Origin of the sequence: Meiothermus taiwanensis WR-220 (genome assembly GCF_003568585.1) — a bacterium.
Lineage (GTDB): Bacteria > Deinococcota > Deinococci > Deinococcales > Thermaceae > Meiothermus > Meiothermus taiwanensis.
On the sequence record NZ_CP021131.1, the window covers coordinates 115,343 to 227,527 of the forward strand.

The 112,185-nt window shown below is 64.4% G+C and carries 106 protein-coding genes, 5 pseudogenes and 1 CRISPR repeat array (2 of these 112 only partly in view); of the genes and pseudogenes, 59 read left to right on the forward strand and 52 right to left on the reverse strand.

Going from position 1 to position 112,185, the window contains the following annotated elements; genetic code table 11:
• The 8 genes from MTAI_RS14325 to MTAI_RS14355 all read left to right on the forward strand — a co-directional run.
• On the forward strand, window positions 1-269 hold the final stretch of the coding sequence (locus tag MTAI_RS14325; protein WP_043982921.1) for a PhoX family protein. The gene continues 1,687 nt to the left of window position 1, outside the view; the window shows 269 of its 1,956 coding nt (coding positions 1,688-1,956); the start codon falls outside the window, past its left edge; its stop codon occupies window positions 267-269.
• Window positions 270-601: 332 nt separating this feature from the next.
• On the forward strand, window positions 602-3,622 hold the full coding sequence (locus MTAI_RS14330; RefSeq protein WP_027888672.1) for an ATP-binding protein: 3,021 nt from the start codon (window positions 602-604) through the stop codon (window positions 3,620-3,622).
• A 79-nt stretch (window positions 3,623-3,701) separates the two neighbouring features.
• Window positions 3,702-3,899, forward strand: a complete 198-nt coding sequence (locus MTAI_RS14335; RefSeq protein ID WP_027888671.1) for a hypothetical protein — start codon at window positions 3,702-3,704, stop codon at window positions 3,897-3,899.
• 24 nt (window positions 3,900-3,923) lie between these two features.
• Complete coding sequence (locus MTAI_RS15650; RefSeq protein WP_280938743.1) at window positions 3,924-4,055, forward strand: hypothetical protein; 132 nt, start codon at window positions 3,924-3,926, stop codon at window positions 4,053-4,055.
• A 20-nt stretch (window positions 4,056-4,075) separates the two neighbouring features.
• Window positions 4,076-4,972, forward strand: a complete 897-nt coding sequence (locus MTAI_RS14340; protein WP_027888670.1) for a DUF7452 domain-containing protein — start codon at window positions 4,076-4,078, stop codon at window positions 4,970-4,972.
• A gap of 17 nt (window positions 4,973-4,989) precedes the next feature.
• On the forward strand, window positions 4,990-5,562 hold the full coding sequence (locus MTAI_RS14345; protein WP_027888669.1) for a hypothetical protein: 573 nt from the start codon (window positions 4,990-4,992) through the stop codon (window positions 5,560-5,562).
• 149 nt (window positions 5,563-5,711) lie between these two features.
• Window positions 5,712-6,389 (forward strand): hypothetical protein, encoded by a 678-nt coding sequence (locus MTAI_RS14350; RefSeq protein ID WP_051349849.1) that lies wholly within the window; start codon window positions 5,712-5,714, stop codon window positions 6,387-6,389.
• Window positions 6,390-6,939: 550 nt separating this feature from the next.
• A complete protein-coding gene (locus tag MTAI_RS14355; protein ID WP_027888667.1) occupies window positions 6,940-7,401 on the forward strand; it encodes a hypothetical protein in 462 nt (153 codons plus the stop codon).
• A 153-nt stretch (window positions 7,402-7,554) separates the two neighbouring features.
• Here MTAI_RS14355 and MTAI_RS14360 read toward each other — a convergent pair whose 3' ends face one another.
• The 12 genes from MTAI_RS14360 to MTAI_RS14410 form a co-directional block, all read right to left on the reverse strand.
• Complete coding sequence (locus tag MTAI_RS14360; RefSeq protein WP_027888666.1) at window positions 7,555-8,199, reverse strand: hypothetical protein; 645 nt, start codon at window positions 8,197-8,199, stop codon at window positions 7,555-7,557.
• A 13-nt stretch (window positions 8,200-8,212) separates the two neighbouring features.
• Window positions 8,213-8,830, reverse strand: a complete 618-nt coding sequence (locus MTAI_RS14365) for a hypothetical protein (RefSeq protein WP_131455695.1) — start codon at window positions 8,828-8,830, stop codon at window positions 8,213-8,215.
• A complete protein-coding gene (locus MTAI_RS14370) occupies window positions 8,830-9,678 on the reverse strand; it encodes a hypothetical protein (RefSeq protein ID WP_131455697.1) in 849 nt (282 codons plus the stop codon). The genes MTAI_RS14365 and MTAI_RS14370 overlap by 1 nt, the downstream gene beginning before the upstream one ends.
• A gap of 185 nt (window positions 9,679-9,863) precedes the next feature.
• The gene (locus tag MTAI_RS14375; protein ID WP_081698427.1) at window positions 9,864-11,057 is read right to left on the reverse strand and encodes a vWA domain-containing protein; all 1,194 of its coding nucleotides are present in this window, start codon (window positions 11,055-11,057) and stop codon (window positions 9,864-9,866) included.
• Between the two features lie 28 nt (window positions 11,058-11,085).
• Window positions 11,086-11,688, reverse strand: coding sequence for a MerR family transcriptional regulator (locus tag MTAI_RS14380; protein ID WP_027888663.1), 603 nt, complete (start codon window positions 11,686-11,688; stop codon window positions 11,086-11,088).
• A 163-nt stretch (window positions 11,689-11,851) separates the two neighbouring features.
• A complete protein-coding gene (locus MTAI_RS14385; protein ID WP_027888662.1) occupies window positions 11,852-13,384 on the reverse strand; it encodes a hypothetical protein in 1,533 nt (510 codons plus the stop codon).
• On the reverse strand, window positions 13,377-13,907 hold the full coding sequence (locus MTAI_RS14390; protein ID WP_027888661.1) for a hypothetical protein: 531 nt from the start codon (window positions 13,905-13,907) through the stop codon (window positions 13,377-13,379). Before MTAI_RS14390 ends, MTAI_RS14385 begins: the two co-directional genes overlap by 8 nt.
• Window positions 13,904-14,683 (reverse strand): hypothetical protein, encoded by a 780-nt coding sequence (locus MTAI_RS14395; protein WP_051349848.1) that lies wholly within the window; start codon window positions 14,681-14,683, stop codon window positions 13,904-13,906. The genes MTAI_RS14390 and MTAI_RS14395 overlap by 4 nt, the downstream gene beginning before the upstream one ends.
• Window positions 14,684-14,846: 163 nt before the next feature.
• Entirely contained in the window at window positions 14,847-19,835 is a 4,989-nt protein-coding gene (locus MTAI_RS14400; protein ID WP_027888660.1) for a RecQ family ATP-dependent DNA helicase, read from the reverse strand.
• Between the two features lie 271 nt (window positions 19,836-20,106).
• Window positions 20,107-20,256 (reverse strand): hypothetical protein, encoded by a 150-nt coding sequence (locus tag MTAI_RS15450; protein ID WP_241768786.1) that lies wholly within the window; start codon window positions 20,254-20,256, stop codon window positions 20,107-20,109.
• Window positions 20,253-20,459, reverse strand: a complete 207-nt coding sequence (locus MTAI_RS15455; RefSeq protein WP_223299626.1) for a DUF5615 family PIN-like protein — start codon at window positions 20,457-20,459, stop codon at window positions 20,253-20,255. The genes MTAI_RS15450 and MTAI_RS15455 overlap by 4 nt, the downstream gene beginning before the upstream one ends.
• The gene (locus MTAI_RS14410) at window positions 20,456-20,674 is read right to left on the reverse strand and encodes a DUF433 domain-containing protein (RefSeq protein ID WP_027888909.1); all 219 of its coding nucleotides are present in this window, start codon (window positions 20,672-20,674) and stop codon (window positions 20,456-20,458) included. Before MTAI_RS14410 ends, MTAI_RS15455 begins: the two co-directional genes overlap by 4 nt.
• Window positions 20,675-21,573: 899 nt before the next feature.
• Here MTAI_RS14410 and MTAI_RS14415 point away from each other — a divergent pair.
• The 4 genes from MTAI_RS14415 to folK all read left to right on the forward strand — a co-directional run bounded on the left by MTAI_RS14415 (window position 21,574) and on the right by folK (window position 25,364).
• Window positions 21,574-22,908, forward strand: a complete 1,335-nt coding sequence (locus MTAI_RS14415) for a replication initiator protein A (RefSeq protein WP_241768774.1) — start codon at window positions 21,574-21,576, stop codon at window positions 22,906-22,908.
• A gap of 89 nt (window positions 22,909-22,997) precedes the next feature.
• Complete coding sequence (locus MTAI_RS14420) at window positions 22,998-23,915, forward strand: ParA family protein (protein WP_027888907.1); 918 nt, start codon at window positions 22,998-23,000, stop codon at window positions 23,913-23,915.
• Window positions 23,912-24,799, forward strand: coding sequence for a ParB/RepB/Spo0J family partition protein (locus MTAI_RS14425; RefSeq protein WP_027888906.1), 888 nt, complete (start codon window positions 23,912-23,914; stop codon window positions 24,797-24,799). Before MTAI_RS14420 ends, MTAI_RS14425 begins: the two co-directional genes overlap by 4 nt.
• 70 nt (window positions 24,800-24,869) lie before the next feature.
• Window positions 24,870-25,364: a 2-amino-4-hydroxy-6-hydroxymethyldihydropteridine diphosphokinase gene (gene folK / locus MTAI_RS14430; protein ID WP_027888905.1), complete on the forward strand. Its 495-nt coding sequence runs from the start codon at window positions 24,870-24,872 to the stop codon at window positions 25,362-25,364.
• Here the strand turns inward: folK and MTAI_RS14435 are convergent.
• Genes MTAI_RS14435 through folP form a run of 3 tightly spaced genes read right to left on the reverse strand, consistent with a single transcriptional unit; the run spans window position 25,345 to window position 27,774 of the window.
• A complete protein-coding gene (locus MTAI_RS14435; RefSeq protein ID WP_027888904.1) occupies window positions 25,345-26,661 on the reverse strand; it encodes a bifunctional folylpolyglutamate synthase/dihydrofolate synthase in 1,317 nt (438 codons plus the stop codon). The genes folK and MTAI_RS14435 overlap by 20 nt on opposite strands.
• Entirely contained in the window at window positions 26,658-27,011 is a 354-nt protein-coding gene (gene folB / locus MTAI_RS14440) for a dihydroneopterin aldolase (protein WP_027888903.1), read from the reverse strand. Before folB ends, MTAI_RS14435 begins: the two co-directional genes overlap by 4 nt.
• A complete protein-coding gene (folP, locus tag MTAI_RS14445; RefSeq protein WP_043983318.1) occupies window positions 27,004-27,774 on the reverse strand; it encodes a dihydropteroate synthase in 771 nt (256 codons plus the stop codon). Before folP ends, folB begins: the two co-directional genes overlap by 8 nt.
• A 358-nt stretch (window positions 27,775-28,132) precedes the next feature.
• Between folP and MTAI_RS15110 the strand changes: the two genes are divergently transcribed.
• Entirely contained in the window at window positions 28,133-28,264 is a 132-nt protein-coding gene (locus tag MTAI_RS15110) for a hypothetical protein (protein ID WP_342585817.1), read from the forward strand.
• Here the strand turns inward: MTAI_RS15110 and MTAI_RS15460 are convergent.
• From MTAI_RS15460 to MTAI_RS14460, 3 genes are all read right to left on the reverse strand, one after another.
• A complete protein-coding gene (locus tag MTAI_RS15460) occupies window positions 28,261-28,509 on the reverse strand; it encodes a hypothetical protein (protein WP_245392004.1) in 249 nt (82 codons plus the stop codon). The genes MTAI_RS15110 and MTAI_RS15460 overlap by 4 nt on opposite strands.
• 222 nt (window positions 28,510-28,731) lie before the next feature.
• The gene (locus MTAI_RS14455) at window positions 28,732-29,532 is read right to left on the reverse strand and encodes an ABC transporter permease subunit (RefSeq protein ID WP_043983316.1); all 801 of its coding nucleotides are present in this window, start codon (window positions 29,530-29,532) and stop codon (window positions 28,732-28,734) included.
• Window positions 29,533-29,552: 20 nt separating this feature from the next.
• Entirely contained in the window at window positions 29,553-30,443 is an 891-nt protein-coding gene (locus MTAI_RS14460; protein WP_027888899.1) for an ABC transporter ATP-binding protein, read from the reverse strand.
• Between the two features lie 409 nt (window positions 30,444-30,852).
• On the opposite strand from MTAI_RS14460, the gene MTAI_RS14465 reads away from it, so the two are divergent.
• The 3 genes from MTAI_RS14465 (at window position 30,853) to MTAI_RS14475 (ending at window position 32,040) form a co-directional block, all read left to right on the forward strand.
• Complete coding sequence (locus MTAI_RS14465) at window positions 30,853-31,371, forward strand: DUF421 domain-containing protein (RefSeq protein ID WP_027888898.1); 519 nt, start codon at window positions 30,853-30,855, stop codon at window positions 31,369-31,371.
• Window positions 31,372-31,476: 105 nt separating this feature from the next.
• Window positions 31,477-31,788, forward strand: coding sequence for a ComEA family DNA-binding protein (locus MTAI_RS14470; RefSeq protein WP_187388625.1), 312 nt, complete (start codon window positions 31,477-31,479; stop codon window positions 31,786-31,788).
• A gap of 45 nt (window positions 31,789-31,833) precedes the next feature.
• Window positions 31,834-32,040 carry a Sec-independent protein translocase subunit TatA/TatB gene (locus MTAI_RS14475; protein WP_043983583.1) on the forward strand — a complete coding sequence of 69 codons (207 nt, stop codon included), beginning with the start codon at window positions 31,834-31,836 and terminating at the stop codon, window positions 32,038-32,040.
• Between the two features lie 287 nt (window positions 32,041-32,327).
• On the opposite strand, the gene MTAI_RS14480 is transcribed toward MTAI_RS14475, so the two are convergent.
• Entirely contained in the window at window positions 32,328-33,365 is a 1,038-nt protein-coding gene (locus MTAI_RS14480) for an IS701 family transposase (RefSeq protein ID WP_187388626.1), read from the reverse strand.
• Window positions 33,366-33,667: 302 nt separating this feature from the next.
• On the opposite strand from MTAI_RS14480, the gene MTAI_RS14485 reads away from it, so the two are divergent.
• From MTAI_RS14485 to MTAI_RS14495, 3 genes are read left to right on the forward strand one after another with little or no spacing between them, the layout of a single operon-like run.
• Complete coding sequence (locus MTAI_RS14485; protein WP_027888950.1) at window positions 33,668-34,201, forward strand: 2-phosphoglycerate kinase; 534 nt, start codon at window positions 33,668-33,670, stop codon at window positions 34,199-34,201.
• Window positions 34,198-36,213: an ABC transporter permease gene (locus MTAI_RS14490; protein WP_027888951.1), complete on the forward strand. Its 2,016-nt coding sequence runs from the start codon at window positions 34,198-34,200 to the stop codon at window positions 36,211-36,213. Before MTAI_RS14485 ends, MTAI_RS14490 begins: the two co-directional genes overlap by 4 nt.
• 14 nt (window positions 36,214-36,227) lie before the next feature.
• Complete coding sequence (locus MTAI_RS14495) at window positions 36,228-37,532, forward strand: ABC transporter ATP-binding protein (RefSeq protein WP_027888952.1); 1,305 nt, start codon at window positions 36,228-36,230, stop codon at window positions 37,530-37,532.
• A gap of 83 nt (window positions 37,533-37,615) precedes the next feature.
• Here MTAI_RS14495 and MTAI_RS14500 read toward each other — a convergent pair.
• The 3 genes and pseudogenes from MTAI_RS14500 to MTAI_RS15470 all read right to left on the reverse strand — a co-directional run.
• Window positions 37,616-38,185 (reverse strand): annotated as a pseudogene (locus MTAI_RS14500) (IS4-like element ISTth2 family transposase); the annotation flags it as partial.
• A gap of 56 nt (window positions 38,186-38,241) precedes the next feature.
• Window positions 38,242-38,562, reverse strand: coding sequence for a hypothetical protein (locus MTAI_RS15465; RefSeq protein ID WP_119361873.1), 321 nt, complete (start codon window positions 38,560-38,562; stop codon window positions 38,242-38,244).
• Window positions 38,563-38,678: 116 nt separating this feature from the next.
• Window positions 38,679-39,332: a transposase family protein gene (locus MTAI_RS15470; protein WP_245453147.1), complete on the reverse strand. Its 654-nt coding sequence runs from the start codon at window positions 39,330-39,332 to the stop codon at window positions 38,679-38,681.
• Window positions 39,333-39,356: 24 nt separating this feature from the next.
• On the opposite strand from MTAI_RS15470, the pseudogene MTAI_RS15760 reads away from it, so the two are divergent.
• A pseudogene (locus MTAI_RS15760) lies at window positions 39,357-40,139 on the forward strand (transposase family protein); the annotation flags it as partial.
• 108 nt (window positions 40,140-40,247) lie between these two features.
• On the opposite strand, the gene MTAI_RS14520 reads toward MTAI_RS15760, so the two are convergent.
• The 3 genes from MTAI_RS14520 to MTAI_RS14530 are packed head-to-tail and all read right to left on the reverse strand — an operon-like array spanning window position 40,248 to window position 48,073.
• Window positions 40,248-41,489 carry a Druantia anti-phage system protein DruA gene (locus MTAI_RS14520; protein WP_081698439.1) on the reverse strand — a complete coding sequence of 414 codons (1,242 nt, stop codon included), beginning with the start codon at window positions 41,487-41,489 and terminating at the stop codon, window positions 40,248-40,250.
• A gap of 18 nt (window positions 41,490-41,507) precedes the next feature.
• A complete protein-coding gene (locus MTAI_RS15765; RefSeq protein WP_081698438.1) occupies window positions 41,508-42,653 on the reverse strand; it encodes a RecB family exonuclease in 1,146 nt (381 codons plus the stop codon).
• Window positions 42,650-48,073, reverse strand: a complete 5,424-nt coding sequence (locus tag MTAI_RS14530) for a Zn-binding domain-containing protein (RefSeq protein ID WP_027888910.1) — start codon at window positions 48,071-48,073, stop codon at window positions 42,650-42,652. The genes MTAI_RS15765 and MTAI_RS14530 overlap by 4 nt, the downstream gene beginning before the upstream one ends.
• Window positions 48,074-48,295: 222 nt before the next feature.
• On the opposite strand from MTAI_RS14530, the gene MTAI_RS15480 reads away from it, so the two are divergent.
• From MTAI_RS15480 to MTAI_RS14565, 8 genes are all read left to right on the forward strand, one after another.
• Window positions 48,296-48,922 (forward strand): transposase family protein, encoded by a 627-nt coding sequence (locus MTAI_RS15480; protein ID WP_245453148.1) that lies wholly within the window; start codon window positions 48,296-48,298, stop codon window positions 48,920-48,922.
• Window positions 48,923-49,038: 116 nt separating this feature from the next.
• On the forward strand, window positions 49,039-49,359 hold the full coding sequence (locus MTAI_RS15485) for a hypothetical protein (RefSeq protein ID WP_119361873.1): 321 nt from the start codon (window positions 49,039-49,041) through the stop codon (window positions 49,357-49,359).
• A 289-nt stretch (window positions 49,360-49,648) separates the two neighbouring features.
• A CRISPR array of direct repeats spans window positions 49,649-51,570; the repeat unit is 37 nt; unit sequence GTCGCACTCGGGCGAGAGCTCGAGTGAGGATTGAAAC.
• Between the two features lie 231 nt (window positions 51,571-51,801).
• On the forward strand, window positions 51,802-51,972 hold the full coding sequence (locus MTAI_RS15770) for a hypothetical protein (RefSeq protein ID WP_155915776.1): 171 nt from the start codon (window positions 51,802-51,804) through the stop codon (window positions 51,970-51,972).
• Window positions 51,973-52,109: 137 nt separating this feature from the next.
• A complete protein-coding gene (locus MTAI_RS14545; RefSeq protein WP_027888995.1) occupies window positions 52,110-53,138 on the forward strand; it encodes an extracellular solute-binding protein in 1,029 nt (342 codons plus the stop codon).
• Window positions 53,139-53,254: 116 nt separating this feature from the next.
• A complete protein-coding gene (locus tag MTAI_RS14550) occupies window positions 53,255-54,088 on the forward strand; it encodes an ABC transporter permease (protein ID WP_027888996.1) in 834 nt (277 codons plus the stop codon).
• Window positions 54,085-54,870 carry an ABC transporter permease gene (locus tag MTAI_RS14555; RefSeq protein WP_036197688.1) on the forward strand — a complete coding sequence of 262 codons (786 nt, stop codon included), beginning with the start codon at window positions 54,085-54,087 and terminating at the stop codon, window positions 54,868-54,870. Before MTAI_RS14550 ends, MTAI_RS14555 begins: the two co-directional genes overlap by 4 nt.
• Before the next feature lie 25 nt (window positions 54,871-54,895).
• Complete coding sequence (locus MTAI_RS14560) at window positions 54,896-55,906, forward strand: ABC transporter ATP-binding protein (RefSeq protein ID WP_027888997.1); 1,011 nt, start codon at window positions 54,896-54,898, stop codon at window positions 55,904-55,906.
• 112 nt (window positions 55,907-56,018) lie between these two features.
• Complete coding sequence (locus tag MTAI_RS14565; RefSeq protein WP_081698442.1) at window positions 56,019-56,795, forward strand: alkaline phosphatase family protein; 777 nt, start codon at window positions 56,019-56,021, stop codon at window positions 56,793-56,795.
• Window positions 56,796-57,121: 326 nt separating this feature from the next.
• Here MTAI_RS14565 and MTAI_RS14570 read toward each other — a convergent pair whose 3' ends face one another.
• The gene (locus MTAI_RS14570; protein WP_027888999.1) at window positions 57,122-58,039 is read right to left on the reverse strand and encodes a hypothetical protein; all 918 of its coding nucleotides are present in this window, start codon (window positions 58,037-58,039) and stop codon (window positions 57,122-57,124) included.
• A gap of 194 nt (window positions 58,040-58,233) precedes the next feature.
• Between MTAI_RS14570 and MTAI_RS14575 the strand changes: the two genes are divergently transcribed.
• The 12 genes from MTAI_RS14575 to MTAI_RS14620 all read left to right on the forward strand — a co-directional run bounded on the left by MTAI_RS14575 (window position 58,234) and on the right by MTAI_RS14620 (window position 71,456).
• Window positions 58,234-61,350: an ATP-binding protein gene (locus MTAI_RS14575; protein ID WP_027889000.1), complete on the forward strand. Its 3,117-nt coding sequence runs from the start codon at window positions 58,234-58,236 to the stop codon at window positions 61,348-61,350.
• Between the two features lie 204 nt (window positions 61,351-61,554).
• A complete protein-coding gene (locus MTAI_RS14580; protein WP_157840906.1) occupies window positions 61,555-61,791 on the forward strand; it encodes a double zinc ribbon domain-containing protein in 237 nt (78 codons plus the stop codon).
• On the forward strand, window positions 61,788-64,076 hold the full coding sequence (locus MTAI_RS14585; RefSeq protein ID WP_131455708.1) for a cysteine peptidase family C39 domain-containing protein: 2,289 nt from the start codon (window positions 61,788-61,790) through the stop codon (window positions 64,074-64,076). The genes MTAI_RS14580 and MTAI_RS14585 overlap by 4 nt, the downstream gene beginning before the upstream one ends.
• Window positions 64,077-64,090: 14 nt before the next feature.
• Window positions 64,091-64,747 (forward strand): hypothetical protein, encoded by a 657-nt coding sequence (locus MTAI_RS15495; protein ID WP_027889002.1) that lies wholly within the window; start codon window positions 64,091-64,093, stop codon window positions 64,745-64,747.
• The gene (locus tag MTAI_RS15500) at window positions 64,633-65,022 is read left to right on the forward strand and encodes a winged helix-turn-helix domain-containing protein (RefSeq protein WP_425373725.1); all 390 of its coding nucleotides are present in this window, start codon (window positions 64,633-64,635) and stop codon (window positions 65,020-65,022) included. Before MTAI_RS15495 ends, MTAI_RS15500 begins: the two co-directional genes overlap by 115 nt.
• 122 nt (window positions 65,023-65,144) lie before the next feature.
• Complete coding sequence (locus tag MTAI_RS14595; RefSeq protein WP_187388627.1) at window positions 65,145-65,516, forward strand: transposase; 372 nt, start codon at window positions 65,145-65,147, stop codon at window positions 65,514-65,516.
• Between the two features lie 241 nt (window positions 65,517-65,757).
• A complete protein-coding gene (locus MTAI_RS15655; RefSeq protein WP_281004677.1) occupies window positions 65,758-66,840 on the forward strand; it encodes an AfsR/SARP family transcriptional regulator in 1,083 nt (360 codons plus the stop codon).
• Window positions 66,821-67,735, forward strand: coding sequence for a tetratricopeptide repeat protein (locus MTAI_RS14605; protein WP_245453157.1), 915 nt, complete (start codon window positions 66,821-66,823; stop codon window positions 67,733-67,735). Before MTAI_RS15655 ends, MTAI_RS14605 begins: the two co-directional genes overlap by 20 nt.
• Window positions 67,736-67,771: 36 nt before the next feature.
• A complete protein-coding gene (locus MTAI_RS14610; protein WP_043983460.1) occupies window positions 67,772-67,963 on the forward strand; it encodes a hypothetical protein in 192 nt (63 codons plus the stop codon).
• Complete coding sequence (locus tag MTAI_RS14615) at window positions 67,933-69,660, forward strand: hypothetical protein (RefSeq protein ID WP_027887969.1); 1,728 nt, start codon at window positions 67,933-67,935, stop codon at window positions 69,658-69,660. The genes MTAI_RS14610 and MTAI_RS14615 overlap by 31 nt, the downstream gene beginning before the upstream one ends.
• Window positions 69,612-70,154, forward strand: coding sequence for a hypothetical protein (locus MTAI_RS15515; RefSeq protein ID WP_027887970.1), 543 nt, complete (start codon window positions 69,612-69,614; stop codon window positions 70,152-70,154). Before MTAI_RS14615 ends, MTAI_RS15515 begins: the two co-directional genes overlap by 49 nt.
• 9 nt (window positions 70,155-70,163) lie before the next feature.
• Window positions 70,164-71,456 (forward strand): peptidase associated/transthyretin-like domain-containing protein, encoded by a 1,293-nt coding sequence (locus tag MTAI_RS14620; protein WP_027887971.1) that lies wholly within the window; start codon window positions 70,164-70,166, stop codon window positions 71,454-71,456.
• Here the strand turns inward: MTAI_RS14620 and MTAI_RS14625 are convergent.
• Both MTAI_RS14625 and MTAI_RS14630 read right to left on the reverse strand, forming a co-directional pair.
• Window positions 71,390-71,893: pseudogene (locus tag MTAI_RS14625) on the reverse strand (serine/threonine-protein kinase); the annotation flags it as partial. The gene MTAI_RS14620 and the pseudogene MTAI_RS14625 overlap by 67 nt on opposite strands.
• Before the next feature lie 446 nt (window positions 71,894-72,339).
• A pseudogene (locus MTAI_RS14630) lies at window positions 72,340-73,932 on the reverse strand (copper-translocating P-type ATPase); the annotation flags it as partial.
• Window positions 73,933-73,976: 44 nt separating this feature from the next.
• Here MTAI_RS14630 and MTAI_RS14635 point away from each other — a divergent pair.
• A complete protein-coding gene (locus tag MTAI_RS14635; RefSeq protein WP_081439958.1) occupies window positions 73,977-74,477 on the forward strand; it encodes a winged helix-turn-helix domain-containing protein in 501 nt (166 codons plus the stop codon).
• Between the two features lie 122 nt (window positions 74,478-74,599).
• Complete coding sequence (locus MTAI_RS14640) at window positions 74,600-75,031, forward strand: transposase (RefSeq protein WP_157413585.1); 432 nt, start codon at window positions 74,600-74,602, stop codon at window positions 75,029-75,031.
• On the opposite strand, the pseudogene MTAI_RS14645 reads toward MTAI_RS14640, so the two are convergent.
• The 13 genes and pseudogenes from MTAI_RS14645 to MTAI_RS14700 all read right to left on the reverse strand — a co-directional run.
• Window positions 75,021-75,962: pseudogene (locus MTAI_RS14645) on the reverse strand (heavy-metal-associated domain-containing protein); the annotation flags it as partial. The gene MTAI_RS14640 and the pseudogene MTAI_RS14645 sit on opposite strands and share 11 nt — an antisense overlap.
• 129 nt (window positions 75,963-76,091) lie before the next feature.
• Window positions 76,092-76,382, reverse strand: a complete 291-nt coding sequence (locus MTAI_RS14650; RefSeq protein ID WP_043983112.1) for a metal-sensitive transcriptional regulator — start codon at window positions 76,380-76,382, stop codon at window positions 76,092-76,094.
• A 16-nt stretch (window positions 76,383-76,398) separates the two neighbouring features.
• Complete coding sequence (locus MTAI_RS14655; protein ID WP_013156683.1) at window positions 76,399-76,602, reverse strand: CopZ family metallochaperone; 204 nt, start codon at window positions 76,600-76,602, stop codon at window positions 76,399-76,401.
• A 52-nt stretch (window positions 76,603-76,654) separates the two neighbouring features.
• Complete coding sequence (locus MTAI_RS14660; protein WP_119342530.1) at window positions 76,655-77,461, reverse strand: IS5 family transposase; 807 nt, start codon at window positions 77,459-77,461, stop codon at window positions 76,655-76,657.
• 116 nt (window positions 77,462-77,577) lie between these two features.
• Window positions 77,578-78,159: a DUF305 domain-containing protein gene (locus tag MTAI_RS14665; RefSeq protein ID WP_223299795.1), complete on the reverse strand. Its 582-nt coding sequence runs from the start codon at window positions 78,157-78,159 to the stop codon at window positions 77,578-77,580.
• 28 nt (window positions 78,160-78,187) lie between these two features.
• A complete protein-coding gene (locus MTAI_RS14670; protein WP_187388628.1) occupies window positions 78,188-80,539 on the reverse strand; it encodes a copper-translocating P-type ATPase in 2,352 nt (783 codons plus the stop codon).
• A gap of 143 nt (window positions 80,540-80,682) precedes the next feature.
• Window positions 80,683-80,844 (reverse strand): hypothetical protein, encoded by a 162-nt coding sequence (locus MTAI_RS15520; protein WP_245392007.1) that lies wholly within the window; start codon window positions 80,842-80,844, stop codon window positions 80,683-80,685.
• A gap of 27 nt (window positions 80,845-80,871) precedes the next feature.
• Window positions 80,872-81,057, reverse strand: coding sequence for a hypothetical protein (locus MTAI_RS15525; RefSeq protein ID WP_013156687.1), 186 nt, complete (start codon window positions 81,055-81,057; stop codon window positions 80,872-80,874).
• 135 nt (window positions 81,058-81,192) lie between these two features.
• Window positions 81,193-81,837, reverse strand: coding sequence for a hypothetical protein (locus tag MTAI_RS14680; RefSeq protein ID WP_013156688.1), 645 nt, complete (start codon window positions 81,835-81,837; stop codon window positions 81,193-81,195).
• 13 nt (window positions 81,838-81,850) lie between these two features.
• Entirely contained in the window at window positions 81,851-82,087 is a 237-nt protein-coding gene (locus tag MTAI_RS14685) for an SHOCT domain-containing protein (RefSeq protein WP_013156689.1), read from the reverse strand.
• 125 nt (window positions 82,088-82,212) lie between these two features.
• A complete protein-coding gene (locus tag MTAI_RS14690) occupies window positions 82,213-82,605 on the reverse strand; it encodes a DUF302 domain-containing protein (protein WP_027887977.1) in 393 nt (130 codons plus the stop codon).
• A gap of 25 nt (window positions 82,606-82,630) precedes the next feature.
• Window positions 82,631-84,124 carry a multicopper oxidase family protein gene (locus MTAI_RS14695; protein ID WP_027887978.1) on the reverse strand — a complete coding sequence of 498 codons (1,494 nt, stop codon included), beginning with the start codon at window positions 84,122-84,124 and terminating at the stop codon, window positions 82,631-82,633.
• Between the two features lie 89 nt (window positions 84,125-84,213).
• Window positions 84,214-84,594: a four-helix bundle copper-binding protein gene (locus tag MTAI_RS14700; RefSeq protein WP_206074950.1), complete on the reverse strand. Its 381-nt coding sequence runs from the start codon at window positions 84,592-84,594 to the stop codon at window positions 84,214-84,216.
• A 242-nt stretch (window positions 84,595-84,836) separates the two neighbouring features.
• On the opposite strand from MTAI_RS14700, the gene MTAI_RS14705 reads away from it, so the two are divergent.
• A complete protein-coding gene (locus tag MTAI_RS14705) occupies window positions 84,837-85,268 on the forward strand; it encodes a DUF411 domain-containing protein (protein ID WP_245453150.1) in 432 nt (143 codons plus the stop codon).
• Window positions 85,269-85,320: 52 nt separating this feature from the next.
• Here MTAI_RS14705 and MTAI_RS14710 read toward each other — a convergent pair whose 3' ends face one another.
• From MTAI_RS14710 to MTAI_RS14720, 3 genes are all read right to left on the reverse strand, one after another.
• On the reverse strand, window positions 85,321-86,406 hold the full coding sequence (locus MTAI_RS14710; protein ID WP_027887980.1) for a sensor histidine kinase: 1,086 nt from the start codon (window positions 86,404-86,406) through the stop codon (window positions 85,321-85,323).
• Window positions 86,406-87,071 (reverse strand): response regulator transcription factor, encoded by a 666-nt coding sequence (locus MTAI_RS14715; protein WP_027887981.1) that lies wholly within the window; start codon window positions 87,069-87,071, stop codon window positions 86,406-86,408. Before MTAI_RS14715 ends, MTAI_RS14710 begins: the two co-directional genes overlap by 1 nt.
• Window positions 87,072-87,258: 187 nt before the next feature.
• Window positions 87,259-87,855, reverse strand: a complete 597-nt coding sequence (locus MTAI_RS14720; RefSeq protein WP_027887982.1) for a thioredoxin-like domain-containing protein — start codon at window positions 87,853-87,855, stop codon at window positions 87,259-87,261.
• 98 nt (window positions 87,856-87,953) lie between these two features.
• On the opposite strand from MTAI_RS14720, the gene MTAI_RS15530 reads away from it, so the two are divergent.
• The 4 genes from MTAI_RS15530 (at window position 87,954) to MTAI_RS14735 (ending at window position 91,804) form a co-directional block, all read left to right on the forward strand.
• On the forward strand, window positions 87,954-88,532 hold the full coding sequence (locus tag MTAI_RS15530; RefSeq protein ID WP_027887990.1) for a transposase family protein: 579 nt from the start codon (window positions 87,954-87,956) through the stop codon (window positions 88,530-88,532).
• A 26-nt stretch (window positions 88,533-88,558) separates the two neighbouring features.
• Window positions 88,559-89,077, forward strand: a complete 519-nt coding sequence (locus MTAI_RS15535) for a hypothetical protein (protein WP_036197009.1) — start codon at window positions 88,559-88,561, stop codon at window positions 89,075-89,077.
• A 117-nt stretch (window positions 89,078-89,194) separates the two neighbouring features.
• On the forward strand, window positions 89,195-91,384 hold the full coding sequence (locus MTAI_RS14730) for a heavy metal translocating P-type ATPase (RefSeq protein ID WP_187388629.1): 2,190 nt from the start codon (window positions 89,195-89,197) through the stop codon (window positions 91,382-91,384).
• A gap of 48 nt (window positions 91,385-91,432) precedes the next feature.
• Window positions 91,433-91,804: an ArsR/SmtB family transcription factor gene (locus MTAI_RS14735; RefSeq protein WP_027888516.1), complete on the forward strand. Its 372-nt coding sequence runs from the start codon at window positions 91,433-91,435 to the stop codon at window positions 91,802-91,804.
• Window positions 91,805-91,852: 48 nt separating this feature from the next.
• On the opposite strand, the gene MTAI_RS14740 is transcribed toward MTAI_RS14735, so the two are convergent.
• Window positions 91,853-92,017 carry a hypothetical protein gene (locus tag MTAI_RS14740; RefSeq protein WP_155915755.1) on the reverse strand — a complete coding sequence of 55 codons (165 nt, stop codon included), beginning with the start codon at window positions 92,015-92,017 and terminating at the stop codon, window positions 91,853-91,855.
• A gap of 260 nt (window positions 92,018-92,277) precedes the next feature.
• Here MTAI_RS14740 and MTAI_RS14745 point away from each other — a divergent pair, with 260 nt between their 5' ends.
• The gene (locus MTAI_RS14745; protein WP_051304245.1) at window positions 92,278-92,817 is read left to right on the forward strand and encodes a GNAT family N-acetyltransferase; all 540 of its coding nucleotides are present in this window, start codon (window positions 92,278-92,280) and stop codon (window positions 92,815-92,817) included.
• On the opposite strand, the gene MTAI_RS14750 is transcribed toward MTAI_RS14745, so the two are convergent.
• Entirely contained in the window at window positions 92,814-93,692 is an 879-nt protein-coding gene (locus tag MTAI_RS14750; protein WP_027888517.1) for a M48 family metalloprotease, read from the reverse strand. The genes MTAI_RS14745 and MTAI_RS14750 overlap by 4 nt on opposite strands.
• Before the next feature lie 4 nt (window positions 93,693-93,696).
• Window positions 93,697-94,113 carry a BlaI/MecI/CopY family transcriptional regulator gene (locus tag MTAI_RS14755; protein ID WP_027888518.1) on the reverse strand — a complete coding sequence of 139 codons (417 nt, stop codon included), beginning with the start codon at window positions 94,111-94,113 and terminating at the stop codon, window positions 93,697-93,699.
• Window positions 94,114-94,369: 256 nt separating this feature from the next.
• Between MTAI_RS14755 and MTAI_RS14760 the strand changes: the two genes are divergently transcribed.
• Window positions 94,370-95,344: an alpha/beta hydrolase family protein gene (locus MTAI_RS14760; protein ID WP_119339789.1), complete on the forward strand. Its 975-nt coding sequence runs from the start codon at window positions 94,370-94,372 to the stop codon at window positions 95,342-95,344.
• Complete coding sequence (locus MTAI_RS14765) at window positions 95,341-96,384, forward strand: C39 family peptidase (RefSeq protein ID WP_223299774.1); 1,044 nt, start codon at window positions 95,341-95,343, stop codon at window positions 96,382-96,384. The genes MTAI_RS14760 and MTAI_RS14765 overlap by 4 nt, the downstream gene beginning before the upstream one ends.
• Before the next feature lie 387 nt (window positions 96,385-96,771).
• Here the strand turns inward: MTAI_RS14765 and MTAI_RS14770 are convergent, their stop codons facing one another.
• Genes MTAI_RS14770 through MTAI_RS14785 form a run of 4 tightly spaced genes read right to left on the reverse strand, consistent with a single transcriptional unit; the run spans window position 96,772 to window position 100,962 of the window.
• A complete protein-coding gene (locus tag MTAI_RS14770; RefSeq protein ID WP_027888521.1) occupies window positions 96,772-97,512 on the reverse strand; it encodes a PIG-L deacetylase family protein in 741 nt (246 codons plus the stop codon).
• Window positions 97,513-97,516: 4 nt separating this feature from the next.
• The gene (locus tag MTAI_RS14775) at window positions 97,517-98,338 is read right to left on the reverse strand and encodes an ABC transporter permease (protein ID WP_027888522.1); all 822 of its coding nucleotides are present in this window, start codon (window positions 98,336-98,338) and stop codon (window positions 97,517-97,519) included.
• A 49-nt stretch (window positions 98,339-98,387) separates the two neighbouring features.
• Complete coding sequence (locus MTAI_RS14780; RefSeq protein WP_027888523.1) at window positions 98,388-99,353, reverse strand: ABC transporter permease; 966 nt, start codon at window positions 99,351-99,353, stop codon at window positions 98,388-98,390.
• Between the two features lie 10 nt (window positions 99,354-99,363).
• Window positions 99,364-100,962: an ABC transporter substrate-binding protein gene (locus tag MTAI_RS14785; protein ID WP_081698415.1), complete on the reverse strand. Its 1,599-nt coding sequence runs from the start codon at window positions 100,960-100,962 to the stop codon at window positions 99,364-99,366.
• Between the two features lie 365 nt (window positions 100,963-101,327).
• Between MTAI_RS14785 and MTAI_RS14790 the strand changes: the two genes are divergently transcribed.
• Complete coding sequence (locus tag MTAI_RS14790; protein ID WP_027888524.1) at window positions 101,328-101,669, forward strand: ArsR/SmtB family transcription factor; 342 nt, start codon at window positions 101,328-101,330, stop codon at window positions 101,667-101,669.
• On the forward strand, window positions 101,666-102,880 hold the full coding sequence (locus MTAI_RS14795; protein WP_043983040.1) for an MFS transporter: 1,215 nt from the start codon (window positions 101,666-101,668) through the stop codon (window positions 102,878-102,880). The genes MTAI_RS14790 and MTAI_RS14795 overlap by 4 nt, the downstream gene beginning before the upstream one ends.
• 157 nt (window positions 102,881-103,037) lie before the next feature.
• Here the strand turns inward: MTAI_RS14795 and MTAI_RS14800 are convergent, their stop codons facing one another.
• On the reverse strand, window positions 103,038-103,721 hold the full coding sequence (locus MTAI_RS14800; protein WP_051349844.1) for a GntR family transcriptional regulator: 684 nt from the start codon (window positions 103,719-103,721) through the stop codon (window positions 103,038-103,040).
• A 175-nt stretch (window positions 103,722-103,896) separates the two neighbouring features.
• Here MTAI_RS14800 and MTAI_RS14805 point away from each other — a divergent pair, with 175 nt between their 5' ends.
• The 7 genes from MTAI_RS14805 to MTAI_RS14835 all read left to right on the forward strand — a co-directional run.
• Window positions 103,897-105,045, forward strand: a complete 1,149-nt coding sequence (locus MTAI_RS14805; RefSeq protein WP_198525959.1) for an aminotransferase class V-fold PLP-dependent enzyme — start codon at window positions 103,897-103,899, stop codon at window positions 105,043-105,045.
• A gap of 20 nt (window positions 105,046-105,065) precedes the next feature.
• Window positions 105,066-105,902 (forward strand): transporter substrate-binding domain-containing protein, encoded by an 837-nt coding sequence (locus tag MTAI_RS14810; protein WP_027888525.1) that lies wholly within the window; start codon window positions 105,066-105,068, stop codon window positions 105,900-105,902.
• Between the two features lie 20 nt (window positions 105,903-105,922).
• On the forward strand, window positions 105,923-106,573 hold the full coding sequence (locus MTAI_RS14815) for an amino acid ABC transporter permease (RefSeq protein WP_027888526.1): 651 nt from the start codon (window positions 105,923-105,925) through the stop codon (window positions 106,571-106,573).
• Entirely contained in the window at window positions 106,570-107,376 is an 807-nt protein-coding gene (locus MTAI_RS14820; RefSeq protein ID WP_275052626.1) for an amino acid ABC transporter ATP-binding protein, read from the forward strand. Before MTAI_RS14815 ends, MTAI_RS14820 begins: the two co-directional genes overlap by 4 nt.
• 267 nt (window positions 107,377-107,643) lie before the next feature.
• Window positions 107,644-108,525, forward strand: a complete 882-nt coding sequence (locus MTAI_RS14825) for an acyltransferase (RefSeq protein ID WP_027888527.1) — start codon at window positions 107,644-107,646, stop codon at window positions 108,523-108,525.
• Window positions 108,526-109,105: 580 nt separating this feature from the next.
• The gene (locus MTAI_RS14830; protein WP_027888529.1) at window positions 109,106-109,990 is read left to right on the forward strand and encodes a class I fructose-bisphosphate aldolase; all 885 of its coding nucleotides are present in this window, start codon (window positions 109,106-109,108) and stop codon (window positions 109,988-109,990) included.
• A gap of 8 nt (window positions 109,991-109,998) precedes the next feature.
• On the forward strand, window positions 109,999-112,185 hold the 5' portion of the coding sequence (locus tag MTAI_RS14835; RefSeq protein WP_187388630.1) for a glycoside hydrolase family 57 protein. The gene runs 78 nt beyond the window's last position; only the first 2,187 of its 2,265 coding nucleotides appear in the window; its start codon is at window positions 109,999-110,001; its stop codon lies off the right edge, out of view.

Here is a 112,185-nt window from a genome sequence, read left to right on the forward strand (position 1 = left end):
CCTTCCGCAAGAATGACGCGGTGTACGCTGTGCCAACCCAGGGCCCTGAACGCGGCTATGTTCGCCAGTTCATGTCGGCCCCAGTAGGTGCAGAGATCTGCGGTCCCATTTTCACCCTGGACAACAAGAACTTCTTCGCGGGCATCCAGCACCCCGGCGAGGGCGGTACCCTGGAGAAGCCGGTCAGCTCGTGGCCGGACGGCACCAACGTGCCGCGCCCTTCGGTGGTGGCTGTGCGCAAGTTGGACGGCGGGGTGATTGGTAGCTGAGTTTTCCTCTCTAGCAAAGTCCACCCTTCGGTAAGCCTCGCCTTTAGGGTGAGGCTTACTTCGCGGTGGGTCTGGGGTGCTAAAACAGGCGTTCCCGGTATCTCCGATCACGCGGCGTAGTGGCCGGGGGAACGATACCCTACAGGGCGGGCGGGAGCCCGTACACCAAGTGGCACGGCCCGTGGTCTTGTCATTCCGTCTGGGACGGCATACAAACCACAAACCTCCCCTGGTGGCCTGACCAGGGATGGCCCCGGATTCATCCGGGGGAGGATGTCAATCCAAATGCCACAGAAAAAACTCCGAGCAGATGTTAGTGTAGGGCTAAGGTCATGCTGCGGCTCGAGTTGCTGGGACAGCCCAGGATATTGCATGCCGTGGAGTTGAGACTACCGCGCAAGGCGGTAGCGCTGCTGGCCTACCTGGCGATCGAGGGCTGCACGCCGCGCTCGAGGCTGGTAGACCTGCTGTGGAGTGAAAGCGACGAGGAGGGTGGGCGGCGCAACCTGCGGCAGGTTCTGTATCAGCTGGGCCAGACCCCGGTGCAAGCGCACCTCGAGGTCGGGCGGGCGCAGATCGGCCTGTGCGGCTTCGAGCTGGATGTGGAGGAGTTCCTCGAGGGCCACGGCTGCGCCGACTCCCTCAGGCTTTGGCGCGGAGAGTTTCTTCAAGACCTCGAGCTCGACAACGCGTCTCAGTTCGAGGTCTGGCTGCGGCACCAGCGCGAACGGCTGGGCAGCGCCTACGCCAAAGCGCTGGGGCACCAGGCGAGAGAGCTGGAGCGCAAGGGCGACCTCCGGGGGGCGCTCGAGGCCTTCCAGACCCTGATCCACCTCGACGAGCTGCAGGAGCAGCCGCACCGCGAGGCCATGCGCCTCTATGCGGCGCTGGGGCAGCCCGAGCAGGCGCTCTGCCAGTTCAAGCGGCTCACCGAGGTCTTGCGCGACGAGCTGGGCCTCGAGCCCCTGCCCGAGACCCAGGCCCTGGCCGAGCAGATCCGCCAGCGCAGGGAGGTGCCTCGAGCAAAGCCCCTGGCGGTGAACAGCCCCAGCCTGCGAGCGCCGCTGGTGGGCCGGGAGCAAGCCCTGAAGCGCCTCGAGGCCGCATGGCAAAGCAAGAACATTCTGCTCATCGCGGGGCAGGCTGGGGTAGGCAAGAGCCGCCTGGTGCAGGAGTTCTTGGCCGACAAGGGCAGCTACGTAGCCCTTTCGGGGCGGCCGGGCGACGCAGGAACGCCCTATGCCTCGATGACCCGCTGGGTACGGCAGGCGCTGGGCGCTGCGCCGGGCCTCGAGCTCAGGCCGTGGGTGCGTTTCGAGGCCGCCCGCCTCGTCCCCGAACTCTCCGACGAGGCCCCACCCCAGCTCGACGAGGGCGGCCAGGTGAGGTTTTTCCAGGCCCTGTGCGAGCTCCTGTCGCAGGCCAGCGGGGGCTCGAAAATCTTTCTGAGCGAAGACGAGCACTTCGCCGATCCCTGGAGCCTCAAGGCCCTGGCCTTCGGGGTATCGCAGGGCTCGAGGCGGTTGGTCGCCACCTTCCGGCCCGATGAGGTACTGCCCGAGGTCGCGCAGCGCTACCAGGAGTGGCAGGGCAGCGGCGCCGCCGAGTGGCTGGAGCTCGAGCCCCTGAGCGAGCAGGAGGTGGCCGAGTTGGTCGCGCACCTCTCGGGTCGGCCCGCGCGGCTGTTCCCGCAGCGGCTCTACCGCGCCACCTCGGGCAATCCGCTCTTCGTGCTCGAGACCCTGCGCAACCTGTTTGAGCTGGGCGAGCTCCGGCAGGGCCCGGGGGGCGTCTGGGAGACCCCCTACGACGAGGCCACGCAGGACTACGCCGAGCTGCCGATCGCCCCCAGCGTGCGCCAGACCATCCTGAGCCGCCTCGAGCGCCAGGGGGCTTCGGTGAGGCGCTGCCTGGAGGTGGCCGCGCTGATCGAGGAGGAGACCTTCAACAGTGGTACGCTGGCCGAGGCCACCGCGCTCTCGCAATGGGAGGTCTCGGAGGCCCTCGAGCGCGCGAGCGGGTCGCGGCTGATCGAGGCCGCTGGGCAGGGCTATCGCTTCTCGCACGAACTCATCTCGAGGGCTATCGCGGAGTCCCTCAAGCCCGACCGCAGGCGGCTCATCGCCGCCCGGCTGGCCCAGCACTACGCCCAGGGCGGGGTACATCCGGCCAGGGTTGCGGGCTACTTCCAGCAGGCCGCGATGCCCCTTGAGGCCGCGCAGTGGTGGGTCAGGGCCGCCCTGCACGCCCACGGGGTGCTGGCCTTTGCCGAGGCCGACCGGTACTACGTGCTGGCCCTGGCGGCCTTACCCCCCGACCACCCCGAGCGCTTCGAGATCCAGACCCGGCGCTTCTACCTCGCCCGCCAAGTGGGAAACACCTGCCTCGAGGAGCAGCTCGAACAGCTCGAGGCCATGGCGGCAAGCGCCCGCAGCGCCGAAGAGCGCTGCCGGGTCTGGTTCTACCGGGGCATGGTGCTCGACGACCAGCAAGACCTCCAGGGCGCGATGGAGGCCAGCCGCAAGGCCTACCAATACGGCCTCGAGGCCTCACCCGCCGAGGCCTTCTACCCGCTGATCTTTGTGACCCACTACCAGCGCGACCTGGGGCTGCTCGAGGAGGCCACCGCCGACGGGCATAGGGCCCTCGCGCTGGCCCGGCAGCTCTCCCCTTTCCACCTGGCCGAGGCCCAGCTCTGCCACGCCCTGACGCGGATGCTGCAAGGCTGCCCGGACGAGGCCATAGGGCTGCTCGCGGAGGCCGAAGACCTCCTCCGGCAGAACGGCCCCGCACCTGCGGTCTTCTGGCTGCTACAGGAGCGCCTGGGGGTGGCGCGGGCCAGGGTTCTGAACAGCCTGGGCCGTTTCGAGGAGTCTGTTCCGCAGACCGCAGAGGTGATCGAGAAGGCCCGCCAGGGCGGGGTGCAGCGGCAGGAGCTGGTCGGCCTGCTGGTGCGGGTCGAGGGCTGGCTGGGCCTGGGCCGGGCCGAGGAGGCCGCACAAGACCTCGAGCGCTGCACCGAGCTGGCCCGGCACCTGAACTGGGGATGGTCGGAGGTAGGCCAGCTATACGCCGAGCTCGAGCTCTTCCGCAACAACGGGCCCTCGGCGCTCCGCTGGGCCGAGCGGGCCCTCGAGCACGCGGCCCGTAACATTGTTCACGAGATCAACGGGCTCTACAGCCGGGGCGGGGCATGGCTGGCGCTGGGCGAGCGAACCAAGGCCCGGGCCGACCTCGAGCGGGCCATAGAACTGCACGGCGGCATACACCGTTTTCGCGCGGTGCGGCTCGAGGCTCTGCAAGCCCGTCTCGCCCTGACCCGGTTCGGGGCAGGGTTTGCTTCCACAGGTTGATCTAACGAGCCATCTGGCCTGGTTTGGGATAACGAAGCAATGACGATGAAATGACGCTGGATGTTCTAAGCTCCTGGGCGTGTCGGAGCAAGGTCAAGCCGTGCCGCTGATGGTGGTGATCCGCCTCGAGCCCTCGCAGCCCGAGCGGCCCTGGCGGGCGACCCTGCTCGACCTCGAGACCGACCAGCGAGCGGAGTTCTCCAGCCCCCTCGAGCTGTTGCAGTACCTCGAGCGGCTGTGCCGGGAGTCCGGCGGCCGGGTGGTCGGGATTCGATAGGAGGGATATGCGAAAGGAGACGCTATGAAGAAACGACTCGGCCTCATTACCCTGATCGCCCTGCTGCTCGCCCTGGCGGCCTGTGGGGGCGGTGGAAGCGGTGGCAACAACGGCATCTGGGATAGCAGCAAATGGGATCAGGCCACGTGGCAGTAAGGACGCAAAAGGAGAATGTTATGCGTAGAAAGAACCTGTTTTTCTTCACTCTAGGTGCAGGTCTCGTCGCCAGCGGGCTGTGGGGTCTGAGCGTGGGGCCTCTGACCAGCTTTAGCGCGGGCACGCCCATTAAGTCGGCAGAGGTGAACGCCAACTTCAGCACCCTGCGCTCGGCCATCGAGGCCCTCGAGGCCCCCATCGGGGTGAGCCGGCTGAGCATCGGCGGCACCATCGGCGACGGCAAGGTGATCAAGGCCCAGGGCGGCAACCTGGTCTGGGCCGACGATGCCACCGGCGGGGTCAGCTTCGGGGTTGACCTTACGGGCAACTCGACCACCAACCCGGGCCTGCGGGTACTCAATAATGCAACCGCCGGTACCGGTATACAAGGTGAGGTAGCCACCACTGGGTACGGGGTGCTCGGTAAGGCCGGTGGCAGTGGCATAGGTGTACGCGGCGAGGCCGTGACGGCGCTTGGCGCAGGAGTTGAAGGCTTTGTTCCCGGTACCGGCTGGGGGGTTCGGGGCATCACCAATGGCTCGGGAATAGGGGTGGAGGGCAGGTCTCAAGGCCTCGGAGTCGGAGTCTCGGCCAGGGCAGTCTCCGGCGGAACCGCCCTGCTGATCGAGGGTCCCATTGCAGTGCCGAACAACATCAACCGCCCGGCCTTCCTGCATACCGCCACCACCGGCAACATCAACGCCAGCCGCACCACCCTCGACAACCCCATGACCAACAACGACCCCGACGCCATCCTGATCGTCACCCATGTCAGCAGCGGAGCCGATCCGTTTATCAACGCCCCCATCGGTGTCAGCTACGACAGCGGCGCGGGTCGCTGGCGCATCTTCCGCGCCGACGGCAACAACATGCCGGACGGGGCCAAGTTCAACGTGCTGGTGATCAAGCAGCGCTGACCTCGAGGAGCCTCCACATGACCCGCAAAGAACTCCGCAACCTGGTCTTCGGGCTCGCGCTGGGCCTGCTCGGGGCCGGTGCCCTGGCCGAAATCGCGCTACCACATACCTTTACCTCCGGCACCACCATCCGCGCCAACGAGGTCAACGCCAACTTCCAGGCCCTGGGCCGCGGCCTCCCCGGCGTGGCCCAGACGGTCAGCCCCGATGCCGTCCCGATCACACCCACGCCCGCCGTGGACAGTGTGACCATCAACGTGCCCGGCCCCGGCTTCGTAAAGGTCAGCGCGACCGCCCAGCTCAACATCGAGTACAGTGGGGGCAGCAACGCGGCCTTCACCCTCGGGGTCGCCAACGCCGCCGACACCTTCCGGCCCGCGGAGGATCGGCGCATCGCAATGCCCGCCGGTCTCCCGGCAGGGACGTACAGCTACATCGTGAGCGCCGAGCGGGTCTTCCCGGTAGACACCCCCGGCCCCAAGACCTTCTACCTGCTGGCCGAGGAGAACACCGCGGCACAGGGGACGGTCTCGAGGCGCACCCTCACCGCCACCTTCCTGACCGCGATGGGCACAGTGCAGAACCCCTGAGCGCACCGCTCCCACCCACCAGCACCCCACCGTCATGGCGGGGCAACCGAGCAGCCGGAGGCTCCTGGGTTGCCTCGCCCCGCTCAGATGTACAAGAATAGAGTAAAGCACTGATCCAAACGTCCCCAAAGCAGAAAAGCGAGGTTTATATGCAAAGACTTTTCGCCTGGCTAGCCATCATCGCCCTGGGTCTGGTGATCGCCCAGACCGTGCAGCGGCAGCTCAATCTGGTGATCAATGGAAAGGCCGAGAGCGCCAAGGCCATCGTGGTAAACGGGCAGAACTACGTGCCGGTGAGCGCCCTGCGAAGCCTAGGCATCAATGCCACCGTTTCCGGCACCACCCTCACCCTCACCACGGCCGCACCCGGCGGGGCCGAGCAGCGGGTAAGCCTCGAGGCCTGCCTGAACGAGTTCGCCTTCAACGGCATCTGGCGGATGCGTGTGACCAAGGTTGAGGCCATCGAGATCTCCGGGCAGAAGGGCTGGGGGGTCACGGTCGAGGTGCGCAACGGAACCAATCGCACCCTCGAGCCTGGCCAGACCGGGGTGCTCGACGCCTCGGGCCTCACCCTGGCCTTCGCCGACGGCTCCACGAGCGGGATGGGCATCAGCGCAATCACCCGCGAGTACGAAAACAGCCTGCGCAACCAGCGCATCGCCCAGGGGGCCTCGGTGATCTACCAGCTCAAGTTCGATAGCCCCCAGACCGAGGCCCCCACCAAGCTCCTGGTACAGATAGACCCGGCCCGGCTGCAAGCCAGCCTCGGGGTGAGATACTCCACCCCCAACCCCTCGTTCCGCTTCAACCTGGACTGCACCAGATAGCCAGGGGGCTCGCCAAGCATCCTGCCACTGTGCGGGCAGGGCAAAGATCGCCCAGGCGCAGAAGGCCAGGGGCGTGGTGACGGTGGCCTGCAATCAACCATGCTCCCATCGAACGTTACCGCTCAGTGACGCTGGAATGACGCTGGCCTTGCTATCCTGCCACCGGCTACCACCGGGAACCTCATCCCATGGCAGCTAGGATAGAAACTGCTTCAGGGGCCGTGACGGCCACATTTACGCCCGGGCTTGCGGCCAACGCCAGCTGGGTTCCGATAAATCTCCCAGCAGCCCCCGATCTCAGCGCGCTGGCCAATGCAACGCAGGTGGCGGTAAGCGCTCGACCTAGAACCCTACCAATTCAATAGTACCGCCGGTATCTCTGACTTTCAGCCCGGGGAGAAGGTCAACCCTGTAGTAGCCGCCGATTCCCGCTTGCTCCTCATCAAAGGGCACAACCTCTCCCCAGGTACTCCAGTGCTTATGTACGGACTTGATGATGACAATTTTTAGTGATATTGACAATATATAGTGTAAACACTATCCTTGGAGCATGAGTAGCCTCAACTGGTTGAATGAACTAAAGTCCCAGTGGCACAGGCTGGCCAACTCTCCTGTGGATCCCTTGCTTTTGTTTGCCTTGTATAGCTATGAGAACTCCATCGGGTATGGCGAGAGCGAGGAAGAAGCCTTCAAACACGTCGCCAAGGAAATCAAACGGTACAAAAGGTCGCTGGTCGAAATAGCCGACCCTACCGATCGTTTCAAGTTTATCTGGCCCTATATCGCCTTCTGGTTCGACAGGCACAAGCTAGACGGTCTTACCTTCGAGGAGGCTTTCAACAAGGTGATTGTCCCTCTTCTAGAGGCTATCCGTTGGAGCGATATGGAAAATGCAAAGGAAGAGACTAGAGAGTACGAGGAGGTTCCTGTAGAAGAGGCTACGGGCCTCTACCAAAGAATCCTCGGGGCTTTGGAAAAGGGAAACCAGACCAACCGGTCGGGGGAGGCGTGAAAATCGAGGTTCTCTGGTCGTGCCTGTAACCAAGTGCGTCGGGCCATGGCGCAACCCTTCCTAAAGGCCTTCCGCCCCTTGCGGGCTCGAGATGTTCTTGCGCGTAGGAGCTGTTGTGCTAAAGAGGGATCCCGCCGCTTTCCCCCGTCAGGCTCACCCCCCCGCCTGCCCTCCTTCAAGGGAGCGATACTTCTGGTTGAAGAACTCCAGCATGTGCATCAGGTTATACCCCATGGCCTTGGCGTTCACTGTGACAAAGCGCCCTAGCTCCTCCTCAAGGTCGCTTTCGACGTGCTGGTGTCGAGAAAACTTCTGCATGAAGTTCTTACGCTCCGGGGAGTTCTTCCATTCCTCCAAGACCTCGGGATAGAAGATTTCGATGAAGATGATCGGTCCCCCCAGCTCTAGGTTTAGGTCGGAGATAACGGCCCCTACCAGCCTTGGCCTCTGATCCTGCCTTTCAAAAACGAACCAGCTGTCAGGGGTTTCGATGAAGCCACCCTCGATACGCACTGCCCTTGGCCCACCGCCACCAAAAGACAAATTAATACCCATTGGTTCTCTCTTCTCTGACTCTTCTTCCTTTATCAACACCGACGCCCCACTGGGGTAAGCCGGGGCTCTCCACGTTTTTCCCAGAAGGCCACTCGAGACCGTCCACTCTCCCCCGTGTCTCTCAACGGCAAGTTCATCCCAATCCACCCTTGTGAGATGATAAGTAAGGTAAAGGTAGAGCGAGAAGTGACCTGGGTCCTTCATGAGCAAGTCGAAAAAGCCACCCGTCTTGATCTTGGCCATACTCAATACTCAATCACTCCGCGTCTTCGTAGAGCTCATGGAGGCGGTCAAGTAGATGCTCGCTTATAAAACTCCACACGCGACCTTCCAGCAGCCACTTTACGTCGTTGTACAGCTCCCTTAGGTTCTCCAGATCCTCATACTTCAGTTCGCCGTCCCACTCCAGATGCCCCCTCACCTGCAAGTCGAGCATGTCCAAGGCCCCAAGGCGCGCCAACGGCCGCAGTGACCAGGGCAATTTTTCCTGCATTTTCCACTCCTCAAAAAACTCGGGGTAGAAAATCAAGCCGCGGTCGCTGTCGCTATGCCCTGGCGCAGGTTCTTCACAATCCTCCAGTTTGCAATGAATGACGACTCCTACAACCCTTTTCTCGCACCTATCGAAAACAAAATCAAGACCAAAATCATACTGGTCATCGTACTCATAACCCCAGCGATCTTCGAAGAGATCAGGAATGTCTGAGCTAGGAATCCCAGGGATCTCCAACTCAGGGATCTCCAGCTCGCTGCCCGCAAAGGCGGGATCCGGGTTCACAAAGACAGGGGCGACGGCAAAGGAGCTTGGGTTCTTGGTGAACCGCTCCAGAAAACTCTCAACCTCTTCCCGGAAGATGGCCTCCATCTCGTTCATCATGACCTCCCTGCTTCCCTGGGCAAGATCAGTCCCTTGGCCTTCAGGAAGACCTCACGGAGCGGCTCAAAGCCCACCCCTTGGAAGGAAAGCCAGAGGGCGTACTGCCACATGAAGGGAGTGGTATCGGCTGGCAGCGCCTCCTTCTCGTCCCGCCAGTACCGCAGCAGATCCAGGTACCAGCGCTCGTACCTCCCGTACTGCTCCGCGGGCTGTGCCGTGTGGCCTGGCCCGCCAAAGGCTATGTCGACGCCCACCATCATATACCTGTCGAGCGAGATAAGTTCGAAACGGTGATCGTAGAGCTGCAGAGCCAGTCTAGCCACGCTTCTCGGGAGCCAATACCTTCCGAGTCTTTCAGCCAAAGAGAGTGCGGATACGCGAATGAAGCTACTACTAGGATGAAAGTGCTCTTCACTGTATCTGACGACGTCCTCTTCGCTCTTATCTAGGGGTAGCAAGTACAAAAGAACAAAAAGGTTCGAAGCAAGGGTTCCGTAGGCGTTCCTCCCGAAGGATGAGACCGCATCGTAGATGGACAAAAGCCTTTTTCTCACCTCGCCGGTATACCACCGAAAGGCCTCATGAGACGGACGATGCATCTCATGCTTGTAGTTCCCCCAATCGACGAACCTCCAAAGACTCTCGTAACCCATGGAGTTTGTCAGATCCACCAGGTTCTTGTAGGCCTCCATCGCCTGCTTGAAGGAGGCCCCTCTAGAAAGGACTGCGAAGGCCACCGCGCCGAACGCCAACCTTATCCGGTCGTCGGGGTCCTCGCGTATCTCTTCCTGTATTGCGAGGTCCTCCCGGATCCCGGGCAGGTAGGGAAGTGCGCGCTCGACCATACCACGCACGGCCTCGGAGTCGAGGGGAGGTGTAGGGGGCTCACCAGTCCCATAGCCCCCGAAAGCCGCGCGCTGTAGCGGGCCCTTGGCGGGGAACCACAGGGTGTGGTCAAACCCCGCTTGGGATGGCTCGTCGTGGGGTTTGTCTGGCTCAGGCACGCGTATCCACACCCCTTTCGAAGCATCTACTTGCGGCCCTTGCGGCCGGAAGGGGTCTTAGGGTTGTCCTGAGATAGGCGCTCGAGCTCCCGAATCAGCTGCTCGGGGTCGAAATCCTCCTCATCTTCCTCGTAAGGATCGCACGTCTGGACGATCTGCTCCAACTCCCGCCGCAACCTTGCGAGTTTCTCCTGATACTGGGCCAGCACGGCCCGCTGGCGGGCGCGGATGGCCTTGCTGTTTTCGAGCCGGGCCAGCGCGGCGGCGACCTCCGGGTGGGCCTCGAGCCGCTCAAACTCCGCCGCCTCCAGCACCGGCAGCCTTAGGGTGGCCTCGAGGCGCTCCCGCTGGCCCGCGGGCGTCTCCCAGCCCAGCTCCAGCTCCAGGGAGGCCTCCCGGCCTTCGGGGGCCTCCAGCTCCAGGAGAAATTCCAGCGGTGCCCCGGATACCAGGTTGGGTAGGATGTAATCCCCCGAGGCCTCCTGCTTCAGTTCGCCGAGGACCCGGGCCTGTTGCCCTAGCCGGAGCCGCACCCCGCTGCCCAAGATCCCGCCCAGCTCCCGGGCGAAAATACGGGGTATGTCGGCGGAGCTTTCGATGAAGTAGTAGTTCCCCTCCCCGGCCTCGGCCATGGCGGCCATGAGGTTCTCGTTGTAGTCGAGGCCGACCCCCAGGGTGCTGGTGCTTATGCCCCGTTGAGCCAGCCCCCGTACCTGCTCGGTGATGACCTTGGGGTTGGTCTCACCCACGTTGGCCAGGCCGTCGGAGAGCAGCGCCACCCGGTTGAGCCGCCCCGTCTCCTGGTAGGCCGCCACCTGGGTGGCCCCCTCCAGCCAGCCCGCGTGCAGGGCGGTGCTGCCACCGGTGCAGATCCTTCCGATGAGTTCGGCTATCCTCCCCCGCTGCTCCCCCACCAAGGTACTGGGCACCAGCACCTCTACGCTATTGTCGTAAATCACCACCGCCACCCGATCCTCCGGCAGCAGGTTGTGCACCGCGTAGATGGCGGCCTCCTTGGCGAACTTGAGCTTGCTTCCACCCATGGAGCCGGAGCGGTCGAGGACCAGGGCCAGGTTGAGCAGCGGGCGCTCAGGGCGCTCCTGGGGCTCGGGGGTGTGAATGCGCAGCAGCACCGGAAGCGGCCGGTGAGCACTTACCCCCGGTCTGAGGGGGATGAGCTCGAGCTGGGGCTGGGTCTTTGGGCTTGGGTTGTTTTGCATATCTTTACCTCCTTCCTTTACGCGGGCTTCAGCGCCGACGCGGTTTTACGCTCATGAGCTGCCTGCGTATCTCCTGAAAGAGCGCTTCGGTTTCACTGGTGGTCTTGGGCAGCTGAAAGTCTTCGCGCACGTGCAGCTCCAGGCCAGGGGCAATCTCGAAGCGGTGCCAGCGCAGCAGGGGCGGAGGCGGGGGAGGTGGGGCGTCATAAGCCACCAGTGGGGACCGGGTGTACTGCCTGCGCAACTCCGCCAGGTAGTTGAGCGCGGGGGTCTCCCGGGCAGTGAAATCCACCCCGCCCTCCAGCATCGCCAACAGCTCGGCATCGCTCTTACGCCGGGCCAGGTCGCCCAGGGCGCTGGCCCCGTGTCCCTCGGCTAACAGGCGCCGCAGAACCAGCAGTTGCAGCAGATGACGCACCGTGTAACGGGCCTCCCGCCCTGCCCGCAGGGGCTCGTCGAGCATCCCCAGGCTGGTGTAGTGGCGCACCAGGCGGGGGGTGACCTCCTCGCGTACCCGCTGGCTGCCGAACTCCTGCGGCAGGTAGCGGGGCAGGCGGGCGTTGGCTTCGTGCACCAGCTCCTGCAGATCCCACTCTGCACCGCGCCGCAACAGGGTCTCGAGGCTGTCCATATCCCAAGAGTAATGATTACGCTTTATATTGTCAATATCACTTATCACTGTAAATACCAGATCCGCACATCATCCCCACGATCCTCGGCCCCGTTAAGGGACCGGGCAGATTCGGCTGGGGCTTTCCCCAGGCCACACCTGCACCGCGGGTGGGGTTGTTGGTTTAGACACCTCTGGCTGCCCCTCCCAGCCCCAGGCCAAGCCGCCACCAGTCTCGAGGCCGGCCTTTCGGAGGCAGGGAAAGGGAGACGGCCTTATCGCGCAACACGAGCTCCACACGCAGAGGAAAAAGCCCCGCCCGCGCGACCAAGGCACCCTGGCCTTCAGGCCTTATCTGCTTCTCCTCTACCAGGCGCTCCCCTGCCAGGACTCGAGCGCACACGGCCAAGCCCGGAGGATGGGTGCGGACAAAGGCCCCATGGGGCTCAACCCAGGCCTCCAGGCGTGCCTGCACCACAAAAGGCAGCCGTGCAACCCCACGCCACTCCTCCACCCGACCGTCGATCCTTATCTCGACGATGAGTTCATCCTCCAGGATTGATGTCTCCCCTATTTCCTCTGCCAGCTTTTCCAGGCTCTCTCTGGCCTCCCCACCGGAAGCAAAAAGGTAGCGCAAAGGGTGCTCTGCGGGATCGAAATCGACGGGATGGACTTCGAGGGGCTCCCCAAGGCTCCAGACCGGCTGGGAAAAGCGAACCGCGAAAGCCTTGTGATGCAGGCGGAAGCGCACGGTCTCGCCCTCCTCAAACGAGACCTCGAGCTCTTCGGGGAGGGGGGCTCCATCCGGGGTGCGACGGGGTACCCAGGAAAAGCGCTTGAAGCGCCCGTCCTCCAACACCACTTTCCCATACACCCTCCAGCCTTCCACCAGGGGTGCCGGGCTCAGGGCAGGCTGGATCTCCTCGAGGCCCGGGGGGGCGTTCAGGAGCTCTACCCTCACCTGCCTGTGCCGTGGACGGGGCCGCTTGGAGACCGGCCGCTCTCCTTTGAGCTTCCAGTACAGATCCTTCAGGGCCTGATCCGAGCGGTTGAAAAGAAGTCGCACCGGGTGGGGCTCCCCCAGGTAGAGGCCGGCGGCCTCGAGAAAGCCCAGCACCGCCTGTTCATTGTCCAGAGCCGGCGGCTGCCCCTCCTCCAGAAGGACTTCCATAGCCTCCTTAAGCCTGCGAAACACCCGCTTATAGGGTTGGGCCTGCGCGGGAAGCTCCCCGGAGGAGTAGAAAGACAGGAAGGCCTCCTTGAGGACGTTCAGGCGCAGAGCGCGGAAGTGAAAGATCGCATCCAGGGTGCTTATAAAATCCCGCTTACCGCCCTTACTCCACTGTAGGCGGAACCGGGTTTCGGGATGCCATTCCAGGGCTTCCCAAAGGCGGTCGTATTGCGCTTTGGTAGGTAGGTTTTGGTCTTTGATCCCCAGATCTTGCAGGAAGTTAGACCACAGGGCATCGTCGTTTTCCGGAACTTCCCGGTAAAAGAAATACCCCCGCAGATAGCCAAGGAGGACTCGCGCAGGCACCAGTTCCTCGCCTTGCGAGCGCACCGCCTTGAGCAAATCCCCCCAGCGTTCACCCCGCCAAACCTTCTGCATGAGGGGTTTTGCCCCCTCGAAGTCCTCCTGGGCTATGCAGGCCTGGGCCACACCCCCCTGTTGCACCGCCCGATCCAGATTCAGCGCGTGCAACCAGAGATCAACCATCCCGCACCCCCTCCAGCCAGGCAAGGAGTGCCCACTCCAGCACCAGGCCGGTTCGAACCCGCTGCCAATCGGTTATCTCACCCGCGAAAACCCGGGAAAGCGCCCCCTCTCGCTCCTCCCAGATGGCCCTCAGCCATGGTTCTATCCCACACCCTTCCAGCTTGCGGGCTTCCTCCACGAGGGTCTGATCCCACAGCCCGATGTTCTGCCCCAGGTAGCGGAAAAAGCCCTCACCCAGCGGCGGTTGAGCGAGCATTGCAAGCTGCTGTTTAGCCTGCTCCAGGGCCTTTGCACACTGCATATGGGCGGCCTGTTCCTCTTTCAGCTGCTGTTGCAGCGTATCAACCTGGCGCTGGAGCTTTTCAACCCTCTCGTCCGCGCATTCTGCAACCTTCCTCTTGAGCTCGAGGATCTCCGCGGCCTGTTCATCCAGTCGCTTCTGAAGACTGCGCCTCTCCTCTTCCCACCGACGGCGATCCTCCAGCCACCGCTTTTCGTACCACCTCACCTCGTCGTGACTCATGGCACCTCCTCAAAGCGGGGTGAAGTAGGCCGCGGCCCGGGCTGAAGCAGGGTCTCCAGGCGGAAGGCGTGAGTGCGCAGCCAGCGGGCAAGGGGAAGCTCCGAAAGATCCAAAAGCAGCCGCTCGAGCCCCACCAGCACAATCCCCTCCGCCTCGCATTGCAGCAGATCCCGGTTGCTGTGGAGAAGCGCCGGGTGGTTTTCCCCGGCAAGAAAGGCGCGGTACCCCTCGATGAGGGCCGTCACCCGTTCCTCTGCCCTGCCGCCCAGGCTGGGATAGTCCAGTACCAAAACCCGCAGCAGCGCCTCTTCCGGGAAAGGTTCGGGTAGGGCTTCTTTGAAGCGTTGGAGCTGGGCCAGCCGGGCTTCGAGCAGCTCCCTTTGCGCCGCTGCACCCTCCAGCGCTCCTATACGGGCCTCGAGCTCCCTGACCCGCTTTTCATAGTCCTCTATACGGCCTTTCATCACCTCGTTTTCTTCCTGAAGGCGGCTGCGTTCTCCCTGGACTTTCACCAGCTCATCGCGCAGGGCTTCTTCATTCTTGTGGGCTTGCGCGAGATCCTTGCGCAGGTGGGCCGCTTCCTGCTCGACCCTTCCCCTCAACCCTTCCGCTTCTTGCCTGGCTTTCTCTTCTCTTTGCAGTTTAACTCTGAGCTTTTCTGCCTCGTTGACCTTTTGCTGGTATTTCTTTTCCCCCTCCCGCAACCTGCGCAAAAGCTCCTGCTCACGGGCGTTTGGGGCCTGTGCGCTCTGGGCCGGCGGCTTTGGCTCGGTCACAACAGGGGTTTCTTGCTTTGAGCCCTTCTCAGAGGGAGCTTCCAGGGTAACAGAAGCGGCGAGCAATTCTTTGGTATTTGGAGACAGTGCACAAAGGGCTTTTTTCAAGGAATGTATCGAGTCATATGCCTCAACTGGACGATCGAGCATCTTCAAGAGTTCCTCAAGCTCCGACATCCCCTACCTCCCGCCTTTGCCAGCGCTCGTAGTGTCTCCTTCCTTTCTCGGTCAGGCCGTATAGCTGATTGGCCTCATACACCCCCTTGACCTCGAGGTACCCCTTCCTCAGGGCTTCCTCAAAGGCCCGCTCCAGCTCCCGGGGCTTGATGAAAGAGAGATGGCCAAAGAAGCGGTTGTCCGTGTACTTGCGGCCCAGGGCGCCGCTCTTGCCCCGATCCTTGCCGCGCAGGGCCATCAGGGTGCTGCGCCGGCCCAAATACATGTAGCGGGCCTCCTGCGACCAGGCGTTTTTCTCCGCCAAAGCAAAGTAAGCCAGCAGGGTGTCCATGGGGCGGTAGGCCCGCTCGAGCTCCTCTTCATCTACTCCTTCCAAAGCCTCCCAGGGACCGGCATTCTTGGTGCAGATGTCACAGTCCCCACAGCTGCCTGGGGACTCGCCCAGATGTTTGAGGAGAACTTGGGCGCGGCACCGTCCATTCTCGGCGTAAACCTGCACCTTGCGGAGGCGCTCCTTTGAACGAGCCCTTAACTTTTCCTGCTCCTCGTGCCAGTCAAAGTAGCCGTCCTTTAGACGACCGCCCATCCGAATGTGAAGCAGGGGCTCCCGGTAGTGGTAGAGGTAGATATTTTGCTGCCGGAAGAGCTGGTACAGCCTCCGATCCAGCTCCAGGGCTTCCTCCAGGGAAATACGCGAGAAGTCCAGCTCATCCCCTCGCTCGCTACCCTCGTAACCGGCCCTGTGAAGCACGGCCAGGGCTTCCTGCGGCAGGTGCTTCTCCAAGACGTCCCTGGACTCCAGCAGGAGGGCCTTGCCCGGTAGAAAGTCATATTCCAGAACACCAGCCCGCTCGAGGCTGGTGAGGACGCGCTCGAGGTTATCCAGGCCCACCTCCCACCGGGAGGGTGCGGTCACCTCTTCCTCTTCGTCTCCCTCAGGCAGCTCCTCCTCGATCTCTCCTTCCTCAGGCTCTTCGTAAATTTCCCGGTAAATCTCCTGGCGGTAGCCCACCAGGGTTCTTCTCTCCTCCAAAAGGCGGATGAGCCGCCGGGCAAACTCCTCATGGGCCCGCCCACCGTGGCCCAACCCCAGCGTCCACTCCAGAAATCCCCAGTCCCCCTTGGTATACAAGAGCAGGCAGTAGGCCTCCTTTCCATCGCGTCCCGCACGCCCCGACTGCTGGATGTACTCCTCTAGGCTGCGCGGGGGCCGCCAGTGGACCACCAGCCGGATGTCCGGCTTGTCGATGCCCATACCGAAGGCGGTGGTGGCGACCATGACCCGGGTCTTCCCCTCCGTGAAGCGTTCCTGGGCCTCGCGCCGGGGCACCGGGCCCAGCCCCGCGTGGTAGGCCTCCACCGTCAGGTCGGGGAAAAGGCGGCCCAGGGCCCACGCCAAGCGCTCGGCCTCAGCACGGGTGGAGGTGTAGACGATGGCGCTGCCCCCCTCCCCTTTCTCTGTTAGCCAGGCCAGGGCCTTGGCCAGAACCTGGAACTTGCCCGCCTCCCCCTGCACTTTCCTCACCACAAAGCGGAGGTTGGGGCGGTGGAAGCTCTGCGGTTTGATCAACCTGTGGGCCGCCAGCCCTGCCGCCTTCTCCAGTCTTCTGAGGTCTTCCGGCGTGAGCGTGGCGGTGAAGAAGCTCCTGGGAACCCCCTGCAAATCCTTTAGCTTTTCCAGCGCCTTGAGGTAGTCGGGCCGGAAGTCGAAGCCCCACTCCACCAGGCAGTGGGCCTCGTCGAAGACCACCCGCCTCAGCTCCCCTGCCGCGTGCTTCTCCTGGAGCAGCTTCCACAGCGCCTCGCTCCGGTTGAGCCGCTCCGGGCTTACGTAGAGGAGCCGTACCCGGCCCGATCTCACCTCATCCAGCATGCTGCGCTGCTCCCCGGAGCCCATCAGCGAATGAATCGCCCCGACCGGCAACCCCATCTCCAGCAAGCGGTCGGTCTGGTCTTTCATCAGGGCGACCAGCGGTGAAACCACCAGGGTAAGCCCGCCCTGCATGAGGGCCGGGAGTTGAAAGGCCAGGCTCTTACCAAAGCCCGTGGGCAACAAAGCCACCAGGTCTTCCCCATCCAGCGCAGCCTGTATGGCTTCGGCCTGCTTGGCCCAGCGTTCCTCGTCCACTTTGAGTTCGTAGACCTCTCTGGCAACGCGGCGGGCTTTTTCGATGGGCTCGAGGCCGGCCAGCAGAATTTCCCTGAGCCTGCGCAGCGTCTCTTCTTCCAGTTCGTCCTGGGGGAGCCAGGCCCGATCCACCTGCAGGATTCTTGCGATCTGGTCGTAAAAATTCTTTCTATCCTCGAGGATGTGCCGGTGTACGCCAGGGGGCAGGGCGCGATAGAAGATCCCCTGGTAGGCAGCATTGAGCAGCTTCTTATCCCACAGGACAAAAGCCCCATCCCCCGCCCGCTCGCGCTGGTCGCGGATCAGCCGGCCAAAGGCCTGGGCAAAGGAGAGCGCCGCTTTTGGAAGGTAGTAGTCCCACCACTTATCCAACCCCTGCTCATAGACCCACTCCATCCGCCTGGTGAGCAGCAAGGAAGGCAGGGGGAAGGGGATGCGCTCGAGGTTCACCAGCTTCAAGGCAGGGAAATCCACCCCCTCCATGTAGCTGCGGGAGCCCAGGGCGGCCACCGGGGCCTCGGGGTCCTGCTTGATGCGGCTGGCCACGTCCTCTCGTTCCTTCCGGGTCAGGGGGGCCAGGATGTTGGGCAGGCTGTCCAGGGCGCCTTTGGCGTCTTCCAGGCGCTTGAGGCTGGTGAAAAGGGAAAGGCTGCGGTGGGACAAAGGCAGCAGGGTCTTCAGTTCCTCGTGCAACATGCGCTGAAAGCGCGGCAGCGTGCTTTCGCGGGCCTCTGGGAGGTGGCGCGGCACCAGCAGGTGGGCCTTCTCGTAGGGAAGGGAGGGCGGTAGCCGCTTGGAAAGAGCGTTTTTTAGGCCCAGCACGCGCTTGAACAGGTCGAAGCCCTCGGGGTCGTCCTTGGTGGGTACGCTCAGGGTTGCGCTGGTCAGCACAACGCCTTTGAAGCGAGGCCACAGGCCGGTTTTCAGCTCCCGGGAAACGTCGATGGGCTGCGCCAGGTGCCGCCAGCTCTCGGTGGTGGGATCCCACTCAGAGAGGTGGAGAAGGTTCTGATCCGGCTCCCCAGAGGCCAGGCCCAGCACCCGGCGGCGCTCAAATAAAAGCCCCAGGGCGTCCTTCAGAAACTGTTTTATGGGCGCAAGCTCACGGGCCACGAACCCCGTGGGGTTCTGGCCGATCTCCTCCAGTGCTTTTTTCAGCTCGATCAAGGCCCCTATCAGCGCTTGCTCCTCGCGATTGATGAGGGGCCACTCCTCGAGCCGCTTCCACTGGCTGCTAACCCCCAGGGTGATGCCATAGCGCGGATCCCCGGTGCCTCGGTTCTTGATGAAGTCCACAAGGTGGTCGGTGTAGCTCTTGAGCGCCTCGTGCACGCTGGGTAGAAGCTTCTGGACTATCTCCTTGGCCCTGCCTCTCTCCTCCTCGCTAAGCTCCTGCAGCCGCCGGCCGTCCCTGAGCAGGCCCCGCTCCTTCTGGGGGTGGGCCAGGCGGTTGAGCTGGTGGATGAAGTCCTCGTAACCCAGGGCCTGGGTCAGCGCCTCCGTGGCAACATCCTCCAGGTGATGGGCCTCGTCGAGCACCAGATGGGCCTGGTCTTCGACCGCATCGGGTTCATCCTGGCTCAGAAAGTTGGCCAGCAGGTAAGCCTGGTTGGTTACCAGGATCTGCGCTCCCTTGCGGTGCGCGAGCTGGCGCTGAAAGGCACAGGTGTGGAAGAAGGGGCAGTCTGCCCGGCAGCGGCGGGGGTTGGTGCCCACGCGGTCTTTTGCTTCGCGGAAGCCCTTGGAGGAATGCCAGTAGCGGGGAAGGGCCTCGAGGTCGTGCCCACCCAGGGCCGCGTAGTGCAGGAGGAGGCCCACTGCGGCCCTGAAATCCTCTTCGTCCTCTTCCCTGGCGTCCAGAAAAAGATCGAACAGGGCCTCGGGGCAGAGGGTGTCTTTGGGGCTCTTCACCAGCGCTGCGCGAACGGCATAGCCCCTCTTTCCCACCTCCTCGAGCTCTTTCAGGGCCTGGAGCTGGAGCACTTTAGTGTGGGTGGCCACCCAGGTTTTTTCCCCCACATGAAGGGCCGGATAAAGGTAGCCCTTGGTCTTACCGGTACCTGTAGGCGCCTCAAGCAGGATTCGATGCCCGGATCGCAAGGCCCCCTGCACCTTCTCGAACATCTGCATCTGCGCCTCCCTCCGCTTGGGAAGCAGATCCTCGCCCAGGTTGGCAGGGGATGGCAGGGCCGATCCTCTGTAGTCGATCAGCTTTACCAGCGCTGGGGTGGCAAGGAGATCCTTGACCAGCCCCGGGGTATCAGGAAAAAGCTCTCCTTCAATCAGGTTCAGTTCCCGCCAGGCTCGAGCCAGACCATCTGGCAGCTTTTGCAGCAGCAAACCGGAGAGTACGCGCCAGGTCGCCTCGACATCGGCCTGGGCGCGGTGAGCATCCTTCAGTTCTTCCTTTGTGAAATACGCGTAGAGGTCCCCCAAGCGGTAGCCTGCAAGTCCTTCCGGTGGCGTGGGGAAAACCAGATGGGCCAGTCGAAGGGTATCCAGCGCGGACCTTGCGGCCGGGAGAAGCTCCATCCCAACCGCTGATAAGGCGCGCTCGAGCACGGGCAGGTCGTAGTGCAACAGGTTGTGGCCCAGCAAAGGACGATCCCCAAGAAAGCTAAGGAAGTCCCGTAGCACCGCCTCCAAAGGCATCTTTTCTCGCTCATACTCATCAAAGGGAATGCCAGTAAAGTGAAAAGCATCGTGCTCAGCATCGAGGTCTTCTGAAGTGGCCACGTAACGGTGGAAGGTTCTACCTTCCACATCCTGTGCAGCAATTTCCAGAATTTCAGCCGCTTTTGCGTCGGTAGAGGTAGCCTCAAGATCAAACGCTACAAAAGTTTTCATAATCGATGAGATTCTTACCCAAAAGAAGTTACCCGTTGGGGCAAATAACAACACCCGCCCTGTTTTTTTCCAAATTTTTCGGCCTTCAAGCCATAAAAGGAGTCTAGACTCACGCCCTGGGAGAGGCAAATTAAGCGTACTACCGTTCCCGACAACCTCTTGCGACTTTTGCACTGAACATCTAATACCATTAGGACTTACGCAGTTGGGCAAAGGATGTGGCGGTGGGCGTGTACGTGCATGTCCCGAGGTGAGCCGTGCCCTACCCTCGCTATCCTAAAGGCAACGGGCGCACACGAACCCGGCGGGAGTCCACCACTACGATGGCCCCAGCCTCGAGCACCTCTGCCGCGGCCACCAGCACTTGCAGCAGGCGCTCTCCGCTAGCCTCAGGCCGCAAGTCCACTCCCCGCAGAATCACCACGCTTGGGTATACGCCAGCAGGTCGCCAAAGTCGAGGTCGTGGGTTAGGAGCAAGTACCCCTGGGTGGCAGCGAAGCGCAACACCTCGAGGTCGTTTGCGCTGGCCAGTCCCACCTCCGACCATCGCACGGCCTGGTGGCCCCGTTCACGCAAAAACCCCACCCAGCGAGGGGTGAGGTTCATGTCCAGTAGAATCTTCAAACCGCAACCTCGCGCTCCTCGGCCAGAAAGACCGCGTACTCCAGCGCGGCGTCAATATCCTCTGGCTCGAGCTCGGGGTAGTCGCGCAGGATTTCTGCCGGGGTCTGGGAACGGAGCTGGTTGAGGATGGTGCCCACGGTGATGCGCGTTCCACGAATGCAGGGCCGCCCGCCCATGACCAGTGGGTTGAAGGTGATGCGCTCAGACAGCCTCACATGTCTATGTGAGCACTTCGTCCAGCACAACCCGGCCCTAGAGGCCGGGGCAGTGCTTCAGAAGTAATGGATAGTTTATGCGTTTATCCCATTCACCACAGAAACCGAGCCATTACCTGTGTGGCACTACCGAGGCCGGTGAGGAAACCCGGGGATCTGCCAGGGCCGCCGAGAGGAGGGCCAGGTCGTCCAGAGTCAAGTAGCGATTCATACGACCAATTTTCAGAAAACAGGATAGGCTTTCCCTCCCCACTTGCAGGCTACAACTGCCAAATAAAGCCGCAGCCTCCAGCAGCGGTAATTGCACTATCGGAATACTTGGTCAATTCCCAGGTCGGGGGTATCGGAATACTTGGTCAATTGGGCCGCTTCAAGTATCGGAATACTTGGTCAAAAAGTGTATCTAATTACGTCCTGATGAGGGTTTTTTAGACGACCTCGCCAACCGCCTACTGCCATGGATTAACTATCGGAATACTTGGTCAATTCATGCCTCGGACTATCGGAATACTTGGTCAATTCCCAGGTCGGGGGTATCGGAATACTTGGTCAATTGGGCCGCTTCAAGTATCGGAATACTTGGTCAATTCACGCTGGCAGGTATCGGAATACTTGGTCAATTCATGCCTCGGACTATCGGAATACTTGGTCAGTTGGGGGCAAAAATTATCGGAATACTTGGTCAGTTTCTTCAAAAAAACGCGTCCTGGAGCCGCTGAGGGCCGGGGGCATGATGATGATCATCAATTAATTCCTTCTTTCTTTCTTAATTTTTTTAATTCAACATCATACCCAGGCAGCAACAACGAGCGTGGTAGGTGTCAGTATAATCTCAAGCAGGAATGAAGCAAAAAAAGACAGATAACAATAGCGAGATAGTGCATTTTGACGAGGCCAATGTGGCACGGCTCGGCCTCATCAGCATTCAGGAACGGATACCGCCTAGCTTTACCAGCTGGATTGTCGACTTTAACCTGGACGGCCGGCCCGCCCGGCTTTCCTGTGTAGCAGTGGCTGAGCACGGCGGTGTCCCACATGGACTGGATAACGACGTGAGCTTGGCCTTAATTGCACTGTACCAGGATGCAGGCTGCCCTGAGGACGGCACCATTGTGACCACAGCGTACCGCATCTTGACGGCCATTGGCTGGGATACCAGCGGGCACTACTACCAGGCCTTGAAGGAGAGCCTCGAGCGCCTGGCCACCGCCACCTTTACCGCCAGTGAGGCCTGGCGCAGCGGTAAGCGCTGGACCACGGTCAAGTTCCGCTACATCGATCGCCTGGAGTACACCAGCGAGGATGACCGGCTGGGCCTCTCAGGGCAGAGTGTTCTGAAGATCCGCCTGGCGCGCGAAATTGTGGATTCAATCCGGGATAAATATCTGAAACCGCTCGATCTGCAACTGCTTACCAGCCTCGAGCGCCCCCTGACCCGCGCCCTGTACCGGTTGCTCGACGCCCAGCGGGTTTTGCCGGATGGGGGAGAGGTGATGCAATTCCGCGTCAACATCGTGGAGTGGGCCAAAGCCTGCAAGATCGTGGATCAAACCCCGGCCAAGGTTCGGCGCACGCTCGAGGGGGCCCACGTGGAGCTGGTTGAGCGGGGCTATCTCAGCGAGGTGCGCTACGAGGGGAGGGGGGCCAAGCAGGAGATTATCTATGTTTTTGCTAAAGATACGAGCCTCTCGGAGGAGGCCCTCGAGGCTGTGGCGCTGCTGGCCCGTTACGGTGTGGCGCGATCCGTGGCCTACGACCTGATCAACATCTACGGGCTGGATCGCATAAACGAGAGACTGAACCGTTTTGAGGCCATTCTGCAGGCGGGGTACACCCCGCGCAACCGGGCGGGGTTCCTGGTCGATGTAATCCGGGATGACGAGGGTAAGTACGCCGATCCCGCTGGTTTTGTCTCGCATGTCCATCCTTCAAAGCGCTCAGCGGCGGGAGCGAGGAAGGCCGGGGCAGTTCATCGATCGGAGGAGCCGGAACAGCCGGCGGAATTTGCAGACTGGGAAGGCCTGGATGCACGAGGGCGGGCCGAGAAAGCCCTGAAGATGTTGAGTTTCATTCTGGGTAAAGGTTTTCCTACTGCTTACTACGGCGCGCTGATGGACGCTTTTGTGGCTGGCACGCTGGATCCGCTCGAGGTCACCAAGGCGGCCATAAAGGCCCAGATCGAACGCCGGATGGCGCGTTTTATCGAAGAACTTATGCAAATGCTGGGCGTCTAGCATCAGCGGGTTACCCAGGTTCTTGGCGTTGGCGCTAAAGTATTGCCCGAACGCTTGACTCAAAAAGCGGCTCCCTTTACCATAAGGGCATGAAGGAAAAACTGATACCTTTGCCCCTCTGGGCCGAGCAGCGGGGCATCCCCGGATCCACTGCGCGCAAGATGGCGGAAGACAAAGAGATTCCCGCGCGCAAACTGGGGCGTTACTGGTACGTGGTGGAGGAGACCGAGGACGGTAGCGGCCAGGGGCGCATCTTCACCCTTTTCAACCACGCGGGCGGGGTGGGGAAGACCACGCTGGCCCGGGATCTGGGCTTTGAGCTGGCCTCGAGGGGGCACCGGGTGCTGCTGGTGGACGTGGATCCACAGGCCAACCTGACCCAGTGGTTGGGGGTGGATGCAGTGGAGGAGAAGGACACCCTGCTCTCCCTCGCCAACGGCGTGCTGCCCGAGCCTAGGGAGGCCTACGGTATGCACCTGATTCCAAGCAGCCTGCGCATTGCGGTGCTGGATGTCAAGCTAAAGTCCATACCAGCTGGGGAATTGCTGCTTCGACGCAAGCTCCACGCCATTCGCACGACCTACGACTTCATTCTGGTGGACTCCCCGCCTTCCCTGGGCCCCCTTTCGTTCCTGGCGGGTCTGGCCGGTGAGGGCTTCATCGTGCCGGTGGAGACCACGGCCAAGGGCTTGCAGGGGCTCAATGGGGTGATGGAGGTTTCGGAGTTATACGCCACCGCTGCGGGTATGGCCAACTTTATCCGCCTGCTGGTGCCGACCCGCTACGACCCCCGCTCCCGCACGGCCCAGGAGGCGCTGGAGGGTGTGGAGCGCCTGGCCCGGCGGTTCTCGGTGGCCCCGCCCCTCCACGAGCGCCCCGGCCCCTTTCGTCGCAGCGCTGCCGAGCGGATGCCGATTCACATGGTGGAAGGAGCGCAGGAAGCGGTCAGGGAGATTCGAGACATCACCGATGCCCTGCTGCGGGTTGCGCAGGAGGTGGTGGCATGAGCCAGCTCAGCGAGCTTCTGGCCCATATCGAAGCAAAGGCCGACCAGCTCGATAAGCGTCTGAAGTCCGGTGCTCGCCTGCCCCTCTCGGCCCTGCGCCCGAACCCCCACCAGCCCAGAAAGCGCCTCGAGGGCATTGAGGATCTCGCCCAGTCCGTCAGGGAAAAGGGTCTTCTGCAGCCCCTCCTGGTTCGCCCGCTGGGGGAGGGGCGCTACGAGATCGTTGCGGGGGAGCGGCGCTACCGGGCGGCTATGGCGGCAGGCCTCTCCGAGGTGCCCGCGGTGGTGCTGGAGGTTTCCCAGGAGGAAGCCCGGGCGCTGGCCCTGGTCGAGAACCTTAAAAGGGAAGACCTCAACCCCTACGAGGAGACTGTGGCCCTTTTAGATCTGCTGGCCCTCCGGCAGGGAACGAGCAGGGAGGAGGCCGCCCGGCTTCTGCAGAACCTGCTCCAGCTGGAGAAACGAAAGTCGGGGTTGTCCCACGACGTCGTGGGACAACGGGAGGCCGTTGAGGACGTGTTTCGTACCGCCGCCCGCATGGACTGGCGGAGTTTTGTGCAGCACCGTCTGCCCCTCCTGCGGCTGCCGGATGAGCTCCGGGCGGCCCTGGAGGAGGGCAGCATCCCTTACAGCGCGGCCCTCGAGCTCAAGAAGGTGAAGGATGAAAAAGCCCGGAAGACCCTCCTCGAAGAAGCCAAGGCCGGCCTGGCCGTGCAGGAACTCCGCCGGCGGGTGCGCGCGCTGAGTGAGAAATCGCAACAGCCGGAACAGGATCTGCACAAACGCTTCAAAGCCCTCTTTCCCCGGCTCAAGGCCCTGCCGCCCGAGCGCCGAAAAGAGGTCTTGCGGCATCTGGAGGCTCTCGAGGCGCTTCTGAACAGGTGAGGCCTCGGTCTACTGCCCGGTGTCGAGCCCATGCCGGTCATGGCCTCAAGCGCCGTGCTAGGATGTGGGGGTGCGCCGCTATGCCGTGGCCCTGGGCTCTAACCTGGGTGACCGCCTCGAACACTTGCGGCAGGGGGTGATCCGGCTCGAGCGTGAGGCAGAAGCCCAGGGGCTACGCAAGAGCCGCGTTTACGACACCGACCCTGTGGGCGGCCCGCAGGAACAATCCCCCTACCTCAACGCAGCGGTGGTGTTCTACAGTCCCCTAAAGCCCCAGCACCTGCTGGAGCTCCTGCTCGAGATCGAGCGATGGCAAGGACGGGTGCGCCTCGAGCCCAACGGCCCGCGTACCCTCGACCTTGACCTGCTGCTGTGCGACGACCTGCGCCTCGAGCAGCCGGGCCTCATAATCCCCCATCCTCGCCTGCACCTGCGCCCTTTCGTTCTGGCCCCCCTGGCCGATATCGCCCCCGGCTGGGTGGTACCGGGCCTTGGGCAGAGCGTGAGCGCGCTGCTAGCGGGGCTGGGAACCCGGGGGGTGCGCCTTACCGGTCTGCGGCTGTAGCCAGGCGGCGATAAGGCTCCGGTAGCTCCCCCACGGTGAGAAACGAGCCGGTGAGAACCACGGGCTGGCCGGGGTCGGCCTGCTCCAGGGCCCGTTCCAGGGCCTCGGGGATGCTGGGGGCGGGCTCGACGGGCAGGTGAAGGCGGTGGGCGGCCTCGAGCAGCTCCGCTACGGGGCGGGGGCTGGTGCGGGGCTGGCTCACCCACAGGCGTTCGACCTGCCCGCGCAGGGGCGGCAGGAACTCCGCGGGGTCGTGGTTGGACTTCATGCCCACCACGAAGAGGGCCTTGCGGCCAGGGAAGTCGTGGCCGAGGGCCTCGGCCAGGGCGCGGGCGCCGTCCTGGTTGTGGGCCACGTCGAGCACCAGGGTGCGGGGCGGGTCTTTTAGCTTTAGAACCTGGAAGCGGCCCGGCAGGTGGGCCCGCTCCAGGCCGCGCCGCAGGGCCTCCTGGGGGATCTCGAGCCCCCGGCTCCTCAGAAGGTTGAGGGTTGCGGCGGCCACGGCGGCGTTGGCCTGCTGGAAGCTGCCCCGCAGGGCGGGTTGCAGGCCGATGAGGGGCCTCTCGGGCAGCCAGACCGACAGCCCACGGGCATCGGAGGTGTAGTAGGCGTAGCCATCGGCCGGGCCCACCCGGTAGAGCGGGCACCCGCGCTCGCAGGCCACCTGGCGGATGGCCTCGAGCGCCTCCTCCTGCGTCACGCCCGTCACCACCGGGACGCCCTGCTTGAGGATGCCGGCCTTCTCCAGCGCGATCTGGCGCAGGCTGTGGCCCAGCACCTCCTGGTGGTCGAGCCCGATGCTGGTGATGACGGCCGCCAGGGGCGGGGGGATGACGTTGGTGGCGTCGAGCCGCCCGCCCAGGCCCACCTCGAGCACCGCCACCTCCACCCCTTCCTCGGCGAAGTGCCCGAAGGCGGCCGCGGTGATCAGCTCGAACTCGGTGGTCGGGCCGTAGTGCTCGTCGCGGGATAGTTCCTCGGCCACGGGCCTCAGGCGCTCCACCTGGCGGGCGAAGGCCTCGGGCGGGATCGGGGTGCCGTCCACCTGGATGCGCTCGCGGAAGTCGAAGAGGTGGGGGGAGAGGTAGTGGCCGGTGCGGTAGCCCGCCTCGCGCAGCGCCGAGGCGATGAAGGTAGTGGTCGAGCCCTTGCCGTTGGTGCCGGCCACGTGCACCGCGCGGAAGGTGGTCTGGGGGTCGCCCACACGGCGTAGCAGTTCGCGGAAGCGCTCCAGGCCGAGTCGGATGCCAAACTTGAGCAGCGAGGTGGTGTACTCCAGGGCCTCGGGGTAGGTCATCGCGTCCTCCGCGTCTCCACGAATACGTCGCGCACCACGCCGGGCAGGGGGGCGTGGGGCTTGTGCACCCGCACCACCAGGGTGCGGATCTCCTCGAAGCGCTCGAGGATGGCCTCGGCCAGGTGGTCGGCCAGGGCCTCGATGAGGTAGAAGCGCTGCTCGGTGGCCAGCTTCTGCACAAAGCGGAACACCGCGCTGTAATCCACGGTGGAGCCGATGGCATCGGGCCTGCCCTCGAAGGCCACCTCCATCTCCACGTCCACCACAAAGCGTGCCCCCAGCCGCTCCTCCTCGGCGTGCAGGCCGTGGTGGGCGTAGAGCTCGATCCCGGCGAGGACGATCCTACCCATGCAGGGCCTCCCACACCGTCAACGCCTCGCGGTGGGCCTTCACGTCGTGGACGCGCAGCAGTCGGGCCCCCCGGCTCACCCCGAAGAGGTGGGCCGCCACGCTCCCCGCCACCCGCTCCGCGGCCACCTCGACGCCCGTCAGGGCCCCGAGAAAGCGCTTGCGGCTGGCCCCCAGCAGCACCGGGTGGCCCAGCGCGGCCAGCTCGTCCAGGCGGCGGATGAGTTCGAGGTTATGCTCCAGCGTCTTGCCGAAGCCGATGCCGGGGTCGAGCACCACCTGGGGCACCCCTGCCCGCAGGGCTTTGTGCGCCTGGGCCTGCAGGAAGGCTCTCACCTCGCCCACCACGTCGGTATAGTGCGCGTGCTGCTGCATGGTGGCGGGGTCGGGCACGGGCATGTGCATGATCACCGCCGGAATCCCATAGCGGGCCGCCAGGGCCATCATGCGCTCATCGCGCAGCCCGGTCACGTCGTTGAGCAGGTGGGCGCCCAGGGCCAGGGCCTCGGCGGCCACCTCCGGCTTGCGGGTATCGACGCTGATGGGAACCCCCAGGGACAGGAGGGCCTCGAGCACCGGCAGCACCCGGCGCTTCTCTTCCTCAACGCTCACCGGCTCAGCGCCGGGGCGGGTGGACTCCCCGCCCACGTCTATCAGGTCAGCCCCTTCGGCCACCATCCGGCGGGCGTGCTCGAGGGCGGCCTGGGGTGTGGTGTAGCGGCCCCCGTCGGAGAAGGAGTCGGGGGTGAGGTTAAGCACCCCCATCAGCCGGGGCCTTGAGAGGTCAAGGGTGTGCTCGCGCAGGTGTAACCACACGCGGCTATGCTACCCGGTGGCGGCCTAGGTGGGAAGGGATCGCGGCCCCGGCCGGGCTCTTATACGGCATGTAGCTGAACAGACCCATACCTAGCCCCATTCCTTGCCGGATCCGCGGCCCACAACACCACCTACGACCGACGAATGTGGTTCATGCTGGTGCTGATGACCCCGGGGGCGTACCCACATCCTGGCAATTGCACAGTGGATTCAAGGCCAGCGGGACTGGCCGTTGGCGATGGGCTTTGCTCGAAGAAAAACCTGTACGGCCTAGGCCACCGCCTACCACTTCCGGGGAAGCGTGCTGATGGCCGACCGCATCCTGGTCCTCAAGGACGGCCGCATCATCGAGGACGGCACCCACGAGGAATTGCTCGCGCGGAACGGGGAGTACGCCGAGCTTTGGCGGCTTCAATCCAGGCAGTATGCTTGGGCTTAGGGCCATGTAAGGCGCACGCGCTCCCCTGAAGCGCTCAGGGCCTTGCGGGCTTTTTCATCCTTCACCTTCTTGAGCTCGAGGGCCGCGCTGTAAGGGATGCTGCCCTCCTCCAGGGCCGCCCGGAGCTCATCCGGCAGCCGCAGGAGGGGCAGACGGTGCTGCACAAAACTCCGCCAGTCCATGCGGGCGGCGGTACGAAACACGTCCTCAACGGCCTCCCGTTGTCCCACGACGTCGTGGGACAACCCCGACTTTCGTTTCTCCAGCTGGAGCAGGTTCTGCAGAAGCCGGGCGGCCTCCCCCTGCTCGTTCCCTGCCGGAGGGCCCGCAGGGCCATGGTCTCCTTGTACAAGCTGGGGTCTTCCCGTCTGATACCAGGGCCCATTGGCAGGCGGCAACAAACCAAGCATCCCACGCGCTTTAGCTGCGGGAGTGTCAACGCCATCTACCGCGCGCCACAAGCCTCTCTACACCCCGATATCCCGCTGACGGAAGCGCAAGAAGCCCAGTGCCAGCACCAGCAGGGTGATGCCTAGGAGGATGGTGGTGTAATCCCAGTCGAAGCCGTTGCGCAGGGGCTCGTATCCGGTCGCAAGGTAGAAGGGGGAGAACTTCTGGCTGCCGGCTAAGTCCTTGTTGAGGGGGGCGAGGGCGTTCCATAGATAGGTTACTACGGCGGTCAGGGAGGCTAGGCCGAGGGCGACAGCCCGCCGGCCATTCCAGGCACCCAGCGCCAGGGCCAGGCTGCCGAAGAGCAGGCCCAGCAAGAAGCTACCGCTGACCGCGGCGAACTGGTGGCTGAGGGGTAGGCTGACGCCCACCGCTTGTAAGCCGAGCCATACGCTTAGGAAAAGGAGCAGGCTCGAGAACAGCAGCGCTACCACCAGCACGCCAAGCTTCTCCAAAAACAGCCGGGTGCGGCTCACCGGGTGGGCGGCGACCATCTCGAGCTGCCCTCGCTCCTCCTCCCCGGCGATGGTCGCCGAGCCGATGCCCACGCCCTGGATGATCAGCAGCAGCGGCACCATCAGCGCGAAGAGCCGCCCTTGCAAGAAGCCTTCGGGGGTGAAGAGGCTTACCCCCTCGCTGATCCCGAAAGCGGCCAGCATGCCCTTGGGCATCGATTTGATCAGGCCTTGCAACTCCTGACCGTTCTCCTGGATCGAGGGCAGGAACAGCACCGAGATCAGCGAGAGCGCGGCCAAGCCAATGCCGAAGCCCAGCAGGTTACCCCGGCCCATGCGAAGGTTTTGCGTGAGGATGTGCATATCTGGCTCCTTTAAGCGCCTCAGGCAGCGCTGCGTCCGTCGTAGTAGGCGAGGAAGATCTCCTCGAGGCTGGGTTCTTGCGAGATGAAGTCGCGCACCTGGTGCTGGGCAGCAGCCTTGATCAGGGGATCCAGGCTGCCCTGCACGGTGGCCTCGAGCCAGTCGCCCTCCGCCCGCAGGTTCTTGAGGCCGGGCACCTGGGCCCACTCCTTGGGGTTGATGGCTTCGGCGAAGCGGATGCGCACCCGGCGCAGCGAGCGCTCGGCCAGCTCGTGAATGGCGCTCACCGCCACCAGCCTCCCCTCGCGGATGATGCCCACCCGGTCGCACAGCGCCTGTACCTCCCCCATCACGTGTGAGGAGAGAAAGACCGTGGCTCCCTCGTGCCGCACCTCCTGCACCAGCTTCTGGAACTCAGCCTGCAAGAGCGGATCGAGGCCCGAGGTGGGCTCATCGAGGATCAGCAGCTCGGGGCGGTGCATGAAGGCCTGCACCAGACCGATCTTCTGCTTGCCGCCCTTGGAGAGGGTGCGCAGCTTGTGGGTGGGGTCGAGGTTGAAGCGCTCGATGAGCTGATTCAGGTAGGTCGTGTCCAGCTTGCCCCGCAGCCGGCCGAAGTAGCGGAACAGCTCCCAGCCCGTCAGGCCGTCATAGAGGTTGAGCTCGCCGGGCAGGTAGCCAACGCGTCGGCGCAGGGCCGGGTTGTCCCGCACCGGCTGGCCCAGCACCCAGGCCTGGCCGCTGCTGGGCCGGATCAGGTCGAGCAGCAGGCGTATAGTGGTGGTCTTGCCTGCGCCGTTGGGGCCGAGGAAGCCGAAGACCTCGGCGGGTTTCACCTCGAGGTCAAGCTCCACCACCCCTCGCCGCTTGCCGTAATACTTGCTGAGTTTTTCGGTACGAATCGCGCTCATGAAGGTCTCCTTGCCGCGCCTGCGGTAGATGGGGCTGTCTCCATCAGCTTAATACCAGGTTCGGTTAGTTCGGCACCGGAAGGCGGCGAATTAACCCGACCGAAGTGATCCGCTTGAAATCCATGCGCACCATGCGCAGGTAGAGGGTGGAGTTGAGCAGGCCGGCCCGGATGCCCATAGGTACGCAGCCATTCCAGCATCGCCTGGGCCTAGCAGAAGCGCCCGAGGTGCTGGTAGACGGCCAGGGCGATGACGAGCTCATCGCTGTAGCGGGGCTTTCTTGCGCCGGGACAGCAGCAGGGCGGTTGTTACAATCTTCTGCAGGGACGGGTAGCTTTGCATGTTTACCCCCGTCCCTTATTTGCTACTAGACGTCAAGTCCTTTTCCGAAGGCATTTAAGGAGCTGACATGAACGAAGCACTGATGCAAGCCCTGGGCGATGGCGTGACGCTGCTGTTCACTGCCTTGCGGGTGACAGCGGTCTATGTGGGGTTGCTACTGTTGTTGCGGCTGGCCGGCAAACGTACCCTGGGCCAGATGACCCCCTTCGACCTGCTCACCCTGCTGCTGCTGTCCAACGCGGTGCAGAACGCCATGATCGGCCCCGACAACAGTCTTACCGGCGGCCTGCTGGCCGCAGCCCTTTTGCTTCTGCTCAACCGTGCGATAGCAAGCAGCCCCCTGCGCCAGCACCTCGAGGGCCGCCCCACCCTTCTTATCCAGAACGGCCAGATACTCCGCGAGGCCCTGCAGCGCGAGGGGGTTCAGCTCGAGGAGCTCGAGACGGCTTTACGCGAGCACGGGGTCAGCCGAACCGAACAGGTGGCCTCGGCTGTACTGGAGATTGACGGCACCATCTCGGTGGTGCCCTTCCAGGAGCCCACTGTACACAAGATGCGCCACGTCAAGTCCAGCCGCAACCGCTAGGTTTCAGCACGGGCAATTCATTCTGCCTTCACGCCCTGGCTTCACAGTATCGACCGTGACCTACCTTTTACCACTGCCGTGCCTGGGTCACAGAAGGAGAGGATTATGCATCTGAAAAAGTCCCTGGGTTTGCTCTTGGCTGCACTCACTGTGATGGGCGGCTCGCTGATGGCCTTTGCTTCCTCGGCAAACACGACGGCGGCTAGCAAGACCACGGTGGCCGCAAAGATCGCCCCTGTGCACATCAACACCGCCACCCTGGCGCAGCTTGAGACCCTGCCCGGCGTCGGGCCCAAGCTGGCCCAGGAGATCATCAAGCACCGGCCCTACAAGAATGCCCACGACCTCCAGAGCAAGGTCAAGGGCATCGGCCCCTCGCTCTGGAAGAAGATCGCTCCCTACGTGCTGTTCAACTAGACCGACCTGCCGCTACGCCTTCCATGGTAGGCAAGGAGGGAACGCGTGAACCTCGGATTTCCCGAGATAGCAGTTATCCTGCTGGTGGCCCTGCTGCTCTTCGGCCCGCGCAAACTACCTGAGCTGGCCCGGGGCTTGGGAGAGGCGATTAGGGAGTTCAAGAAAGGGGCCAGCGCCATTCACGAGGAAGTGCCAAAGCCTCTTGACCTGAGCGCACAGCAAAACCCGCAGAAGGCAAAGCTGGAAAGATAGCCTTCAAGCACTGAAAATCAACGACCGATGAGAACCGCCTCGCTCGAGGCTGTTCCTTCAGTGTCAGAGCTGGATCAGAACACGATCGCCACAAGCAAGCCCAGCACTGGTTCGTGACCAGGCAGTAGCACACCTAGCAAAACCCTATACCGAACAATACCAGATTCGATTAGTTTGGTACCGGACAGCGACAAACCAACCTGACCGAAGGGCGTGCTCATAGGATACCAAAAGATATCCCCCTGGAGGTCTTTGTTTTGGATAACGATTTTTGAATCCGCTAGGACTTACGCAGTTGGGTGAAGGATGTGTATGGGATTGGCCAGGTAACTTCGTATCGCCTCGCGGATAATACTTGCTTTGGACTCATACCAACTCACCCCCGTTCGCAAGCGGTACACCTCCAGCCTCAGAAAAGCACGTAGGGACAGAAGAAGGTGGCCCAGGATAGAGGCCCTCTTTCTCACCTGGGCCCGCTCCACCCCGCAACACCCCTTGAGCCCCCGGTGGTAGACCTCGATACCCCAGCCTGCCCGCTCCAACTCCCCCCGCCGACCTTCAGTCATCCCCAGGTCGTTGGTCGCCCAGTGCTCCGCGTCCCCGTCTTTCGAAACCGTCCGGAACACCCTGACCAGACCAAAACCCCTCAGGTGCACCACCCGCCCCCCCAGCGGTATCTCCACCTCGCTCACCGGCTGAAGCCCCTCCCTATCCGGGTTCACCTGCCGGTTCCCCTTCAGCCGCGTGAGGAAGCGCCAGCCCAGGCGAGCAATCTCCTTCAGGTTCTCCAGCGAAGCGTACCAGCTATCCATTAGCACGTACGCTGGAGCAAACCCCCGTCCCTTGGCTACCCGCAGCATCTCCATAAAGTGCTCGTTCTTGGTCTTCCCTTCCCAGGGCTTGTCATAAATCCTGAAGTCGCAGGGGACGATCCCCTTCGGGACGGAGCAGGCTCCGTGCACCCGAGGGATGAGGGCCTGGCCCTCCGTCCACAGCAGGGTCATGAGGGCGATCCCCTTGACCACCCGCTGGTGCTTGCCGCTCCAGTGGTAGGTCACCAGCTCCATCCGCTGGGCGTAGGGTTTATCCAGGGTGGTGTCGTCCAGGATCAGAAGCCCCCGGGTGGGCTCCACCACGGCCCTGGCCTCCTGCCACAGCGCCTCCGTGTCGGGAGGCTGTCGCTGGAGCAGGCGGGTGAAGGCGTCGTGGGCGGGAGCGCTGGGTTCCTCGGGTTGGCAGCGGGCGGCCTCGGTACAGGTGAAGACCCTCTGGGCGGCGATGAGGAAGTGGATATAGTCCAGGTCGGTGCACTTTGGGGGGTTCATAGCAGCTAACTCCTCTTGGCCTGTTTGCTTTGCAGAAAAGGGTAGCCGAGTAGAGGGGTGAGAGGCAACTGCGTAACTCCTATCCGCTATAACAACAGCCCTTGGTAGATGGCCCAGCACCCCGCATAATCGCCCAAGACTTAACGTCCAAAACCCATAAAGAAAGGAGCCGAAGCACCCCAGATGGAAGACGCTGATAGTTACAGTCCCAAGCCAAGCCCCCATGGGGGTGCCGTGCCCCTGTTATAGGCCCGCCCGGCCAACCTCCTTGGGGATAACGCCGAACCCAAGGAGGTTTTTTCATGCTCAGCATCCTGAAGCGGCGCCTTCTGACCTATCCCCTTGGTACCTCCTTCCCAATCCCACCGTTTTGCCTGATGGTGGGCGGGGTGGGGAAATCCGCGCTTGCCGGGCAACTAGCCAAACGGCCCGGCGCCCATCTCGAGACCACCGAACACCTACGCGAAGCCCTGTGCACCAAGTATCCCGCGAAGTTTTACCCAGAGCTACACGCGCACGCCTACACTGCCTGGCGACTGCTCCTGCAAAATGGGCTCAGAACCGCTAAGGTCTTCCAGGGGCTACAAGCCCAGGCCTGCCTGCTGGAAAGGGAAGTGCAGGCCGTAGTCAGCCGGGTGGCCCGTGAGGGCCGGTCACCCGTGATCGAGGGCGCTCACCTGCTACTTGGCCGCTTCAGCCAGGTAAGGGCTTTGCAGGAGGCCCGCGAACGCCGGGTACGCTTCCATCACGTCCCCATCATCGCCACCAATGGACCGGGTGCCGAGGAGGCCGTGTTGGCCCTACTAAAACACCAGAGCCAAGGAGGGCACCCATGAAGCGGGTCTTCTCCTCCCCTGAGGTCTTGCGGCCCCGCGCTCCCTTCTCACGCTGGGATCTAGTGGTGATTCCGGGGATCTTGCTGCTCCTGCTCCTGCTCACCCTGGCCCTGCGGGGGGCCACCGCACCCTATGGCCCCAACACCCCTGATCTCACGGTGAGCCTGAATCCGGTCTACCTGCCCTACTACGGCCTGCGCACCCTGCTGCGGATGCTGGCCGCCCTCCTGCTCTCGCTGACCTTTACCCTGATCTACGCCACCATTGCTGCCAAGATACCACGCACTGAGCGGGTGCTCATCCCCATTCTGGACTTTTTGCAGTCGCTGCCCATTCTGGGCTTCCTTACCGCCACCACCGCCATCTTTTTGGGGCTGTTCCGGGGAAACCTGTTCGGCCTCGAGGCTGCCAGCATCTTCGCCATCTTCAGCTCCCAGGTCTGGAACATGACCTTCAGCTTTTATGCCTCGCTGCGCACAGTGCCCAGGGAGCTGCAAGAGGCTGCGGCCTTGCTCCGGCTTTCCTCCTGGCAGCGCTTCTGGAAGCTGGAAGTGCCCTTCGGCCTACCCAACCTGGTCTGGAACGCCATGATGTCAGTCTCGGGGGGCTGGTTTTTTGTGGTGGCCTCGGAGGTGATCAGGGTGGTGGGGCGCGACCATGATCAGTACCTGCCAGGGGTAGGGGCCTACATCGCCCTGGCCATCCAGCAGGCCGATGTCCAGGCCATGCTCTGGGCCGGGCTCACACTGTTCTTATTGGTGTTACTCTACGACCAGCTCCTCTTCCGCCCGGTGGTGGCCTGGGCCGAAAAGTTCAAGTTCGAGCAGTCCGAGTCCAGCGACACCGCACAGTCCTGGATGCTGACCCTTTTGCAGCGGGCCCGCCTCTCCCAGCACATTGCCCGGCTACCTCAACCCCTCTGGGAGTGGCTGTGGTTCAGAAGCGCCCGCGGCCACCGTCCTGGGGTGGCCCTCGAGCCGGCCCCAAGGCTACGGTTGCGTTCCCGCGTGGCCGACCTGGGGTTCAACCTGCTCATTGTCCTGGGCTCGCTGGCGCTGATGAGCGGGTTCCTGGGTTACTTGCTGGGCTCCGGCCTAGGCTTCAAGGGCGGGCAGATGCTACAGCCCAACCCCAACCTCAACACACAGCTATCGCCCGAGATCGCCCAGCGCTTCGCAGCCCTGGACATCGCCCCCGGTACTGACGGGAGCGTCTGGCTCTCCCAGTTATGCGCTGCCAGCAGGGGCGGACAGGCACTGAGCAGCAGCCTTAAGGCCCTTCTGGACACGCCTGGGGTTTGGGCCCCGGCCAACCTGGCGGCGGCCTGCCAGGCACCGCTGGCCCCGGCGGGCAAGGTCGCCTGGCCGGAAGTGCTCGAGGTGCTCAAGCTGGGCTTTTTCACAGCCCTGCGGGTAACCTTCTTCGTGCTCCTGGTCACACTGATCTGGCTGCCCATCGGGGTCTACGTGGGCCTGCGGCCCCGCCTCACCCAATGGGTGCAGCCCCTGGCGCAGTTTGGCGCGGCTTTCCCAGCCAACCTGCTCTTCCCCCTTTTTGTGGTAACCATCGTGCATTTCCGGCTCAACCCTGAGATCTGGGTTTCGCCCCTGATGGTGCTGGGAGGGCAGTGGTACATCCTGTTCAACGCCATCGCGGGCAGCGCGGCCATCCCCAACGACCTCAAAGAGGCCGCCCGCATCTACGGCCTGCGGGGTTGGAACCGCTGGCGACGGCTGATCCTGCCAGCTATTTTCCCCGCTTTCGTGACCGGGGGCATTACCGCGACCGGCGGTAGCTGGAACGCCAGTATCGTGGCCGAGGTGGTGAAGTGGGGCGATACCACCCTGGTCGCCACCGGCCTAGGGGCTTACATCGCCCGCTGGAGCACCGGCGAGTTCAACCCCCACGTGGGGCTGGGGATGCTGGTAATGGGCCTGCTGGTGCTGACCTACAACCGGCTGATCTGGCGGCGGCTCTACCAGTTGGCCGAGGAACGCTACCGGCTGGACTAATCCTGGAGGTGTTCATGCAAACCAACCACAAAACCTTGCTAGAGGCCAGAAATCTAACCAAAACCTTCACTGCCCCCGAGGGCAAGCCCTTCACCGTGCTCGAGGGCATCTACCTCGAGCTCCAAGAGGGCGAGATCGTGGCCCTGCTGGGCCGCAGCGGCTCGGGCAAGAGCACCCTCTTGCGCTGCCTGAGCGGGCTGTTGCGGCCCTCGGCGGGTGAGGTGCGCTACCGGGGCCAGCCGGTGCAGGGGCCCATGCCGGGCATGGCCATGGTCTTTCAAAGTTTCGCCCTCTTCCCCTGGCTCACTGTGCAGCAAAACGTGGAGCTAGGCCTGGAGGCAATGGGCATCCCCGCCCCCCGGCGCCGCCAAAAAGCCCTGGAGGCCATTGATCTGGTGGGGCTGGACGGCTTTGAGAAAGCCTTCCCCAAGGAGCTGTCCGGTGGCATGCGCCAGCGGGTGGGCTTTGCCCGGGCCCTGGTCACGGAGCCTGAGGTGCTCTTTATGGACGAGCCCATGAGCGCCCTGGATGTGCTCACCGCCGAGACCCTGCGCCTCGAGCTTTTGAACCTCTGGCAAAGTGGACGCCTCACCCTAAAGGGCATCCTGCTGGTTACCCACAACATCGAGGAGGCGGTGCTGCTGGCCGACCGCATCCTGGTACTCTCAAGCAACCCCGGCCGCATCCGGGCTGAGATAGCGATTACCCTAGGGTATCCGCGGCAACGCGAGGACCCTGCCTTCCAGGGGCTGGTAGAGGAGATCTACCGCATCCTGACCACCCGCCCGGCCCCTGAGCAGGTCACGCTCGAGCCCCTCACACTGGGTCACCGCCTACCCCAGGCCACAGTGGGGGCCCTCACCGGACTCTTAGAGCGGGTGGCCGAAGGCCCCGAATACGGCAAGGAAGACCTGCCCCGCCTGGCCGAGGAGATGCACCTGGAAGTAGACGACCTCTTTCCCCTACTGGATGCTGCCGAGTTGTTGGGCCTGGCCGTGCTGCAGGCCGGCGATATCCAGCTCACCGCCGAAGGCCAGCGCTTCGTAAAGGCCAGCCTGGAGGGGCGCAAGTGCATCTTCGCAGAGCGCCTGCTCCAGCAGGTTCCTCTGGTCAGACACATCCACCGGGTGCTGCACACCCGCCCCAATGGACGGGCCTCCGAGGAGCGCTTCCTGCGCGAGCTGGAAGACTACATGTCCACCGAGGATGCCGAAAAGGTGCTGGCCACAGCCATCGACTGGGGGCGCTACGCCGAGCTATTCGAGTACGACTACAACGCTGGTCTGCTCTTCAAAAGCGTAATCGGTCAATACATTTGAGACCTGACCTCTCATCACTTTTCCCCTTCCAGCTCCTGAAGCAGTTTCCTAAGCTCCTCCACCGCCTGCTCACGACAGTGAGGAGGCCCCTGCGCCAGCAAAAGCTCCACCTCCACCCCCTCCCGCTGAGGACGGATCACCTGTGGATACCGCTCCTGCAAGCAAAAACCCTCCCCCGCTTGGGTTTGTATTCTGCGATGCCCGCGCAAGCGGATAAGGAAGCCCATTCCCCAGGTCTTGAGCCGGCGCATCAGGGGCACCCGGTCAAAGCCGCGATCCAGGACGAAGAGGGGGGTGTAGCCCAGGGCCTGAACCTTGCGGCCCAGGCGGTAGAAGAAAGCCTCTTCAACGCGATTCTGGCTGGGCCAGGGGCTTGAGGGGTGGAGTTCGAAGGCGAGCTGCAGGGTTCTGCCATGGAGGGGCAGGGCAGCGACCAGGGCTTGGTGTTTTTGGTTTTCCCCGTCTGTCCAGTCTACGAGGGTGGGGAGGGGATGGTCTTTGGGGAAACACCAGAGCCGGTTGAGTCTGCTTTGAGCCTGGGTGGGGAGGGATGTTTGGCGGGCGAGGTTGGAGCGGACGGTTTTTCTGAGGGGAGCGAAGGCCGCGTGGACCCAAGGGGTGATAATCTGGAAGAGGGGAGTTGGGGTTTGCACAACATACAACTCCCCCTTTCTTCTTTCCTTTGTCAAGCCTAGACTCTAGGCTTTTATCACGAAGGGCACAACAACTGGTAGAGTTCGTTGGGGTTGGCAGAGAAGTAGCGAATGGAGCGCAGTGGGGATAGGTTGTGGAGATGTAAAAGGTTGATGAGCACATCACGGAAATACATCAACCCAGCGGCCCCCTTGCGGCTGCGGGAAGCGTCTTCACCAAAGACGGTATCGCGGGGGTGGTGCAGGCGGTTCTCTACCTGCCAGTGCCCGCGCCAAAGGGCATAGAAGTCCTGAGGGGTGCGGACCAGCGAGGTGATGGCATGGTCGGTCTCCTCGCTGACCTGGCCGCTGTCTTTGTGGATGACCTGGCGGTGCATGCGAAGAGCGTAGGTGGAACCGGCAAAGCCACTGACGCTGGGAGGCATGGGGGCGATGCTCAGTGTCCAGATCCACAACGCCGGGTGGGGTGGGTATGTGTCCAGGGCCCAGGCTATCAGCTGCTGCAGGTCTTTCTGGTTACTCTTGACCGTGAAGAGGTAGCCCCCTTTTGCGCCACCACCTGCTGGGCCAGGGTCGGGCTCATCACCCCAGCATCCCCCGTAATCAGCCAGTCCACCCCCAGGTCGCTCATCCGCACCAACCAACCCTCGGCTGCCTTGGCCTCGCTGGTCGTAACCGCCGTGCTACCCAGGCTCAGCCCCAATCCCTGCACCAAGGTGGAGAGGAAGACCAAAGCCGCCTCACCCTTGCGGCCCCGCCGGGTACCTCGCAGATGTTTGCCATCGGTGGCTATGGCCAGCGGCTCTTCCCGGCCCAGCGCCCGCAGCACATCCTGGGCCCAGGCCAGCATGGCCTCCTGCAAGGCTGCCAACTGCCCATCCAGGAACCAGAAGAAGCGATACATCGTGGCCTGGGCGGGCAGTTTGCGTTGCCCGAAGCGGTTGCGTAGCTTCAGGGTGTTCAGCAGGTACTTCTCCTGATCCCTGATCCAGTAGGCGATGGCCAGGATATTTGTCCGACCGCTGCCCAGGGCCATCAGACTGATCAACATCAGGTTTTCCCATTCATGCTCGGTCTTCAGGTATTCCCTCGGATCGGGTATCTCCGCCAGGTATGGCAAGGGGCTGGGTATCTGTGTGGGATTCATAGGCTCTTATGATAAAAGCCAGCATACATCTGGGTAGATGACGAACTCAAAGCCCTGCAAGCCCAGGGTACCCGCCTCCCCAGACCCCAGAAGGGTCAGAAAGCTACCCTCGCAGAGCTCATCACCCTGGCCATCTTCATCATCCTGGCAGGACAGGATCTGGCCAAAGGCTACCTCACCGCCAAGACCACCCTGCGCCCCTTCTTCCCCTCCCTCCCCCACCTCTCCCGCTTCTACCGCGTGCTCAAAAACGCCCAGACCCTCCTGGCTCATCTGGCCCTCCACCTCGCCCAGGGTCAGGGGCTTCTCCAGGTGGTGGATCTCAAGCACATTCCTCTAGCCCATGGCCATCGCATCCACGACCGCGGCCTGCCCGATAGCGCGGTGGGGGTGGGCCCCCTGGGGGCTTTTGCCGGGTATGTCCTTCTGGGGGTGATGAACGAGCGGGGGCTTTTTTTCCGCTGGAGCGTCCTGCCCGGCAATACGCGGGAGACCTGGGGAGCCGACCTTCTAGAAGACCTGCCCGCTTTGTTAGGAGACCGGGGGTTTCGTTGGGTACCGGGGGTGCAGACGCCCCCCTATCGTCTGCGGGGAGGAAGGAAGGTGGAGACGGGGTGGAAGGAGTGGATGGGTGAGGTGCGGAACTGGATCGAGACGCGCTTCAGTGTGATGGTGCGTTCGCTGGGGCTTCATCGCATCGAGGCCCGGTCGTTTGGAGGATTCTTGGCGCGGGTGAACCTGATTCTGCTGGTGCACAACCTTATCCGCAGCCGTCTTTTGCTCAGGATGGCGGGGGTGGAAGGGTAGGCTTCTGGTAGCACACGAAGGTATTACTAGCGTGGTCGTTGGTAGCGTGAATTCACGCACCGGCCCTAGAGTTGATCGTATATCGAACCTGCTGCTACTGGAAATAGACTAGTTTTTTAGCAGATGAGCGAGATAAACCTCCCGGTTTATCTCACGGTACTCGGGTCGTTCCTCAGCGCGAGGAAGAACCCAGCGAAGCAGGGCTGCTTTGGCCACCTCTTTAAGGGTTGGCCGATGCAAGATGGCACGTTTCACCTCACCCCGCAGTACCTGATCGAAGTTCTCAGCTAGGGGCATGGCGTAGACTTCGCGGCTTATCCCATGGCGTACCAGATCCGGACTGAGCCCCAGCATCTCAAACCCGACCCGCGCCACTCGAATACGCCAGTTAGGGCCGTCACCAAACTGATGCCCGTTGGCGTACTTATGATTGTGCTGAATCAGCATATTACGCAAGCGCCCAAAGAGTTCGCCGTCCAAATGAAAGTGGCCATAGCCCTCGGTTACGCCGATGCGCACGAGCTTAACCAGCGTGGGTGCACTAGGGTCGAAGGGATTGGGGGCAGCCCGGAGGTGAAGACGGTTGTATAGGGAAGAACGCCCTAAAGCCGAGGTGACCGTAACCAAGACTAGTCGAGCTCTCTTCTGCTTCTTACTGATAATGCCCTCCATGGTTCCGTAGCGCTGGCTGAAGTCTTCCGACACCTCCCGTGAACCAATCAGCGAGACTACCAACTTGCCCCCCAGCAAATGGGAGTAAGGCGGAACAGCTCCCACCACGTAAGCGTCCATGACGTTGACTAGCCGCTCCCTGCGGTCCTGTGCGTTCCAGCGAATCCACTGGTCCCGTGCCCGTAGGTTGAATACAGGGTCGCCTAGGGCGAAAACCCCTATGAGTTTGCTGTTGCTACAGTCCATCACCAAGTAACGCATTCGCCGACCAAAGCCTCTGGAAACGGGCACTGACCATAACGTGGTGGCCAGGCGAAACAATTCCCCAGTCCAGTCCTCAGCGTTCACCGGGATGAGTTTCGGTTGGATCTTATCGGGTTCGACATCCCTGCCGTCGGCGAAGTACGGCAGGTACCTCTCTAAACGTGGTCTGAGAGCCCCAACCTCCCTTTTCAGCAACAGATCCCGTTGATGGGCGTGGGCTGCTCGGATGGTCTCCTTATCCAGGGCTTTCCCCACTTGACCGTTAGTGCTTACCCCAAGGGCTGAGAGGTGGGCCAGAATGTCGGCTCTGAGTTGCTCCGGCGAATCCGATGTATCGGGGGTTTCTCGGTTAGAATCGAGTGTTTCGGGTGTGCATACGAGGTCAGGGGGTGACTTCAAGGCGGGACGTATCATATCGGGCACCTGCGCTTCTCACAGTCTAAGGAAGAAAACCTCAGAAAGCTCATCTATGGTCGCTCGCGGGCTGTGCATTAGTCCTCGGAGGGGGGCATCGAGAATGCGTAAATGGTCACCTATTTGCACGTGGCTGAGGTGCGGAAAGCGATCCTGGGCGAAGACTAGAAGGACCTCAACCTTGCGCCAGTGAAGCACCAGTTTGATATGGTGATCGAGGCGTCGAACCTCACGCACCACCCCTTCGACACCTAGGCCTGACCGCTCGAGGGCTACCATATGGCTAGATTCGCTTCGTTGCCAATCCCAGAAGGGTTGACACCAGGGCCGGAAGGAACACACCTTACATACATCACCAGGGGTCGCCAGTGCACCAGGCTCCGAGACTTCATCCACCGTACGTATGAGATTCACTGTTTCACTGATGATCGCTTGGCAGGCCACAGGATTAACTGGAACCTCATGGCTGGCACCGGTCAAGGGATATACCAGGAGCGCGCGGGCTGGCCAAGTTCCCCGCGTTTCAAACCACATGGCTGCATAGAGTTGAACTTGGCGTTCATAGCGCTCGGGTATATCCTCACGTAGAGCAGACTTGTAATCGAAAAGGTAAATCCCTCCTGGTTGGTGCTCGACACGGTCGATCCGGCCGCGTAACAAACCACCGGCCCCTATGACGTCCACCTCTACTTCTACCTTGATATCTCTGGCAGTACCTGACACATTTTCTGAGCAGGCAACTGATCGTCTAGACCTAAGCTGATTTTGGCCTAAGTGTTGCGCAATCGAGAGCAGCGCTTCAAGGGCCTTATGGATGCGCTCGCGGTTACGGGGCAGGCCCCACTCGCGGGGGCGTTGATTCGCTTCAGCCTCCTGGGTGGCCAATTCACGCTGGAAACGGTGACTCACCGCTTCGGCAACTTCTCCCTTAGTGCCTGATGGCGGGGATTTGGTGAGCGATTCCAGGGTACGGTGAAAGGCGATGCCAATACGGCCATCAAAGCTTACCCTGGGCTCATAGCCCCTCGAGCGCTCAAAGAAGAGGCGCAGGGGACACGAGCGCATGATCTCGATTGCTGTGGGACCAAAAGGGGGGCGGGGCTTACCACGTGGAGGCCACTGATGCCGTGGCTCCACCGTCCAATCGAACTTAGACCGGTTCATGAGCGTGCCAATTGGTTGAGCACCCAGAAGGGTCGGCGCTCAAGGTCGAAGGAGGTAAACACCGCGCAGCGGATGCCGTGCTCTGCCAGAATTTGTTGACGTGCCTCGAGGCTGGGCCGAGCTATGAGCGGGTGAATGACCCACAGGCCCACCTGCTCTCCTGAGGCCCTCTCTAGAACCACGGGGAAATAAATTCCTCCAATCTCCGTGCCCAGGTGGACTTTCCAGTCTGCTTTGGCATATTCAGCTAGCGCTCGGCCGCAGGCGTCTATTCGGTGTTGGTCGAGTTTTGGGAGGCTGCCTTGGAGTAAGTAATTAAGAAGATCAGCGCCCAAATGGCGGTCGAGGATGGGGTGGAGGGTCTGGTTGCGGTAGTCAAACAAGCACTGATAACAGGCCCCAGCGCAGTGAGGATTCTTGCACTGTCGACCTAGTTGCAGGGCTTTTTCCAGGATCTCCTCGAGCTTGCGGTCCACGGCCCGGGCATAACCAGCTCCACCGGGCACATCGTCATACAGAAACACCTCACCATGGATGCGTCCTGGAGCCCGCTGTACGGGCCGCACTCCAATCTTGAGTTCCCCCGGGTCAATCTGGAGCACCCTTGTAGCGGCGTTAGCTACCAGGGTGCCGAAGGAGTACCAGATAGACTGACCTGAGGGCTCGTTGAAGGGCGCGTCCAGCGAGTCCGGGAGGTCGCTCGCCAGGAGAATGACCTCTGAGCGGAACGGGTGGGCCAGTATGACCTGGTTAGTGTACGGGGGGCGTGTGGGACACCAAGAGCCTCTCCGTGGTCCGCGCGGTGGGAAGTGAGGGGGCACATCAGCCGGGCGCTTGTGAGGTTGGGGGTCGTTTGGGTCTAGCGCGCGCCCGCAGGTCGGGCAGATTAGATAGCCTGGGAATCGGGGGTTCGGACCCCGGTTGCTGATGACCAAATCCCCCACACGGACGTTGGTATATAGTCGGTTGGCGTAGGGTGCCCGAGAATGGCCTATACTGAAGGCAGTTTCACCTGTCAGCAGTCGGGCAGGAGATGCTTGACCGCTACGCTCTTCACCCTCATTGGCTATATAGACCTGACGGCCGCTATCTGGCAGGGCTCCGTCCACTGTAAAGCCTTTAGGGCGCAGGTAGTGCAGAAGGTCCAGGTCAAACCCACCGCAGACCTCGCAGCGATCGGGTGGAGTCGCCTCTACCTGGAGTAGGGAGACTGCCCGGCAGTCGCGGCACTCCACGAGGATCCCTTCGGCGCTGTAGTCAGGTTCGCGTTCAAAGGGGGCGTGAACCCCCACGCTCTTGTATTTGTAGGTCACCTGGTTGCTTTGCCGGACCACCTCCGCCCCAGGAGCATATTCAGCAATAGCGATCTTCAACTCACGCTGCATGACGTTCGCGGTTTCGTATTCTTCGTCCTCCCCAACGGCAGTGTCGTTAGGAATGGTCAAGGAGACTACGTCAATGGGGAAGGCATAGCTTGGGAGGAAACCTGAACGGATTAGCACTTGAAACAACTCATCGTTAGGAAAGCGCTGGATGACTACCTCCTGCACCTCATCTACCAACGCATCCAGCCAACCAGGGATCTCGCTGAAGAACTTGGGGTGCACCACCCGTTTGGATCGCTCGATCAAGGTGGCTCGGTTCGTAGCCAAGTACTGCCGCATCTGATCAGCAGTCTGGTTGGATCCAAACTCCGCCACTGTCCCCCAACTCGCAAAAAGCCCCGCGCCCAGTTCCTGGCGGTGGTGGCTGAAGAAGCTTTGCAGCACCAGCGACCGCACGTGCCGCCGAGCGATAACCTCGTTCTCCAGGTGAAGGCTTGGCACTCGTGGGGGGTCACTGACGATTTCTGGGGGGCGATCAAAGTAATACTGGTCATGGCTCCTGTTTTGCGCAAAAGTGAACACAGTGGCCAGAGCGCTGCCGCGCCTGCCTGCCCGGCCTGCTCTTTGTTGGTAGTTGGCTACTGTAGGAGGCACGTTGCGCAGCCCTACGAAGAGCAAGCTGCCGATATCAATGCCCATCTCCATGGTGGTGGTCACCGAGAGCACATCCACCCGCCGATCCAACCGGTTTTGATCGCCGTGGAAGAAGTCCTGGAACCAACGCTCCTCATCGCGGGCCTCCTTAGAGGCAACCTGTGCAGTGTGCTCGCTTGCACGTAAGGGAAATGGATCGTCGAAAGGGCTACCGGGAAGTGCATAGAGGGATGCCTGACGAAAGTAGTTCCGAATGGATTCTACAGGGACCTGCTCGGTTTCCTGACCGCAGCGAATGCAGGTATTGAGCAGGGCTTCGCTCATGACATAGGTACAGGAGCGGCAGCGGGCCACCTGCGCACCGATCGGGTATAGCACGAAGCGGTTCAGCCGGATACCCTTTGGCTTTTGGTATCTGGCCTTTGGAATTGACCTCCCAGAGTCCTCGAGGATGGATAACTGGTTCAGAGCCTCCCAGAGATCATTTTCAAGTTTTTCTGCCCAACGTTCTAAGCCTGCTGGCCCATCCAGGCGTCCTAATTGAAGCAGCTTGCGCCCAATCGCGGCGATATAACGCCCGAGTTTCCGGTGTTGAAGACGGTTGAACGGCACAGCAGTTCCGAATTCATAGTCGAGCATCCTTTCACCGCGGTAAAGCACTCTTCGCTCGTGGTCTTGAACGAGTGTATAATCCCAGGCCCACGGTTTGTGAGGCTCTGGAGCAGTAACTATGTTCTCAGTGGCCAGCAACCGGGTCACTGACTGGATCAATAGCTTGGATTCCTCTCCAGTCAGTGCGTCGAAATTGCCGATTTCAGAGTTCAAGGGCACGCGCCACTTGGCCAAGCCAAGCGGTTCGAGGGAGAACTGCTCCTCGGTGATCTCCCGCAGGAGCGCCACGTCGAAGTGTTTCTCGGCCTCCTCGCTCCACTTGGGATCACCCGCCTCATAACGAGCAAAAAAATCAGGCACCCTCTCTCCGGTGGGGTTAATCGCCCGCTCGAGCTGAAGCTCGATTACCTGGCCTTTGAGGGTTTTGTAGTCCTTGGGTGCGGGATTAGCAGCACGACCTGTGCCCTCGCATCCTGGGCAAGGAACGCGCCGCACAGTCCGGGGTTGGCCGATGCGGAATTCGCCGCGCTCCTCAATCTCCCCAGACCCGTTGCAGCGCTCACATGTGTGCAGGACACGGTACAGCAGTTGGCGAAAGAGGTCCGCCATATGGTTCTGTTTTAGACTTGCCGCCAGCGTGGAGGCTTGGCGGCGGGAGTCGCTGAAAAGCATCGCCTTGCGACCGTAGTTGGGGCCTTGACTGGATGAGCGGGGCTGGTTGCGGAAGCTCTCTTCAACGATTACCGCGAAGGATTGGACCCCTTTGGTGCGCAGGGGCTCGATGACTTCCCGCCCGTCTGCGCCGGGCTGGCGGTAGCGGCGGCAGCGGGGGCACTGGTTGGGAAAGGGGCTGATTTCAACATTGTTCTTGTCACGGGTAGGATTAATCTCGAAACTCGGCCGAGCATGGGGATCATCCTTGGCTACGTGCAGGGTGGTGCGAGTGGAGCGATATTGCGGCACGGCATCAGCATCCGGGGCTTCTACCCCGAACAGCCGAAACTCCTTGAGGTTCTGCCGCTCCCCGCTCAGGTCGTCGCTCCAAGGCCACAGGCTTCCCTTGGCCTGGTCCGGGATACCCCCAAGGAATAGCAAGCCGCAGTGTCGGCAGGTGAAGACCTCCAGAACCCGTGCCCCGCAATCACACCAAGGCCGCGGTTCAGTGTACAGTTTGCCCACCGGACGATCCTCCCCCGGGGAGCACTCGGCACAGTTGGGATCCATACAGGCCCACAGGCCAGGAATGCCCCGGAAGAAGGCGTGCACACGCATAGAGAGCAGGGGCGGAGTGTCCTTGTTTTCGTCGGAGCGGGCGAAGCTCCCAGCGGCCAGAACCCCTGCCGTGGCTCGCTCGCGCTGCTCCTTGGTACCCACCTCCCCCCAGCACTCCTGGGCGAGTTGGTCCAGCGGGGTAGCCTTACGGGCCGTGCGCTGCCGCACCCACTCAATGTAAGGGTCTTGATCTAGGAGGCGATACAAGGCCACTTCCGGCTTTACCGTGTGGTCTACCGCGCCCAGATCCAAATCTTGGGCCAATTGCTCGATGGCCGGCCAGGGCTCCTGCAGGCGGAAGTTGCGCTGGAAAGTCTCGTAAGCCTCAAGAGTACGAAGATCTTTAGGGCGCTCATCGGGCCGAGTTGGGCGGTGGGCAGCTCGGACGAGAGTAAAGCGAGCTGCCGGTTCGCCGAATAGGTCACTGACGAATTGCTTCAACTCGTCGTCAGCACCTGGAGGGACTGAGGCAGTGGTGGCGATGGCCCGGAATTGCGCGGAGCCAGCCTCGAGGCCGAGTCGCTCCTTGAGGCGGCGAACCAGATAGGCGACCTCGGTACCCTTGGCTCCGGTGTAGGTGTGGGCCTCGTCCAGCACCAAGGTAAGGCGGGCTTCGGGGTTGGATTCGAGCCACCTGCGGGTCAGCTCAAAAATGTGGTTCTCGATGGGGCGCACCAGCATGTACTCGAGCATTGAATAGTTGGTCACCAGGATATCGGGGGGCGCGGCCTGCATGTCCCAGCGGCAGAGCATCTCCGGGCTGGATGGCCGGGGCCATCCACCGGTATCACGTAGGTCAGGCGTTAGCCTCGCCCAGTCCTCTTCGACATCCTTCAGGTACTCGGCCATCCGGTCACGGCGTTGCTTCTGAGTCCAAAGGCCGCTGAGGCGGGTGATGCTGGTGTACATCCCGAAGTGGATGACGTTGCCGTTGAGGTTGCTGCGCTGCCAATCAGGAGAGTCGCCCCTAGCCAGCACCCGGCGCAAGCGGGTGAGTTGGTCGTTGACCAATGCGTTCATGGGATAAAGGACGATGGCCCGCACCGCAGCGGGACGGCGTTCGTGGCGGCGGCTGTGGAGCCATAGGTTATTGGCGGTGTCGTATTCGCCGGGCCTGGCCTGGCCAGAAGGCGCTTCCCACGTTTTGGCCTCGCGCAGGATATCGGCCAGGATGGGGAGGAGGAATGCCTCAGTCTTGCCGGAGCCGGTACCGGTAGCTACCAGCAGGTTGGGTTGGTCGCTCATAGCTGAGAGCAAGGCCTGTTCCTGGTGAGCGTAAAGAGGGAACTTGTCCACAGGAACGCCGTGCCTCATCAGTTCAGCTAGACCCAAGGGAACCTTGTCTGGTGCTAGGTCTTCCAATTCAGCCAGCTTGTGGCCGGCCATGAAACTCGGCGTAGCCTCAATGAATGGCGTTTGGGCAATCACCCCCTTATCTCTAAGGATGTGGCCGCGCTCAGCGTAGATTGCCGGATGAGATATCTTGTATTGAGTCTCCAGATACTGGGCTAGAGATTCCTTAATGTGGTGAAAGGCTTGACTAGGGGTGAGGTTCATTGTTACCTCGGCATAGGTACTTACATGGCGTAGTGCGGGGTTGGGTCAAGCTGTGGTAGTAAGAGTCACTGCTATAAGGGGGTTGGCAGGTTGAGTTTTCATTTCCATGTAGATCGTTGTAGGATTCTGATTTTACCGGATCATAGCCTAGATTGGGGTGGTTTATAAACTAACCAGGCTTTTATCATAAGAGCCTATGAATCCCACACAGATACCCAGCCCTTGCCATACCTGGCGGAGATACCCGATCCGAGGGAATATCTGAAGACCGAGCATGAATGGGAAAACCTGATGCTGATCAGTCTGATGGCCCTGGGCAGCGGTCGGACAAATATCCTGGCCATCGCCCACTGGATCAGGGATCAGGAGAAGTACCTGCTGAACACCCTGAAGCTACGCAACCGCTTCGGGCAACGCAAACTGCCCGCCCAGGCCACGATGTATCGCTTCTTCTGGTTCCTGGATGGGCAGTTGGCAGCCTTGCAGGAGGCCATGCTGGCCTGGGCCCAGGATGTGCTGCGGGCGCTGGGCCGGGAAGAGCCGCTGGCCATAGCCACCGATGGCAAACATCTGCGAGGTACCCGGCGGGGCCGCAAGGGTGAGGCGGCTTTGGTCTTCCTCTCCACCTTGGTGCAGGGATTGGGGCTGAGCCTGGGTAGCACGGCGGTTACGACCAGCGAGGCCAAGGCAGCCGAGGGTTGGTTGGTGCGGATGAGCGACCTGGGGGTGGACTGGCTGATTACGGGGGATGCTGGGGTGATGAGCCCGACCCTGGCCCAGCAGGTGGTGGCGCAAAAGGGGGCTACCTCTTCACGGTCAAGAGTAACCAGAAAGACCTGCAGCAGCTGATAGCCTGGGCCCTGGACACATACCCACCCCACCCGGCGTTGTGGATCTGGACACTGAGCATCGCCCCCATGCCTCCCAGCGTCAGTGGCTTTGCCGGTTCCACCTACGCTCTTCGCATGCACCGCCAGGTCATCCACAAAGACAGCGGCCAGGTCAGCGAGGAGACCGACCATGCCATCACCTCGCTGGTCCGCACCCCTCAGGACTTCTATGCCCTTTGGCGCGGGCACTGGCAGGTAGAGAACCGCCTGCACCACCCCCGCGATACCGTCTTTGGTGAAGACGCTTCCCGCAGCCGCAAGGGGGCCGCTGGGTTGATGTATTTCCGTGATGTGCTCATCAACCTTTTACATCTCCACAACCTATCCCCACTGCGCTCCATTCGCTACTTCTCTGCCAACCCCAACGAACTCTACCAGTTGTTGTGCCCTTCGTGATAAAAGCCTAGTTAGTTTAGAGGCTTTTATCGTATACGCCGTATGATACTATGAAGCCGAGGTATGCGCGATGGAGGCATCCTCTTTTTTGTAGCCGGTCTCACCTTTGCGCGAACCCCAAGCAGGTGGCAAAACCCGGGGGGGTTCGCGCAAAGCGAGAAAGCGGCTAGGGGACATTGAAAACCCGTTTTCCCCCCACCTTCCCCCACCCTGCGTCGGAGGCCTTTTTGAGGGGGTTCGCGCAAACGGCCTCTTGAAACCCGTCCAGCACGTACGCTAGGATGAGGCCGTCGCACTCGGGCGAGAGCTCGAGTGAGGATTGAAACGCGCCAGCCACTTTTCCATCATATGGAAAAAGCGTCGCACTCGGGCGAGAGCTCGAGTGAGGATTGAAACCCTGGGAGCCCCGCTGGATTGCTGGAAGCCGAAGGGTGTCGCACTCGGGCGAGAGCTCGAGTGAGGATTGAAACGTTTTTTGGGCTCGACTCCTGCCCACCACCTTCGCAGTCGCACTCGGGCGAGAGCTCGAGTGAGGATTGAAACATGGAAATCTTTGATCGGCTCAAGGCAAAGGGAATCGTCGCACTCGGGCGAGAGCTCGAGTGAGGATTGAAACTCGTGGCTCCAGCAGGCGATTCCCTCGATGCCCCCGCGTCGCACTCGGGCGAGAGCTCGAGTGAGGATTGAAACCAGGTAGGAAAGCTCTATGCGGGGAAACTTCAGGGGTCGCACTCGGGCGAGAGCTCGAGTGAGGATTGAAACATATATCGTCCTGGATGTGATTCCATACCGCTGCGTCGCACTCGGGCGAGAGCTCGAGTGAGGATTGAAACCGGCGAAACGGGCAGGGCTGCGCCACTGGGGCAGGGTGTCGCACTCGGGCGAGAGCTCGAGTGAGGATTGAAACTTAGGCATGCGCCACCTCCACCAACTCCATATCACATTGTCGCACTCGGGCGAGAGCTCGAGTGAGGATTGAAACGAACAAATACTAGAACCAGTTAATCCGGAGGCCACCGTCGCACTCGGGCGAGAGCTCGAGTGAGGATTGAAACCAGCAACACACCGTATGCCATCGAGGTCTGCGAACGTCGCACTCGGGCGAGAGCTCGAGTGAGGATTGAAACAACGAGTGGCTCGAGGGCGTTGGAGTCGGTGAGTCGGTCGCACTCGGGCGAGAGCTCGAGTGAGGATTGAAACGCTTCACTGGCCGCGCTCTCAGCGGCCACTGGGTCGCACTCGGGCGAGAGCTCGAGTGAGGATTGAAACCCCCGAGATGGGGAAGTTTGTGATGCTGGTGGGGGTCGCACTCGGGCGAGAGCTCGAGTGAGGATTGAAACTATGGGCGCTACCGGCTGTACAACCCCTCCGGGCTTGTCGCACTCGGGCGAGAGCTCGAGTGAGGATTGAAACCTGCTCGACCACGGGGACATGCGGCTCGACCTCGAGTCGCACTCGGGCGAGAGCTCGAGTGAGGATTGAAACTAGGGCGGACAGCGGAGATAGTATGAAGTAGACGCGCGTCGCACTCGGGCGAGAGCTCGAGTGAGGATTGAAACTTCCGCGACGGCAGCTACCACATCATCCAACTCCAACGTCGCACTCGGGCGAGAGCTCGAGTGAGGATTGAAACTGCCGCAATGCGTAATATTCACCCAACGCCGGTGGAGGGTCGCACTCGGGCGAGAGCTCGAGTGAGGATTGAAACTGGGGAACCCTCAACTCGCATACCTGGGTAGATAAGGTCGCACTCGGGCGAGAGCTCGAGTGAGGATTGAAACTGGGGAACCCTCAACTCGCATACCTGGGTAGATAAGGTCGCACTCGGGCGAGAGCTCGAGTGAGGATTGAAACAGGGGGCCTCCAGCGGGGGAACAAGGCAGTGCGTCGCACTCGGGCGAGAGCTCGAGTGAGGATTGAAACTTGGATATGCGCCGTGCTGTACGCCCTGTATTCGTCGCACTCGGGCGAGAGCTCGAGTGAGGATTGAAACTGCGATGGGCCAACAAAATCCACATTATAGTTGTTGTCGCACTCGGGCGAGAGCTCGAGTGAGGATTGAAACGGCAAACCGCGCCAGAATGCCATCCAGCACCAGGCGTCGCACTCGGGCGAGAGCTCGAGTGAGGATTGAAACACCGATATGCCCAGCAGACAGGCCTTTGGTGGCCCCGGTCGCACTCGGGCGAGAGCTCGAGTGAGGATTGAAACCCTGCTCACGCCTGTTCTCGATAGCCTGGGTGGATCCAGGAGTGGCGCGACTGGCTGCTTTCCATGGGCTTTGGCCGAAGAAAAAGCGACACATCCCTGCCCGCCCAGGCTCTACCGCTTCCTGTGGGCCCTGGAAGAGCAGGTCGTCGCCCTGGAAAAGGCCCTGCCCTGGCCTTTTTCGGCAGGGGTCACTGGGCGATAGAGAACAGGCTTCATCACAAGAGGGATATCGTGCTGGGAGAGGATGCCTGTCGCACCCGCAAAGCGGCCCAGGCCCTGGCCGCTTTGCGCAACCAGCTGCTGGGCTTCCTGCACCGGCTTGACGTTCCCGTGCTGCGCAGTGTGCGTAGCTTCTCCGTCAATCCCATGCCCCTCTTTCGCTGGCTCAGTGGGTGTATGTGAGGGGTGCATACGATAAAAGCCTGTGGCTTTACGAGTGATCGCTTGCTCATCGAGCCTTTTATGTTAGACTCTGCAACTGAGCAGACCTGACATACAGTTGACAAAAACTACGTAGTTTGCCCGGTGGAGGAAAATACATGAGAAAACTCGTTATTTCCGCTATTGTTGTAGCTGGTGTGTTTGCCTTGGCCCAGGGTCTTCAGGCCCTGATTGATGGGGCCAAGAAAGAGGGTCAGATCGTAACCTATGGTTCGCCAGCAGACTGGGCGGGTTATGGGGCCATTGCCGAGATCATGACCAAGCGCTACGGCCTCAAACACAGCGACACTGATATGTCTTCTGCCGAAGAGATTGCCAAGGTGAAAGCCGAGCGCAACAACCCGGTGGCCGACGCCTTTGACATTGGCTACCAGTTCTGCACCATCGCCATCCGGGAGGATATCCTGATGGCCTACAAGCCCAGCCGCTGGAACGAGATCCCCCTCTGGGCCAAGGATCCCCTGGGCCGCTGCACCGCTACTTATTACGGCACCATCGTGCTGGTGACCAATACCAAGGTGGTTAAAAACCCGCCCAAGAGCTTCAAAGACCTCCTGAAACCCGAGTATAAGGGGCTGGTGGCGGTAGCCGACCCACGCCGGGCTGCGCTGGGGCAGTACGCGGTGATTGCTGCGGCCTTTGCCAACGGCGGTTCCGACCGCAACATCGACCCCGGCATCAAGTTTTTTGCCCAGCTCGCCAAATCGGGCAACCTCAAGCCGGTGGCCCCCTCCAAAGACCTGCTGGCCAAGGGCGAGATTGGCATCACCCTGGACTGGGACTTCCGCGCCCTCAACTGGCGTAAGGACATCCCTGAGCTGGCCATCTCAGTTCCCACCGACGGCTCCACCTATGGCCCCTACGCGACCGTGCTCAACAAGTTCTCCCGTCGCCCCAACGCGGCCAAGCTCTGGCTGGAAACCGTCCTCTCCGACGAAGGCCAGATTGCCTTTGCCCGCTCCGGGGCCCGGCCCATCCGCAACGTGAAGCTCCCCGAAGATGTAGAGAAAGGCCTCCTGCCCCAGGCCCAGTACAAGGTGGCCAAGCCCATTACCAACTGGCTGAACATGGAGGCGGTGGCCAAGGACATGGGTGAGAAGTGGGCCCTCGAGGTGGTGGGGAACTAACCCTTACCAAAAGCAAGCCAACCCCGCTTTCTGGTGAACGTGAAAGTCGTTCAGGTAGACGCTACAACCCACCTCCCCGGCCAGGGTCGGGGAGGGGAGAGTTTAGGGGGTAAGCTGTGAGCCTGGGGCTGCGCTGGGTCAGCCTGGGCATCGCCCTGGCCTTTGGGGGTTTTTTGCTCCTCTTTGAGGTGCTGCCAGGGCTTTTGCTGGCGCGGGTTTTCTGGAACGAGGGCCAGTTTAGCCTGGCCTCCTGGCAGGAGGCCACCCGGCCCCTCTACCTCCGGGCCCTGCGCAACTCCTTCGAGCTGGCCTTCTACAGCGCTTTGCAGGGCGCCATCCTGGGTACCCTCACGGCCTGGGCCTTGTGGTCCTCGGCCCATCCTTTCGTCAAGCGGTTTACCACCGGTCTTTCAGCGGTGGCGGCCAACTTTGCCGGGCCGCCGCTGGCCTTTGCCTTCATTGTGCTCCTGGGGGGCAACGGCTTCTTCAATCTGATTCTGAAGGGGTTGGGCCTGCCGACGGTGGATATCTACAGCAAAGAGGGGCTGTACTGGGTCTACCTGTACTTCCAGTGGCCGCTCATGACGGTGCTGATGCTACCGGCCTTTGGCGCCATCCAGCGGGAGTGGCTCGAGGCGGCCCGCAGCCTGGGCAGCAGCACCTGGGGTTTCTGGTGGCGGGTGGGGTTGCCGGTGCTTCTGCCCTCAGTTCTGGGCTCGTATGTGCTGCTATTTGCCAACGCCTTTGGGGCCTATGCCACGGTCTATGCCCTGACCCAGGGCCAGCGCAACCTGCTGCCCTTGCAGATCGGCTTCCAGGTGGGGGGCGATATCGGCTATAACCCGGTGCTGGCCTCCACCCTGGCCCTGATGATGGCCCTGGTGCTGGCGGCATCGCTGGTGGTCTATCGCCTGAGCCGCCGCTGGGCCGCGCGGATGGAGCAGGTATGAGCCAGCTACTGCGACGTGCACTGCTGCTAGCCCTGGGGCTTTACCTGTTTTTGCCCATCCTGGCCTCCCTGGCCTACAGCGTGGCTACGAGCTGGACGGCCCTGCTGCCCGAGGGCTATACCCTTAAGCACTGGGCCAACCTGCTCGAGAACCAGCGCTTCTGGCTCGCGCTGGGCCGCACCGCGCTGCTCTCGTTCTCGGTGGTGGCCCTCTCGATCTTCTTCCTGGTGCCCACCCTGTTTGTGGTGCGGATGTACTACCCCAGGGTGGCGGGGGTGCTGGAGTTCCTGACGCTGTGGCCCTTTGTCTTCCCCGGGGTGATCCTGGCGGTAGGGCTCATTTCGCTGTACTCGAGCCCCCCCCTGCAGCTGGCCCAGACCCCCTTCCTGCTGATTGCGGCGGTGACGGTGATATCCCTGCCCTACGCCTACCGGGCTGTGGACAACGCCTTTGCCGCAGCGGATATCAAGACCCTGGCCGAGGCCGCCCGCAGCCTGGGGGCCGACGATGCCAAGACCCTGGCCTGGGTCATTCTGCCCACGGTGCTGCCGGGGGTGTTGTCGGGCGGGGTGCTGGCTTTTAGTGCGGCCTTTGGCGAGTTTGCCCTCACCCAGCTTCTCATCGGCACGCTCTGGGAGACCCTGCCGGTGTACCAGGTGCAGCTAGCCCGCACCGACGGCAACGGCAGCGCGGCCATTACGGTGCTGTCCTTTTTGGCGGCCTGGGGGCTGGGCTTCTGGGCGCTCTCGCTCAGGAAAGATGCGAAGGTATCGGTGATCTAGCCACAAAGGAGGGCGAGGCGACTTAATGCAGCGGGTGGGCATTCAACTTAAGGCACTATCCAAACACTTCCAGGGTAAGACCGCCGTCGAGGGGGTGAGCCTGCAGGTGGCCCCCGGTGAGCTGGTCTCGCTTTTAGGCCCTTCGGGCTGCGGCAAGACCACCACCTTGCGCATGATTGCCGGTTTTGAGCGGCCCGACCAGGGGCGGGTGTTCTTTGGAGAGCAGGACGTGACCGATCTCCCTGCCGAAAAACGGCGGGTGGGGATGGTTTTCCAGAACTATGCCCTTTTTCCCAACCTGAGCGTGGCCGGTAACATTGGTTTTGGGCTGCGGGTGGCCCGCTGGCCGGCAGAGCGCCTGCGCAAGCGGGTGGGGGAGATGCTCGAGCTGGTGGGGCTGGTGGGCTTCGAGAACCGGCCGGTGCAGAACCTCTCGGGCGGGCAGCGTCAGCGGGTGGCCCTGGCAAGGGCGCTGGCCCCGGAGCCAAGGGTGCTGCTCCTGGACGAACCCCTTTCGGCCCTGGACGCCAAAATCCGTGCCGGGTTGCGCACCGAACTGCGCAGACTTCAGCTCGAGCTGGGTATCACCACCCTCCTGGTAACCCACGACCAGGAAGAGGCCATGAGCATGTCCGACCGGGTGGTGGTGATGAACCAGGGCCGCATCGAGCAGATTGGCTCGCCCAGGGAGCTCTACACCCGGCCCCAGACCCCCTTCGTAGCAACCTTTATCGGCTCCATGAACCTCTTTACCCCGGAAAAAATACCGGGCGGGTTCCGCATCAGCGGGCATGAGGTGGCCCTGCCGGTTACGCCCAACGGCCAGATTGGGGTGCGCCCCGAGCGCATCGAACTGAGCCCCCACGGCCCCTTTGGCGGGGTGGTGGAGCTGGTGACCTACCTGGGGGCCGAGCAGCAGGTACTGGTGCGGGTGGGGCCCGACCTCTGGACGGTGTTTGTGCCCAACCAGGTGCTGCTGCAGCGGGGCGACCGGGTGCGCCTCCGGGTGCCCGACGACGCCTGGATTCTGGTGTGATGGGAGCCTAAGCCGAAGGGCTTTAGGAAGGGTTGACGAGCGTATCGAATGCCGATGCTTCTAGCAGGAAATCGAGCGGAAAGCTCGAGGCGGGTCTGGATGGGCGGGCCTTATGACCAGAGTTTTGTACGTCACCATTGATGGATTGCGACCCGATGCCCTCGAGGCGGCCCCGGCTCCTACCCTGCAAACCCTCATGCGGGAAGGGGCCTTTACCCTAAACGCCCGGTCGGTATATCCCAGCCTTACCCTGCCCTGCCACATGAGCCTTTTTCACAGCCTGCCCCCCGAGCGGCACAACGTGCTAACCAACACCTATGTGCCGATGGCACGCCCGGTGCCGGGGCTATTTGAGGTGCTCAGGCAAGCCCGTAAGCGCAGCGGGATGTTCTACTCCTGGGAGCCCCTGCGCGACCTGGCCCGGCCCCTCAGCCTCTCCGTGGCCAAACTCATCGCCTACGAGCACAACCCGGAGGTCTCCGACCGGCGGGTGGTGGAGGCCGCCCTGCCCTACCTCCGGTCGGGCGAGCTCGACTTCACCTTTTTGTACCTGGGGAGTGTGGACGAGGTGGGGCACCTGGAGGGCTGGATGAGCCCGGCCTACCTGCGCCAGGTGGCGCATGTGGACGCCTTGCTGGGGCAGGTGCTGGCGGGGTTGCCCCCCGAAACGGTGCTGTTGGTTATGAGCGACCATGGCGGACACCAGCGGATGCATGGTACCGAGCGCCCCGAGGACATGACCGTGCCCTTTATAGCCTGGGGGCCGGGGGTGGCCCAGGCCCACCTGACCGCGCCGGTGAGCCTTTTGGAGCTGGCCCCCACGGTGGCGGCGCTACTGGAGGTGGCCCCGGAACCTGCCTGGGAAGGCCGGGCGCTACGGTTGGGCTAATCTGACCGGACTTGGACGTGCGGGTGTGGTGCGGTACACGACGAGACCTAAATGCAGAGCGCGAAACATCCGCGCTGAAGGAATCCGGTTGATTCCCGTCGCCGCGAGGCACGCGGAGACGCAAAACGCTTGGGGAGTTGCCGTAAGACCTATGCATAGTAGCCAGGCAACGATGAACCAGGAATCCCACGCGCTTTAATCGTGAGAGTGTCAGCGACCATTTTGAGATTACCAGGACGTGAAACGACTTCATAACGTCCAAGTTCGTTGGTATTTTCGAATGAGCGGAGTGGTATTTGGGAAATGCGAGCAGTCCTTGGTGAGCGCTAGGGGCAGGCATCGCTCCGGACTCGGAACCAACGCTCTCCGTTAAGGAAGGTTCTCTCGCCGTCGTATTCAATCCGCACACGCTCAACCCCACCGCCGTCTACATTCAGCAGCAGCACGGCGCTGTTTTGGGTGGCCGACTCGATACGCCAGCGGCCCACGGCCCGGCCACGCCCTCCGCTCGAGGCCGAAGCACCCGGCACATTGAGGGTGGTGAGGCTTTGATCCAGATAGGCAAAGCTGCCATCGGAGCACAGGTGCAGGGTGCGCTCTTCGGAAATGCCACCGCTGCTACCCCCCGAATTGTAGCTGGAGAAGTACTTCAACATGCTCCCAGCTAGAAACTGTGTCCACTGGCGGGCTGCGCCGTCGGGAACCGGGGGTGCGAGCTGGGGCCGGGCCGCAACGGGGGCCTGGAATCTGGTAGAGCCGGCGAGTCCTTCTAAAAGCTGTGCATACAGGGCTTCGTTCTTTTGTGGCCCGACATAGAAGTAAATCACGTGGTTTCTCGAGCCCAGCAAGGCCAGGGCCCGCCCCACGTACAGGTCGTTGAGGTAACGGGCGGTTACCCTCGAGCCCTGCGTCCTGACCGAACCCACCAGTTGCAGCACTACGTTGTTTCCCAGATCCTGGGCCTCGTTCAGCACCTCTACCACCCGAGCCGGGGGCTGGTTCTTCATGAAAATTACCAACCCAACCCCTTCTACACTGTTGGAACCCAGCACCAGCACTGCCTGTTCCCCTTCTTCTTTATAAACACCCAGCCAGCCCCTGGGGAGGGCAAAACCAATTCCCAGGGTTGAGGATCTAACCTGCGTGCCCCCCTGATACTGTTGGTTGGGCCTGAGCTCGACCTGTGCCACTGCGATTCCACAGAGCACCGAAGCTGCCAGCCACGCCTGCTTGAGGTGTTTCATTCCTAGCCTCCTCCACCGGAGTATCACCACCTTGCGTCTCACCGGCATTACAGGGCTGGGTTGCGTTTGGGCTGGGCTCGGTACCGAGAGCGTAACCAGGGAGGAAGAGAATTTCAGGGTCGGATTTTTATTTGCTTCTGGGGGTCAGGTTCTTGCCTGAATTGGCGTTGGGTAGTTTGGTATAAGATGGCCCTGTGACCCGGAAAGAATCCGCGGTGGGTGGGCGGGGTGCGCGCTCGGTGCCGCTCGAGCTGGCCGACCGCCTGCGCCCGGTGCTTTCCCGCCGGGCCGGGCTGGCGCTGGGGCTGTGGGGTGCCCCCGGTATCGGCAAGACCCACACCGTGCGTGAGCTGCTGCAGCAGACCCCCTGCCGCAGCTTCAGCTTGCACGCCACTGCCACACTGCCCGTCATGGTACGGGAACTGGGCCGGGCCATGCCCCGGCAGGGCTTCCCGGCCTGGGCCGAGGCCCTGCTGGGGCGGTTGGGGCGCGGCGAGCACGCCGAGGGCGAGAAGGTGGCCTCCGCGCTGGGCGCGCTGCTGGCAGCCCAGGCCCCGGTGGTGCTGCACCTGGAGGACCTGCACGAGGCCCAGACCGAGCGGTTCGAACTCGTGCAGCAACTTGCCCGCATGACCCTGCACAGCAAGGGAGTGGCCCTGTTGGTGACGAGCCGGGTGTCGCCGCCGGAGCCCTTCAGCCCTGTCCGGTTGGAGGGGCTGGACGCTGAGGCGGTGCGGGAGCTGCTGCACGGCGAGGCCCGAGCGCCCCTGCCCGAGGAGGCCGTGCGCTGGGTCTACGCCCGTGCGGCGGGCAATCCGCTGTTCACGCTGGAGTACTTCCGCCACCTGGCCCGTCAGGGCTTCTTGTGGAACGACGGGCAGCAGTGGCGCTGGCGGGCCCCGGCCGGGCCAGACATGCCGCTGACCGTCGAGGCCCTCATCGAGCGGCTGATCCAGGAGGCCGCCGCCCAGCCCCCGGTTCGGCAGGCGCTCGAGGCCCTGGCCGCGCTCTCCCCCGGGGTCCCGGAGGCCTTGTGGGCCCGGGTCGCGGGGCTGAGCCCGCAGGCGCTGGAGGAAGCCCGCCTCGAGCTGCAGCGCCGGGGCCTGCTGCTGGGAGCGCAGTTCGCCCACCCGCTCTACCGCGAGGTCAGCCTCCACCTCCTGCCTCCGCCGCGCCGCGAGGAGCTGGCCCGCAGGGCGCTCGAGGCCCTACAGCCCTACGACCCCGAGGGGGCGGCCGCGTACATCGAAGAGGCGGGGCTGGAGAGGGGGGAGGCGCTGGAGCTGCTGGGCCGGGCCGCCGAGCAGGCGCGGCAGGCCGGGAACGAGGTTCAGGCGGCGCGCTGGGGGGCGCGGGCAGCGGGCTATGCACGGGGGGAGGAGCAGGGGCGGATGGCCCTGGAGGCCGCCCGGGTGCTGCAACACCACGACCTCCCCGAGGCCGCCCGCCTGGTTCGGCTGGCCCTGCCGACCCCGGCGGCCACGGCTGAGACGGTGCGCTTCTACGCCCACCTGCTGGCGCGGCAGGGGCATTCCCCCGACCTCGAGGCCCTGCTCGAGGGCCTGCCCCCCAGGCTGCGCAAGGCGGTAGACCTTCCCTCGCTGGCCGTCACCACCCACAACGTCGCCGGGAACAACGCCAAGGCCCTCGAGGTCTGGCTGGCCCACCCGCGGCTGCACGCCGACCCCTCGCCCGATCTCCTGCGTGCGGCCGCGGCTTCGGCCTTGGCGACGGGCCAGATGGAGATGGCCGAGTCCCTGACGGCCCGGGGCATCGCCACCGCGGACCCGGCCCTGCGCTGCGAGTTCCTGTCCCTCCAGGCCCTGACCCACTACCACCGGGGGGAGTATGCGGCGGCCGAGGCCACCCTGGCGCAGGCCCTGGAGATCCTCGGCACCCTCGACGCGCCGCGCCTGCGGGGCACCGTGCTGGTCAACCGGGCGGCTTTCCTGCGGATGCTGGGGCGTTACGACGAGATGGGCCGCTGCCTCGAGGAGGCCCTGCAGATCCGGCGCCAGGCCGGCGACGCCAAGGCCTACGCCTTTGCCCTGGCTGCTCTGGCCGAGCTTTTGCTCGAGCAGGGGCGCTATGGGGCGGCCGAGGAGGCCGTGCGCGAGGCCATCGCCACCCTCGAGCTCTACGGCCCCAGCCGCTTCCTGGCCAACGCGCACTCCATGGCGAGCCTGCTGTACCGTTCCCAGGACACCCCCATCGCCCGGCTCCTCGCCCTCAAGCACGCCGACCTCGCGCTGGGCTACGCCCGCCAGCTCGGCAGCCCCCGGGTGGTGCGGGAGCTGCTCTTCGATGCCTCGCTCGCCAGCACCGGCGCCGGCCAGCCCGAGCGGGGGCTGGCCCTGGCCGCCGAGGCCGAAGGGCTGGCCGGGGCGGCGGGGGACTCGCCGCACGACAACTTCCGCACCCGCTGGGCTAAGGGCCTGGCCCTGGAAGCCCTGGGCCAGCGCGGCGCGGCCGTACAGGCCCTGCGCGAGGCCCTCGAGCTCGCCCGACCCCTCAACGTTGCGATCGACGAGCACAAGCTCGGCCTCGAGCTCGACCGGCTTACCGGCGACGTGGAGAGCGCCCGTTGGCGGCTGGAGTGGTTTGAGGGGCACGGCCTGACAAACGGGGCCAACCTGGCTCGCCGCTACTTCCCCCAGCTCGCCGAGGCCGCCCCCGAGGCCCCGCCCGCCGCCCTGCGCCTGGAGCTGCTGGGGCCGGTGCAGTTTGCCGGGCAGCCGGTGCGCGGCCGCAAGCGCCAGGAGCTGCTGGCGCTGCTGCTCGAGGCCCGCGTCGCCGGGCGGGGCGAGGTGGGCAAGCTCGAGCTCCTTGACGCGCTCTACCCTGGCGAGGACGAGGAGAAGGCCGCCTCTTCCCTCAAGGAGCTCGTGCACACCGTGCGGACGAGCCTGGGCCCCGCGGCCGTCATTACGACCCCCGGGGGCTACGCCCTGGGCGACGCGGTGGAATCCGATCTGGAGGAGTTCCTGCGCACCGGCGACACCCGGTTGTGGCGCGGGGCCTACCTCGAGGGCCTCTCCCCCTTCAACGAGACCGTGCGCGAGTCGGTGCACCTGGCCCTGCGCGCGCGGGCCGGGGCGCTGCGGGAGGCCGACCCCAAGGAGGCGGCCCGCCTGGGGCGCCTGCTGCTTGAGGCCGACCCCTACGACCTCGAGGCCCTGAGGCTGACGCTCGAGGCCCTGCGCCGCACGGGGAACCACAGGAGCCTGAGCCGGCTGTACGAGGAAACCAGGGCGAGGATGCTCGAGGTGGGCGAACACCTGCCCGCCGACTGGCAGGATTTCCTGGCCTGAGGGCGGGATAAACCCTCTGGCTCCCCCCCGCACACGGGAGAGGGGTCATCCGGCCCCGCGCGAAAGACCAAGCACCAAGGACATGGGCCGCACCTCGAGGCCCGTGCCTGCCGGCGTGAGCCGCTCACCGGCAAAACCGGGCCGTGGGCTGACCGCCGCCTGACCGGGGCGGGTGCAGCGTGGAGGGCAGGGGAGGGAAGAGCCGTGGAAGAGGCCCGGGAAGTGTTCTATCGCATCTGCCCGCGCTGCGCGCGCGCGGTCCCGCTGGCCTCGAGCGAGCGCTACTGCACCAACGACGGCACCCGGCTGCTCGAGGCCTGCCCCGGCTGCGGAGCCCGGATCACCTCGCCCTATGCCCGCTTTTGCGGAAGGTGCGGGCGGGAATTCCGCCTCGAAACCCGGGCGTTGGAGGACAAGGCAGGGCAAGGAGGATTGGGATGAGACATTGGTTTGTGAGCGTATGGGTGTTGGCGGGCCTGCTCGGGGCCTGCGGCCCCAGGAACTCGGGCGATGATAACGCGGTGGTGATCAGGGCCGCCGAGGGCGGGGTGGTCGAGGCGGGCGGGGCTAAGCTCACGATCCCACCGGGGGTGCTGAGCCGGGACAGCCGGGTGAGCCTCGAGCTCAGGGCCAAGCCCAGCGAGCCCCAGGACAACCCCCTCCAGGCGGCCGGGCCGCAGGTGGGCCTCGACCTCGGCGGGGCCAGCCTCAACGCCCCGGCCACGCTCGAGCTGCCCACCGACCCCACCAGCCCCGAGGGCAGCGTGGTGGTGCTGGAGACTGTTGCCGACCCCGAGCCGGACGGCCCCCGCCTGTGGGTGCACGCGGCCACGCCGGTAGGCGCCGGCGCGGCGGGGGTTTCGGGGCAGACGCTGCCCGCCAAGGTGGCCTACGCGGTGCGCCGGGTGGGGCTGTACACCGCCTACGTGGTGCCCAAGCCCAGGCCCCAGGAGGGGGGCATGCGCTCGCTGCAGGTGCCCTTCTACTACCAGGCGGGCCTGCCGTGGTGCGTCCCGACCTCGCTTTCGATGGTGATCAACTACCACCGGCCGCAGCCGGCCCTGGCCACCAACCCCAGGTTCCCTGGGGGCTTCGCCAGCAACTACGGCCTGGCCAGCCTGATCAAGCAGTCACCCAGCAGCGGCGCGAACGGGGGGAGCATCCTCAAGGCCGCCGGGATCCCCGAGAGCGCTTACAGCTACCTGCGCTGGGACGCCGAACTCATCCCCAGCGACAACACCTCCGGCGACTTCAACGCCTTCACCGCCTACGTCACCCTCGCGACCACCGGCTTCTTCGGCCTCTTCCCGGCCAAGCCGGTGTGGACCGACTCCGACCGCCTGTGGCACGCCTTCGTCCTCACCGGGGTGACCAAAGACGGCGTCTACTTCGCCGACTCCAACGCCCGCCCCCACCAAAACTGGAACGGCACCCACCCCTCGATGACCTGGAAAGCCTTCCGCGAGGCCAACTGCACGCTCAAAGACTCCAAGGACCCCACCAAAGGCTGCGTCGACACCGGCGATCCCAACAAGCCCGACCTCTATACCATCGTCTTCTTCAACGAGCCCAGGCCCGAGGCCGAGCGGCGTGGCTCGATCGAGCTGAGCCACGGCGAGACTGTGTACTTCGGCGGGGTGGGCTACCCCTTCTCGGCCTCGCTGATCTTCCGCAACCCCTCCAACCAGGAGATCTCGCGCTGGAAGTGGAGCGGCCTCTTCCCCAACGGCTACTACTTCAGCGACGAGGCCACCACCCTCCCCACCTTCCCCTACGGGCGCAACCTGGTGCAGGACAACGAGTTCCACAGCCTCATCTACCGCTCCAGCCGCATGGAGGCCAGCTTCAACGTGGTCAACGTCACCAACGTGGCCCTCGACTTCGAGGTCGAGGCCCGGCTCTACGTGGCCGGGGCCATGAAGGCCCAGCGCTTCGCCAACGTGAGCGTGGGGGCCTACAACCTCAGGCCCCTCGCCCTCGACTTCGGCAACCTCGCTAGCGTGGTGGGGACGGTGGACGGGCCCACCCCGGCGCGGCTGGAGCTCAACCTGCGCCAGGGCGGCACGTTGCAGGACGTCAAGCATATCGCCTTCAAGCTCGCTCCCGACCCCTCCGACCTGCCCAAGGTGCGCATCCTCGTGCCCAGCGCCCCCACCACCTTGCTCAAGGGCGAGCCTTTCACCTTCCGCGGCGAGGGCTTCGACGCGCACACCCTCCCCAGCGGCCGGGCCCGGCTGGCCTGGTTCGAGGGGGCCACCCTCCTGGGCAACGGCGGGCAGTATACCCTCACCCCCAGCGCCGCCGGCTCGCGCACCCTGACCCTCGTCGCCACCGGCGAGTACGGCCTGCAGGCCACCGCCTCGGTGAGCGTCAACGTCATCGACCCCACCCGCACCCCGGGCGAGATCGTGATCGTGGAGCCGAAGAACGGCGCCAGCTACTGGAGCCCCAACATCAACCAGCCCATGGTCGACGTGCCGCTGGTGGGCTACGCCACCTACTCCAACGGCGCGGCGGTGCCCGGCGAGCGGCTGGTGTGGACCGCGCAGGGCTGGGGCGAGCCCGAGGTGGAGGTGGGGCGGGGCTCGAGCCTCACCGTGCGCCTGGCAGGTGGCCGCAACTACGGGGCGTCCTACACCATCCGCCTCACCGTGCTGAGCGACGGCGGGGAGCCCATCGGCAGCAAGACCGTGACCATCACCGTCGGCTACACCTACATCGGCTAGGGAGGGAAGAGGCCATGACCCGCACCTGGATCGTTCTCCTGGGCCTGCTGCTGGCGGCCTGCAACACCGGCGCCCCGGCCGGCCCGCCCAAGATCAACGCCTTCACCGCCACGCCCGCCAGCCTGCCCAGCGGCGGAGGCAGCGTGAGGCTGGAGTGGGACGTCAACGGCGCGAGCAGCCTCGACATCAGCGGGGTGGGCAGCGTGACCCCCGCCGACAGGGGTAGCAAGACCGTCAACCTAACCACCAGCCGAACCTTCACCCTCACCGCGACCAACAGCGCCGGGAGTGTGAGCAAGGACGCCTCGGTGACGGTGGCCCCCGCGCCTTCCATCAGCGTCACGCCCACCTCGAGCGCCTTCGTGGCCGGCGACCCCGGCGGCAGCTTCGACGCGGTGGTAATACCAAATCTCCCTCGAGGTGACACCTATAGTAGGATTGGGGAATGGGTCGTAGGATTGCCCCAATCGATTGGACTGAAAGCGCAGAGGAGCTGGAGGCACAGTATAGACGGGAGAAGCACCTGGAACGACGTAAACGGCTGCAGGCGATGTGGCTGGTACGTCGAGGCAAAGCTGCACAGGATGCGGCCAAAGAAGTGGGGATTGGACGTAAAACCCTCAACCGGTGGCTGGCTTGGTATCGGGCCGGGGGATTGCAGGAGGTGTTGAAGCGCGTACCGGGCTGGGGGGTCAAGGTCAGTCGAGCCTGGTTGGATCAAGACCAACAACTGGAACTGCGAGCCGAGAGTGCCCAAGGAAGCTTTCGCACCTACGAAGAAGCGCGGCAGTGGGTGCAACAACGCTTTGGGGTGCAGTACAGCTATAAAGGCCTCTATGGGCTGATGGCTCGATGGAAGATTCACCCCAAAGTACCGCGACCGAGTGCTGCCAAGGCCGATGCGGCAGCGCAAGCGCGCTGGAAAAAGGGGGGCTCAAAGCCCTGATAGCCGAGCAGCTCCACCGAGGGGGTCAGACCCTGGGGGAGGCTCTGGGCCGGATTGGGTTTAGCGATGAGCTGCGGTTGGGACTGCTGGGTCAAGTTCGACGGGTGCTGGCGCCTCGGGGGGTGAAGGTCGTTCAAACGGTACAGCGGGCATACCAGTATGCCTACCTGCTGCTGGCGGTGATACCGGCCATCGGTCAGTTGAGGTGGGGTTGGATTCCCCGCCTGAAGCAAGAACACCTCAAACCGGTGCTGGAGCAATGGGGGTTAGCCATCAACGTTTGGGATGGGGCGGGGGTTCATCGGGGTCGTAGCCTATCCGAGCTAGCGGGGAGTCGTATCCTTCAACCGGCCTATTCGCCCGAGCTCAATCCTGCCGAGCGGGTGTTTGAGGAGGTCAGGCGGGCCATTGAAGGCAAAGTGTACCCTTCGCTGGAACACAAACGCCTGGCTGCCGAGGAGTTCCTCACCCAGCTTGCGGCTGATCCAAACTAGGGTCAAGCGGCTTTGCTTTTGGCCTTGGATTCAAGAGGCTTTATGTGTCACCTCGTCGTAGAGTTGGTATAAGAACCCAGCGCAAAACCTGCGGCAGGCCCTCTACCTGCTGTGCCGGCTGCCAGGGGCGGGAACCTGGCTGCTGGACGGGGAGCGGCCCGCGCTGTATGCCGAGGTAGACGCACTGGCGCCCACCCTCGAGGCCCTGCGCGCGCCGCTGTTACCGGGTCTACCGGATGACCTGCCTCCTGCGTTTTGGGACTGGCTGGCCCTCGAGCGCCAAAGGCTGGAGGGGCTGCGCCGCGAGCGGCTCTGGCAGGCCGCCCAGACCGAGCTGGAGCAAGCGCTCGGGTACCTTTACGAGCTCATCCAGCTTGATCCCCTGCACGAGAGCGCGGTACGCGAGGCCATGCGCCTGGAGGCCCAGGCCGGGCGGGTGCAGACGGCCTGGCAGCTTTACGAGAGCCTGCGCCAGACCCTCCAGCAGGAGCTGGGGGTAGAGCCCCTGGCGGCCACCCAGGCCCAGGCGGCCTTGCTCCAGCCCATCGCCCTGAGCCCGCTGGCCCAACGCCTCTGGGAGGCCCGAAGCCTTTACGCCGAGGAGGTTCGCCCCGAGTTCTGGGCTAGGGTGCTGGAAGAGGAGCCCTACGCGGTAGCGCGGGCCTGGGCAGAGCTCGAGGCCACCCCACCCCCACCCCTTTTGCCCCAGCCTTTGCGCCGGCACCTATGCCGCCGGATTGCGCTGGCCCTGGAAGCGCAGGGGGGAGAGCCCAGTACCACGGCCCGCTACTGGCTAGGGGCCTTGGAGCCGGAGCGGGCCTACCCCCAACTGCAAACCGCTGGGCGGCTGGCACTTCAACAGGGAAAGCCGAACGAGGCCCGGCTGGCTTTCTTTAGGGCCCTCTGGACGGCCGATACAGCGCCCTTGCAGCTCGAGGCCCTGCTGGGGCTGGCCCAGGTGGCCGAGCTGCAGGGCGACCTCGACTTGATGGAGGCCCTGGTGCAGAGGCTGGGCGAGCTGGCCCGGCGTCACCAGTGCGACCGCGCCTATTTTGAGCACCACCAGCGCAAAGCCGGGCTCCGGTTGCGGCAGGGCAAGCCCCAGGAGGCCGCCCTGGAGGCCCAGGAAGCCCTGGAGGTGGCCCGGCGGCTGGCCGACGAGGAACGTATTGCCCTGGCCCGGCTCTCTTTGGGCGCCGCCCACCTGGTGGCCGGGGCCCTGGAGGAGGCCAGGCCCCACCTGGAGGCCGCCACAAGCCCCAAGCCCCCAGACCCGGCTGCGGGCCCTGAGCAACCTGGGGGCGCTGTTCGGTTTACGCGGTGAGTACGAGGCTTCCGTAGGCTCTTTGGAAGAAGCCCTGACCCTGGCCCGGCGGGAGGGGCAACTGGCCTTGGCCGGCAGCCTGTTGCAAAATCTGGCCGCCACGACCCTGCGCTTGGGCCACTATGCCAAAGCCACCAAGCGCTTTGCCGAGGCCATCGAGCTTTCGCGTAGTCTGGGCGATGCCCGCACCGAGGCCACCAGCTACCGCAACCTGGGCTACCTGTACTTTTTGCAGGGGCAGTTCGGCCCGGCCTGGAACACCCTGGAGGAAGCCCTCGAGCTGGCCCGGCCCCTGGGCCCCGGTTTGCAGGCGCAGGTCTTGTTGGTGCAGGTGGAGCTACTGGGCTATCTGGCGGTCTACCCGGAGGCCAAAGGCCGGCTGGAAGAGGCTTTGGCGCTGGCCCAGGCGGCCCAGGACGAGCGGCTGGTGTGGGCCTGCCGCTACAACCGGGCTTTGCTGGGTCTTTGGCGCTGCCCGGAGGAAACCGCACCCATCGAGGCTCTGCTGCCCGGCTTGCGCGAAGCCCGCCTGGGCGACCTCGTTGTGGGGGCCGAATTCGACCTGCTGGCGCATGCCCACAAAGAAGAATTACTCGAGCTCCTTCTTGCTCGCTGCCGGCCCCAGACCCCGTTGCAGCACCTGGCCTGGCGGATGGGGGAGCTGCGCCTCTCGCTTTGGCGGGGCAGCCCCGACCCCGCGCCGCTGGCCCAGGCCCTGGCCCAGGAACCCCTGTGCCTGAGCGTGCCCGCCTACCGCTTGCTGGGCGAGGCCCACGCCCACCTGGGGCAACACCCCCAGGCCGCCGCAGCCCTGCGGAGGGCCCAGGAACTCCGGCAAAGCCAGCTAGAGGGGTTGCCTCGGCGGCTGCGCTTGGGCAGCAACGCCTCCGCTTGACGCCCAATTGACGCCCCCCCTTCTACCCTGGCAACCATGCCAGAGGGTCACCAGGAACTGTGCTATGTGCTCCGCATGTGGAGCGATGGCGAGCAGCAATGGCGCTACAGCCTTGAACCCCTGCGGGGCGGAGGCCGGCAAGGCTTTGCCCATATGGAAGACCTGCTGATGGCCCTCGAGCGCGCAAAGGAGGAAGCATGCGCTACCCAGCCGGAATCGCAGCCCTAGCCCTGCTGCTCGCGGCCTGTGGGGGTGGCCCCCCCAGCCGGATTGAGCCCAGGATTGACCCCGATACCCGGGTGCTCAGCCCCCAGAGCCGGGCCTCTTTGTCCAGCTTCACCCTCAATAACGCCCCGACCTGCCTGGACTACACCAACCAAAACCGCCCGCTCTGCCAGGCCACCCTCACCTTTAGCGCCGACAACCCCCAGCTCCAGGCCCTCGAGGTCGGACAGGTGCTGGTGAGCGAGCCCACCCCGGCGGCCCCTTATGGCCTCTTGCAAAAAGTCAAGAGCATTAGCCGCGCGGGCAACATCGTAACCGTCCAGACCGAGGAAGCCGACCTAGGCGAGGCCCTCGAGCAGGGCGAAGCCGAGTTCCAGAAGACCCTCACCCCCTCCGACCTGCAGTCGGCCCGGGCCCTGGCCCAGAGCGTGCGCTTTGCCGGCGGCCTCACCTCCTACAGTGCCCAGAGCGGGGTCAGGCCCATGGCCACCCTGGACTTCAGCTTCGACGAGGTGCTCTACGACCAGGACAACAACCCTTCCACCACCCAAGACCAGGTGCGGGTCTCGGGCAAGGTCTTCTTCGACGTGCAGAATGGTTTTAGCGCCGGGGTGAGCTGGAAAAAGGTCTTTGGGGTGCCCGCCTACCCCAACGGGGTCTACTTCAAGGTGGCCTACGGCATCAAGCAAAGCGCCGAGGTCAAGGTGAGCTCCGGGCTGGGCTACAGCATCAACAAGGAAAAAGAGCTGGCCAGCTTCAACTTTTCGCCCATCACGGTGTTTGTGGGGCCGGTGCCGCTGGTGTTTGTGCCCAGCCTGAAGATGGTGGTGAACGCCTCCGGGCAGGTGAGCGCGGGCCTGAGCTTTGGCGCTACCCAGAGCCTGAACGTTCAGGCTTGCCTGGAGTACAAGGACGGCTTCAACAACTGCAGCAGCTTTGGCGAGAGCTTCAACGCCGGCCTGAGCGGGGCCCAGGTGAGCGCTTTGGCGCGGGGGAGCCTGTTGGGCAAGGCCGAGGTGCTGCTCTATGGCATTGTGGGCCCCTACGCCAAGCTGGGGGGCTACCTGGAGATGGACGCGGTGGTGCCGCGCAACCCCATCTGGCGGCTTTCCGCCGGGGTAGAGGCCTACCTGGGCCTTCATCTGGGCATTGACCTGGGGGTGACCGAGTTCCGCCTGGACTACGACCTGAAGGTTTACGACAAGAACCTGGGCACCATCGCCCAGGCTACCCCTCAGCCGCCCAGCGTGACGCTCTTGCCAGGAGGCATAGGCTTGCCGCAGCTCCTCAAGCCCTATACCCTTTGCGCCACCGCCTACGACCCGCAGGACGGGCCCAAGGCGGTGAGCCTAAGCAGCAGCGTGGAGGGCAGCCTGGGCAGCATTGCCGCCAACACCAACCCGCCTTGCCTGAGCTACACCTTCACCACCGAAGGCCCCCGCACCATCACCGCCAGCGCCAGCAACAGCGCAGGGCTGAGCAGCAGCGCCACCCTGAGCCTGAACGTGCAAGACCCCCGCCCAGCGTCCAGATCCTCAACCCCAAGCCGGGTCAGAGCTTCTATGCCGGGCAGACGGTGCTCCTGCAGGGGAGCTGGCTCGACCCCAGCCTTACCACCCAGAACTGCGCCAATGCGGTCTGGAGGAGCAGTGTGGCCGCTGACACTCTGCCCACCAACGCCTGCGGCAACCCCACCGTAACCCTTAGCAGCAGCACGGCCTCCCGCACCTTGACCCTGGAGGTCAGCAACGCCCGGGGCAAGAAGGGGAGCGCCACGGTGAACATTAGCGTAAGCCCGGCTCCCACCAACTACCCGCCCAACGCCTCCATCACCCAGCCCGCCGGGGTCAACCCCGAGGTCGGCTACACCCAGATTGCCCTTAAGGGCTGGGTGCAGGACAACGAAAACGAGACCCTTACCTACACCTGGAAAATCCAGCGGCTGGACGGCAGCGGCAACCCCATCTCCGGCACGCTGCAGAACGTACCGGGCGGTTCAGGAAACGTCAGTTTTACCAGCGGCGGCACCGACCTGCCCACGGTGACAATCACCAACCTGACCTCGCTCTACCCCGGGGCTACCTGTGGGTTGCGCTTCCGACTTTTCCTCGAGCTCACCGACGGCAACGCCGGCCCCCCGGCCCGCCCCACGGTCGCCACGCAGGACTTCCGGCTGCCGCCCTGCATCAACTAGGAGGAACCGATGCGCTACCGCTTGCTTTCTTTGCTGCTGATTGCGGGCTGTGCGGGTGGAAACCCCACACCCCCACCCCCGCCCGTGGTAGGCGACTTTCAGATTGCCCTTTCGACCGGCACCCTCAACCTCGAGGCCGGTACCACCGGGAGCCTCGAGGTCACGCTGGAAAAAACCGGCGGCTTCGACGCCGAGGTGCAGCTTTCGCTGGTGCGCGTTCCCAGCACCCTGGGCGTCAGCGCTAGCTTTAGCCAAAACCCCATCCAGAGCAGCAGCACCCTAACCCTGAACCCCTCCGGCGAGCTGGCCGCGGGCGAGTACACCCTGCTGGTGCGGGCTACGGCCAGCGTAGGCGGCCAGGTGCTCAAGCGCGAGCGCCCCCTCACCCTGGGGGTTTCGGCCAGCGGCCAGATAACCGTGAGCGGCCAGGCCAGGAACCGCTTCGGGCAGCCGCTGGCGGGTGTGCCGGTCTGCCGGGGCAGCCGGTGTGTGAACACCGACGCCGAGGGCCGCTTTAGCCTGAGCGGGGTTCGGCCCCCCTACGACCTCACCGTGCGGCCCGCCGCTACCCAGGAGCACACCTTTTTGGGCCTGAGCTGGCCCGACCCCCTTTTGTTGCTCTTCACCAGCCTGGGCGGGGCTCCCGCCGAGCAGACCGCCAGCCTGAGCGGCACCCTGCTGCCCCAATCGGGCAGCGGCATCACCTTTCCCAACCCCGCCAACACCGGGGTGCAGGTGGTGTTTGGGGCGCCCCAGGCCAAGCCGACCCAGTTTGTGCCCCCCGGTTACAACCTGCAGGCCCTCTTTCCCGGCCAGGGTCCGGCCTACACCCTGAGCACGGCCTGGAATGGCACCGGCAGCGTGCAGGGCCGGGTGTATGCCCTGCAATGGCGGCATGCAGCCGGTGCGCCCGGCACCCCCGAGGCCTTTCTGGCCTACGGCAGTCGGGTGGTCTCGCTCGACCCTGGGGAGAGCACCAGCCTGACCGTGGGGGTGGCCCCCATCGGCACCGGGGCCTTGAGCGTGAACCTGACCAACCCCGGCGGCCTGACCCTGCGCTCGAGGCAGCTTTACGTGAACCTCGAGGCCCGCTCGCTCTTCCTGATTGCCTCCAACAACGCCGAAAGCCCGCTAAACCTGTCCTGGGCCACCCCGGTGATTCCGGGCAAAACCCTCACCTTCGCCGCCTACGCCGACGCCCCCGATGGCCGCACCCTCAGCTTCCAGCAAAACGGCCTGGGGCCCAGCGGCAGGCCCTTGGCCTGCTCGGGGGCCATGTACTGCGGGGTGCCCAGGGTGTAACCGGTGCGGGTCAGGTGGCGGCTCTCCTGGAGCAGATAGGCCAGCCCGAAGTCCATCACCTTAGGGTTGCCCTCGGTGGTGAGCAGGATGTTGCGCGGGGTGAGGTCGCGGTGAATGACCCCCCGACGATGTAGGTGCTCGAGGGCATCCAGTACCTCCAGAGCTGCCTCTAAAAGCCGCAACCCCTCCGGGCCGTCCTCGAAGGGGCCCAAGCGGTCAAAGCTGCCTCCCTCGACGAGTTCCATCACGAAGTAGGTTTTGCCCTCTTCTTCACCTAGGTCGTAGACCTGCACCACCCCGCGGTGGGATAGCCGGGAGAGAGCCTTGGCTTCTTGGAAGAAGCGGGCCCGCTCGTTGGGGTGGACGTAGGCGTGTAGGATTTTCACCGCTACCGCCCGCCCCACCCGCTCGTCGTAGGCACGCCACACCTCGGCCATGCCGCCTTGGCCAAGCGGGGTTTCCAGGCGATAACGACCGGCCAGCTTCACAAGCCCATTCTATGCCGCTACGTTATTAAGACCGGTGTTAGCCTTCTTTGGGTGCACTGCGGACCCACCCACACCAACCCAATCCGGTGCCCTAACCTGCGGCCTCGAGCGGCAGTTCGCCCAGCTGAAAGCTCCGGGGATAGCGCTCGAGGCGTAGTTTCGCCGAGCGGAGCGAGGGGTGGCGTAGTTTCGCCGAGCGGAGCGAGATGCTACAAGACGTGTTTGCCTAACGGGCAAAGCAGCTTTCGCCGCGAGACGCTACAAGACATGTTTGCCCTACGGGCAAAGCAGCTTTCGCCGCCGATAGGCGGGGTAGCGGGGTGGGGTGGCGTAGTTTCGCCGAGCGAAGTGAGGGGAGGCCAGATAAGGCAGGGGTCTTTGGAGGGTGCCCAGGGTCAGGCGGGAACCGCTTGAACGGCCACCGGCTCGGATGGAATCTTGGTCCCAAACGGGGGCCGAAACCTACGCAACCTGAGCGCGTTGGAGAGCACGAACACCGAAGAGAGGCCCATCGCCGCCCCGGCCAGCACCGGCGAGAGCAGCCAGCCCGTGAAGGGGTAGAGCACACCCGCGGCCACCGGGATCAGCACGATGTTGTAGGCGAAGGCCCAGAAGAGGTTGAGCCGGATGTTCTTGAGGGTGGCCCTCGAGAGCGCGATGGCGCCCGGTACCCCGCGCAGGTCGCCCGAGATCAGAATCACGTCGGCGGTCTCGAGGGCGACGTCGGTCCCGGTGCCGATGGCGATGCCCACGTCAGCCTGGGCCAGGGCCGGGGCGTCGTTGATGCCGTCGCCCACGAAGGCCACTTTGTAGCCCTGGGCTTGAAGTTCTTTTACCGCGTCGGCCTTGCCCGCGGGCAAGACCTCGGCCAGCACCTCGTCGATGCCGAGCTGGCGGGCGATAGCCTGGGCGGTGCGCCGGTGGTCGCCGGTGATCATGGCCACCTTGAGACCTTGGCGGTGCAAGGCGGCGATGGCCTCGGGGGTTCCTTCCTTGATGGGGTCGGCCACGGCCAGGATGGCCGCCAGCTTCCCGTTAACGGCGGCGTAGAGGGGGGTCTTGCCCTCGTCGGCCAGCCGGGCCGCCTCGGCGCCGAAGGCCGACACGTCCAGCCCCAGCCGCGCCATGTAGCGGTCGGCGCCCACCTCCACCCGGTAAATCCCCACCTGCCCACCCACCCCGTAGCCGGGAAGCGCCTCAAAGTCTACGGGCTCGCTCAGCTCTAAGCCCCGCCCCTGCGCGGCCTTGACGATGGCCTGTGCCACGGGGTGCTCCGAACTTTTCTCTAAGGAAGCTACCAAGCGCAGCAGCTCGGCTTCGTCGAAGCCCTCAAGGGCTTGCAAATCGGTGAGCTCCGGCTTGCCCTGGGTGAGGGTGCCGGTCTTGTCGAGGGCGATCACCTGGGCCTCCTGCAGGGTTTGCAGGGCCTCGCCCTTGCGGAAGAGCACCCCCATCTCGGCGGCCTTGCCGGTGCCCACCATCACGCTCACCGGGGTCGCCAGGCCCATCGCGCAAGGGCAGGCGATAATCAGTACCGCCACGGTGTTGACCAGCGCGAAGGTCAGGGCGTTTTCTCCGCCGAAGAGCAGCCACACCCCCGCGGTGAGCAGGGCGATGCCCAGCACGATGGGGGTAAACACCGCCACCACCCGGTCGGCCAGGTTCTGGATGGCGGGCTTAGAGCCCTGGGCCGCCTCGACCAGCTTGATGATCTGGGCCAGCACCGTACCCTCGCCCACGGCGGTAGCCTGGAAGGTAAAGGCCCCGTTTTGGTTGAGGGTTCCCCCGATGACTTTGGCCCCCTCGGATTTGAGCACGGGGATGGGCTCGCCGGTGATCATGGATTCGTCCACGTAGCTCTGGCCCGAGACCACCACCCCATCCACCGGGATCTTCTCACCAGGGCGCACTGCAATCAGGTCGCCGGGCAGGACCTCGTCCACGGGGATTTCCCGCTCGGTGCTTCCCTCTACCACCCGGGCGGTCTTATACCAAATCTCCCTCGAGGTGACACCTATAGTAGGATTGGGGAATGGGTCGTAGGATTGCCCCAATCGATTGGACTGAAAGCGCAGAGGAGCTGGAGGCACAGTATAGACGGGAGAAGCACCTGGAACGACGTAAACGGCTGCAGGCGATGTGGCTGGTACGTCGAGGCAAAGCTGCACAGGATGCGGCCAAAGAAGTGGGGATTGGACGTAAAACCCTCAACCGGTGGCTGGCTTGGTATCGGGCCGGGGGATTGCAGGAGGTGTTGAAGCGCGTACCGGGCTGGGGGGTCAAGGTCAGTCGAGCCTGGTTGGATCAAGACCAACAACTGGAACTGCGAGCCGAGAGTGCCCAAGGAAGCTTTCGCACCTACGAAGAAGCGCGGCAGTGGGTGCAACAACGCTTTGGGGTGCAGTACAGCTATAAAGGCCTCTATGGGCTGATGGCTCGATGGAAGATTCACCCCAAAGTACCGCGACCGAGTGCTGCCAAGGCCGATGCGGCAGCGCAAGCGCGCTGGAAAAAGGGGGGCTCAAAGCCCTGATAGCCGAGCAGCTCCACCGAGGGGGTCAGACCCTGGGGGAGGCTCTGGGCCGGATTGGGTTTAGCGATGAGCTGCGGTTGGGACTGCTGGGTCAAGTTCGACGGGTGCTGGCGCCTCGGGGGGTGAAGGTCGTTCAAACGGTACAGCGGGCATACCAGTATGCCTACCTGCTGCTGGCGGTGATACCGGCCATCGGTCAGTTGAGGTGGGGTTGGATTCCCCGCCTGAAGCAAGAACACCTCAAACCGGTGCTGGAGCAATGGGGGTTAGCCATCAACGTTTGGGATGGGGCGGGGGTTCATCGGGGTCGTAGCCTATCCGAGCTAGCGGGGAGTCGTATCCTTCAACCGGCCTATTCGCCCGAGCTCAATCCTGCCGAGCGGGTGTTTGAGGAGGTCAGGCGGGCCATTGAAGGCAAAGTGTACCCTTCGCTGGAACACAAACGCCTGGCTGCCGAGGAGTTCCTCACCCAGCTTGCGGCTGATCCAACTAGGGTCAAGCGGCTTTGCTTTTGGCCTTGGATTCAAGAGGCTTTATGTGTCACCTCGTCGTAGAGTTGGTATTAGCCTGCAGCGAGAGCAGCCGCTGCATGGCCTCGGAGGTGCGGCCTTTGGCGAGGGCCTCGAGGTACTTGCCCAAGAGGATCAGCGTGATCACCACCCCCGCCGCCTCGAAGTAGACGTGGCGGGCCTGCGGGGGGAAGAGGCCGGGGAAGAGCACCACCGCCAGGCTATAGAAGTAGGCCGCGCTGGTGCCGATCATCACCAGGCTGTTCATGTCGGGCGAGCCCGAGCGCAGGGCTTTCCAGCCGTGGCGGTAAAAGCGCAGGCCGGGGCCGAACTGCACCGGGGTCGCCAGGGCCAGCATCACCCAGGAGAGTGCGGCCATGACGCCGTGCCCGAAGGTGCGCATCAGCCATTCCTCGACAGGCGGGAAGAGCATGGGCAGCATGGCGATGAGGAAGAGCGGGAGGGCGAAGGCGGCGGCCAAGAGCACCGCGCGGCGCAGGTTGGCGATCTCCTTGGCGCGGGCTTCGCGCTCGAGGTCGGCGCGGTTCTGGCCCTTCCCCAACTCGAGCACGCCGTACCCGGCGTCGCGGATGGCCCGCTTGAACTGGGCCAGGCCGGTGCTGGCCGGGAGGTAGCGCACCGTGGCCCGCTCGGTGGCGAGGTTAACGCTCGCCTCGAGCACCCCGTCGAGCTTCTTCAAAGCGCGCTCGACCCGCCCCACGCAGGCCGCACAGGTCATGCCCGTGACGCCCAATTCAACCTCGGCCACCACCGGGGTGTAGCCCACCTCCTGGATCTTCTCAATCAGGGCCTGTGGAGTGGTGGTAGCGGGGTCGTAGGCGACCGTAGCGCGTTCGGTTGCCAGGTTGACCGAGGCCGCCTCGACCCCCTCGACCTTCTTCAGCCCGCGCTCCACCCGGTTCACGCAGGCGGCGCAGGTCATGCCCTCGACGCCGATCTGCAACTCTTTGGTCATCCGCTTCACCCCATTCGGTTGTTCGGGTCGTATGTCTTACGTCCTACGCAAGATGCAAATCGTACGGCGTACGACGTGGGGCGCATGGCAACCCCGCGTTTTGCGTCTTGCGTTTAGCCTACGACCTCATTAGCGGTACTTCAGCACTTCCATCAACTCGGCCACCAACTCGTCGGTGTCGCCGCGCTGGGCTGCGCTGGCCACGTGCTGCTCGAGGTGGCTCTTCAAGACCAGGTCACCCACCTTGTCCAAGGCACCCTGCACGGCCTTGATCTGCTTGAGCACGTCCACACAGTAGGGCTCGCCCTCCAGCATCTTGAGGATGCCCTCGAGGTGCCCCTTGGCCGAAAGCAGCCGGTTGCGCGCCTCCTGCCGAACCTTGGGATCAAGGTGCAGGGTGTGCTCGGCGATGGGGTTCACATTCCCTCCCTCTGGATCACGGACGGACTGAGGCTGTATAGCCCTCTTCCTGCACCGCGTTGATGAGCCGGTCCACAGGAGCGTTGCCCTCGACGATGGCCCGGCCCTCCTGCAGGAAGACCTCCACCTTCTCCACGCCCGGCACACTCTTAAGGGCCTTCTCGACGCTCATCTTGCAGTGGCCGCAGCTCATGCCTTCGATTTTGAGTTCAATGCTCATCTTTCGCCTCCACCCCCTCCAGGGGAGGGGTACATTTCCAGCTTAGAGCCTGCTAACTAGCTGTTCGTAAAAGCTCCACAGTTTTCGCTGTCATCAGAATCGAAAAAGCCAACCAGTGCCAACCTCGCAAGGTCTCAGCCAGCCGCTCATAGTCTCGCGCCAGCCTGCGAAACCGGGATGTCCAGGCAAACGAACGTTCCACCACCCAACGCTTCGGCAGCAGCACGAATCCTCGTTTGGCCCCTTCCACCTTGACCACACACAGGGCGATGCCTTCCGCCTCTGCCGCTTGTGCCGCTTCCTCCCCAGTGTAACCCTGATCCACAAAGGCCACTTCCACCTGCTCCCCCGTCACTTCCTGCACCTGTTGACTGAGGGCTCCCACCTGGGCCCGTTCCTGTTCACTGGCCGCCGTTACTACCAGGGCCAGCAGATGCCCCAGGGTATCTACCGCCAGGTGAACTTTGCTTCCCTTGCGTCGTTTGTACCCATCGTATCCGGCCCGCTCCCCACTTTGCGGGGTGGACTGTAGGGTGCGAGCATCGTAGATGGCAGCGCTGGGATGGGCGGCTTTGCCCTGGAGCATTCGCAGGGTCATGCGCAGGTCGTGTACCAGGTCTTCGAAGACCCCCCGGTTCATCCAGCGGTAGGCTTGCGCCTGAACGATATGGGGGGGTGGGAAGTCGTGGGGCAGGTAGTCCCACTGAGCACCGGTTCGAACCATCCAGCGCAGGGCGTTGAACACTTCGCGCAGGTCGTACTTGCGCTGGGGTGCTTCCAGCGGGGCGAGGGTCAAATAGGGCAGCACCAGAGCCCATTCCTCATCACGGACGTCCGATGGGTAAGCACGGCGGTTCATGCTCTAAACATAACTGCAGTGCCTGATTTGGGTAAGGTGGTTTGTAGATTCTAGGCTTCGCTGGAGATAAAGTCAACCCCACCCAGGGAGGGGTGGGGTTAGCGCGGCAGGTGGCTTCAAAGGGACTTTAGCCACTCCCGATACTGCTCGATCTCGCGGCGCTGCACGGCGATGACTTGCTGGGCGAACTTCTTGAGCTCAGGCTTGGTGGCCTTCTTCAGGGCCAGCTCGGACATGTCGATGGCGTCTTGGTGATGGGGGATCATCCCCTCTAAAAAAGCCCGGTCTACCGGCATGGCATGCCCCGGCATGGCTTGCATGCTCATTATGGCCGTGTCCATCATGGGCTTCATATCGCTTTTCATCATGTCCATGTACATCCGGGAGGGCGCCACCCCGTACCAAGCTTTGAGCCAGGCCGTAAGCTGGCCAATCTCCTTGTTCTGCACGGCGATGATCTCCTGGGCTGCTTTGCGGATGCGGGCGTCCTTCGAGACCTTGAGCACCGCCTGGGCCATCTCCACCGCGCCCCGGTGGTGGGCAATCATCATCGACATGTAGGCGATGTCGAAATCCTTACCGGTGAGCTTTTCCAGCACGGCCATGCTCTGCATGGCCATGCCCCCGTGTTGCGAGTGGTCGGTCTGGGCCAGGGCCAAGCCGAGCGCGAGTGTAAGTGCCAGGATTGTTCGCATCATCTTCCTGCACGATGGTGGCGAATTTGTGTTAAGCCCGTGTAAAGCGCTGCCGCGACCCCACCCCCAGCAGCAGCGCGTTCACCGTCACGATCACGGTGGAAGCGCTCATCAGCAGCGCTGCCCACTCCGGCCGCAACAGGATACCGTAGCTGTTGTAGAGCGCTCCCGCCGCAACGGGGATGGCCAGCACGTTGTAGATGGCCGCCCAGAAGAGGTTCTGCTTGATCTTCCCGCGTACCTTGCGGGCTAGTTGAATGGCCTTGGCGACATCGGCGGGGTCGTTCCTTACCAGCACCACGTCGGCGGTCTCCACGGCCACGTCGGTGCCGGCCCCGATAGCGATGCCTACGTCGGCCTCGGCCAGGGCGGGGGCGTCGTTGACCCCGTCGCCGACCATGGCCACCTTGCGCCCCTGGGCCTGGAGCTCTTTCACCTTAGCCGCTTTGTCCTCGGGTAAAACCTCGGCGATTACCGTGTCTATGCCCAACTGGCGGGCCACGGCCTCGGCGGTGCGGCGGTTGTCGCCGGTGAGCATCACGGTCTGGATACCCATGCGGTGCAGCGCCTGCACCGCTTTGCGGGCGGACTCACGGACCACGTCGGCCACCGCGACCACCCCTGCGGGCTGGCCGTCCACCGCCACGTACATGGCGGTCTTGCCCTCGGCGGCCAGCCGGGACACCCGTTCTTCCAGTTGGCCCACCTCGACGCCTTCCCGGTCCATGAGCCTCCGGTTGCCGATGAGCACCGTGCGCCCCTTAACCTGGGCCACCACACCGTGCCCGGGGACAGAATCGAAGGCGTCGGGGGGTTGCACGCCCACGCCACGCTCCTCGGCCGCCCGCACGATGGCCTCGGCCAGGGGGTGCTGCGAGGGCTGGTCGGCGGAGGCAGCGAGGGCCAGCAGCTCTTCGGGGGTGAAGGGGGCGATGGGCTCGAGGTCGGTTACCGCGGGCTTGCCCTCGGTGAGGGTGCCGGTCTTGTCGAAGACCACCGTGTCGATGGCGGCGGTGGCCTCGAGCGCGGTCGCGTTCTTGAACAGTACGCCCTCCCGGGCCGCCACCCCCACCCCCACGGTGATCGCGGTCGGCGTCGCCAGGGCCAGCGCGTCGGGGCAGGCGATCACCACCGCCGAGACCGCCACGGTGAGGGCGAAGACCAGCCCCTGTCCTCCCAGGAAGTACCAGAAGAGGAAGGTGAGCACGCCCGAGCCCAGCGCGATGAACACCAGGTACTTCCCGGCCAGGTCGGCCAGGCGCTGGGCCGGGGCTTTGGAAGCCTGAGCGTTTTGCACCATCTGCACGATGCGCGCAAGGGCCGTATCGGCCCCCACGGCGGTGGCCCGGAAGGTGAAGGCCCCGTTTTGGTTGAGGGTTCCCCCGATGACTTTGGCCCCCTCGGATTTGAGCACGGGGATGGGCTCGCCGGTGATCATGGATTCGTCCACGTAGCTCTGGCCCGAGACCACTACCCCATCCACCGGGATCTTCTCACCCGGCTTGACCACCACCTCGTCGCCCACCACCACTTCCTCGAGCGGGATCTCTACTTCTTGCCCCCCGCGTCGGACCCGGGCCGTCGCGGGGGCCAGCTTGAGCAGGGCCTCCACCGCTCGCCCGGTGGCGAAGCGCGAGCGCATCTCGAGCCAGTGCCCCGCCAGGCTGAAGGTGGTAAGCATCGCGGCCGCCTCGTAGAACACCTCGCCCTTGAAGAGGAAAGTGGCCCCCAGCGAGTAGGTGTAGGAGACCAAGATGCCCGTGGCGATCAGGGTCATCATGTTGGCCTCGCCCCGCCGCAGGGCCCGCCAGGCCGCGCTAATGAAGGGCCAGCCGCCCCACCACACCACCGGGGTCGCCAGCAGGAAGCCCCACAGCCCCATCGAAAGGCCGAAGGGCGGCATGTCGGGGAAGCCCAGCGCCCCGCCGATGGGCGAGAAGATCACGACGGGCAGGGTCAGCAGCAGCGACACCACGAAGCGCCGCAGCATGTCGTTCACCATCGCGGCCCCGTGCCCGGCGTGTTTGTCGTGCCCCTCGTGGCCCGCGTGCTCCTGGTGCCGCACGGCGGCGTGGTCGTGGTGGGCGTGGTCGTGGCCCTCCGAGCCCACGCTGGGGTGCCCGGGCTGGGCCTCGGAGGGGGCGCAGTCGGCGCAGTCGCAGGCGTAGCCCCTTTGCTCGATCTCGGCCTCGAGCCGCTGGGCGCTCGTCACCGCGGGGTCGTAGGCGAGGTGGGCGACGCCCCGGGTGCGGTCGAGGTGGACCTGCTGAACGCCTTCCAGCCGGGCGAACTGCCGCTCGAGGTCGGCGTACTCCGAGCCGTCGTGGCAATTCCTGAGGGCAACCTCGAGGACCGCCGTGGTTTGATGCGCCCTATGTTCCATCGTTACCCTCCGGGTGGCAGCCAGTTTAGGCGCCGTATATCCCTCCCCAGGTGGGGGGGGAATGTGAAATCAGGATAGTTTGAACCATGCAAAAGGTCAATCCCCTCCGAAGTTTCCCGCGAATAAAGAGGCAGGGACGTTAGTCAGGGCTTCAAGGCTTCAGGCATCGCGGTGAGTAGCTTTTCCTTGCGCCCATAAGAAGACCGCAGAAAGACCAGCGTGGCATTAGTCCATTCCTGCACGGCAGCGAGCTCCGTGTCGTCGGGCCGCTTGCGATGGGGGTAGGCCCCGTACTCCACGTACATGCTGAAGCGCTCGGCCACGGCCACCCCTCACTTCGCTCGGCGAAACCACGCCTCGAGCGCCAGCACCTTGTCCAGATCGAAGCGGACGGCGAAAGGCAGGAGGAAGGTGGGCTTGCCGCAACTGCCGCCCAGCCCCACCATCGGGAAACCGGCGAGGCTGGGGGTCTGGTACATGCGCGCGCAGCGCTCGAGGAAGGCCGCGCGGTCGCGCACTTTGTCTTTGCCAGCTTTGAGGCTGGCAACGTACTAACCCAGCGAAAGTTCGGTGAATTCCATGGCTTATCCTCGGAGGACAATCCTAACTTCTCCCCTTCGATCAAACAAAGCCCGGATCGGTATGCACCGTTGCTACTCTCCCAGGAAAATCCCGTGCCAGGTGTGCACCCAGACCTCACCAGTGTAGGCGCTCACCGAGAGCATCCCCTCGACCGCTTTGCGGCCAAAATCAAAGGTGTAATAACCGCTGAAAGCCTGACCCTCCATGACTGTGGCTCCCGGCAAGTAGCCCTTGAGAAATTGCCTGGCCAGTTTTTGCGCGGCAGCCTTGTCGTAGCGCGTGGCTGTAGGCTGGCCCTGCATCATGCCATAGCCCATACCCAAGCGGGTGTTCCACATCATGTTGGGGCCGGGCTCGAGATAGACGTTGCCGGTATAGCGGTCGGCCAGGATCTCTACCAGGCCGTTGCCCTTGGCATCGACTACCTGGGCGTAGTAGTTCTCGCTGAAGCTCATGAAATCCTTAAGCTTGGCCTCGGAGCTAAAGCGTTGAGCGAAGGACTCGAGCCGAGCCCTGGCTTCGGCTGGGGGGATGGGCTGAGCCTGGGCGGGATGAAAGCTCATCATGCCCATACCTCCGCCCATCATCCCACCCATCATTCCCGGGCCGTACCCATAGCCCTGCATCATGCCCGGATTGCCCCACATGCCCTGGGTAAGGGCTAACCCCAGCACGGCCAGGCCTACGATCGCTAGCCAGAACTGTCCGCGTTTCACAACGCACCTCCTCTTACTCGTTCAGGTCGCGCTTCATGCGCTCGAAAGTATCCTTGTCGATCTCGCCTTTGGCATAACGTTCCCGCAGAATCTCCAGGGCGCGGTCCCGCCCCTCCCTCGATGGACGGGAGAGGGCCCGCACCAGCAGGTAGATCAGCAGCACTAGGACGGCTAATTGGGCCAGCAGGCCCAGCCAACCCCAGCCGCCCATCATGCCGTAGCCGTAAGAACACCAAGGACACCAACCCATCACAGTCCCCTCCTTCTAACCCCGAACTTCGAGCACCCCCATCATCCCCCGGTCCTCTGCCAGCAGGACAATCCACAGCGCCAGCCGAACTTTGCGCATCTGCCTCGGCTTACTCCGGCTCGACTCTAGGGGGCCTCCTCTAGAGTTTGCAGAGCACGGCTCAAACGGACACGGGCCTCTTGGGCCAAGGGCTCGAGCTGTCGCCGGGTGGCTTCTTCAGTTAAGCTAAACATTGCCTCGGGGTCGAGGATGCTGACCTCAACCTCCCCCTCGAGCTGGCGTAGCACCACGTTGCAGGGCAGCAACAGCCCGATGTCACGGTCTGTATCTAGGGCCTGCCGGGCCAGGTTGGGGTTGCAGGCTCCCAGGATCAGGTACGGCTCGTACTCCAGGCCCAGCTTCTCCTTCAGGGTCTTTTGTACGTCAATCTCACTCAGAATGCCAAAGCCCTGGGCTTTCAGCGCTTCCACAGCTCGGGTCCTGACCTCGATCAAGTCACCCGACAAAATGGTTTTCATCGCGTAGTTCGACACATTTACCTCCTCATCCCTTCACCTGCAAGATCCCCATCATTCCCCGGTCTTCGTGCTCGACGATATGGCAGTGGTAGACAGTGACCCCGCTGAAGTCGCGCAGGGGCACCGCGATCCGTACGGTCTCGTTCTTGCGCAGGTTCACGGTGTCCTTCCAGGCCCGGTAGGGCGCCGGCTTGCCGCCCCGCGAGAGCACCTGGAAGGGATAGGTGTGCAGGTGGAAGGGGTGATCCATGTCGGTTTTGTTAACCAGCTCCCAGACCTCGAGGCTTCCCAATTGGGCCCGCACATCTACCCGGGCCGGGTCGAACATTTGGCCGTTGATGAAGAACTCGGCCTGCATCATTCGCTCGCCTAGCTCGAAGCGGCGGGTAGCGGTAGCCCTGGCGGGCTCGAGCCGTTCGACGGGGGCCAGCGAGGCCGGCAGCGGCAGGGGCTTGGGGCTGGCCGGGGCCACCACGGTGAGCAGGGTCTCGAGGCGGGTGGCCCCCATGCCCATCATGGAGCCCATCATCCCCGTGTCGCCCATGCCCCCCCTGCTGCCGTGGTCCATCATCCCGTGGTCCATCATCCCCATCCCCTGGTCGCCCATCATGCCGCCCTGCATCATCATCGCGCCGCGGTCGTAGGGGAGGGCCTGCAGCCGGTAGTTGCCAGGCCGGCTCAGGCGCACGAGCACCTCGGCCCGTTCGCCGGGGGCCAGCAGGAGCTCGGTGAGCTCGACCGGCTTCTCGAGGAAGCCGCCGTCGGTGGCGATGAGGTAGAGGGGATGGTTTTCCAACGCCAGCCGGTAGTAGCGGGCGTTGCTGGCGTTCAGGAGCCGCAGGCGCAGGGTGGCTTTCTGAGCACGCAGGGTCGGGCGCACGGCGGCGTTGACGGTGAGCAGGTTGCCCTCCCGGCCGTTCATCCAGTCCATGTGGGTCCAGGCCGGGATCCGGTTGCCGGAGAACAGCCAGTCTTTGAGCACCAGGAGGTGTTCCTCGGCCCCCTTCAACTCGGGCAGGGCATCGAGCGGCCCTTCCACCACCAGCAGGCCCGCCAGCCCCGCGTAGAGCTGTGGGGCCACCCGGCCGTGGACGTGGGGGTGGTACCAGTAAGTCCCCGCTGAGCCCTTAGGGACGGTGAACTCGTACAGGCGGCTCTCGCCGGGCTGGACCAGGGCCAGCGGGTCGTCCACGCTCGGGGGCACGTGCAAGCCGTGCAGGTGCAGGTTGGTGGCCTCGGGGAGGTTGTTGGTGAAGTTGAGCCGCACCGTCTCGCCCTCGCGCAGGCGCAGGGTAGGGCCGGGGAAGCCACCGTAGGTCAGCAGTTGGACGGGTTTGCCGCCCATGGTGAGATTGCTTTGTCGAGCAGCAATCTGCGCCTCTACCACGCCGCCCGCCCGGCGCACCTCGAGCGTGCGGGGCTGGGGAAAGGACGCCTGGGCGAGGGCGGTAAGCCTCGAGAGCGCGTAGCTGCCCGCCAGGCCCAGGGCTCCGTACTTCAACAGTTCGCGTCGGTTCATAACGCCTCCTGCTTTAGCCTGCGCGTGGAGTGTTAAGCCTGTGCAAAGGGCAACCCCCGGCCGTGGCCGGGGGCTCGAGGGGGCGGGCATCAGGCGGCCTGGGCCATGCGGCGGCACTCCTGGGCGCAGCGGCGGCAGGCGTCGGCACAGGCCCTCATCGCGCCGTCGGGGTCATCGATGGCCTCGCAGCTCTGGGCGCACGCCTCGCAGACCTCGGCACAGGCCCGGCAGACCTGGGCGTGGAGCCGCGAGCCCCGCAGCATGAAGTCCTTGGCCGTCTCGCAAATCTGTACACAGTCCATCATAATGGTCATGTGGGCGGGCTCGACGTGCTGGCCGCCGTGCTGCAGGCAGTGTTGAACGGTGGTGAGGCATACGTCGTGGCACTCCCCGCAGGCCTCGATGCAAGCCTGCATGGCGGGGCTCATGCCGGTGGTGCCGTGGGTGTGGTGCTGGCTGCTGTGCTGCATGGCTGGACCTCCTGAAATTCGGCCTTTCGGCCCTGATCCGGCTGGCAATTCCGGACGACGAGAGGCAGAGTTAAAGCTCGAGCCGGCGGGTCGAAGGAGGTTCAACTTTAGCCCCCCCGCCTGAAGTTGCCTTGAGTGCCGGCTGAAACTACCGGGTTTACAAAGGCTTAACACCAAGGCATTAGCCTCTGTCGGAGAGGAAGCTTATGACCCATCAACCCGACCGAAGACGAGCGCTGAAGATGCTCGGCGGCCTCGCCCTGGGCCTGGCCGGCGGAGCCCTGGCGCAGCAGGGGAGTGCCCTGAAGGGCCTCGAGGCCACCCTCTACAAGTCGCCCACCTGCGGCTGCTGCGGGGAGTACGTGAAGTTCCTCCAGGCGCAGGGCGCCCTGGTGAAGGTGGTGCTGCAGGACGACCTCAGCCCCCTCAAGCGCCGCTACGGGATCCCGCCCGAGGCCCAGAGCTGCCACACCATGCGCCTCGCGGGCTACACGGTGGAGGGGCACGTCCCGCTGGCCGCCCTCCAGAAGCTGCTGCGCGAGCGACCCAGGATCGACGGGATCGCCCTGCCGGGCATGCCCTCGGGCACGCCGGGGATGCCCGGCCCCAAGACCCAGCCCTACCGGGTGCTGGCCCTCGTCAAAGGGCGGCTCGAGCCCTTCGTGACGCTTTAGGGCGCCCCTTCCCACCGGATCAGGCGCAGCGCGAGGAAGAGCGCGACAGGGCTCAGGACCGGGCTGGCGGCAGCGTGAACCAGAAGGTGCTGCCGCGCCCGACCTCGCTCTCGAGGCCCATCGTTCCCCCCATAGCCTCGACCAGGCCCTTGGCGATGGTCAGGCCTACCCCGCTTCCGCCGTCCTGCCGGCTGCGGGCCGAGTCCACGCGGTAGAAGCGCTCGAAGACCCGCGCCTGGTGCTCGGGGGGTATGCCAGGGCCGGTGTCGCGCACGCTGAAGCGCACCCCGCCCCGCGCCGGCTCGGCCTTCAGCCCCACCTCCCCGCCGGGCGGGGTGTGGCGCAGGGCGTTGGCGAGCAGGTTGGAGAGCACCTGCTGCAGGCGCTCGGGATCGCCCCACACCGCCGGCAGCGGCCCACAGGGCTCGAGCCGCAGGGCCACCCCCTGTTCCGCGAACACCAGCTCGAAGCGTTCGGCCGCCCGCCTCAGGGCCGCGGCGGGGTCGAGCGCCTGCGGGCGAATCTCCACCGCTCTCGCCTCGACCCTCGAGACCAGCGACAAATCCTCGACCAGGCGACGCATGGCCCGCACCTCGTGGCTGATGCGCCCGGCGGCCTGCTCGGGCGGTAGCACCCCGTCGGCCAGGGCCTCGGCGTAGCCCTGCAGCCCGGCCAGGGGCGTGCGCAGCTCGTGGGCGACGGAGCCGATGAGCTCGACGCGGCTCTGCTCGACCCTCTCCAGCGCCTCGGCCATGCGGTTGAAGTCCTGGGCGAGAGAGGCCAGCTCGTCGCGGCCGTGCACCGGCAGGCGGTCGTGGTAGTGCCCCTGCGCGATGCTACGGCTGCCATGGGCCAGCAGCCGCACCCCCTGGCTGACCCGCCTCGAGACCACCCAGGCCGTGCCCGCCGCCAGCAGCCCGGCCAGCGGCAGCGAGGCCAGCCAGGCGGCGGTGAGGGTCGAGCGCAGGCCGCGCTCGAGGTCGGCGTGCAGCTCGTGGCCCTGCGGCCCGATGGCCGCCACCATCTGCTCGATGTGGCTCTGGTAAAAGCGCGGGGCCAGCCACTCCGCGAAGCCCAGCAAGGCCACCAGCGCCACCAGCGCCGCCAGCAGGTGGGTCAGGAACAGCCGCGTGAACATTATTCCTCCCGGAAGCGGTAGCCCACCCCGCGCACCGTCTCGATGTAGCGGGGGTTGTCGCTGTCCTCGCCCAGCTTCCGGCGCAGGCCCGCGATGTGCACGTCCACCACGCGATCTACGCCGGGGAAGTCCCCGCCCCACACCCGCTCGAGCAGCCGCGCCCGGCTCCACACCAGCCCGGGGTGCTGGGCCAGGGTGAGCAGCAGGTCGAACTCCAGCCGCGACAGCGGTAGGGGAGCCCCGTTCAGCAGGGCTACGCGCTCGGCGGGCTTGAGGGTGAGGGCCCCGAAGGCGAGTTCGTCGCGCAGCCCCCGGCGTCGCAACAGCGCCCGCACCCGTGCCACTACCTCGCGCGGGCTGAAAGGCTTGGTCACGTAGTCGTCGGCGCCGAGATCGAGGCCCTCGATGCGCTCCTCCTCCTCGCCCTTGGCGGTGAGCATCAGGACGGGGAGGTCGGGGTAGTCCCGCCGCGCCTCCCGGGCCACCTCGAGCCCGCCCACCTTCGGCAGCATCAGGTCCAGGATCAGCAGGTCGGCCGCGCCCAGCCGGGCCAGCGCCTCGGCCCCGTCGCGCGCCTCCACCACCTCGTGCCCCTCCTGGCGCAGGTAGGCCCCCAGCACCTCGTGGATGGAAGGGTCGTCATCGACCAGCAGCACTCGAGCCATACTCACCCCCAGCTTACACATGCCGTGCGGCCGGTGACCAAGAGCTAGTGACGTGTGGGAGTATCCCCCCTAGCCCCCCTTGCTAAGGGGGGTGGAGAAGTAGCGTCTTGCGGCTTGCGTATTGCGTACGACGTACGACCCGCGCTCAGCTATCAGCTATCAGCTATCAGCGTCGAACATTCAGCGTCTAGCGCACCGGGTTCTCCGGCCCCCGGCCCCGGTAGGCGTCGATGAAGGCGGCAGCCGCGGCGGCGTCCCAGCGCTCCAGCCGCAGCAGCTTGGTCCAGGCGGTGAGCTCGACGGTCTGGCCCAGACCCGCCTTGGGCACCACCACCAGCCCGTCCCACTGGCCCCGGTAGCGGCCGGCCCAGACCCGCAGGGTCTTGAGCACTTCCTCCCCGGGCTGGTCGTAGTAGATCACGACGTTGCCGTGCTCGAGCGCGTGCACCAGCTTTTCCCGGGGCTCGCCGCGGGTGTAGAAGCCCGGCTCACTCCAGTTGTACCAGTGCGTCCCCGAGGTGGGCGGGTCGGTGGCGTAGCTCAGCGAGGCGCCGATGTTGGCGTGGCTGCGCCCGTAGTCCGGGTGGTTCTGCACCTGCGTGAGGGCCGGCTTGCCCTCCTCGATGAGGCTCTCGAGGCTGGGCACCCCCTGCTGGCCCTGCCAGCGCAGGAAGCCCCAGACCGCCACCGCCAGCACGAGAACGCCGCCGATGACCCAGGGCCAGGGGCTGGGCTTGGGCTTGGACGAATACTTCAAGGCCTGTTTCCGTGCGCTCTTTCCCATAGACCCTACCAAGCTACCGCATTCGGGGTGAGGGCAATTGGGATTTCAGGTTGACTTCCAGACTTGACCGTTATTCAGGGTTGAGGCTAGATAGAGGCATGAACTTACGCGAAGCCTTAGCCTCATTGGACGATCCACGCTACCAGAACCGGCGCTATCCGCTGTGGGGGGTGGTGGCATTGGTGCTGGTGGCCTTTGTGTGCCGGGTGGACTCCCTGCGGGGTGTGGCCCGCTTTGCCCAAGCCAATCCCTTCCTGTGTAAGCCCCTGGGCTTGCGCAAGGCCCCAGGACGCAGCTCAATCGCCCAGCTCATCCGCCGCTTGGACCCGCAAGCGCTGGGTTCAGCCCTGCAACAGGTCTTTCCCGAACTCCCCCTTCCCGCCTCTTTCCCTACCTCTACCGCTACTACCTCTGCCCTGGTCGCGGATGGCAAGGTCTTGCGGGGGAGTGCTAAAGGCGAGAGCCCGGTGGTGCGGGTGGTGGAGCTGTGGTGTGAGCAAGCCCGCCACAGCCTGGCCCAGGCCCAAGTCGGTGGGCGGGAGGATGAGGCCTTGCTGGGTCTGCTGGAGCGCATGGGGCTGGAGGGTTTAGCCGGTCGGGTGGTGGTGGCCGACGCGGGCTTCCTCTACCCCCGGGTGGCCGAAGCCATCCGGGCTAAGGGGGGGATTACCTGCTGAGCCTGAGAGCCAACCAAGCCCGGGCGTTGGAGGCGGTAGAGTGGCTGTTCGCTTGCCTGGACGAGCATCCCCTGCCCGGGGAAAGCATCGTCCAGTGGGAAGAACTCCGTGACGGGGAGGTGTGGCGCTACCGGGCCTCGGCCTCCCCCCATCTCCCCCCCTGGCTGGACTTCCCTTTTGCCCGGCAGGCCGTGCGCCTGGAGCGCTGGGTGTGGCATAAGCGCAGCAAGCAGCAGCGCTACAGCGTGCACTACGCCCTGAGTAGCCTCAGACCCGAGGCGGCGGGGGCCAGGCGTCTGGGCGAACTCATGCGCCAACGCTGGGGCGTGGAGAACCGGAACTTCTGGGTACGCGACGTGCTCTTACGCGAGGACCATGCCCAGGCCCGTGGCGCCCTGGCCTTCAACCTTTGTGCCCTGCGGGCTTTCGTGCTGAACTGCCTCAACTACCGCAAGGTCCAGGCTAAAAAAGCCGCCCTGGAAGCCTTCTCCTTCAACCCCCTCTCCGCTTTGAGGTTCCTGGGGTTGCATACAAAAGATGTATAGCGGTCAAGTCTGTAATCGGCCCGGCAATACTTGAACAAACGCTCATGTATTGCTAGACTCCTGCTATAGCTGAGCGGTTGCTCAGATATTGAAACCGCGTTCTCAAGAGGAGCCCTGATGAGCCGCCCAACGCCCGCACCCCCCGCGCCCTCCGCGCCCGAGCTGTGCTACCGGGTCGAGGGGATGGACTGCGCCGACTGCGCCAACAAGATCGAGGCCCTCGTCCGCAAGACCCCCGGCGCCAGCAACCCCCGGGCGGTCTTCGCCACGCAGCTCCTCCGGCTCAACCTCGACGAGTCGGTCACGCCGCGCCGGCGGCTCGAGGCCGACCTCCGCGCGCTGGGCTACGAGCCGACCCTGCGCAGCGCCGGCGCCGAGGCGCGGGAAGCGCACGCCCCCGAGGCCCCGCCTGACCCCGCCCACCCGCACGAGGGCCGGCCCTGGCACGCCACCCGCCAGGGGCGCGGGGTGCTCCTCAGCGGGGCCCTGCTGGCGGCGGCCTTCGCCTTCGGCTTCCTCGAGCCCCGCCTTGCGCAATGGGGCTACGTCGCCGCCACGCTAGTCGGGGTCTGGCCGCTGGCCCGCAAGGCCTGGGCGGGGGTAAGGCTGGGCAACCCCTTCGGCATCAACACCCTGGTCACCATCGCTGCCATCGGCGCGGTCGTGATCGGCGAGGCCCCCGAGGCCGCGGTGGTGGTGTTCCTGTTTGCGGTGGGCGAGCTGCTGGAAGGCATCGCCGCCGGAAGGGCCAGAGCAGGGATCAAAGCCCTGGCCGCCTTGGCCCCCAAGACCGCCTTCCTCCTCGAGGGGGAAGGGGAGGACATCCGTACCCGCGAGGTCCCCGCCAGTAGCCTGCGGGTCGGGCAGGTGGTGCAGGTGCGCCCAGGCGGGCGGGTCCCCGCCGACGGCACCATCCTGAGCGGGTTCTCGGCCCTGGACGACTCGCCGGTGACCGGAGAATCGGTGCCGGTCAGCAAGGGCCCCGGTGACCGCGTGTTTGCTGGCTCCATCAACACCGACGGGGTGCTCACCGTGCGGGTGGACAAGGACCCCTCCGACAACACCATTGCCCGCATCATCCACCTCGTCGAGGAGGCCCAGGGGTCCAAAGCCCCCACCGCCCGCTTCATCGACCGCTTCAGCCGCTACTACACCCCTGGGGTCCTGGCGATCGCGACCTTGATCGCGGTGGTGCCCCCCCTGTTCCTGGGCGGAGCCTGGCACGAGTGGCTCTACAAGGCGCTGGCGCTATTGCTCATCGGCTGCCCCTGCGCGCTGGTGCTCTCGGTGCCGGCGGCCATCACCTCGGCCATCTCGGCGGGGGCGCGGCGGGGCCTGCTGATCAAGGGGGGCGCGGTGCTGGAGACCCTCGCCCGCGTCCGCACCGTCGCCTTCGACAAGACCGGCACCCTCACCGAGGGGCGGCCCCGGGTGACCGATGTGGTTGCTCTGGAAGGCTCCGAGGCCGAACTGCTGGGCCTCGCCGCTGCGGTCGAACAGGGCTCCTCCCACCCCCTGGCCAAAGCCATCGTGGAGAAGGCCGACGAGGTGGGGGCCACGCTGCCCCCTTCCAGCGACCAGCAGGCCGTCCAGGGCAAGGGGGCACAAGCCATGGTGCAGGGCCGAACCCTGGTGGTCGGCTCGCCCAGGTACGCAGCCGAACTCGCTCCCCTGGCCGCAGAGGTAGCCGGGCAGATCGAGGCGATGGAACTCCAGGGCAAGACCGTGGTGGTGCTGCTGAACCCGCCCACCCCGCTGGGCCTCATCGCCCTGCGGGACGAGCCGCGGCCCGACGCCCGCAAGGCGGTGCAGGCGCTGCACCGCATGGGTATCCAGACCGTGATGCTCACCGGCGACAACCGCCGCACCGCCGAGGCCGTGGCCCGCCAGCTGGGCATAGACACAGTAATCGCCGAGGTTTTACCCGAGGACAAAGCGGCTAAGGTGAAAGAGCTCCAGGCCCAGGGGCGCAAGGTGGCGATGGTGGGCGACGGCATCAACGACGCGCCCGCCCTGGCCTGGGCCGACGTGGGCATCGCCATGGGAGGGGGCACCGACGTGGCCCTCGAGACCGCCGACGCCGCCGTGCTGCGGGGCTCGGTGCGGGGGGTAGCCGAGCTGGTGCGGCTCTCGCGGGACACGATGCGGGTCGTGGCGCAGAACATCGCCTTCGCGCTGGGCCTGAAGGCGGTGTTCCTGGCCACCACGCTGCTGGGCATCACCGGTTTGTGGCCCGCCATCCTGGCCGACACCGGGGCCACCGCGCTGGTCACGCTGAACTCGCTGCGGCTGCTGCGCTTCCGCTAGCCGCCCGCGGCCTGTGGCCTGTGGCATACTCGAGACGAGGTTATCGCGATGCCGACCGCTTTAGACCGAGCCGCCGCCTGCGAGGAGCGGGGCATCCACCCCGAAGCCCTGGAGAAGGCCCGCCGGGCGATGCCAGACGGGGTGCAGATGGCTCGAGCTAGCCGACTACTCAAGGCGGTGAGCGACCCCACCCGGCTGCGCATCCTGGCCGCGCTGGCCGCGACCGAGCTGTGCGTGTGCGACCTCGCCGCCCTCACCGGCACCAGCGAGTCGGCGGTGAGCCACCAGCTAAGGCTGCTGCGGGGGGAGCGGCTGGTGGCCTTCCGCAAGGAGGGGCGCATGGCCTACTACCGGCTGATGGACCACCACGTCACCGACCTCATCCGCAGCGCGCTCGAGCACGCCCAGGAGCCCGGCTGAGCCGGCCGCCCTCGCGCCCGCCTCCCCAAAGAACGGGCTCCCGGAAAGTCAAACCAGGCCCTGCTGGGCGGCCAGCGCGGCGGCGCGGGCGCGGGTGTCGGCGCCGAGCTTGTTGAGGATGGAGGTGACGTGGAACTCGGCGGTGTGCTCGGCAACGCCCGGATCATCGTGCGCGATCGGTTTTGCTGAGCCTGGCAGGGTCGGGGTGTGCAACCGCTACCCGTCGGGGAACTTGACCATCAGGAGGGAAGATGGGGTGAAGCCGGGGTCGCGGCTGGATCGAGCGGCCCTGCTCCTCCTGTCTGCCGGTCGTCAAGCGCCATGCGGCAAGGGTGCATGCTCCACCCGGGCGGGATGGCCGAACCGCGTGGCTTGCGCCTGGAGGATGCGCAGGCGGGTTGGCCACTAGCTTTACGCAGATTTAACATGGGGTCTTTACACTACACGCTGTAGTGTAAAGGGGGGTCCCCGCCATGAATCACTTTCTCGTCGACGTTCTTCCCTGGGAGCAGCAAGTCTGGATCGTCCCCCCGGAGCAGCTTTCGCTCAGCCAGTACGTGCGCTACCGCTGGTGGAAAGCCCGCACTTTCCGGAGCTCGCTCAAGCTCTCCCGGCCTCAGTGGTACGGCTTCTTGAGCCATGAAGGCCGGTGGGTGAGCATGCTGGAAATCGTCCACCGCCCGGCGAAGGTCGGGGTGGAGGACGTGCGGCTGGGCTTGGTAGGGGCGGTGACCACTCTCCCGCAAGCGAGGGGCAAAGGCTACGCCTCCGTGCTGCTGCGGGAGAGCATCGGGTTCATCGGCGACCGGCTTAAGTGCGATTTCGCCTGGTTGATGTGCGCGGAGGATCTGGTCCCCTTCTATGAACGCCTGGGCTGGCAGCGCGTGCAAGGGCCGTTTTACTTCCAGCAGCCCGGCGGCAGGGTGCAGGGTGAGTTGGCGGCAATGGCGTTCGCCTGTCAGGGCAGGTCCTGGCCGGAAGGGGAGCTCGACCTGTGCGGCCTGCCCCTCTAGCAGCTCTGACCCGGGCCGTGGGGTAACCAGTCCCGCAGATGCCACTCCAGAGGCGCGGCGTGCAGCAGGAGTGGTACGAGGGACAGTGCCGCCAGGATGAGCGCGCTTTTCACCACAGCCGCCCGCCAGCGGTGCCCCTCAAAAAGAGGCGCCGGTTGCCCCAAGACGGCCTGCACCCGCAGAGCCAGGCTCGAGCCTAGAATTTCAGCATTCGGGGCCGACTCTGCATGGGCATGCCGTGCGAGGCGCAACAAGGCCGAGGCCACCACGTCACCGCCCACCGCCGCCGCCGCCCGGTCGGCGTCGAGCTCTTCCCGTAACCACCAGGCCCGCTGCAGGAGCGGTGCGACGGGCAGGAATGCCGTGGCGGCGGTCAGGCCGGCCACCCACAGGCCACGTTTGACCGAGCGGCGCATCAGATGGTACCGCTCGTGCAGCAGGACAGCTTTGAGCTCCTCGCGGGGCAGCAGCTCGACCAGGCCCCGGCTCACCACCACCTCGGAGAGCTGGGTGAAGGCGAACACGTCGGGCCGGTCCACGTATACCACCCGCCTCAAGCCCAGGCTCTGCGCGAGCTCGCTGAGATCGGGGGGCTGGGCGGCCCCGCCGACCTCACGGCGCAGTGAGGCCAGCAGAGCCCACCTCGTGACCAGCTCGCGCAGCATCCGGAAAGCCGCGAGAGCCCCTGGACCCAGCGCGGCCAGCAGAACCAGCCCGACGGCCGCCTCTCCTGCCCGGAGGGCGAACCAGCAGTCCCCGAGCCAGTCCAAGGCCCCGCTCATGCCCGGGTGACCGCTGGTGCCTGCCACCAGCAGCAACGGCGCCCCCAGCAGCAGCAGCAAGGTGAGCAGGCTGGCCTCGATGGCGCGACCCATAGGCTCACGAGCCTTCCCGTTTGCGCCGCAGTAGGGCCTCGAGCTCGGCGATGCGCCCGGGATCCTCGCGCTCGAGCGCAGCGACGAACTGGGCCACCGCGTAGTCCCCGAAATCGCGCACCAGACCTACCACAACGTCGTGGGTCAACCCCTCTACGAAGGCTTCCCTGGACAGGGCCGCTCCGTAGACCGAGCGCCTCCCACCCGGTTGGCAGCGGGTCACCAGCCCTTTGGCGACCAGGCGACTGAGCACCGTCATCACCGTGTTGAAGGCTAGCCGCTGCGGCAACAAGGCCTTCTGCACCTCCGCGATCGTCTGGGGCCCATGCTTCCACAGCACTTCCATCACCGCCGCCTCGAGGCCGCCCAGGACCCGCTGCAACCCCTGCTCGTTGAGGTGGAACGAGCGCACCTCGCCCATAGGCTCAGTGTACCTGTCGGAGGACAGGTTTTACATGGTCGTGACTGCCTTAGCTGCACTCCGTGTGCGCGTTTGGGCCAATCAAGGTCTTGAAACCTCGTCAAAGTACCGTCGGCACTGCGTAGCGGGTGACGGGTAGCTAAATGCCCACTTCAAGGACGCTCGAGGCCTGCTCGGTAGAGTTGATGGCCGCAACCTTAGCCTGGCCGCGGAGGGCTTTACGGAAACTTAACCGTAAAACCTTAACTTGACAGGCATGGTCAGAATCCTGCCATCCCTTGGCATCGCAGCGCTCCTGTCCAGCGGCCTCGCCCTGGGCCAGAGCAAGCAGCCTGACCCCCTCAGCATCGAGGCCCTGCGCGCCCGCAGTTACCCGGGCAGCGCCATCACCGTCGAGCGCACCCTCACCTCGGGCGCGAACTACCGGCGCTACATCGCCTCCTACCGTTCCGATGGCCTGAAGATTTTCGCCCTCTTGACCGTACCCTCGGGCACCAAGCCGAAGAGCGGCTGGCCCGCCGTCGTGTTTAACCACGGTTACATCCCGCCCGAACAGTACCGCACCACCCAGCGCTACGAGGCGTACGTGGACGCACTGGCCAGGGCGGGCTATGTCGTGTTCAAGCCGGATTACCGGGGGCACGGCAATTCCGAGGGCCAGGCCGAGGGAGCCTACTGGTTTCCGGGCTACACCATCGACGTGCTCAACGCAGTCTCCTCGCTGGCGAAGCTTAAGGAAGTCGATGCCGGGCGTCTGGGCATGTGGGGACACTCGATGGGTGGCTACCTCACCCTGCGGGCCATGGTCGTCGACAAGCGCATCAAGGCCGGGGTGATCTGGGCGGGAGTGGTGGCACCCTACACTGACCTCGTCAACAATTGGCGGCGACCGTACATGGGTGGGCAACCCTCAACTCGGGTACAGCAGCGCAGGCGGGAGATCTTCGATCGCTTCGGCACTCCCGAGCAGAACCCCGGGTTCTGGAACGCTATTTCGGCCAACAGCTACCTGGCAGAAGGCATGGCGCCGATCCAGCTTCATCATAGCCCTGCCGATACCCACGTCCCCTACGCCTTTTCGCAGACCTTGGCGCGGCAACTCAAGGCGGCCGGGCAGCCGTATGAGTTCTATAGCTACGCCGGAGACGACCACAACCTGAGCAAGAACTTCGCCCAGGCTATGCGGCGCTCGGTGGCGTTCTTCGACCGCTACCTGAAAGGGGGATCGTGAACCGGCGGATCGTGCACCTCCTGTTGCCCGTGCTTCTGTCCACGGCCGGGGCCGTGCCCGGGGCGGTGCGGCTGGAAGGCGTTCGCCACGAGTACCAACGCCTCAACAACTGCGGCCCCGTCACGATCGGGATGGCCCTGAGCTTCTGGGGGAGCAAGCTGACGCAGTACCAGTCCGCTCCTGTGTTGAAGCCCAACCGGGCCGACAAGAACGTCTCGCCCGATGAGCTGGCAGCTTATGCCCGCAGCCAGGGCTACGCCGTGCACGGGGGCGCAGCCGGCGATTTGGCGTTGATCAGGCGGCTGGTGGCAGCGGGTTACCCGGTAATCGCCCAGACCTGGTTCGTCAGCGACCAAGGCGGCATGGGTCACTACCGTCTGATTACCGGCTACGACGAACGAGGGGGCTATTTGTGGGCCTACGACTCCTACAACGGCCCCAACATACGCCTCGAGTACACGGAGTTTGACAGCCTGTGGCAGGTGTACAACCGCACCTATCTAGTGGTTTATCCCAAAAGCCGTGAGGGGGAAGTGCGCAAGTTGCTGGGTGATCGGGTGAACGCGGGATGGGAAGACCAGCACGCCCGGGCGGTAGCCCTCCAGGAAACCCGGACCCAGCCCCGTAACGCCTTCGCCTGGTTCAACCTGGGCACCAGCCTGCTTAAGCTGGGCGACGCCGTGGGGGCTGCCCAAGCCTACGACCAAGCCCGCGGCCTGCCGGTCAACCGGGCCTATGACCCCGACCGGCCCGGCGGGATGCTGGGTAATTGGCCTTGGCGTACCCTGTGGTACCAGTTTGGTCCCCTGGAGGCTTACTACAAGGTGGCCCGCCATGGCGAGGTGGTTTCCTTAGCTAGTGAGACCCTGCGGTGGGCTCCCGACCATGAGGAGTCGTACTACTGGCGCGGCAAAGCCCGGGCTGCGCTGGGACAGCGTAATCTAGCCCTGGCTGACTTCCGGGCAGCCCTGCGCTATAGACCCGGCTATGCCGAAGCCCGGGCTGCGCTGCGGGAATTGCAGGCGAAAGCCGCACGCTAGGCTCAAAACTGGATCGTGCCAGTCCCCTCGCCGAAGCGGCGGGGTATCATGCCGATGATCCAGTCGGTAGCAGCCACGTAGGTCCAGGGCGACCCCTACGATCACCGCGATCCCGGAGAGGCCAATTAGCGTTGCTGCGGTCAAGATGAGGGTTTCATACCCGATTCGGTTAGTTCGTCACCGTTCGGTGACGAACTGACCCGACCGAAGTTATCCGCGTGGCGGAGGGCGGTAGCGCCCCTCGGGAGGGATACGCTTGCTTCGCCGACCGTCAGGGAGGGGTATGCTCTGGGACCCGAAAAGATAGCCTCCGGGGCTCTTCGGTTTGGAAGATTATCTTTTTGAATCCGGTATCGTATAGGCTCCAAGGGCAGCTAAGGTCGTGGATCAGAGCAACCGTTCCAACCGAAAGGGGAACTGATGCCTGAACGCCTCGGCCATGGTGGCCCCGGCATGGCTCAGCAGTCCGTGATAGAGCGCCGACGACTTGTCCATTTCGCGATGCAGCGAGCGCCCCAGCTCGAGGTCGGACAGGTGGGCATATCCAGGAACAATGGTCTCCAGTGACTCTGGGTTAAGCCTGCTGCGCAGCACCTGTGCAGTGAAGGCCATCTGCCCCTCGAGCACCCCCAGGGCCTGTTGCTTGAGGGCAAAGGTGGATCCGATCTCGACCACACAGTTGGGGTTGTGCGGCGACATGTAGTAGAGGTCGCGGATCAGGTGGCGCTCAAACCCGCCACACTCCTCGATGCGCCAGTCCCGTCCGGCCAACGAGGCCGCCTCGAGATACAAGAGCATGAGCAGTCTGCGGTCGGGGTCGAGGTCGGCATAGGAATGCTCGGGGTCTTGCGTGATCAGGATGTCCGGGCGGGTCTCCCGGATCAGTCGCACCAGCTTGATTTTGGAGGGGGTGTCGAGCTGGGTCTCGCCGACCTGAAACTCCAGGAACCGCACCGACCGTACCCCCAAGATCTTCGCGGCTTGCTCGATCTGGGGGCGGGTCTGCGGCCTGGACAGCACCACGGCAGCGTGTACGGCATCGCCCCCCTGGGCGTGCAGGGCCAGCGTACCACCCACTTCCACGATCTCCAGGCCATAGGTCGCCAACATCAGAATGCTTTTGGGCATACGATCAACCTTTGCGCAAGCGCGGGAACAGATAGCCTTCCAAAGCGCGGCCGGTAAGGGCGAAACCCAGCACCGCTAACGTGATCATCACCCCCGGGGGCACCACCCACCAGGGCCACGAACCGTTGAGAAAAGCCCCGCGAATCTGGGCGTAATAGAGGATGGAACCCCAGCTCTTGCGCACCGGGTCACCCAAGCCCAAGAAGGAGAGTGAGGCTTCGATCAGGATGCTGCCGGATGCCACCAGAATGAACTGCGAGACTGCGATGGGCAGCACCCCGGGCAGGATGTGGCGGAAGAGGATGTGGAAGTCGCTAGCCCCCAGGGCCCTGGCCCCTTCGACGTAGGTCGCCCCGCGCAAGGCCAGCACCCCGGAACGGATCACTCGAGCGGGTCGCGCCCAGATGACCAGCATGATGGCGGCAATCAGGTTGCCGGTGCTTGGTCCTAGATAGGCGGCCACCACGATCATCAGCGGGATGAAGGGCAGCACCAGCATCACGTCCACCAGGCGCATCAGCGCCCCGTCCAGCCAGCCACCGCTGTAGCCCGCTACCAGACCCACCAACGTACCGATCAAGATGGCGCCTGCCGCAGCGCTAAAGCCGATCAGGAGCGAAACCCGCGTACCCACGATTAGCTCGGAGAGAATGTCCTGACCCACGTCGTTGGTGCCCAGCAGATGGGCGCTCGAGGGTTGCTCAAAGGGTTTGCCGCTGGGCAGGGTGGGGTCATAGGGGGCGATCAGCGGGCCGAACAGGGCTAAAAACAACATCAAGGTCAGCAAGCCCAGGCCCGTAACGCCGACAGGGCTAGCCAGAAGCATCTTCGAAAGCTCGCGCCAGCGTCTTGATCGGGCCGAAGCAACAGCAGAGCTAACCATGTGAACCCCGTACCCTGGGGTCAACCAGGGGATAGAGCAAGTCTGCCAGCAGGTTGAAAAGCAACACCGAAAGCGTCACCAGGAAAAAGGCCCCCTGCAGCAAGGGGTAATCGCGGTTGGTGGCCGACTCAAACAGCAGCCGCCCCACCCCTGGATAGGAGAACACCGTCTCGATTACTGCGGCCCCGCCCACCAGCGTTCCCAGGTTGAGCATGAACACCGTGAACACCGGGAGGATGGCGTTGCGCAGGGCGTGCTTGTAAAGCACCTGGCGCTCGGCCATTCCCTTGGCCCGGGCGGTGCGGATGTAGTCCTCTCCCAGCACGGCGAGCATCGCGTAGCGCATCACCAGGTAGGTGCCGGAGAGGCTGGCGATGGTGAGGGTGGTGGCGGGCAATACCAGGTGACGCGTCACGTCTACCACCGCCGACCAGCCCTGGTAGTTGGCCCACGCAGTTCTGGCCCCGAAAACCGGGAAGATCTGTAGCTGCACGGCGAAGATCGCCACCAGCATCATCCCCAGCCAGAAGGTGGGCACCGCGTCAAGGGCGATCGAGCCGGCCAGGGTGGTGTTGTCCAGCATCCCCCCACGCCGCCAGGCGGCCAGGGCCCCTACGATGACGCCGAAGAGCGAGGAGAGGAGCAGGGCGGTTGCAGTGAGCAGAAGAGTCCAGGGTAGGCGCTCGAGCAGGATCGAGCGCACCGGACGATTTTCCTGGTAGCTGTAGCCGAGATCGCCACGGGCCAACTGGCCCAGGTAGCGCAAGAACTGCACCAGCAGCGGCTGGTCCAAGCCCGCGCGCTGGAGGATGGCCTGGCGCTGCTCGGGGCTCAGCGTGGCCACCTCATCACCAGCGAGGAACTGCAACGGGCTGCCCGGCATAGCCCGGGGCAGGAAGAAGTTCACCGTCACTGCGACCAGCAGCACCAGGAGGTATTGGCCCAGGCGATTGAGCATCGACTGCCCTTTACTGCCCTTGCAAGAAGGAGCGCTTGTTGATGATGCCCTGGCCCTTCTGGAACTTCCATCCGTCATAGGCCTCGGGCCGGTAGGCGTAGACCCCGTCGGCATACCACAAGGTGATAAAGGGTAGATCGCGCGCGATGATGGTCTGAACCTGTGTCGCGAGCTGCTTGCGCTGGTCGAAGTCCACGGTGGTGACCATGCGCTCCGTGAGGCTGTCCACCGTAGGGTTCTTGTAACCGCCGATGTTGAGCGTCCCGGCAGCAGGGTTGGAGTTAAACAGCCCGCGCAGGTTGAGCTGCGAGGTCACCGGGGCGGACCATCCCCACATGGCCAACTCGAAGTTGCGGCCTTTGGCCACGTCGAAGTCCGGCCAAACTGCCTGTTGCACCGTGGTGGGGTCGAGCGAGCGTACGTTGAAGACGATGCCTGCGGGCCGAACCTGCTGGGCGATCAGCTCCGCGGCACGGATGCGCAAAGGGTTGTTGGACTGCACCAGAAGCGTGAACTCCAGCCGCTTGCCGTCCTTGCCCACGCGTACACCCCCCGCGCCGGCCCGGTAGCCCAGCGAGTCCAGCACCTTCCCGGCCTCGGCTACGCTCAGGCGCTTGTACTCACGGGTGGCCGCACTGTAGAAGGGCGACTGCGGGTGCACGAAGCCGGCGTTGCCGGGAGTGCCGTAGCCGAGCAGCAACGTCTCGACCAAGCCCTTGGTGTCGATCAAGCCGGCCACCGCCTGGCGGAAGCGGACTTCGTTGAACGGCGGGATCGTGGTGTTGAACTGCAGCAGGGTGCTGGCATACCCTGGCCCCCGCACCACCTTGAGCCGTGGGTTATTGGAGAACTGGCCGATCAGTTCGGGCAACACCTCGCGGCTGGTCGCGCTGATCTGCCCGGCCTGTAGGGCCTGGAAGGTCGAGGTGGCGTCTTTGATGATGCTCAACACCACCTCGTCCGCACCGGGTTTGCCGCCAAAGTAGCTGGGATTCTCCACCAGCCGGTACGACTGGTCCGGGCGGTGCTCCACCAGCTTGAAGGGGCCGCTGCCCGTGGCGTTCTTGAAAGCCCTGGGGTCGGTGACGTTCTGCCAGAGGTGCTGGGGCAGGATGGGCACGTCGGCCAGCGTGACCTGCTGGAAGTTGGCCTCGGGCCGGGGAAGGGTGATGACTACTGTGCGTTCATCCGGCGTGCGGATGTCGGAGATGCCGCGCACCGCGGTAGCGAAACGTCCGATCAGGGGGTACTTCTTGTAGTACTCGTAGGAGAACTTCACGTCGGCGCTGGTCAGGGGTTTGCCGTCATGCCACACAGCGCCCTCGCGGAGCTTGATGGTCCACTGCCGGCCCCCGTTCGTGCTGGTGACGCTCTCCGCCAGCCAAGGGCGGGGCACGTCGCCTAGGTCGTTGAGCATCAGGGTGTCGAACACCAGGGACAGCATGTTGTAACCGGGGTAGCCGGTCACGTACGTGTAGGGAGTTAGCTCTCCCTCATCCTGGGGTATGGCGAGAATGATGCGCTGGCCAGTGTGACCGGCCAGTGCGGCACCTGTCAGCAGCGCGAAGGACACAGCCAGGACTAACGACAGCACGTTGAATCGCTTCATTTCCCCTCCCGTACACAGCCGCAATCCCCACCCTCAGAATAAGCCGAGCGTTGAGCGAAGTGGGCGAGGTTGCGTGGTGTTAATGGGAGAACGATGGCATTGAATTGTTAAGCTAATGTAAAGCCGCCCACGGAGGAGTCAGGAAACCGCTTCCCGGCGAGGGCAGGACGCGCATCAGGGCGGTGAGCCGGGCATTGCCCCGCCGTTAGGTGACCCCACGCTCCGCAGACCCGGCCCCGCTCCTACCCGCCACACCGGCGGGTCTTTCGGGCGACGGTGGTTCGCCAAAACCACCGTCGCCGCCGGCCTACAGCTCGAGCGGTTTATATATTTGTCTATCCGGATAAAAGGATATAATCAACGGCATGGAGCGCCACGGCGTTTCGTACCCACCCCCCCAGCAAGACTTCGAGCGAGTCCTGAGGACATTCCAGGCCCTGGCTGAGACCGCCCGCCTGCGCATCGCCCTGGGCATGATCGAGGGGGAGCAGAGCGTGGGTTGCCTGGTCGAGCGCCTCGACCTGCCCCAGAGCACCGTCTCGAGGCACCTCGCGGCGCTACGGGCGGCTGAGGTGGCGACGGCCCGCCGCGAGGGGACCAAGGTGTTCTACCGCCTCAAGAGCCACATCGCCGACCTGCTGACCCAGGCCTTCGCCCACGCCGAGCACCAGCGGCTGGGGCTTCCCGAACACGGGGCTTCGCGGTGAAGGTCCTCCTCCCCTTCCGGAGTCTGCGCAACCCGCTTTTCGCCCGGCTCTACGCCGCGCAGACTACCAGCCTGTTGGGCGACGCCTTTACCTGGGTGGGTCTGGCTCTGCTGGCCTTTGAGGTGGGTGGGGCACGGTCGGCGGCGATTCTGGCCGGGGCGCTCACGCTGCGGGTTACGGCCTTCGTGGCTCTCTCGCCGCTGGCGGGAGCCTTGGCCGACCGGATGGACCGCAAGACCCTGATGGTCGCTGCCGACCTGGGGCGAATGGTGGTCATCGGGCTGATGCCCCTGGTAAGTGAGGTCTGGCAGGTCTACGTGCTGATGTTTGCCCTTAACGCGCTCACCGCCTTTTTCACCCCCGCGTATCAGGCAGCCCTGCCTCAGGTGACGCGGCAGAAGGACTACGCTCAGGCCATCGCGCTTTCTGGAGCGACCTACGAGGTGCTGGGGGTGCTCGGCCCCGGGGTGGCGGGTGCGATCGCCGGGCTGATCGGGGCACGGAACATTTTCTTCTTGGACGCGGGGACCTTTTTGATCTCGGCCCTGCTCATCTTGACCCTGCCGGTGAGGCTGCGGGTGGATCGGTCGTCGGACACGGCACAGGCCACCACGTTACGCGACGTTCAGGACGGAACACTGCGGTTATGGCAGGACGCCCCGATGCGCTACGCGCTGCTGCTGGAGTTGGTCGCGGCGGTATCGGGTGCGCTGATTTTGGTGGGCACGGTAGGGCTGGTGCGGGGGCAGCTCGAGCTGGGCGACCTCGAGTACGGCTGGGGGATGGCGGCCTTCGGGGTCGGGGCCACGCTGGCGGCCCTGGCGGTGGGCGCCCTGGAGGGGCGCCTGCCCCGCACCACCTTCGTGCTGCTGGGGGCGCTGGTCTCCACACTGGCGGTGCTGCCCGCCAATTTCGTTCCGTTCATCCCTTTGCTGCTCCTGTGGATCCTTGCCGGGGCGGGCCAGAACTGGGTTAACCTGCCTACTCAAACACTCATCGCCGACCGCACCCCTGAAGCGTTCCAGGGGCGGGTCTACGGGGCACACTTCGCCTGGAGCCACCTGTGGTGGGCGTTGACTTACCCCCTGGCCGGCTGGCTGGGGAGCCGCTTCGCCGAGCAGTCCTTCTTATACGGCGGTTTCGTGGCCGTAGTTCTGCTCGCCGGAGTGATGCTCCAGCCCAGGCTCAGGAACCGGGCGACGCCGGGGTGAGTCGGCAAAACGTCCCCGCCCGGCTCTGCCCCTCTAGGGCAGTCGCCGCCGCAAGGGCGAGCCCTCGGGGCGACCGAGCGCCCCGAACGGGAGCGGGGCGGGAGGCCGGTGATGGGATTAAATCCCTTCGGCGGCCAGGAGGGTTGACCCGTTGGGCCTATGGGCTCTTGGCCAGTTTGCCCAATACCCGCCTCGAGAAACGGTCGGTGGCTCCCTCCCAGTTGCCTTCGAGGGCCTCCAGGGCTTTGCGGCTTTTGCCCGTGCGGAGCGACTCCACGATGACTTGATGTTCTTTTACGGACTCCATCGCGTCCTTGGAGTCGAAGTGGGCCAGCTCGAAGCGGCGTAATTTAACCTTCAAATCCGCCAAGAGCTGTGCCAACTCGCGGTTGCCCGAGCGCTCGATCCAGACCTGGTGGAAGGCGTTGTCCGCCGCCAGCGCCGCCTTGGCGTCGTGGCGTTCGATGGCCTGAGCCAGACGGGCGTTGGCCGCTTCCAGGGTCAGGAAATCGGCCTCGGTCAGCTTGAACTGAGCCAGCTCCAGGGCGTAGACCTCCAGGCGCTGCACGATGCCGTACAACTCATCGGCCTGCTCGGGGTCGAGCCGCGCTACCCGGGTCCACTTGTGCGAGGCGGTCTCGATCAGGCCCTCGTCCTCGAGCCGGCGTAGCGCCTCGCGAACCGGGGTACGGCTGACCTCGAGCGCTTCCGCCAGTTCGACATCCTTGATGACCTCACCCGGCCTGAGTGTGCCGTCGATGATCCAATCCCGCAGCTGTTTGTACACCTGTTCCCGGGCCAGCTCCCGCTTGACCTTACGAACCTGTGATGGCAGTGGCACACGTGAAGTATACCTCAACCCTTGACTTGTAGTATCAAATATGCAATATATTACTGTGTCGCCAGCCCAAGCCCAACCCCCTGCTGCTCACAGGGTTCGGCTACCCAAGTTAAGGGTTCGGCCACCGGAGTTAAGCGTGTTTGACCTCGACAAAGCCCGCAGGGAGACTCCTGGGGTGAACCATGTGGTTCACCTCAACAACGCCGGGGCGGCGCTGATGCCCCAAGCTGTGTTGGATGCAGTCAAGGCCCACCTGGAATTGGAAGCGCACACCGGCGGTTACGAGGCGGCCCGTGCGCGGGAGGGGGAGTTGAGCGCAGTGTATACCTCGCTGGCGCGGCTGCTGGGCTGCCATCCCGATGAAGTGGCGGTGGTGGAAAACGCCACCCGGGCTTGGGACATGGCCTTTTACAGCATCCCCTTCCGGGCGGGAGACGTGATCCTCACCAGCCAGGCCGAGTACGCCAGCAACTACATCGCCTACCTCCAGGTATCCCGGCGCACCGGGGCGGTGGTCGAGGTCATCCCTGACGATGAGCACGGTCAGGTAGACGTCGAGGCCCTTTCAAGGATGCTCAAGAAGCGGGTCAAGCTGGTCTCGATCACCCACATCCCGACCAACGGGGGGCTGGTCAATCCCGCAGCCGAGATCGGAAGGCTCACCCGAGCGCACGGGGTGCTGTACCTGCTGGATGCCTGCCAGTCGGTGGGGCAGATGCCCGTAGACGTACAAGAAATCGGCTGTGACCTGCTTTCAGCGACCAGCCGCAAGTACCTGCGGGGCCCGCGTGGGGTGGGCTTCCTCTATGCTCGCAGGGAGGTGTTGCAGCGGCTCGAGCCACCCTTCCTCGACCTCCATGCCGCGACCTGGGTAGCACCCGACCGCTACGAGATCGAGCCCGGCGCCAGGCGCTTCGAGAACTGGGAGTGCAACGTCGCGGGCAAGCTGGGCCTTGGAGCCGCGGTCGATTACGCGCTGGCCTGGGGGCTGGAGAACACGTGGCCCAGGGTGCGGGCCCTGGCCGAGCAAGTGCGCAGGGGCCTGGGCGAGGTTCCCGGGTGCGAGGTGCTCGACCTGGGTCGCGAACGGTGTGGCATCATCTCGTTCACCCTCGAGGGCTACGCCCCCGACCAGATACGCGACTGCCTGCGGCGGCAAGGCATCAACGTCAATGTCTCCCGCGCCCCTTCCACATTCTTGGACATGACCCGGCGGGGCATCAAGGAATTGGTGCGGGCGAGTGTCCATTACTACAACAGCGAGACCGAACTTGAGCGGTTTCTGGTCGCGCTCGGGCGACTCGAGCAGGAAGTGCGGGCTTAGGCGGGCTTAAGGAGGTAGGCATGCGGAGCAATTTCCCGAACAGCGGTTGGCTCACGGTCGCGGTGCTTGGGCTGTTGGCGGTAGGGGGTATCGGCCTGTGGCAAAGAGGTGGTGCCCAAGCCGGCGATCTGCTGTCGCGGGTCAGGGCCGCCGGGGTGCTGCGGGTGGCCAACACCCAGGCCAGCCCGCCCTGGAGCATGATCGACGACAAAAAGCAGCTCGTGGGCTTTGACGTTGACGTGGCTTATGAATTGGCCAAGCGCCTGGGCATTCCCAAGGTGGAATTCGTCGCCGGGCGTTTCGCCGACTTCATCGCGGGCATCGAAGCGAACAAGTACGACATCGTAATCTCAGGACAGACCGTCACCGAAGAACGCAAGAAGGTGGTGGATTTCTCCATCCCCTATCAGGCCATCAGCGTGTCGGTGTTCACCCGTCCGAGCCGGGTGGGCCAGTTCAAGAGCTTGGAGGACCTGAGCGGTAAGCGGGTGGCGGTGACTTCGGGCTCAACCCAGGAGAAGTTCGTCCGCGAGAAGGTCCCCGGGGCCATCCCTAAGACCTACGAAAACGGCACCCTGGCGCTCATGGACGTGGCCTTCGGCCGTGCCGACGCGGGGCTTTTCAACCGCTTCGTGGGCGCTTATCTCGCCCAGAAAAACGGGCTGCTGGTGGCCCCCGCCTTCGACCTGGGGGTGGAGCTCAACGCCATGAGCTTCCGCAAGGGTGAGGCCGCGTTCAAGGCGGCGGTGGATAAGGCGCTGGCCGACATGATTGCCGACGGCACGCTCACCGCCATCTCCAAGAAGTGGCTCGGCGGGCAAGACATGGCGGCGGCGCTGGCGAAGTATGCCAAATAAGCAGCAGGGGAGGCTGGTAGATGCTCGAGCTACTCCAACAGGCCGCACCCTTCTTGCTCCAAGCTCTGTGGACAACCATCTGGCTGGGTGTGGTTTCGTTCGTCCTCAGCCTGGCGGTGGGGCTGGTGGTGGCGGTGGCTCGGATGTACGGCCCCTGGCCGCTGCGGGCCCCAGCCGTCGCGTTCGTTTCACTCGTCCGTGGCACCCCTTTACTCACCCAAATCCTGCTGGTCTATTACGGCCTGCCACAACTGGGATTCACCATTGAAGCCATCCCGGCGGTCGTTTTGACCTTGGCCCTGCACGCCGGAGCCTACACCAGTGAGGACATGCGCGGCGGCATCCAGTCGGTGGACAAGGGGCAGTGGGAGGCAGGCTATTCCAGTGGCATGACCTTCGCCCAGGTGATGCGGCGGATCATCCTGCCGCAGGCGATACGTGTGATCACGCCCTCGCTGGGCAACCGCTTCATCACCATGATGAAGGACACCTCGCTGGCCTCGGTGGTAACGGTGGTGGAGCTGACGCGGGTGGCCGAGCAGATCGGTTCGGCTACTTTCCGCTACATGCAGATGTTCGTGATCGTGGCCCTCATCTACTGGGTCGTCAACTCGCTCTTGTCGCTGGGCCAGGCCAAACTCGAGGAGCGGATGCGGAGGGCCTACCAATGAACCACCAGGAAATGCACGTGCACGGAGTGCCGCACGCTCACGGTGGGGTCTGCCAGATTCGTGCCGAAAACATCCACAAGCGCTTCGGTTCGCTCGAGGTGCTCAAGGGGGTCTCGCTTACGGTCCACAAGGGCGAGGTGGTGGTGATCATGGGGCCTTCGGGTTCAGGAAAGACCACCTTCATCCGCTGTCTGAACTTCCTTGAGGAGCCCGATCAAGGCCGGGTGGTCGTTTGTAACGTGGAGGTGGACTGTGGGGTGAGGGCTGCTAGCCGTGAGCGCAGCGGCAAGATCCGCCAACTGCGCACCCGGGCGGCGATGGTCTTCCAATCCTTCAACCTCTTCCCCCACATGACCGCGCTAGGCAACGTGATCGAAGGACCGATCCAGGTGCTGGGTATGAAGCGCGAGGAAGCCGTAAAGTTGGGCGAACAGCTCTTGGCCAAGGTGGGGCTGGCTGAAAAACGTGACGAGTACCCGTCGAGGCTTTCTGGGGGACAAAAGCAAAGGGTGGCCATCGCCCGCGCCCTGGCCATGAACCCCGAGGTGGTGTTGTTCGACGAGCCCACCAGTGCCCTGGACCCGGAGTTGCACGAGGAGGTCCTGCAAACGATGCGGCAGCTCGCCAGGGACGGGATGACCATGATCGTCGTCACCCACGAGGTCAAGTTCGCCCACGACGTGGCCGATCGGGTAGTGTTCATGGCGGACGGGACGGTGGTCGAGGAGGGGGTGCCCCAGGAAATCCTGGTCAATCCCAAGCACCCGCGCACGCGAGCCTTCCTCCGTTTGGTCGAGCACTGAGCGGAGGCGGTATGGCTCGGCCGGTTGGTGGTCGATGGCGGTCGAGAATCGCCGCCTTCCGTTCGCAAGCCTCCTGGGCAGTGCCTCGTGGGTTCGGGGCCGGGGAAACGGCTGCGGCTCTCGAGCATGGTCCCAGAGGCGCACTGTGCGTAGCGTACCGTCATGGTGTCCTGTCCCTCGCCCCCCGTTTTGCTAGCGGTTGACGGCTTTTTCGGCTTCTCCCTCCTACCTTCCGCGTCAGGCCCATCAGGTACATTTGGTACATTTATGCCCTGGCTTTTGCCCAAGCCCATCCCTGAAAGCTCCGACCGGCTCCTCCAGCGCTGGCTGGGCGGGCTGGCCGAGCGGCTGTCGGACCCCTCCACCGACCGCTACGCCCTGGTGCGGGACGAGCTCGCGCGCATCCTGCACGCGCGGCCCTACGACGAGCTGGCCGAGGCGGCGCCCATGGCGGCCTTCGCCCTCGACGCGCGCAACGCCACCTTCGAGGCCGAGCACTACGTCGCCACCGACCCCGAGAGGTTCGACCGGGTCAAGCCGCTGCTGTGGCTGTGGAAGGCCCTCGACCTCACGCCGCTGGGGCAGTCGGTGCACTCGGGCGTGGCCATCCGCCGGGCGCTGGCCCCCTTCATCTTCAGGCGCGTGGGGCGCAACCCCAAGTTCTTCCAGAACGTGGAGTTCAGCGTGGGGTACAACCTCGAGCTCGGCGACGACGTGGTGGTGCACCGCTACGCCCTCCTCGACGACATCGGCGGGCTGGTGATCGGCGACCGCTCGTCCGTCTCCGACTACGTCAACCTCTACAGCCACACCCACCACGTGCTGGCCTCGCCCGACGTGACCCTCAGGCAGACCCTCATCGGCTCGGGGGTGCGCATCACCTACCACGCCACCGTGCTGGCCGGGGTGTGCGTCGGCGACGACGCGCTCATCGGCACCGGGGCCGTGGTCACCAAGGACGTCCCGCCCCACGCCGTCGCGCTGGGCGTCCCGGCCAGGCCGGTGCGCTACAAGGTGCGCCACGACTGCCCCTACTGCCGCCGCGGCGAGCCCCACCCCTCGCAGTGCCAGGACCGCCTCCCCGACCGCAAGCCCAACCCCGACTACCCCGACTTCCTCAAGCCCGGCTTCGGGACGCGGGAGGCGTGAGAGCCGCCCGCGGGGGCGGCCAGCCCTCAGCCCTCAGCCGTCAGCGGGAGGCTAATCGCTAGTGGCCTGTGGGGAACCTCTCCTGGTGGACGGTGGCGAACTGACTGGGTCTGGTACTCCTCACGAGAGGAGTGGGGGTCCGGGGGCTTCCCAGCGGGCCCCCGGCTGCCGCATGCCGGCATAGTTTGACCCTCGGCACTTCAGGGACAATCTTCCCTTATCCCACCCCATCTGGGGTGGGATACTCGAGGCTATAGGGTGCGCCCTGGCCCTGGGACCACCGAGCCAACCGGCAAACCCGAGGAGGGTGTTTGACGTGCAAGGCAGAGCCAACATCCGAACCGTTGCCTGGGTTGTCACCCTGCTTCTGGGCGTAATTCTCTACCTGCTGTACCCGGCGTTGCTGCCCTACCTGCTGGCGGGCGCCATGGTGCTGATGCACCTGGGGGGTCACGGAGGGCACGGCCACGGCACGTGTCAGCCCGACACGGACCCCGACCGAACGGATCAGCCGAAAGAGCGCAGGCCTCACCAACACTGAAGACGAGCCCGGCGCCGGCGGGCGCCGGCGGAGCCCGACATGAACACGTTCAACCGCAACCTCGACCACCTTCCCTTAGGCGTGCGCAGCCGACTTGAAACCCTGTTGAGCCGGACGGGGGGCCGCCTTGCCGTGTTGCCCATCGACCAGGGTCTGGAGCACGGCCCTATCGACTTCCTCGACTCCCCCGAGGCCGCCGACCCCGAGCACCAGTTCCGCCTGGCGGCCGAGGCCGGCTTTTCCGGCATCGCCGCGCACCTGGGCTTGGCCGAGAAGTACCTGCCCGATCATGCCGGCCAGGTTCCGTTAATCCTCAAGCTCAACGGCAAGACCGGCATTCCTCCGGACGAGGAGGCCTTCAGCCCCCTCACCGCCGGCGTGGAGGACGCCCTCCGGCTGAACGCACAGGCGGTCGGTTATACCCTCTACGTCGGCTCACCCGCCCAGGACCGCGACATCGCTCAATTTCAGCGGGTACGGGCGGAGGCCGGGCGCTACGGCCTTCCCGTCATCGTCTGGGCCTACCCGCGGGGCCGCTGGGTTGACCAGAAGGGGGGTAAGGATTCGCCCTACGCCGTCGAATACGCCGTGCGGGTCGCCCTTGAGCTCGGGGCGGACGTGGTCAAGGTCAACATCCCGCGCTACGACCCCGCCCGTAAGGAGCAATACCCCGGTGAATACAAGAACCTGGAGCTTTCGCCTCACCAGGCCCTGCGGCGGGTGGTGGATCTGGCGGGGCGAGCGCTGGTGATCGTCTCGGGCGGGGCACGCCTGTCAGAGGACGCCGCCGTTGCCCAGGCCCGGCTCGCCCTCGAGGCCGGGGCGGCGGGGTTGATCTTCGGGCGCAACATCTGGCAGCGCCCCTTCCCCCGGGCCCTGGAGCTTTCCCGGCGGCTGCTGGATCTGGTCAGAGGCCGGAACTGAGGTGGGAGATGTACCTGTGGCACCTCACCCCCGACGCCCCCCGTACCCCTGTGAGGGTAAGCCCCGGTGAGGCGGTACGCCTGGTGATCGGAAGCTGGCCCATCGAGCCGGGGCAGCGGGTTTGGCTCGAGCTCCAGGGCCCGGCCGGCGAACCCACGCGGCTCGAGGCCCGCTGGGCACACAACCAGGGTGAAAACAGCTACTGGCAGGTCGAGCTGGGGCCATTCACCCGGGGTGAGCGGGTGCGCTACAGGATCCTCGGCGCATCCCCCGCGGGTGAGGTCTCGGGGCCGGAAGGGGGCTTCACCGCCGGGCCCAAGCTCTACCTGGCCCTGCTGTGGCACCAGCACCAGCCGCTGTACAAGGACAGTGCCCGCCCGGGGGCAGCGGGCAGCCACCGCCAGCCCTGGGTACGGCTCCACGCCCTGCGCGACTACTACGCGATGGCGGCCCTGGTGGCCCAGCATCCTGGGGTGCACCTCAGCGTCAACCTGACCCCGGTGCTGTTGTGGCAGCTCGAGGACTACCTGGAGCGAGGGGCCACCGACCGGGCCCTCGAGCTCTCCTTAAAGCCCGCCGAGACCCTGAGCGTGGCCGAGCAGGAGTTCGTGCTCTCCTACTTCTTCGAGGCCGACTGGCACCACCAGATCTACCCCCACCCGCGCTACCGCGAGCTCTTCAGCCGGCGGGCGGAGGGGAAGCCCTTCAGCGCTCAGGATCTGCGCGACCTGCAGATGTGGTTCAACCTGAGCTGGTTCGGCCTGGAGTTCCGCGAGGGCGAGGTGGCGCTCCCCACCGGCGAGACGGCCTCGGTGCGGCGCTTCGTGGAGCAGGGGCGGGGCTTTAGCCAGGCCGACCTCGAGGCCCTGCTGGCCGAACAGTACAAGGTGATGCGGGCGGTGATCCCGCTGCACCGGCAGCTTCAGGAGCGGGGCCAGGTCGAGGTCTCCACCACGCCCTTTTACCACCCCATCCTGCCCCTGCTGCTGGACAGCGACGGCGCCACCCTCGACCGCCCCGGCGCCGCCCTCCCGGCCCGCTTCGCCCGCCCCGAGGATGCCGCAGCCCAGGTCGAGCGGGCGGTGGAGTACTACACCCGCCACTTCGGACGGCCTCCCCGGGGGATGTGGCCCGCCGAGGGGGCGGTGAGCCAGGGGGTGGTTCCCCTCTTCGCCCGGCAGGGGGTGCGCTGGATCGCCAGCGACCAGGGGGTGCTGGCCCGCAGCGGACGATACGGGTACGACACCGGCGACCCCGACGTGCTGGCCCAGCCCTACCGCGCCGAGCAGGACGGGCAGAGCCTGAGCATCTTCTTCCGGGACACCGCCCTTTCCGACGACATCGGCTTCCGCTTCCAGGGCTGCAAGGACTTCACCGCGGTGGCGAGGGCCTTCCTGGACGAGGTCAAACAGCGCTTCGCCCGCCGTTTCCAGGGCGACGGAGACCGGGTCCTGAGCGTCATCCTGGACGGGGAGAACGCCTGGGGGGCCTACTGCGAGGACGCGCGGCCTTTCCTGCACGCGCTGTACGGCCTGCTCGAGCAAGACCGCGAGGTCGAGACCGTGACCTACAGCGAGTACCTCGAGGGCAACCCCGCGCGGGGGATCGCGCCCCACCCGGCAGAAGGTCAGGGCAAGGTCTACGACCTCTTCACCGGGTCCTGGATCGACGAGAACGGCTCCGCGCCGGGGGTGGACCTGGGCACCTGGGTAGGGGAGGCCGAGGAGAACCGGGCCTGGGGGCTCTTGAAGGAGGCCCGGGAAGCCCTCGAGGATGCGGGAGCCATCCCCGAGTCCCACCCCGCGGCCTTCACGGCCCTCTACGCCGCCGAGGGCTCGGACTGGTTCTGGTGGTTCGGCCAGGACCAGGACTCCGGCGGCGATGCCGAGTTCGACGAGCTGTTCCGCACCCACCTGCGGAACGTCTACCGGGGTCTGGGCCGGGAGCTGCCCGAGGGGCTCTCGAGGCGCATCGTCTCCAGGGCCGAGACCTGGAGCTTCGCCCGGCCCGTTTCGCAGGTCCAGGCCGGGGACCGGCTCGCCGTGCAGACCAACTGCCCCGGCCGGCTCACCTGGTGGCGCGAGGGCCAGCAGGCCCAGAGCGCCGAACTCTCCCCGGTGGGCGGGGTGATGGCCGGGCTGCGGCGCTACCGGCTCACCCTGGGGCCGCTGGAGCGGGGGAGGCTTCTCTTCCGC

Coding starts and splice junctions, on each gene's coding strand:
- MTAI_RS15530 (WP_027887990.1), top strand. CDS start 87,954: ATGAACTTACGCGAAGCCTTAGCCTCATTGGACGATCCACGCTACCAG.
- MTAI_RS14620 (WP_027887971.1), top strand. CDS start 70,164: ATGCGCTACCGCTTGCTTTCTTTGCTGCTGATTGCGGGCTGTGCGGGT.
- MTAI_RS14785 (WP_081698415.1), bottom strand. CDS start 100,962: ATGAAGCGATTCAACGTGCTGTCGTTAGTCCTGGCTGTGTCCTTCGCG.
- MTAI_RS14425 (WP_027888906.1), top strand. CDS start 23,912: ATGAGCCAGCTCAGCGAGCTTCTGGCCCATATCGAAGCAAAGGCCGAC.
- MTAI_RS15110 (WP_342585817.1), top strand. CDS start 28,133: ATGGCCGACCGCATCCTGGTCCTCAAGGACGGCCGCATCATCGAGGAC.
- MTAI_RS14390 (WP_027888661.1), bottom strand. CDS start 13,907: ATGAGTCACGACGAGGTGAGGTGGTACGAAAAGCGGTGGCTGGAGGAT.
- MTAI_RS14420 (WP_027888907.1), top strand. CDS start 22,998: ATGAAGGAAAAACTGATACCTTTGCCCCTCTGGGCCGAGCAGCGGGGC.
- MTAI_RS15465 (WP_119361873.1), bottom strand. CDS start 38,562: ATGCACCGCCAGGTCATCCACAAAGACAGCGGCCAGGTCAGCGAGGAG.
- MTAI_RS14355 (WP_027888667.1), top strand. CDS start 6,940: ATGAGTAGCCTCAACTGGTTGAATGAACTAAAGTCCCAGTGGCACAGG.
- MTAI_RS14710 (WP_027887980.1), bottom strand. CDS start 86,406: ATGTTCACGCGGCTGTTCCTGACCCACCTGCTGGCGGCGCTGGTGGCG.
- MTAI_RS14760 (WP_119339789.1), top strand. CDS start 94,370: ATGGTCAGAATCCTGCCATCCCTTGGCATCGCAGCGCTCCTGTCCAGC.
- MTAI_RS15485 (WP_119361873.1), top strand. CDS start 49,039: ATGCACCGCCAGGTCATCCACAAAGACAGCGGCCAGGTCAGCGAGGAG.
- MTAI_RS14830 (WP_027888529.1), top strand. CDS start 109,106: ATGAACACGTTCAACCGCAACCTCGACCACCTTCCCTTAGGCGTGCGC.
- MTAI_RS14385 (WP_027888662.1), bottom strand. CDS start 13,384: ATGGTTGATCTCTGGTTGCACGCGCTGAATCTGGATCGGGCGGTGCAA.
- MTAI_RS14345 (WP_027888669.1), top strand. CDS start 4,990: ATGACCCGCAAAGAACTCCGCAACCTGGTCTTCGGGCTCGCGCTGGGC.
- MTAI_RS14665 (WP_223299795.1), bottom strand. CDS start 78,159: ATGATGCGAACAATCCTGGCACTTACACTCGCGCTCGGCTTGGCCCTG.
- MTAI_RS14825 (WP_027888527.1), top strand. CDS start 107,644: ATGCCCTGGCTTTTGCCCAAGCCCATCCCTGAAAGCTCCGACCGGCTC.
- MTAI_RS14775 (WP_027888522.1), bottom strand. CDS start 98,338: ATGCTTCTGGCTAGCCCTGTCGGCGTTACGGGCCTGGGCTTGCTGACC.
- MTAI_RS14460 (WP_027888899.1), bottom strand. CDS start 30,443: ATGAGCGCGATTCGTACCGAAAAACTCAGCAAGTATTACGGCAAGCGG.
- MTAI_RS14585 (WP_131455708.1), top strand. CDS start 61,788: ATGAGACATTGGTTTGTGAGCGTATGGGTGTTGGCGGGCCTGCTCGGG.
- MTAI_RS14790 (WP_027888524.1), top strand. CDS start 101,328: ATGGAGCGCCACGGCGTTTCGTACCCACCCCCCCAGCAAGACTTCGAG.
- MTAI_RS14735 (WP_027888516.1), top strand. CDS start 91,433: ATGCCGACCGCTTTAGACCGAGCCGCCGCCTGCGAGGAGCGGGGCATC.
- MTAI_RS14730 (WP_187388629.1), top strand. CDS start 89,195: ATGAGCCGCCCAACGCCCGCACCCCCCGCGCCCTCCGCGCCCGAGCTG.
- MTAI_RS15495 (WP_027889002.1), top strand. CDS start 64,091: ATGACCCGCACCTGGATCGTTCTCCTGGGCCTGCTGCTGGCGGCCTGC.
- MTAI_RS14555 (WP_036197688.1), top strand. CDS start 54,085: ATGAGCCAGCTACTGCGACGTGCACTGCTGCTAGCCCTGGGGCTTTAC.
- MTAI_RS14695 (WP_027887978.1), bottom strand. CDS start 84,124: ATGAACCGACGCGAACTGTTGAAGTACGGAGCCCTGGGCCTGGCGGGC.
- folP (WP_043983318.1), bottom strand. CDS start 27,774: ATGGGGGTGCTTAACCTCACCCCCGACTCCTTCTCCGACGGGGGCCGC.
- MTAI_RS14705 (WP_245453150.1), top strand. CDS start 84,837: ATGCTCGGCGGCCTCGCCCTGGGCCTGGCCGGCGGAGCCCTGGCGCAG.
- MTAI_RS15470 (WP_245453147.1), bottom strand. CDS start 39,332: ATGAATCCCACACAGATACCCAGCCCCTTGCCATACCTGGCGGAGATA.
- MTAI_RS14365 (WP_131455695.1), bottom strand. CDS start 8,830: ATGAACGAGATGGAGGCCATCTTCCGGGAAGAGGTTGAGAGTTTTCTG.
- MTAI_RS15520 (WP_245392007.1), bottom strand. CDS start 80,844: ATGTACGTGGAGTACGGGGCCTACCCCCATCGCAAGCGGCCCGACGAC.
- MTAI_RS14400 (WP_027888660.1), bottom strand. CDS start 19,835: ATGAAAACTTTTGTAGCGTTTGATCTTGAGGCTACCTCTACCGACGCA.
- MTAI_RS14610 (WP_043983460.1), top strand. CDS start 67,772: ATGCCAGAGGGTCACCAGGAACTGTGCTATGTGCTCCGCATGTGGAGC.
- MTAI_RS14570 (WP_027888999.1), bottom strand. CDS start 58,039: ATGAAACACCTCAAGCAGGCGTGGCTGGCAGCTTCGGTGCTCTGTGGA.
- MTAI_RS14745 (WP_051304245.1), top strand. CDS start 92,278: ATGAATCACTTTCTCGTCGACGTTCTTCCCTGGGAGCAGCAAGTCTGG.
- MTAI_RS14520 (WP_081698439.1), bottom strand. CDS start 41,489: ATGATACGTCCCGCCTTGAAGTCACCCCCTGACCTCGTATGCACACCC.
- MTAI_RS14690 (WP_027887977.1), bottom strand. CDS start 82,605: ATGAAAACCATTTTGTCGGGTGACTTGATCGAGGTCAGGACCCGAGCT.
- MTAI_RS15765 (WP_081698438.1), bottom strand. CDS start 42,653: ATGAACCGGTCTAAGTTCGATTGGACGGTGGAGCCACGGCATCAGTGG.
- MTAI_RS14755 (WP_027888518.1), bottom strand. CDS start 94,113: ATGGGCGAGGTGCGCTCGTTCCACCTCAACGAGCAGGGGTTGCAGCGG.
- MTAI_RS14465 (WP_027888898.1), top strand. CDS start 30,853: ATGAACGAAGCACTGATGCAAGCCCTGGGCGATGGCGTGACGCTGCTG.
- MTAI_RS14780 (WP_027888523.1), bottom strand. CDS start 99,353: ATGCTCAATCGCCTGGGCCAATACCTCCTGGTGCTGCTGGTCGCAGTG.
- MTAI_RS14615 (WP_027887969.1), top strand. CDS start 67,933: ATGCGCTACCCAGCCGGAATCGCAGCCCTAGCCCTGCTGCTCGCGGCC.
- MTAI_RS15650 (WP_280938743.1), top strand. CDS start 3,924: ATGAAGAAACGACTCGGCCTCATTACCCTGATCGCCCTGCTGCTCGCC.
- MTAI_RS14330 (WP_027888672.1), top strand. CDS start 602: ATGCTGCGGCTCGAGTTGCTGGGACAGCCCAGGATATTGCATGCCGTG.
- MTAI_RS14370 (WP_131455697.1), bottom strand. CDS start 9,678: ATGGTCGAGCGCGCACTTCCCTACCTGCCCGGGATCCGGGAGGACCTC.
- MTAI_RS14360 (WP_027888666.1), bottom strand. CDS start 8,199: ATGGCCAAGATCAAGACGGGTGGCTTTTTCGACTTGCTCATGAAGGAC.
- MTAI_RS14670 (WP_187388628.1), bottom strand. CDS start 80,539: ATGGAACATAGGGCGCATCAAACCACGGCGGTCCTCGAGGTTGCCCTC.
- MTAI_RS14655 (WP_013156683.1), bottom strand. CDS start 76,602: ATGAGCATTGAACTCAAAATCGAAGGCATGAGCTGCGGCCACTGCAAG.
- MTAI_RS14810 (WP_027888525.1), top strand. CDS start 105,066: ATGCGGAGCAATTTCCCGAACAGCGGTTGGCTCACGGTCGCGGTGCTT.
- MTAI_RS14770 (WP_027888521.1), bottom strand. CDS start 97,512: ATGCCCAAAAGCATTCTGATGTTGGCGACCTATGGCCTGGAGATCGTG.
- MTAI_RS14750 (WP_027888517.1), bottom strand. CDS start 93,692: ATGGGTCGCGCCATCGAGGCCAGCCTGCTCACCTTGCTGCTGCTGCTG.
- MTAI_RS14490 (WP_027888951.1), top strand. CDS start 34,198: ATGAAGCGGGTCTTCTCCTCCCCTGAGGTCTTGCGGCCCCGCGCTCCC.
- MTAI_RS14480 (WP_187388626.1), bottom strand. CDS start 33,365: ATGAACCCCCCAAAGTGCACCGACCTGGACTATATCCACTTCCTCATC.
- MTAI_RS14380 (WP_027888663.1), bottom strand. CDS start 11,688: ATGGACAGCCTCGAGACCCTGTTGCGGCGCGGTGCAGAGTGGGATCTG.
- MTAI_RS14340 (WP_027888670.1), top strand. CDS start 4,076: ATGCGTAGAAAGAACCTGTTTTTCTTCACTCTAGGTGCAGGTCTCGTC.
- MTAI_RS14635 (WP_081439958.1), top strand. CDS start 73,977: ATGGGTCGTAGGATTGCCCCAATCGATTGGACTGAAAGCGCAGAGGAG.
- MTAI_RS14470 (WP_187388625.1), top strand. CDS start 31,477: ATGCATCTGAAAAAGTCCCTGGGTTTGCTCTTGGCTGCACTCACTGTG.
- MTAI_RS14560 (WP_027888997.1), top strand. CDS start 54,896: ATGCAGCGGGTGGGCATTCAACTTAAGGCACTATCCAAACACTTCCAG.
- MTAI_RS14565 (WP_081698442.1), top strand. CDS start 56,019: ATGACCAGAGTTTTGTACGTCACCATTGATGGATTGCGACCCGATGCC.
- MTAI_RS14495 (WP_027888952.1), top strand. CDS start 36,228: ATGCAAACCAACCACAAAACCTTGCTAGAGGCCAGAAATCTAACCAAA.
- MTAI_RS14685 (WP_013156689.1), bottom strand. CDS start 82,087: ATGGGTTGGTGTCCTTGGTGTTCTTACGGCTACGGCATGATGGGCGGC.
- MTAI_RS14435 (WP_027888904.1), bottom strand. CDS start 26,661: ATGACCTACCCCGAGGCCCTGGAGTACACCACCTCGCTGCTCAAGTTT.
- MTAI_RS14660 (WP_119342530.1), bottom strand. CDS start 77,461: ATGAACCGCCGTGCTTACCCATCGGACGTCCGTGATGAGGAATGGGCT.
- MTAI_RS14715 (WP_027887981.1), bottom strand. CDS start 87,071: ATGGCTCGAGTGCTGCTGGTCGATGACGACCCTTCCATCCACGAGGTG.
- MTAI_RS14530 (WP_027888910.1), bottom strand. CDS start 48,073: ATGAACCTCACCCCTAGTCAAGCCTTTCACCACATTAAGGAATCTCTA.
- folB (WP_027888903.1), bottom strand. CDS start 27,011: ATGGGTAGGATCGTCCTCGCCGGGATCGAGCTCTACGCCCACCACGGC.
- MTAI_RS14815 (WP_027888526.1), top strand. CDS start 105,923: ATGCTCGAGCTACTCCAACAGGCCGCACCCTTCTTGCTCCAAGCTCTG.
- MTAI_RS14545 (WP_027888995.1), top strand. CDS start 52,110: ATGAGAAAACTCGTTATTTCCGCTATTGTTGTAGCTGGTGTGTTTGCC.
- MTAI_RS14375 (WP_081698427.1), bottom strand. CDS start 11,057: ATGCAAAACAACCCAAGCCCAAAGACCCAGCCCCAGCTCGAGCTCATC.
- MTAI_RS14455 (WP_043983316.1), bottom strand. CDS start 29,532: ATGCACATCCTCACGCAAAACCTTCGCATGGGCCGGGGTAACCTGCTG.
- MTAI_RS14485 (WP_027888950.1), top strand. CDS start 33,668: ATGCTCAGCATCCTGAAGCGGCGCCTTCTGACCTATCCCCTTGGTACC.
- MTAI_RS14720 (WP_027887982.1), bottom strand. CDS start 87,855: ATGGGAAAGAGCGCACGGAAACAGGCCTTGAAGTATTCGTCCAAGCCC.
- MTAI_RS14820 (WP_275052626.1), top strand. CDS start 106,570: ATGAACCACCAGGAAATGCACGTGCACGGAGTGCCGCACGCTCACGGT.
- MTAI_RS14700 (WP_206074950.1), bottom strand. CDS start 84,594: ATGCAGCACAGCAGCCAGCACCACACCCACGGCACCACCGGCATGAGC.
- MTAI_RS14350 (WP_051349849.1), top strand. CDS start 5,712: ATGCAAAGACTTTTCGCCTGGCTAGCCATCATCGCCCTGGGTCTGGTG.